The sequence below is a fragment of the Cyanobium sp. Tous-M-B4 genome, assembly GCF_024345395.1.
Taxonomy (GTDB): domain Bacteria; phylum Cyanobacteriota; class Cyanobacteriia; order PCC-6307; family Cyanobiaceae; genus Cyanobium_A.
Window position 1 is genome coordinate 51,246 of sequence record NZ_JAGQBA010000003.1, and the last position, 110,426, is coordinate 161,671.

The 110,426-nt window shown below is 64.1% G+C and carries 118 protein-coding genes, 1 other RNA gene and 1 pseudogene (2 of these 120 cut by a window edge); 79 read left to right on the forward strand and 41 right to left on the reverse strand.

The window, feature by feature from the left end; all coding sequences use genetic code 11:
- The 3 genes from htpG to KBY73_RS06550 all read left to right on the forward strand — a co-directional run.
- Position 1, forward strand: partial view of a molecular chaperone HtpG gene (htpG, locus tag KBY73_RS06540; RefSeq protein ID WP_254936299.1) — a 1-nt sliver only. Its footprint begins 1,925 nt before the window's first position; a 1-nt sliver of its 1,926-nt coding sequence is all that appears in the window; the start codon falls outside the window, past its left edge; only part of the stop codon is in view: it crosses the left edge, with 1 base visible at position 1.
- 102 nt (positions 2-103) lie between these two features.
- The gene (gene rpmB / locus KBY73_RS06545; RefSeq protein ID WP_106501739.1) at positions 104-340 is read left to right on the forward strand and encodes a 50S ribosomal protein L28; all 237 of its coding nucleotides are present in this window, start codon (positions 104-106) and stop codon (positions 338-340) included.
- Positions 341-347: 7 nt separating this feature from the next.
- On the forward strand, positions 348-926 hold the full coding sequence (locus KBY73_RS06550; protein ID WP_254936300.1) for a peroxiredoxin: 579 nt from the start codon (positions 348-350) through the stop codon (positions 924-926).
- Positions 927-950: 24 nt separating this feature from the next.
- Here the strand turns inward: KBY73_RS06550 and csaB are convergent, their stop codons facing one another.
- Positions 951-2,030 (reverse strand): polysaccharide pyruvyl transferase CsaB, encoded by a 1,080-nt coding sequence (gene csaB, locus KBY73_RS06555; protein WP_254936301.1) that lies wholly within the window; start codon positions 2,028-2,030, stop codon positions 951-953.
- Positions 2,031-2,104: 74 nt separating this feature from the next.
- On the opposite strand from csaB, the gene KBY73_RS06560 reads away from it, so the two are divergent.
- Genes KBY73_RS06560 through psaK form a run of 6 tightly spaced genes read left to right on the forward strand, consistent with a single transcriptional unit; the run spans position 2,105 to position 5,946 of the window.
- On the forward strand, positions 2,105-3,043 hold the full coding sequence (locus tag KBY73_RS06560; protein WP_254936302.1) for a sulfotransferase domain-containing protein: 939 nt from the start codon (positions 2,105-2,107) through the stop codon (positions 3,041-3,043).
- 5 nt (positions 3,044-3,048) lie between these two features.
- The gene (locus KBY73_RS06565; RefSeq protein WP_254936303.1) at positions 3,049-3,915 is read left to right on the forward strand and encodes a hypothetical protein; all 867 of its coding nucleotides are present in this window, start codon (positions 3,049-3,051) and stop codon (positions 3,913-3,915) included.
- A 4-nt stretch (positions 3,916-3,919) separates the two neighbouring features.
- Positions 3,920-4,225: a DUF2499 domain-containing protein gene (locus KBY73_RS06570; protein ID WP_254936304.1), complete on the forward strand. Its 306-nt coding sequence runs from the start codon at positions 3,920-3,922 to the stop codon at positions 4,223-4,225.
- Positions 4,222-4,551, forward strand: a complete 330-nt coding sequence (locus KBY73_RS06575) for a DUF3593 domain-containing protein (RefSeq protein WP_106501637.1) — start codon at positions 4,222-4,224, stop codon at positions 4,549-4,551. The genes KBY73_RS06570 and KBY73_RS06575 overlap by 4 nt, the downstream gene beginning before the upstream one ends.
- On the forward strand, positions 4,551-5,633 hold the full coding sequence (locus KBY73_RS06580) for an ABC transporter substrate-binding protein (RefSeq protein ID WP_254936305.1): 1,083 nt from the start codon (positions 4,551-4,553) through the stop codon (positions 5,631-5,633). The genes KBY73_RS06575 and KBY73_RS06580 overlap by 1 nt, the downstream gene beginning before the upstream one ends.
- Positions 5,634-5,688: 55 nt before the next feature.
- Positions 5,689-5,946 (forward strand): photosystem I reaction center subunit PsaK, encoded by a 258-nt coding sequence (gene psaK / locus KBY73_RS06585; protein WP_254936306.1) that lies wholly within the window; start codon positions 5,689-5,691, stop codon positions 5,944-5,946.
- 43 nt (positions 5,947-5,989) lie between these two features.
- On the opposite strand, the gene KBY73_RS06590 is transcribed toward psaK, so the two are convergent.
- Both KBY73_RS06590 and dxs read right to left on the reverse strand, forming a co-directional pair.
- A complete protein-coding gene (locus KBY73_RS06590; protein WP_254936307.1) occupies positions 5,990-7,198 on the reverse strand; it encodes an NAD(P)/FAD-dependent oxidoreductase in 1,209 nt (402 codons plus the stop codon).
- Positions 7,188-9,116, reverse strand: a complete 1,929-nt coding sequence (dxs, locus tag KBY73_RS06595; protein ID WP_254936308.1) for a 1-deoxy-D-xylulose-5-phosphate synthase — start codon at positions 9,114-9,116, stop codon at positions 7,188-7,190. The genes KBY73_RS06590 and dxs overlap by 11 nt, the downstream gene beginning before the upstream one ends.
- Positions 9,117-9,189: 73 nt before the next feature.
- On the opposite strand from dxs, the gene ilvA reads away from it, so the two are divergent.
- Genes ilvA through KBY73_RS06610 form a run of 3 tightly spaced genes read left to right on the forward strand, consistent with a single transcriptional unit; the run spans position 9,190 to position 11,610 of the window.
- Entirely contained in the window at positions 9,190-10,761 is a 1,572-nt protein-coding gene (gene ilvA / locus KBY73_RS06600; protein ID WP_254936309.1) for a threonine ammonia-lyase, biosynthetic, read from the forward strand.
- A gap of 28 nt (positions 10,762-10,789) precedes the next feature.
- The gene (scpB, locus tag KBY73_RS06605) at positions 10,790-11,299 is read left to right on the forward strand and encodes an SMC-Scp complex subunit ScpB (RefSeq protein WP_254936310.1); all 510 of its coding nucleotides are present in this window, start codon (positions 10,790-10,792) and stop codon (positions 11,297-11,299) included.
- A gap of 23 nt (positions 11,300-11,322) precedes the next feature.
- Positions 11,323-11,610: a YggT family protein gene (locus KBY73_RS06610; protein ID WP_254936311.1), complete on the forward strand. Its 288-nt coding sequence runs from the start codon at positions 11,323-11,325 to the stop codon at positions 11,608-11,610.
- Here KBY73_RS06610 and KBY73_RS06615 read toward each other — a convergent pair.
- Positions 11,604-12,065, reverse strand: coding sequence for a hypothetical protein (locus KBY73_RS06615; protein ID WP_396096834.1), 462 nt, complete (start codon positions 12,063-12,065; stop codon positions 11,604-11,606). The genes KBY73_RS06610 and KBY73_RS06615 overlap by 7 nt on opposite strands.
- Positions 12,066-12,112: 47 nt before the next feature.
- On the reverse strand, positions 12,113-12,442 hold the full coding sequence (locus tag KBY73_RS06620; RefSeq protein ID WP_254936312.1) for a nucleoside triphosphate pyrophosphohydrolase family protein: 330 nt from the start codon (positions 12,440-12,442) through the stop codon (positions 12,113-12,115).
- Between the two features lie 57 nt (positions 12,443-12,499).
- Between KBY73_RS06620 and pyk the strand changes: the two genes are divergently transcribed.
- The 4 genes from pyk to ftsH (KBY73_RS06640) all read left to right on the forward strand — a co-directional run bounded on the left by pyk (position 12,500) and on the right by ftsH (KBY73_RS06640) (position 17,977).
- Entirely contained in the window at positions 12,500-14,284 is a 1,785-nt protein-coding gene (pyk, locus tag KBY73_RS06625) for a pyruvate kinase (protein ID WP_254936313.1), read from the forward strand.
- Positions 14,285-14,307: 23 nt separating this feature from the next.
- Entirely contained in the window at positions 14,308-15,537 is a 1,230-nt protein-coding gene (locus KBY73_RS06630; RefSeq protein ID WP_254936314.1) for an ABC transporter permease, read from the forward strand.
- A gap of 141 nt (positions 15,538-15,678) precedes the next feature.
- On the forward strand, positions 15,679-16,002 hold the full coding sequence (locus KBY73_RS06635) for a DUF1830 domain-containing protein (protein WP_254936643.1): 324 nt from the start codon (positions 15,679-15,681) through the stop codon (positions 16,000-16,002).
- A gap of 58 nt (positions 16,003-16,060) precedes the next feature.
- Positions 16,061-17,977: an ATP-dependent zinc metalloprotease FtsH gene (ftsH, locus tag KBY73_RS06640; RefSeq protein ID WP_254936315.1), complete on the forward strand. Its 1,917-nt coding sequence runs from the start codon at positions 16,061-16,063 to the stop codon at positions 17,975-17,977.
- Here the strand turns inward: ftsH (KBY73_RS06640) and KBY73_RS06645 are convergent, their stop codons facing one another.
- Positions 17,978-18,283 carry a hypothetical protein gene (locus KBY73_RS06645; protein ID WP_254936316.1) on the reverse strand — a complete coding sequence of 102 codons (306 nt, stop codon included), beginning with the start codon at positions 18,281-18,283 and terminating at the stop codon, positions 17,978-17,980.
- Positions 18,284-18,461: 178 nt separating this feature from the next.
- Here KBY73_RS06645 and KBY73_RS06650 point away from each other — a divergent pair, with 178 nt between their 5' ends.
- A complete protein-coding gene (locus KBY73_RS06650) occupies positions 18,462-19,541 on the forward strand; it encodes an ecdysteroid 22-kinase family protein (RefSeq protein ID WP_254936317.1) in 1,080 nt (359 codons plus the stop codon).
- 196 nt (positions 19,542-19,737) lie between these two features.
- Positions 19,738-20,280 carry an outer membrane protein gene (locus tag KBY73_RS06655; RefSeq protein WP_254936318.1) on the forward strand — a complete coding sequence of 181 codons (543 nt, stop codon included), beginning with the start codon at positions 19,738-19,740 and terminating at the stop codon, positions 20,278-20,280.
- Positions 20,281-20,363: 83 nt separating this feature from the next.
- Here the strand turns inward: KBY73_RS06655 and clpP are convergent, their stop codons facing one another.
- Positions 20,364-20,954: an ATP-dependent Clp endopeptidase proteolytic subunit ClpP gene (clpP, locus tag KBY73_RS06660; protein WP_106501623.1), complete on the reverse strand. Its 591-nt coding sequence runs from the start codon at positions 20,952-20,954 to the stop codon at positions 20,364-20,366.
- A 76-nt stretch (positions 20,955-21,030) separates the two neighbouring features.
- Between clpP and psb29 the strand changes: the two genes are divergently transcribed.
- Entirely contained in the window at positions 21,031-21,747 is a 717-nt protein-coding gene (gene psb29, locus KBY73_RS06665; protein WP_254936319.1) for a photosystem II biogenesis protein Psp29, read from the forward strand.
- Here psb29 and KBY73_RS06670 read toward each other — a convergent pair.
- Genes KBY73_RS06670 through petN form a run of 4 tightly spaced genes read right to left on the reverse strand, consistent with a single transcriptional unit; the run spans position 21,707 to position 24,607 of the window.
- Complete coding sequence (locus KBY73_RS06670) at positions 21,707-23,002, reverse strand: hypothetical protein (RefSeq protein ID WP_254936320.1); 1,296 nt, start codon at positions 23,000-23,002, stop codon at positions 21,707-21,709. The two genes, psb29 and KBY73_RS06670, sit on opposite strands and share 41 nt — an antisense overlap.
- Positions 22,999-24,336, reverse strand: a complete 1,338-nt coding sequence (locus tag KBY73_RS06675) for a CofH family radical SAM protein (RefSeq protein ID WP_254936321.1) — start codon at positions 24,334-24,336, stop codon at positions 22,999-23,001. Before KBY73_RS06675 ends, KBY73_RS06670 begins: the two co-directional genes overlap by 4 nt.
- Positions 24,333-24,485: a hypothetical protein gene (locus KBY73_RS06680; RefSeq protein WP_254936322.1), complete on the reverse strand. Its 153-nt coding sequence runs from the start codon at positions 24,483-24,485 to the stop codon at positions 24,333-24,335. The genes KBY73_RS06675 and KBY73_RS06680 overlap by 4 nt, the downstream gene beginning before the upstream one ends.
- Positions 24,486-24,505: 20 nt before the next feature.
- Positions 24,506-24,607 (reverse strand): cytochrome b6-f complex subunit PetN, encoded by a 102-nt coding sequence (petN, locus tag KBY73_RS06685; protein WP_106501620.1) that lies wholly within the window; start codon positions 24,605-24,607, stop codon positions 24,506-24,508.
- 70 nt (positions 24,608-24,677) lie between these two features.
- Here petN and clpS point away from each other — a divergent pair, with 70 nt between their 5' ends.
- Positions 24,678-24,974: an ATP-dependent Clp protease adapter ClpS gene (gene clpS, locus KBY73_RS06690; protein ID WP_254936323.1), complete on the forward strand. Its 297-nt coding sequence runs from the start codon at positions 24,678-24,680 to the stop codon at positions 24,972-24,974.
- Positions 24,974-25,291 (forward strand): DUF2103 domain-containing protein, encoded by a 318-nt coding sequence (locus KBY73_RS06695; RefSeq protein WP_106501619.1) that lies wholly within the window; start codon positions 24,974-24,976, stop codon positions 25,289-25,291. The genes clpS and KBY73_RS06695 overlap by 1 nt, the downstream gene beginning before the upstream one ends.
- Here the strand turns inward: KBY73_RS06695 and KBY73_RS06700 are convergent.
- Positions 25,246-25,644, reverse strand: a complete 399-nt coding sequence (locus KBY73_RS06700) for a hypothetical protein (RefSeq protein WP_254936324.1) — start codon at positions 25,642-25,644, stop codon at positions 25,246-25,248. The genes KBY73_RS06695 and KBY73_RS06700 overlap by 46 nt on opposite strands.
- An 81-nt stretch (positions 25,645-25,725) precedes the next feature.
- On the opposite strand from KBY73_RS06700, the gene KBY73_RS06705 reads away from it, so the two are divergent.
- Positions 25,726-26,373: an NAD(P)H-dependent oxidoreductase gene (locus tag KBY73_RS06705; protein ID WP_254936325.1), complete on the forward strand. Its 648-nt coding sequence runs from the start codon at positions 25,726-25,728 to the stop codon at positions 26,371-26,373.
- A gap of 8 nt (positions 26,374-26,381) precedes the next feature.
- Here KBY73_RS06705 and ssrS read toward each other — a convergent pair.
- The 4 genes from ssrS to KBY73_RS06725 all read right to left on the reverse strand — a co-directional run bounded on the left by ssrS (position 26,382) and on the right by KBY73_RS06725 (position 30,103).
- A non-coding RNA gene (gene ssrS / locus KBY73_RS06710) (6S RNA) lies at positions 26,382-26,563 on the reverse strand.
- Positions 26,564-26,578: 15 nt separating this feature from the next.
- Positions 26,579-27,736, reverse strand: a complete 1,158-nt coding sequence (locus KBY73_RS06715) for a 5-(carboxyamino)imidazole ribonucleotide synthase (RefSeq protein WP_254936326.1) — start codon at positions 27,734-27,736, stop codon at positions 26,579-26,581.
- A gap of 51 nt (positions 27,737-27,787) precedes the next feature.
- Positions 27,788-29,158, reverse strand: coding sequence for a hypothetical protein (locus tag KBY73_RS06720; RefSeq protein ID WP_254936327.1), 1,371 nt, complete (start codon positions 29,156-29,158; stop codon positions 27,788-27,790).
- Positions 29,159-29,212: 54 nt separating this feature from the next.
- Positions 29,213-30,103 (reverse strand): carbohydrate ABC transporter permease, encoded by an 891-nt coding sequence (locus tag KBY73_RS06725; RefSeq protein WP_254936328.1) that lies wholly within the window; start codon positions 30,101-30,103, stop codon positions 29,213-29,215.
- Between the two features lie 37 nt (positions 30,104-30,140).
- Here KBY73_RS06725 and aroB point away from each other — a divergent pair, with 37 nt between their 5' ends.
- The gene (gene aroB / locus KBY73_RS06730; RefSeq protein ID WP_254936329.1) at positions 30,141-31,244 is read left to right on the forward strand and encodes a 3-dehydroquinate synthase; all 1,104 of its coding nucleotides are present in this window, start codon (positions 30,141-30,143) and stop codon (positions 31,242-31,244) included.
- Here aroB and KBY73_RS06735 read toward each other — a convergent pair.
- The 4 genes from KBY73_RS06735 to KBY73_RS06750 all read right to left on the reverse strand — a co-directional run bounded on the left by KBY73_RS06735 (position 31,241) and on the right by KBY73_RS06750 (position 35,211).
- Positions 31,241-32,560: a Rieske 2Fe-2S domain-containing protein gene (locus tag KBY73_RS06735; RefSeq protein WP_254936330.1), complete on the reverse strand. Its 1,320-nt coding sequence runs from the start codon at positions 32,558-32,560 to the stop codon at positions 31,241-31,243. The genes aroB and KBY73_RS06735 overlap by 4 nt on opposite strands.
- A gap of 64 nt (positions 32,561-32,624) precedes the next feature.
- Entirely contained in the window at positions 32,625-33,437 is an 813-nt protein-coding gene (locus KBY73_RS06740; RefSeq protein WP_254936644.1) for an ABC transporter permease, read from the reverse strand.
- Entirely contained in the window at positions 33,434-34,168 is a 735-nt protein-coding gene (locus KBY73_RS06745) for an ABC-2 family transporter protein (RefSeq protein ID WP_254936645.1), read from the reverse strand. Before KBY73_RS06745 ends, KBY73_RS06740 begins: the two co-directional genes overlap by 4 nt.
- A 50-nt stretch (positions 34,169-34,218) precedes the next feature.
- Positions 34,219-35,211: an ATP-binding cassette domain-containing protein gene (locus KBY73_RS06750; RefSeq protein ID WP_254936646.1), complete on the reverse strand. Its 993-nt coding sequence runs from the start codon at positions 35,209-35,211 to the stop codon at positions 34,219-34,221.
- Between the two features lie 201 nt (positions 35,212-35,412).
- Between KBY73_RS06750 and KBY73_RS06755 the strand changes: the two genes are divergently transcribed.
- Positions 35,413-36,111 carry an SDR family oxidoreductase gene (locus KBY73_RS06755; protein ID WP_254936331.1) on the forward strand — a complete coding sequence of 233 codons (699 nt, stop codon included), beginning with the start codon at positions 35,413-35,415 and terminating at the stop codon, positions 36,109-36,111.
- Here the strand turns inward: KBY73_RS06755 and KBY73_RS06760 are convergent.
- The gene (locus KBY73_RS06760; protein ID WP_254936332.1) at positions 36,071-37,249 is read right to left on the reverse strand and encodes an SAM-dependent methyltransferase; all 1,179 of its coding nucleotides are present in this window, start codon (positions 37,247-37,249) and stop codon (positions 36,071-36,073) included. The genes KBY73_RS06755 and KBY73_RS06760 overlap by 41 nt on opposite strands.
- Positions 37,250-37,296: 47 nt before the next feature.
- Between KBY73_RS06760 and KBY73_RS06765 the strand changes: the two genes are divergently transcribed.
- A complete protein-coding gene (locus KBY73_RS06765; RefSeq protein ID WP_254936333.1) occupies positions 37,297-38,118 on the forward strand; it encodes a TPM domain-containing protein in 822 nt (273 codons plus the stop codon).
- Positions 38,119-38,123: 5 nt separating this feature from the next.
- Here the strand turns inward: KBY73_RS06765 and KBY73_RS06770 are convergent, their stop codons facing one another.
- From KBY73_RS06770 to KBY73_RS06780, 3 genes are all read right to left on the reverse strand, one after another.
- Entirely contained in the window at positions 38,124-38,903 is a 780-nt protein-coding gene (locus KBY73_RS06770; RefSeq protein ID WP_254936334.1) for a glycoside hydrolase family 104 protein, read from the reverse strand.
- Between the two features lie 201 nt (positions 38,904-39,104).
- Positions 39,105-40,178 (reverse strand): hypothetical protein, encoded by a 1,074-nt coding sequence (locus KBY73_RS06775; RefSeq protein ID WP_254936335.1) that lies wholly within the window; start codon positions 40,176-40,178, stop codon positions 39,105-39,107.
- On the reverse strand, positions 40,172-41,074 hold the full coding sequence (locus tag KBY73_RS06780) for a TIGR04168 family protein (RefSeq protein WP_254936336.1): 903 nt from the start codon (positions 41,072-41,074) through the stop codon (positions 40,172-40,174). The genes KBY73_RS06775 and KBY73_RS06780 overlap by 7 nt, the downstream gene beginning before the upstream one ends.
- A gap of 47 nt (positions 41,075-41,121) precedes the next feature.
- Here KBY73_RS06780 and nadA point away from each other — a divergent pair, with 47 nt between their 5' ends.
- Positions 41,122-42,075, forward strand: a complete 954-nt coding sequence (nadA, locus tag KBY73_RS06785; protein WP_254936337.1) for a quinolinate synthase NadA — start codon at positions 41,122-41,124, stop codon at positions 42,073-42,075.
- An 85-nt stretch (positions 42,076-42,160) separates the two neighbouring features.
- Positions 42,161-43,117, forward strand: coding sequence for an aldo/keto reductase (locus KBY73_RS06790; RefSeq protein ID WP_254936338.1), 957 nt, complete (start codon positions 42,161-42,163; stop codon positions 43,115-43,117).
- 17 nt (positions 43,118-43,134) lie between these two features.
- Here KBY73_RS06790 and KBY73_RS06795 read toward each other — a convergent pair whose 3' ends face one another.
- Together KBY73_RS06795 and KBY73_RS06800 are read right to left on the reverse strand one after the other, a co-directional pair.
- Positions 43,135-43,575 (reverse strand): TA system VapC family ribonuclease toxin, encoded by a 441-nt coding sequence (locus tag KBY73_RS06795; protein ID WP_254936339.1) that lies wholly within the window; start codon positions 43,573-43,575, stop codon positions 43,135-43,137.
- Positions 43,575-43,823, reverse strand: a complete 249-nt coding sequence (locus KBY73_RS06800; RefSeq protein WP_254936340.1) for a ribbon-helix-helix domain-containing protein — start codon at positions 43,821-43,823, stop codon at positions 43,575-43,577. Before KBY73_RS06800 ends, KBY73_RS06795 begins: the two co-directional genes overlap by 1 nt.
- Before the next feature lie 107 nt (positions 43,824-43,930).
- Here KBY73_RS06800 and KBY73_RS06805 point away from each other — a divergent pair, with 107 nt between their 5' ends.
- From KBY73_RS06805 to KBY73_RS06840, 8 genes are all read left to right on the forward strand, one after another.
- Positions 43,931-44,917: a ligase-associated DNA damage response exonuclease gene (locus KBY73_RS06805; RefSeq protein WP_254936341.1), complete on the forward strand. Its 987-nt coding sequence runs from the start codon at positions 43,931-43,933 to the stop codon at positions 44,915-44,917.
- Between the two features lie 6 nt (positions 44,918-44,923).
- Positions 44,924-46,567, forward strand: coding sequence for an ATP-dependent DNA ligase (locus tag KBY73_RS06810; protein WP_254936342.1), 1,644 nt, complete (start codon positions 44,924-44,926; stop codon positions 46,565-46,567).
- Positions 46,564-49,059 carry a ligase-associated DNA damage response DEXH box helicase gene (locus KBY73_RS06815; protein WP_254936343.1) on the forward strand — a complete coding sequence of 832 codons (2,496 nt, stop codon included), beginning with the start codon at positions 46,564-46,566 and terminating at the stop codon, positions 49,057-49,059. Before KBY73_RS06810 ends, KBY73_RS06815 begins: the two co-directional genes overlap by 4 nt.
- 20 nt (positions 49,060-49,079) lie before the next feature.
- Complete coding sequence (locus KBY73_RS06820) at positions 49,080-51,161, forward strand: CHASE domain-containing protein (protein WP_254936344.1); 2,082 nt, start codon at positions 49,080-49,082, stop codon at positions 51,159-51,161.
- A 109-nt stretch (positions 51,162-51,270) separates the two neighbouring features.
- Positions 51,271-52,638, forward strand: coding sequence for a PAS domain S-box protein (locus tag KBY73_RS06825; RefSeq protein WP_254936345.1), 1,368 nt, complete (start codon positions 51,271-51,273; stop codon positions 52,636-52,638).
- A gap of 14 nt (positions 52,639-52,652) precedes the next feature.
- Complete coding sequence (locus tag KBY73_RS06830; protein ID WP_254936346.1) at positions 52,653-53,018, forward strand: STAS domain-containing protein; 366 nt, start codon at positions 52,653-52,655, stop codon at positions 53,016-53,018.
- 61 nt (positions 53,019-53,079) lie between these two features.
- Entirely contained in the window at positions 53,080-54,177 is a 1,098-nt protein-coding gene (locus KBY73_RS06835) for an ATP-binding SpoIIE family protein phosphatase (protein ID WP_254936347.1), read from the forward strand.
- Entirely contained in the window at positions 54,165-55,322 is a 1,158-nt protein-coding gene (locus KBY73_RS06840) for an adenylate/guanylate cyclase domain-containing protein (protein ID WP_254936348.1), read from the forward strand. The genes KBY73_RS06835 and KBY73_RS06840 overlap by 13 nt, the downstream gene beginning before the upstream one ends.
- 429 nt (positions 55,323-55,751) lie before the next feature.
- On the opposite strand, the gene KBY73_RS06845 is transcribed toward KBY73_RS06840, so the two are convergent.
- A complete protein-coding gene (locus KBY73_RS06845; RefSeq protein ID WP_254936349.1) occupies positions 55,752-56,615 on the reverse strand; it encodes an alpha/beta fold hydrolase in 864 nt (287 codons plus the stop codon).
- Positions 56,616-56,787: 172 nt separating this feature from the next.
- Here KBY73_RS06845 and pdeM point away from each other — a divergent pair, with 172 nt between their 5' ends.
- The gene (pdeM, locus tag KBY73_RS06850; RefSeq protein WP_396096739.1) at positions 56,788-57,489 is read left to right on the forward strand and encodes a ligase-associated DNA damage response endonuclease PdeM; all 702 of its coding nucleotides are present in this window, start codon (positions 56,788-56,790) and stop codon (positions 57,487-57,489) included.
- Positions 57,490-57,507: 18 nt separating this feature from the next.
- Here the strand turns inward: pdeM and KBY73_RS06855 are convergent, their stop codons facing one another.
- Entirely contained in the window at positions 57,508-57,945 is a 438-nt protein-coding gene (locus KBY73_RS06855) for a CBS domain-containing protein (RefSeq protein WP_254936647.1), read from the reverse strand.
- A 78-nt stretch (positions 57,946-58,023) separates the two neighbouring features.
- Between KBY73_RS06855 and KBY73_RS06860 the strand changes: the two genes are divergently transcribed.
- A complete protein-coding gene (locus KBY73_RS06860; RefSeq protein WP_254936351.1) occupies positions 58,024-58,551 on the forward strand; it encodes a CDP-alcohol phosphatidyltransferase family protein in 528 nt (175 codons plus the stop codon).
- A 31-nt stretch (positions 58,552-58,582) separates the two neighbouring features.
- Here KBY73_RS06860 and KBY73_RS06865 read toward each other — a convergent pair whose 3' ends face one another.
- The 4 genes from KBY73_RS06865 to KBY73_RS06880 are packed head-to-tail and all read right to left on the reverse strand — an operon-like array spanning position 58,583 to position 62,598.
- Positions 58,583-59,830 carry a phthiocerol/phthiodiolone dimycocerosyl transferase family protein gene (locus KBY73_RS06865; RefSeq protein WP_254936352.1) on the reverse strand — a complete coding sequence of 416 codons (1,248 nt, stop codon included), beginning with the start codon at positions 59,828-59,830 and terminating at the stop codon, positions 58,583-58,585.
- Entirely contained in the window at positions 59,827-60,753 is a 927-nt protein-coding gene (locus tag KBY73_RS06870) for an oxidoreductase (protein WP_254936353.1), read from the reverse strand. The genes KBY73_RS06865 and KBY73_RS06870 overlap by 4 nt, the downstream gene beginning before the upstream one ends.
- 45 nt (positions 60,754-60,798) lie before the next feature.
- Positions 60,799-61,716 carry an NAD-dependent epimerase/dehydratase family protein gene (locus KBY73_RS06875; RefSeq protein ID WP_254929579.1) on the reverse strand — a complete coding sequence of 306 codons (918 nt, stop codon included), beginning with the start codon at positions 61,714-61,716 and terminating at the stop codon, positions 60,799-60,801.
- A gap of 60 nt (positions 61,717-61,776) precedes the next feature.
- Entirely contained in the window at positions 61,777-62,598 is an 822-nt protein-coding gene (locus KBY73_RS06880; RefSeq protein ID WP_254936354.1) for a substrate-binding domain-containing protein, read from the reverse strand.
- Positions 62,599-62,820: 222 nt separating this feature from the next.
- Here KBY73_RS06880 and KBY73_RS06885 point away from each other — a divergent pair.
- The 9 genes and pseudogenes from KBY73_RS06885 to KBY73_RS06925 form a co-directional block, all read left to right on the forward strand.
- Positions 62,821-63,021: pseudogene (locus KBY73_RS06885) on the forward strand (TIGR02450 family Trp-rich protein); the annotation flags it as partial.
- Positions 63,022-63,051: 30 nt separating this feature from the next.
- Entirely contained in the window at positions 63,052-63,816 is a 765-nt protein-coding gene (gene hisA, locus KBY73_RS06890) for a 1-(5-phosphoribosyl)-5-[(5-phosphoribosylamino)methylideneamino]imidazole-4-carboxamide isomerase (protein WP_254936648.1), read from the forward strand.
- Between the two features lie 160 nt (positions 63,817-63,976).
- Positions 63,977-64,339, forward strand: coding sequence for a transcriptional repressor (locus KBY73_RS06895; protein WP_106501595.1), 363 nt, complete (start codon positions 63,977-63,979; stop codon positions 64,337-64,339).
- Positions 64,340-64,429: 90 nt separating this feature from the next.
- The gene (locus KBY73_RS06900; protein ID WP_254936355.1) at positions 64,430-66,049 is read left to right on the forward strand and encodes a DUF3685 domain-containing protein; all 1,620 of its coding nucleotides are present in this window, start codon (positions 64,430-64,432) and stop codon (positions 66,047-66,049) included.
- Between the two features lie 40 nt (positions 66,050-66,089).
- On the forward strand, positions 66,090-66,704 hold the full coding sequence (locus KBY73_RS06905) for a thylakoid membrane photosystem I accumulation factor (RefSeq protein ID WP_254936356.1): 615 nt from the start codon (positions 66,090-66,092) through the stop codon (positions 66,702-66,704).
- Entirely contained in the window at positions 66,704-68,077 is a 1,374-nt protein-coding gene (fumC, locus tag KBY73_RS06910; protein WP_254936357.1) for a class II fumarate hydratase, read from the forward strand. The genes KBY73_RS06905 and fumC overlap by 1 nt, the downstream gene beginning before the upstream one ends.
- A gap of 78 nt (positions 68,078-68,155) precedes the next feature.
- Positions 68,156-68,788, forward strand: a complete 633-nt coding sequence (locus KBY73_RS06915) for a PAS domain S-box protein (protein ID WP_254936358.1) — start codon at positions 68,156-68,158, stop codon at positions 68,786-68,788.
- Positions 68,673-69,848 carry a bifunctional diguanylate cyclase/phosphodiesterase gene (locus KBY73_RS06920; protein WP_254936359.1) on the forward strand — a complete coding sequence of 392 codons (1,176 nt, stop codon included), beginning with the start codon at positions 68,673-68,675 and terminating at the stop codon, positions 69,846-69,848. Before KBY73_RS06915 ends, KBY73_RS06920 begins: the two co-directional genes overlap by 116 nt.
- Positions 69,849-69,939: 91 nt before the next feature.
- Positions 69,940-71,496 carry a haloacid dehalogenase-like hydrolase gene (locus KBY73_RS06925; protein ID WP_254936360.1) on the forward strand — a complete coding sequence of 519 codons (1,557 nt, stop codon included), beginning with the start codon at positions 69,940-69,942 and terminating at the stop codon, positions 71,494-71,496.
- 15 nt (positions 71,497-71,511) lie between these two features.
- Here KBY73_RS06925 and KBY73_RS06930 read toward each other — a convergent pair whose 3' ends face one another.
- Positions 71,512-72,894, reverse strand: coding sequence for a PhoH family protein (locus KBY73_RS06930; RefSeq protein ID WP_254936361.1), 1,383 nt, complete (start codon positions 72,892-72,894; stop codon positions 71,512-71,514).
- Positions 72,895-72,988: 94 nt separating this feature from the next.
- On the opposite strand from KBY73_RS06930, the gene KBY73_RS06935 reads away from it, so the two are divergent.
- The 15 genes from KBY73_RS06935 (at position 72,989) to fba (ending at position 85,966) form a co-directional block, all read left to right on the forward strand.
- On the forward strand, positions 72,989-74,185 hold the full coding sequence (locus tag KBY73_RS06935) for a F420-0:Gamma-glutamyl ligase (RefSeq protein WP_254936362.1): 1,197 nt from the start codon (positions 72,989-72,991) through the stop codon (positions 74,183-74,185).
- Positions 74,186-74,260: 75 nt separating this feature from the next.
- Entirely contained in the window at positions 74,261-75,349 is a 1,089-nt protein-coding gene (locus KBY73_RS06940) for a GNAT family N-acetyltransferase (RefSeq protein WP_254936363.1), read from the forward strand.
- Entirely contained in the window at positions 75,346-75,837 is a 492-nt protein-coding gene (ruvX, locus tag KBY73_RS06945; protein WP_254936364.1) for a Holliday junction resolvase RuvX, read from the forward strand. Before KBY73_RS06940 ends, ruvX begins: the two co-directional genes overlap by 4 nt.
- Before the next feature lie 19 nt (positions 75,838-75,856).
- Entirely contained in the window at positions 75,857-76,417 is a 561-nt protein-coding gene (locus KBY73_RS06950) for a DUF3727 domain-containing protein (RefSeq protein WP_254936365.1), read from the forward strand.
- Positions 76,417-76,926, forward strand: a complete 510-nt coding sequence (locus KBY73_RS06955) for a YqeG family HAD IIIA-type phosphatase (RefSeq protein WP_254936366.1) — start codon at positions 76,417-76,419, stop codon at positions 76,924-76,926. The genes KBY73_RS06950 and KBY73_RS06955 overlap by 1 nt, the downstream gene beginning before the upstream one ends.
- Positions 76,926-78,014 carry a glutamate 5-kinase gene (proB, locus tag KBY73_RS06960; protein ID WP_254936367.1) on the forward strand — a complete coding sequence of 363 codons (1,089 nt, stop codon included), beginning with the start codon at positions 76,926-76,928 and terminating at the stop codon, positions 78,012-78,014. The genes KBY73_RS06955 and proB overlap by 1 nt, the downstream gene beginning before the upstream one ends.
- Positions 78,015-78,052: 38 nt before the next feature.
- On the forward strand, positions 78,053-79,105 hold the full coding sequence (gene lpxD, locus KBY73_RS06965; protein WP_254936368.1) for a UDP-3-O-(3-hydroxymyristoyl)glucosamine N-acyltransferase: 1,053 nt from the start codon (positions 78,053-78,055) through the stop codon (positions 79,103-79,105).
- A gap of 25 nt (positions 79,106-79,130) precedes the next feature.
- A complete protein-coding gene (gene leuB, locus KBY73_RS06970; RefSeq protein WP_254936369.1) occupies positions 79,131-80,213 on the forward strand; it encodes a 3-isopropylmalate dehydrogenase in 1,083 nt (360 codons plus the stop codon).
- 49 nt (positions 80,214-80,262) lie between these two features.
- Entirely contained in the window at positions 80,263-81,165 is a 903-nt protein-coding gene (locus KBY73_RS06975; protein ID WP_254936370.1) for a phosphoribulokinase, read from the forward strand.
- Between the two features lie 5 nt (positions 81,166-81,170).
- Positions 81,171-81,569 carry a hypothetical protein gene (locus tag KBY73_RS06980; protein ID WP_254936371.1) on the forward strand — a complete coding sequence of 133 codons (399 nt, stop codon included), beginning with the start codon at positions 81,171-81,173 and terminating at the stop codon, positions 81,567-81,569.
- Positions 81,570-81,615: 46 nt separating this feature from the next.
- Complete coding sequence (locus tag KBY73_RS06985; RefSeq protein WP_254936372.1) at positions 81,616-82,422, forward strand: A24 family peptidase; 807 nt, start codon at positions 81,616-81,618, stop codon at positions 82,420-82,422.
- Positions 82,423-82,459: 37 nt separating this feature from the next.
- On the forward strand, positions 82,460-83,335 hold the full coding sequence (accD, locus tag KBY73_RS06990) for an acetyl-CoA carboxylase, carboxyltransferase subunit beta (RefSeq protein WP_254936649.1): 876 nt from the start codon (positions 82,460-82,462) through the stop codon (positions 83,333-83,335).
- Positions 83,332-83,736, forward strand: a complete 405-nt coding sequence (locus tag KBY73_RS06995) for a hypothetical protein (RefSeq protein ID WP_254936373.1) — start codon at positions 83,332-83,334, stop codon at positions 83,734-83,736. The genes accD and KBY73_RS06995 overlap by 4 nt, the downstream gene beginning before the upstream one ends.
- The gene (locus tag KBY73_RS07000) at positions 83,733-84,851 is read left to right on the forward strand and encodes a Gfo/Idh/MocA family protein (protein ID WP_254936374.1); all 1,119 of its coding nucleotides are present in this window, start codon (positions 83,733-83,735) and stop codon (positions 84,849-84,851) included. The genes KBY73_RS06995 and KBY73_RS07000 overlap by 4 nt, the downstream gene beginning before the upstream one ends.
- 41 nt (positions 84,852-84,892) lie before the next feature.
- Positions 84,893-85,966: a class II fructose-bisphosphate aldolase gene (gene fba / locus KBY73_RS07005; protein ID WP_106501579.1), complete on the forward strand. Its 1,074-nt coding sequence runs from the start codon at positions 84,893-84,895 to the stop codon at positions 85,964-85,966.
- A gap of 86 nt (positions 85,967-86,052) precedes the next feature.
- Here fba and KBY73_RS07010 read toward each other — a convergent pair whose 3' ends face one another.
- Positions 86,053-88,866 (reverse strand): UPF0182 family protein, encoded by a 2,814-nt coding sequence (locus KBY73_RS07010; protein WP_396096748.1) that lies wholly within the window; start codon positions 88,864-88,866, stop codon positions 86,053-86,055.
- Positions 88,867-89,010: 144 nt separating this feature from the next.
- Between KBY73_RS07010 and thrC the strand changes: the two genes are divergently transcribed.
- From thrC to KBY73_RS07025, 3 genes are all read left to right on the forward strand, one after another.
- Entirely contained in the window at positions 89,011-90,276 is a 1,266-nt protein-coding gene (gene thrC, locus KBY73_RS07015) for a threonine synthase (protein ID WP_254936650.1), read from the forward strand.
- A 54-nt stretch (positions 90,277-90,330) separates the two neighbouring features.
- Positions 90,331-90,606 (forward strand): MoaD/ThiS family protein, encoded by a 276-nt coding sequence (locus KBY73_RS07020; protein WP_396096750.1) that lies wholly within the window; start codon positions 90,331-90,333, stop codon positions 90,604-90,606.
- Between the two features lie 62 nt (positions 90,607-90,668).
- Entirely contained in the window at positions 90,669-91,637 is a 969-nt protein-coding gene (locus tag KBY73_RS07025) for a cupin (protein ID WP_254936376.1), read from the forward strand.
- Here KBY73_RS07025 and ftsH (KBY73_RS07030) read toward each other — a convergent pair.
- Complete coding sequence (gene ftsH / locus KBY73_RS07030) at positions 91,575-93,407, reverse strand: ATP-dependent zinc metalloprotease FtsH (RefSeq protein ID WP_254936377.1); 1,833 nt, start codon at positions 93,405-93,407, stop codon at positions 91,575-91,577. The two genes, KBY73_RS07025 and ftsH (KBY73_RS07030), sit on opposite strands and share 63 nt — an antisense overlap.
- Positions 93,408-93,525: 118 nt before the next feature.
- Between ftsH (KBY73_RS07030) and KBY73_RS07035 the strand changes: the two genes are divergently transcribed.
- The gene (locus tag KBY73_RS07035; protein WP_106501574.1) at positions 93,526-93,705 is read left to right on the forward strand and encodes a 50S ribosomal protein L32; all 180 of its coding nucleotides are present in this window, start codon (positions 93,526-93,528) and stop codon (positions 93,703-93,705) included.
- Between the two features lie 17 nt (positions 93,706-93,722).
- Here the strand turns inward: KBY73_RS07035 and KBY73_RS07040 are convergent, their stop codons facing one another.
- Genes KBY73_RS07040 through KBY73_RS07050 form a run of 3 tightly spaced genes read right to left on the reverse strand, consistent with a single transcriptional unit; the run spans position 93,723 to position 95,634 of the window.
- Complete coding sequence (locus tag KBY73_RS07040; RefSeq protein WP_254936378.1) at positions 93,723-94,538, reverse strand: hypothetical protein; 816 nt, start codon at positions 94,536-94,538, stop codon at positions 93,723-93,725.
- A complete protein-coding gene (locus KBY73_RS07045) occupies positions 94,538-94,885 on the reverse strand; it encodes a DUF565 domain-containing protein (RefSeq protein WP_254936379.1) in 348 nt (115 codons plus the stop codon). Before KBY73_RS07045 ends, KBY73_RS07040 begins: the two co-directional genes overlap by 1 nt.
- Positions 94,882-95,634 (reverse strand): HAD-IA family hydrolase, encoded by a 753-nt coding sequence (locus KBY73_RS07050; RefSeq protein WP_254936380.1) that lies wholly within the window; start codon positions 95,632-95,634, stop codon positions 94,882-94,884. The genes KBY73_RS07045 and KBY73_RS07050 overlap by 4 nt, the downstream gene beginning before the upstream one ends.
- Positions 95,635-95,731: 97 nt before the next feature.
- Here KBY73_RS07050 and recJ point away from each other — a divergent pair, with 97 nt between their 5' ends.
- Positions 95,732-97,633, forward strand: a complete 1,902-nt coding sequence (gene recJ, locus KBY73_RS07055; RefSeq protein ID WP_254936381.1) for a single-stranded-DNA-specific exonuclease RecJ — start codon at positions 95,732-95,734, stop codon at positions 97,631-97,633.
- A gap of 1 nt (position 97,634) precedes the next feature.
- On the forward strand, positions 97,635-98,960 hold the full coding sequence (locus KBY73_RS07060; RefSeq protein WP_254936382.1) for a chloride channel protein: 1,326 nt from the start codon (positions 97,635-97,637) through the stop codon (positions 98,958-98,960).
- Here KBY73_RS07060 and psb30 read toward each other — a convergent pair.
- Positions 98,939-99,112 (reverse strand): photosystem II reaction center protein Ycf12/Psb30, encoded by a 174-nt coding sequence (gene psb30, locus KBY73_RS07065; protein WP_254936383.1) that lies wholly within the window; start codon positions 99,110-99,112, stop codon positions 98,939-98,941. The genes KBY73_RS07060 and psb30 overlap by 22 nt on opposite strands.
- Positions 99,113-99,197: 85 nt before the next feature.
- Between psb30 and KBY73_RS07070 the strand changes: the two genes are divergently transcribed.
- The 12 genes from KBY73_RS07070 (at position 99,198) to KBY73_RS07125 (ending at position 109,780) form a co-directional block, all read left to right on the forward strand.
- A complete protein-coding gene (locus KBY73_RS07070; protein WP_254936384.1) occupies positions 99,198-99,569 on the forward strand; it encodes a YkgJ family cysteine cluster protein in 372 nt (123 codons plus the stop codon).
- Positions 99,566-99,916, forward strand: a complete 351-nt coding sequence (locus KBY73_RS07075; protein ID WP_254936385.1) for a TMEM165/GDT1 family protein — start codon at positions 99,566-99,568, stop codon at positions 99,914-99,916. Before KBY73_RS07070 ends, KBY73_RS07075 begins: the two co-directional genes overlap by 4 nt.
- Positions 99,917-99,931: 15 nt before the next feature.
- Positions 99,932-100,234, forward strand: a complete 303-nt coding sequence (locus KBY73_RS07080) for a TMEM165/GDT1 family protein (RefSeq protein WP_254936386.1) — start codon at positions 99,932-99,934, stop codon at positions 100,232-100,234.
- Between the two features lie 90 nt (positions 100,235-100,324).
- Positions 100,325-102,655, forward strand: coding sequence for an RNB domain-containing ribonuclease (locus KBY73_RS07085; protein WP_254936387.1), 2,331 nt, complete (start codon positions 100,325-100,327; stop codon positions 102,653-102,655).
- Positions 102,656-102,658: 3 nt separating this feature from the next.
- Complete coding sequence (locus tag KBY73_RS07090; protein ID WP_254936388.1) at positions 102,659-103,330, forward strand: flavin prenyltransferase UbiX; 672 nt, start codon at positions 102,659-102,661, stop codon at positions 103,328-103,330.
- Between the two features lie 27 nt (positions 103,331-103,357).
- Complete coding sequence (locus KBY73_RS07095) at positions 103,358-103,846, forward strand: hypothetical protein (protein ID WP_254936389.1); 489 nt, start codon at positions 103,358-103,360, stop codon at positions 103,844-103,846.
- Between the two features lie 74 nt (positions 103,847-103,920).
- Complete coding sequence (locus KBY73_RS07100; protein WP_254936390.1) at positions 103,921-104,337, forward strand: DUF2996 domain-containing protein; 417 nt, start codon at positions 103,921-103,923, stop codon at positions 104,335-104,337.
- A 48-nt stretch (positions 104,338-104,385) separates the two neighbouring features.
- The gene (gene acsF, locus KBY73_RS07105) at positions 104,386-105,504 is read left to right on the forward strand and encodes a magnesium-protoporphyrin IX monomethyl ester (oxidative) cyclase (protein WP_254936391.1); all 1,119 of its coding nucleotides are present in this window, start codon (positions 104,386-104,388) and stop codon (positions 105,502-105,504) included.
- Positions 105,505-105,673: 169 nt separating this feature from the next.
- On the forward strand, positions 105,674-107,053 hold the full coding sequence (locus tag KBY73_RS07110) for a TldD/PmbA family protein (RefSeq protein ID WP_254936392.1): 1,380 nt from the start codon (positions 105,674-105,676) through the stop codon (positions 107,051-107,053).
- 2 nt (positions 107,054-107,055) lie between these two features.
- Entirely contained in the window at positions 107,056-108,432 is a 1,377-nt protein-coding gene (locus tag KBY73_RS07115) for a TldD/PmbA family protein (RefSeq protein ID WP_254936393.1), read from the forward strand.
- A 10-nt stretch (positions 108,433-108,442) separates the two neighbouring features.
- Positions 108,443-109,483, forward strand: a complete 1,041-nt coding sequence (fmt, locus tag KBY73_RS07120; RefSeq protein ID WP_254936394.1) for a methionyl-tRNA formyltransferase — start codon at positions 108,443-108,445, stop codon at positions 109,481-109,483.
- Positions 109,484-109,573: 90 nt separating this feature from the next.
- Positions 109,574-109,780: a hypothetical protein gene (locus tag KBY73_RS07125; protein ID WP_254936395.1), complete on the forward strand. Its 207-nt coding sequence runs from the start codon at positions 109,574-109,576 to the stop codon at positions 109,778-109,780.
- A gap of 3 nt (positions 109,781-109,783) precedes the next feature.
- Here KBY73_RS07125 and KBY73_RS07130 read toward each other — a convergent pair whose 3' ends face one another.
- Positions 109,784-110,002 (reverse strand): hypothetical protein, encoded by a 219-nt coding sequence (locus KBY73_RS07130; RefSeq protein ID WP_315858408.1) that lies wholly within the window; start codon positions 110,000-110,002, stop codon positions 109,784-109,786.
- A 62-nt stretch (positions 110,003-110,064) separates the two neighbouring features.
- Positions 110,065-110,426 carry the final stretch of a DEAD/DEAH box helicase gene (locus tag KBY73_RS07135; protein ID WP_254936396.1) on the reverse strand. It continues 940 nt past the right edge of the window, so 362 of the gene's 1,302 nt are visible here — the last part of the coding sequence; its start codon lies beyond the right edge, outside the window; its stop codon occupies positions 110,065-110,067.

The following is a 110,426-nucleotide window of genomic DNA, read 5'->3' on the forward strand; positions in this document are numbered from 1 at the left end:
ACTCCCTCAGGTAGCTAGCGGCAGGGCCAGCCCAGGCTGGATCTGCACTTTGATAGGATGTTTACCTGGGTTTAGTCCCTGCAAGTCGTTTCGGAAATCGGTCATGTCCCGGGTCTGCCAGCTCACCGGCAAGCGCGCCAACAACGGCATGGCCGTCTCGCACTCCCACGTGCGCACCAAGAAGCTCCAGCAGGTAAATCTGCAAGAGCGCCGTCTTTGGTGGGCCGAAGGCAACCGCTTTATCAAGTTGCGCGTCTCCACCCGCGCTCTGAAAACCATTCAGAAGAAGGGTTTGGGCGCTTACGCCAAAGAACTGGGCGTCAACCTGGCAAAAATCTGAGCCTCCGATGCGGCGTCGGGCAGTTCTGCAGGGCCTAGCTGCTCTTCTGCCCGCAACAGCGGGTGCTACAAGCCTGTTGGCATTCAGCCGACAGGCTTGTGCTTTGGGAGGCACCCTGCCCGCTCTCAACCAATCCGCCCCTGATTTCGACCTAGCAGGCATTGCGCCAGCAGCCGGTGGTGAAGCCGTGCCTACCCGGTTGAATTTGGCCGACTTCCAGGGCAAATGGTTGGTGCTCTACTTCTATCCCCGTGATTTCACCGGCGGCTGCACGATCGAAGCCCGCGGTTTTCAAAAAGACCTGGCCAGTTTCACTGCCGCCAATGCGGCCGTGGTGGGGGTGAGCGCCGATGACGCCGAATCCCACGCCGATTTCTGCAGCAGCGAAGGGCTGGCCTTTCCCTTGCTGTCAGATCCAGCTGGCACTGTGAGCCGCGCCTACGGCAGCTGGATCGCACCTTTCTCCCAGCGCCACACCTTCCTGATCGACCCCTCAGGCATATTGCGCTCCACATGGGTGGCGGTCCGTCCCAGCGGCCACAGCGCCGAAGTGCTCAGCGCCTTGCAGCAGTTTCAGGCCAGCTGATCGGGCCCTAACGCAGCCGATAGGTCATAAACCAGCCCGTGGGTCCAGACATGCAAATACTTGCTGGTGTACTTCGCTCTGCCGACGCAGCTCCAGCAACCGGGAAGCGGGCGGCGGGGTGTCGAGCGCCCCATCCCAGCTGGCCAGCATTGCTGGCGATGGCGCCGCGTCCAGGCTCTGACAGGGGCAGCCCAGGTTGGCGGCGGCGGCAGCCACCTTGGGGTCGTAGCTGAGGGCGGCGCAGGGAGCACCGGAGAGGGCCGCAAGGATCAGGCCGTGCAGCCGCATCGCCACCACCAAGCCAGCGCCGCTGCATATGGCCATCGCCTCCTGGGGCCGCTCAGCCAGCACCTCCCGACTGCGGGCTGCCAGCCCTGGCGGCAGCAGCAGCTCGCTGCGCAGCTGCTCCAGTAGGCCCCTGTCCTGATTGGCGTGAAAAGGCAGCCAGATCACCTCCCGATCGTGGCTGGCGGCCAACTGATCTAGAGCTGCCAAATAGGGCTTCCACGCTGAGCCCTGCAACTGGCGGGTGGGGCGAAAGCAAAGCACTAGGGGGCCGCCCCTACCTCGCCATGGCTGGGGCTCTAGGGCCCAGACGGGATCGCTGCCCACCGGTCCCTCGCGCCCCAGGCTCCTGGCCAGAGCCGCCGACTCCGGATCCCGCCAGCTCACAGCCGTTGCCAAGCGCAGCAGGCGGCCCACCAGCAAGCGGCTGCGCCGCCGCTGCAGGGGTCCCAGCCCCTGGCCCCAAAGCAGCACAGGCTTGCCCTGCAAGCGGGCGGCCCCAATCAGAGCTGCGTAATAAAGCAGGCTCTTGAAACTGGTGGAATCCTGCAGCAGGCTGCCGCCGCCAAGCACCAAGGCGTCACAGTGCCGCAGAGCCTTGAGCACCAGAGGCAGGCTGCGGCGCGCAACTGTTTCCACGCTGAAGCGTTCCCGCACCAGGGCACCGTCATGGGCTGTGACCGTGGCCTGGCAACCCGCAGGCAACTGGCCCAGCAGCACCTCCAGCAGGGCATCATCCCCGAGGTTGTGCTCGCCGTAGTAACCGCAGAGCAAGAGCCGCCGCGGCGGTACCGAGATCTCCTGGCGGGTTGCGACCACAGACCGCTCGAAAGCACCCAAATAGTCTTTCAGCCTACCTAACTTGTTCGAAGTTTTTGCACTGTTACGGTTTAGTGAGCCCTGATCCTCAATGCACGCGCCGCATCCGCAATCACCACTTCGATAGCCAGCGCTGGAATGGGCTGAACCCGCGCGACGACGACATCATCATCGCCAGTCCGTACAAGAGCGGCACCACTTGGCTGCAGTCGATCGTGGCCCATCTGCTCTTTGAGGGCGAATTGCCCGCCTCGCTGGCAGAGCTCTCACCCTGGCTCGAGGCGAATTATCACGATCTTGAGGCCCTGCAGCAAACCCTTGAGCAGCAACTTCACCGCCGCTTCATCAAGAGCCATTTGCCCCTGGACGCCCTCCCCTGGGACCACCAGCGCTCGTTTTTATACATCGCCCGCGATGGACGGGATGTGGCGATGTCGCTCTGGAATCATTACTCTAACTGGAGTGATGAAGCCCACCAGCTGGTCAACCAAGTGCCCAATGAACGGGGTGATACCTTTCCGCGGCCCCCCGCCGATGTGCACACCTTCTTTGACGACTGGCTGCAGCGCGGCTGGCTGAGCTGGGAGCAGGATGGGTGGCCCTACTGGTCGTTCTTTCACAACGTGCAGTCTTGGTGGGATCACCACCAACAACCCAACATTCTCTTACTCCACTACAACGACCTCAAGGCCGATCTCCTGGCTCAGGTGCAGCGGATCGCCAGCTTCCTGGGCCTCGACCCCGACCCGGAGCGCTTAGAGATGGTGTGTGCCGCCGTCGACTTCAAAGCCATGCGGCGGCAAAGCGCCACCTATGTGCCCTGCGGCGGGCGTCTCTGGCAGGGGGGCGCCGAATCTTTCCTCTATCGGGGTACCAACGGGCGTTGGCGGGGGGTGCTGCGGCCGGAGCAGCTGGAGGCCTACGAACGGGTCAGCCGCAGTGCCCTTAGCCCCGAATGCCACCGCTGGCTCCATCGAAGCTGCGATCAACAACTGCCCACGGTGGATGGCTAGGCGCGATGGTCACCGTTGAGACACTGGAAGCTCTGGATCTGTTGATCTGGCTTGGGAGTGGTGCCCTAGCCGGAGATCGGGCTCGCTGCAATCAGAGCACGGTGTCCAGGCGGGTCCGTCAGGCCGAGTCCAACCTCGGCCTCAAGCTGCAACGCAGAGGCGGCCAGTGGCACCTGAGCGGAAATTCCCTGCTGGTGCGAATGGAGCGAGAGGTGCACCAACTCAATCGGATCCATGGCCATCGCCCCCTGCGGCTTCAGGCTCCAGCCTGGAGTCACGACCACCTACTGAGGCCGCTGCCGCAGGACTGGATCATCAACCCCAGCGACGCGCCGGGGTCGCCCCATCACTGTCTGGACCTGCTGAAGGAGCGGGTGGTCGACGCCTGCCTGGCAACCCTGCCCGAACGACCTTCCAGCGACGACCATCGCTTCACCTGTTTCGACCTCTACAACTCGCCAATCCATCTGGTCACCACGGCGGACTCCCGCGTAGGTGATATCTCCAGGCCCACTCGCCTGGACATCGGCTCTTGCTGCCAGATCGCTACCTTCCCGTTCAATCCCCGCGCACAGAAGCTGTTCATCCAAAACTTCTTCCAGCATCACTTCCAGCCAGCGCAGGGCTACGCCGTCGCTGGACAAAGTCAGAAAGAGGCCGTGTACTTCGCCAATAGCCTGATACTCAAGACCCTGCGAACCACCCTGCCGGTGGTTGAGCTCGATGTCGCCATGCCCTCCCATTACGTCGAGAGCCTGGTGGTGCTGCACGACAACCGAAACGCGCCGGCCATTGCCGAACTGGTCGACACCCTGCGCCGCCGCATCCAGGACGTGTCACGCTCCGAAGAGAAGCTCACGCCCCTGCTCTGACCCCATGCATGCCCTCTCCCTACCCACCTGGTGGATTCACGTCACCTCGGTGCTCGAGTGGGTGGTAGCGATGGTGGCAGTGCAGCGCCTGGGTGTGGCGCGTCGGGAGGGCGGTTGGCGTTGGTTGAGCCTGGCAATGTTGCCAGCCTTGGTGAGCGCCATGGCTGCCTGCACCTGGCATCTGTTTGACAACAGCCCAAACCTGCAGGGCCTGGTGGTGTTTCAGGCGGGCCTCACCACCATTGGCAACGCCGCCCTGGCTTTAGCAGCCTGGAACCTGCTGCGTCAGCAGCGGCAGGCGGCCCCATGAGCGGCCCCCTCGGCTGGCTTGCCGGCATTGACCCCACGCCATTGTTCGTGCTGTCGCTACTCCCCTATCTGGCCTTCCTTTGGTGGGCAGGGCGGATTGAGGGGTTTCCCAAGCTGGCCCTGCGGGGTTTTCAATTCACCCTGGTTTTTGTGGCCGTCACGATTGCCGCCGCCATCGTGGCCCAACTGCGCTACGGCGAGCTGCTGGCCAATGTGGATTCCCTGCATGGGGGAGCTGAATCGCTGCTCACGATCTCCAACCTGCTGGTGGTGCTCGGCTTCAGCGGTATTGGCGCCGTAATCACGGCCCAACCGCCCCGATCCTGATGCTCTGGCTCCTGGCGATCGCCGTCAGCCTGGCCGCTGGGCCCAGCCAGGCTGCACCCGTATTAAGGGTCGGTGTAGCCGATGGCTCCCAGCCCTGCTCCTATCGCCAGCGGGGCAGCTGGAGTGGCATGGCCGTGGAACTGTGGCAACAGGTCGCCGACCAGGAGCAGATCCCCTATGTACTGGTGCCAGCTGACAACACAACCGAGCTGCTGGCGGCCACCAAGCGCAACGAACTGGACGTCGCGATCGGCTGCATCACCATCTCACCAGAACGCATCCGCCAGAACCGTTTCAGCCTGCCCTTTCAGGAATCGGGCTTGGGGGTGATGGTCAAGCGCAACCAGCTGGAGCTCGGCAGTTCCCTGCTGCGCAGCCTGCTGGCTCCTGATCTGATCAGGCTGCTGCTGGCCTACGTGCTGCTGATAGGCCTGCTGAGCGTGGCTGTCTGGCAGGTGGAGCGCAACGGCAGCAAACCCAGTAGTTGGGAGATCGGGCCGCGACGCGCCTTCGCCCTGATCTTTCAGGTGCTGGCCACCGGCCCTGGCACAAACACCGTGGTAGTTAGTACACGGGGCCACACCTTTGTTTTTATGGCCTACTTGGTGCGGATCATCACCGCCTCGCTGCTGGTCAGCTACGTCACCTTGAACGTCGTGCGGCGCAACCAGGAATTGGCGAGCCGCAACATCCGCAGCCTCAACGATCTCGCCGGCCAGCGGGTTGCCGTGCGGCGTGGCACCGTCAGCGACGACCTACTGCAAAAACTCAACGACTCTGGCCTGCAGCCGCCGATTCAGCTGCGAGAGCTGGATCAGGTGATCCGCACCGACAGCCTGCTGGGGGCTGATGCCGTAGATGCGGTGCTCGCTGACGACATCCAGCTCGACTTTTTGCTGCAGCAACTGCCCCACAAGCGCTACGGGCTGACACTGCGCAACCTCAACCCCCAATCCCAGGCATTCGCCCTCTCACCAGGCATCAGCGAAGACCTGGAAACCCGGATCAATGAAGCGCTTGGCAGGCTCAAGCGCGACGGCGAAGTCACCCGGCTGCGGCAGCAGGCAATGAACAAGTCTTAAGCCGGATCATCCATGGGCGGTGCTGCCCGGAAGATGGGGCGTTGGCACCTGCTCCATGATTGCTCCCCTCCTGGCCCTTGCCCCCGCCACCATCACCTGGTCACCCAAGGTGGCGTTGGTGATGATTGTCTGCAACGTGATTGCCATCGCCCTAGGCAAGGCCACGATCCAACATCAAAACGTTGGTCTGAAGCTGCCCAGCGCCGGCCTATTTGGCGGCTTCAGCCACGGCGCCATGCTCGGCACCTTGAGCCTCGGCCACATCCTCGGCATGGGCGCCATCCTTGGCCTGGCCTCCCGCGGCGTGGTCTGAAAACCTGGCTTCCAACCTCAGGGCTGAGCGCCACCCTCAGGGCTCAGCGCCAACCCAGCAAGTAGGGCAGCGCTTTAAGCCCGTAGCGCTCAAAGCGGTAGTCAAACAACAGGGCGGAGAGATCCTCCGCCCGCCGGGTTTGCAAGCCAGCCAGCAGGCGCTCCAGGCGAGCATCGGCCCTGGCATCAGCCAGTCCTAGCCAGGTGCGCCTAGCTAGGCGGCCACTCAGGCTCCAGCGCCAGCCCAGCTCCCGCCTTAACAGGCTCGGGTATTGATCTAGGCCGGCAGAGCCTGCTGGCTTGGCCAGGGCCTTCAGCAGCAGCGGTGCCAGCACGCGGGCACTGGCTAGGGCGTGGCGGATGCCCTCACCACCCAGCAGGTTGGCCGTGCTCACCGCGTCACCTAGGCCGATCAGCCTGTCCAGCCGGTGTGGTTCATGGCGCCGCAACGTGCTGCGAATGCGTCCCCCATGGCGATCGAGCACCTCGGCTTGGCCTAGGCCGCAGCGCTGCACCAGGGCGCCCAGCTCTAGAGCCAGCGCTGGCTGGGCACGGCTGGGATCGGCCAAGCGACACACCCCCACCTTGAGCTGGCCCGGTGCCATCGGAAATACCCAGCCGTAACCCTGCCGCACCCAGTCGCTGCCAAGGAAGAAGCTGAGCCGGTCTGCCCAGGGCCGCTGCTGCTCGGGATCCACCTGCAGCAACCACTCCACCCCCAGGCCGGCCACCAACGGATCGGCCAGCGTTGCCTGCTCGCCAATCAGGGCGCGGCCCTCGCCGCTGGCATCCACCAGCCAGCGGCTGCGCAGCAGGCGGCGACCAGCAGCGCCATCGCGCACCACGGTGCACACGCCAGGGCCATCTTGATGCCAGCCAATGGCCGTGACGCCGAGCTGCAGGCGGGCGCCCCAGGCCTGGGCCTGGTCAGCTAGCCACTGGCGCAGGGCGCCAAAATCGAGCACGGCGCCGAGGGGTTGCTCCGCGCTCCAGAGCCGCCGCTGCTCGCCTGGTCCCACCAGCTGCCAGCCACTCCAGCGCGCCGCCACAACGTGAGCGGGTATGCCAAAGCGATCAAGGGTCTCAAGCGGCAGGGCCGCACTACTGAAAGCCGCTTGACCCAAATGCTTAAGCCGATCCACCAGCAGCACATCAACTCCAGCCTGGGCAAGTAGGCGGGCTAGCTCAGCACCCGAAGGGCCAGCACCCACCACAAGCACATCACAGCCGTAGGGCTCCGGTTCAGACAGCAACGGGCGCAGCCGGAGCAGGGATACTGCTCTGAAGGGGAGCACCAAAACGGGTGATGATCCGCTCCGCCATCTGGGGCGGGGTGAGGCCCAAGCTCTGCTTGCTCTGCTCCGGGCTGGCATGGTCCACGAGCACGTCGGGGATGCCGATGCGCAACACGGGCACCAGGACGTCGTGGTCGCTGAGGGTTTCCACCACGGCGGCACCGAAGCCACCCGCCAAGGAGCCTTCTTCCATGGTCACCACCTTGCCGATGCGCTTTGCCAGCGGCAGGATCAGGGCCTCATCCAGGGGCCGCAGGAAGCGGGCATTAATCACCGCAGCGCGGATGCCTTTTTCTTGCAGCAGTCCGGCCGTAGCCATCGCCGGGGCCACCATGGCGCCGTAGGCCACGATCAGCAGGTCGTCGCCGTCGGTGAGCAGCTCGCCCCGGCCGATCTCTAAGGGTTCAAAACCTTCTTCAGCCAAAGGAACCCCCTCGCCTTCGCCGCGGGGAATGCGCAGGGCGCAGGGACCACTGTGGTGAATTGAGGTCACCAGCATGCGCTGCAGCTCAGCTTCATCCTTGGGCGCCATCACCGTGAAATTGGGGACAGCGCGGAAGTAGCTGATGTCGTATTGCCCCTGATGGGTAGGGCCATCGGCGCCAACTATGCCGGCCCGATCGAGCACGAAGGTGACGGGCAGGTTCTGAATGCCGACGTCGTGAATCAACTGGTCGTAGGCGCGCTGTAGAAAGGTGCTGTAGATCGCTACCACCGGCTTGAGGCCCTCGCAGGCCATGCCAGCCGCCATGGTGACGGCGTGCTGCTCGGCGATGCCCACATCGAAATACTGGGCCGGGAAAGCCTTCTCCAGCAGATCCAGGCCGGTGCCGGTGGCCATGGCAGCGGTAATACCCACCACGGTGGGGTCCTGTTCGCAGAGCTTCACCAGCGTCTGGCCAAACACCTTGCTGTAGCTGGGTGGCTTGGGCTTACTGGAGGGATAGGCCTTGCCAGTGGCCAGATCAAAGGCGCTCTGGGCGTGGTAGCCCACCTGATCTGCTTCGGCGTAGGCGTAGCCCTTGCCCTTGGTGGTGGCCACATGCACCAGCACAGGCCCCTCGGTGCGGTGGGCCTGCTCAAAGGTGCGCACCATGCCGGCGATGTCGTGGCCATCGATTGGGCCGATGTAAGTGAAGCCCAGCTCCTCAAACACCGCACCCACCTTGGGCACCGCCAAACGCTTCATGCTCTCTTTGAGCGTCTTGAGCTCGTTGGGCAGCTCGCCGTGCAGGAAGGGCAGGTGCTTGATCGCCTCCTCGGCATTGCCCTGCAGAAATTGCAGGGGTGGGCTCAGCCGCATGCGGTTGAGATAGGTGGAAAGGGCCCCCACCGGCGGGCTGATCGACATGTCGTTGTCGTTCAGCACCACGACCAGCTTGGTTTTCGGCAGGTGGCCGGCGTGGTTGATCGCCTCCAGCGCCATGCCACCGGTGAGGGCGCCATCGCCGATCACCGCTACACATTTGAAGTCTTCACCGCGGCGATCGCGGGCCAGGGCCATGCCAAGGGCCGCCGAGATCGAGGTGCTGGCATGGCCGGCACCGAAATGGTCAAAGCGGCTCTCGCTGCGCTTGAGGTAGCCAGCTACCCCGTTCTTCTGGCGCAGGCTGTCGAAATCCTTGTAGCGGCCAGTTATCAACTTGTGGGGGTAGGCCTGGTGACCCACGTCCCACACCACTTTGTCGTGGTCGAGATCGAGGGTTTGATAGAGGGCGAGGGTGAGCTCCACCACTCCCAGCCCGGGACCCAGGTGCCCGCCGCTGGTGCTCACCACCTCCAGATGGCGCTCACGAATCTGTCGGGCAATGGCTTCAAGCTCTGCCGTGCTGAGGCCGTGCAGCTGATTCGGGTGACTCAGCTCGCTGAGATGCATGCACAACCCTGGAGGTGGGGTGCAATCTAGGCCTTAGCTTCCGCCCAGGGGTCCGAATTGCGACACTGGTGCGATGAGCGAGGCCCCTGAGAGCTATCTGCAACGGATCCTGCGGGCGCGGGTCTACGACGTGGCCATTGAGTCGCCACTGGATCCAGCGCCGAATCTCTCGGCGCGCCTACACAACCGAGTGCTGCTGAAGCGCGAGGATCTGCAACCCGTGTTCAGCTTCAAGCTGCGCGGCGCCTACAACAAAATGGCTGGCCTCTCGCCTGCCGAGCTGGAGCGGGGCGTGATCGCCGCCAGCGCCGGCAACCATGCCCAGGGAGTGGCGCTAGCCGCCCAGAAGTTGGGCTGCAGGGCCGTGATTGTGATGCCTGTCACCACACCGGAGATGAAGGTGAAAGCGGTGGCAGCCCGGGGCGCTGAGGTGGTGCTGCACGGCGACAACTACGACGCCGCCTGCACGGAAGCCACGCGGCTAGGCCTTGAGCGGGGGCTCAGCTTCATCCATCCCTTTGACGATCCCGATGTGATCGCCGGTCAAGGCACGATCGGATTGGAGATCCTGCGCCAGTGCTCCTCTCCGCCTGACGTCATTTATGTGGCCGTAGGCGGTGGCGGCTTAATCGCCGGCATCGGCGCCTACGTCAAAACCCTCTGGCCCCAAGTTCAGATCGTTGGCGTTGAGCCGGTGGACGCTGATGCCATGACCCGCTCCCTAGCCGCCGGGGAGCGGGTGCAGCTTGAGCAGGTGGGCCTTTTCGCCGATGGCGTGGCGGTGCGCCGCGTCGGTGAGCTCACTTTTGAATTGGCGAAACAAACGGTGGATCGCATGGTGACAGTCGACACCGACGCCATCTGCGCAGCCATCAAGGACGTGTTCGAAGACACCCGCTCGATCCTGGAGCCAGCCGGAGCCTTGGCAATAGCAGGCATGAAGCGCGATGTGGTGCAACAGGGCTTACACGGCCAAACCTTGGTAGCGGTTGCCTGCGGCGCCAACATGAACTTTGACCGGCTGCGCTTCGTGGCCGAGCGCACTGAGATCGGCGAAGACCGCGAAGCGATGCTGGCGGTGGAGATCCCCGAGCAGACCGGCAGCCTGCGGCGCTTCTGTGGCGTGCTGGGCCAGCGCAGCCTCAGCGAGTTCAGCTACCGGCTCGCCGATCCCAGGGTTGCTCACATTTTTGTGGGGGTGCAGACCAGTGGCACGGCCGACGAGCAGCAACTGATCAACGACGTGCAAAACGCAGGCTTCCCCTGCCTCGACCTCTCCAACAACGAGCTGGCCAAGCTGCACCTGCGCCACATGGTGGGCGGCCGCCTGCCCGCCAGCGCTGGCCCGGCGCTTGAGCAGGGCGAAGAGCTGCTCTATCGCTTCGAGTTCCCCGAAAAACCAGGCGCCCTGATGGCGTTCGTAGACGCCCTACACGCCAACTGGAACATCAGCATCTTTCACTACCGCAACCACGGCGCCGATGTGGGGCGGATCGTGGTGGGGGTGCAGGTGCCTCGCGCTGACAGACCCGCCTGGCAGGAGTTCCTCGATGGCCTGGGCTATCAGCACTGGGACGAATCGGCCAACCCCGCCTACAAGCTGTTTTTGGGGCCCAGCTCCGCGCCCCTGCCAGCCCTGGCATGAGCCCAAAAAGCTGCGGTAACCTGCAGCCATGCAAAGCAAGGGGCTGATTCAGGGCCTATCCCTGCCCGCCCGGATGGAGGCGATCCTCTACTTGAAAGGTCGGCCCCTCAGCCTGGCAGAGCTTGCTGAGATCGCTGCGGTTAGCCGAGAGGAAGCGGAGCTTGGCTTGATCACCTTGATCACCGACTACGCCCACCGGGATACGGCCCTTGAAGTGCGCCAAGAGGGCAACCGATACAGCCTGCAGCTGCGCGATGGGCTGGGCGACTTGGTTCAAAACCTCCTGCCTGTGGACCTATCCACTGCCGCCCTGCGCACCCTGGCCACGATTGCCCTCAAAAAGCGGATCTTGCAATCGGATCTAGTCGAGTTGCGCGGCTCCGGCGCCTACGACCACATCAAGGAGCTACTGGCCCAAAATTTCATCGAGCGCAAGCGCCAAAGCGAGGGCCGCTCCTACTGGCTCACCCTCAGCGAGAAGTTCCACCGCACCTTTGCCATCAAGGCTGAGGCTGACCTCTGGAAGCAAGCTGCCTAGAGTTGGCCCACTAACAAAATTCCATGGACGCCCTGAGTTTCCTGCTGCAGGTTCTGGCCCAGACCCTCAGCATCTACACCCTGGTGTTGCTGGTTCGGGTATTGCTGAGCTGGTTTCCCAATCTCGACTGGGGCAACCCCGTGCTTTCGACGGTGAGCTCGATCACTGATCCCTACCTGAACGCCTTCCGCGGCCTGATTCCGCCCCTAGGCGGCTTAGACCTTTCGGCGATCGTGGCCTTCATTGCCCTGCAACTGGTGCAGAGCCTGCTCGAAGGAGCCAGCGTTTCGGTGCTGGGAGCTGGTTACTGATCAGCTAACGCCTGTTCAAGAGGCAGCAGCTCGTCATCGACGCCAGCGCGGCTGCGCACTGGAGCACTGAAACCCCTTGCCTTGACATTGCGGAAGCTCAGCGGTCCAGGGGTGCCAGCCGGCACCGATAGGCGCAGGGCAAAGGCAGAGGTGCCAGGGGGCACATCACCGATCGAACCCACCCGGGTGCGGTTTTGCAGCACCGGCTCGCCACTTGAATCAACGATCAGGGCAAAGACGTCGGTGTCAACAACGGGCTTGCGGGTGGGATTCACCACGCTGCCGCGCAGGGCATAGCAGCTGGCGCCAGCCGGACGCCGCAATTCCGGCTGGGCGCCGATGTCCTCGGCGGGGCAGGGCTCGATGCTCAGCTCAGATACCTGCAGATCTGCTGCCCAGGCAGGAGCTGGCAGCAACAGCCCACCAATGACTAGGAGGCCGAGCAGCCGCCCCAGCCACTTGGCGAGCCCATGCCGTGGCCCAAGCTCATTACCTTGCTTGCTCACCGCCTGTCACCACTGCCTCCAATCACGTTACGGGCGGCGCGGCTGGCCAGTTTGTCGAGGTTGGTCTGGGCAATTTCCTCTAGCTCCAGGCCAAGTTCAGAAGCGAGCTGGGCCACGTACCAGAGCACATCACCAAGCTCGAGCTGCAGGTCTGCAATCACCTCAGGCGAGAAGCTGCCCTGCCGGTCGCGCAGCACCTTTTTGACCTTGTCGGCCACCTCTCCAGCCTCACCGCACAGCCCCAAGGTGGGATAGATGGGGTTGGCGCCGACATCTGGGTAGCGGGCCGTGGCGCGGCAACGCTCTTGGTACAACTGAAAATCCACCTATGGCTGCCCATTGCAGGCCTGGATGGTAGTTTCCAGTCGTCTGTTGGCGTTTATATGCCCCAGCCCGATCTCATGCGTCGCACCAAGATCGTGGCCACGATCGGGCCTGCCACGGAATCCGCCGAACGTCTGCGCGAGTTGGTGGCCGCCGGCGCCACTACTTTCCGTCTCAATTTTTCTCACGGCGACCACAGCGAGCATGCGGCTCGCATCGCCACGATTCGGCAGGTGTCAACGGAGCTGGGCATTGAGCTCGGCATCCTTCAAGACCTGCAGGGTCCCAAAATTCGTTTGGGACGCTTTGCCGATGGGCCGATCACCCTGGCCAAGGGCGATCAGTTCACCCTCACATCTAGGGATGTGGCCTGCAATCAGAAGATTGCCACCGTCACCTACGCAGGCTTAGCCGATGAGGTGGTTCCAGGCAGTCGCATCCTGCTTGATGACGGCCGGGTGGAGATGGTGGTCGACAGCGTCGACAAGCCCGAGCAGACCCTGTTTTGCAGCGTCACCGTTGGTGGAGTGCTCTCTAACAACAAGGGGGTCAATTTCCCTGATGTGCAGCTCTCTATCCGTGCCCTCACCGAGAAAGACCGCATAGATCTGGCCTTTGGGCTGAAGCAGGGGGTTGATTGGGTAGCCCTGAGCTTTGTGCGCAACCCCTCGGACATGCGCGAGATCCGCGAGCTGATCCGCAGCCACGGCCACAACACACCTGTGGTGGCCAAGATCGAAAAGTTTGAGGCCATTGATCAGATCGATGACATCCTGCCCCTCTGCGACGGGGTGATGGTGGCTCGTGGCGACCTGGGCGTTGAGATGCCCGCAGAAGAAGTTCCCCTGTTGCAGAAGGAGCTGATTCGCAAGGCCAACAGTCTCGGCATCCCGGTGATCACGGCCACCCAGATGCTCGACTCAATGGTGAGCTGCCCCAGGCCCACCCGGGCCGAGGTGAGCGACGTAGCCAACGCCATCCTCGACGGCACTGATGCCGTGATGCTCTCTAATGAGAGCGCTGTGGGCGATTTCCCCGTAGAAGCGGTGGCCACCATGGCCATAATCGCCCGGCGCATCGAGCGGGATTACCCCCAGCGGGTGCTCGATAGCCACATGGCAACCACCATCCCCAATGCCATCTGCCAGGCGGTGAGCAGCATTGCTCGACAGCTCAATGCGGCCGCAATTTTGCCGCTCACCAAGGGGGGCTCAACTGCTCGCAATGTCAGCAAGTTCCGCCCCAGTACCCCAATTCTGGCGATAACCAGCGAGGTGAATGTGGCCCGGCAGCTGCAGCTTTGCTGGGGCGTCAACCCCTTGGTAGTGGAAGAGCAGGCCTCCTCCACCAGCACCTTCAGCCTGGCCATGGGCATGGCACGCGAGCTGGGTTTTCTACGCGATGGCGACCTAGTCGTTCAAACAGCCGGCACCCTCTCGGGTATCAGCGGCTCCACCGACTTCATCAAGGTGGGCATCGTCTCCGCCGTGCTCTCTAAGGGAACCGGCGTCGGCACTGGATCCGTGAGCGGTCGAGTGCGTCTGGTTGACAGTCCAGAGGCAGCGGCGGCAATCCAATCTGGCGAAATCCTGGTGGTGCATGAAACCAGCGCCGATTACGTCGAGGCGATTCGCAAAGCCAAAGGGGTAATTACAGAAGCCGGTGGGCTCGAAAGCCATGCCGCCTTGATCGCCGAACGCACTGGCGTACCAACAATTGTGGGGGTCTGTAACGCGATCGCCAACCTGCGTCAGGGGGAAATTGTGACCCTGGATCTCCAGCGCGGCGAGGTGCATCGCGGCGCCCGCAGCCACGACGCCGACGACAGACCCGCCATCGTTTAAGGCCAGCCGCCGCCACCGCAGCCATGCCAACCAAGCTCCCCATGCGGGAAACCGTGGGCATGGCCCTGAGCACCCTGCGCTCCAATCGGTTGCGCAGTTTGCTGACCATGCTCGGCATCGTCATCGGCAATGCCTCCGTGATCACCTTGGTGGGGGTGGGGCGAGGCGCCCAGAACCTGGCCGAAGGGCAGCTAAGCAATCTCGGCGCCAACGTGCTGTTTGTAGTGCCTGGCAACAACGACACCCGGCGCCAAGGCATTGACTTCCCAAAAAACCTCGTGCTCGAAGATGCGCTTGCCATCGGCGAGCAGGTACCCAGCGTCAAGCGGGTAGCCCCCCAGATCACCTTGAGCGAGGTGGTTCAGGCGGGCGGACTGAGCAGCTCTACTTCAATTTTCGGGGTTACACCGGAGTTTCTTCCGGTACGTCAATTTGAGATTGCCCAGGGGCGCTTCTTCACAGCCAGCGATCTCAACGGCGCTCGCAATGTCACCGTGGTGGGGCCCGACCTGGGCGCAAAGATGTTTCCAGGCAAGGCGCCTGTGGGGCGCCAGCTACGTATTCGCAACCAGCTGTTCGAAGTGATCGGCGTTCTTGAACCCAAGGGAGCCGTGTTTGGTCAAAACCAAGACGAGAACGCCTACGTGCCCCTCAGCACCATGGTGAGCAAGCTTTCAGGACGCGACCCCACCTACGGGGTCAGCCTTAATTTCATCAGCGTCGAAGCCCGCGACGAGCAGAGCACGGGGGCCGCGAGCTTTCAAATCACCAACCTGCTGCGCCAGCGGCACCGGATCCTGCGGGAAGACGATTTTGCTGTGCGCTCCCAGAAGGATGCCCTCACGATTGTGAGCACAATCACTGGTGGCCTCACCTTGATGCTGGCTGCCATTGGTGCCGTCTCGCTGCTGGTAGGCGGCATCGGCATCATGAACATCATGTTGGTGTCGGTAAGTGAGCGCACCGAGGAGATTGGCCTGCGCAAAGCCCTCGGGGCCCGCAGTGGCGATGTGTTGCTGCAGTTTCTGGTGGAGTCGCTGGTGCTCGCCAGCCTCGGCGGTGTCATCGGCAGCGCGGTGGGCCTTGGCACGGTGGCTGTGGTCGGCGCTCTGACACCCCTACCGGCATCGATTGGTGCGGCCACGGTGCTGGTCACGGTGGGGCTGTCCGGTTCGATTGGCCTTTTCTTCGGCGTAGTGCCCGCCCGCCGGGCTGCGCGCCTCGACCCAATCGTTGCCTTGCGCAGCCTTTGAAACGCTCTGGAGAGCCGGCAGCGCGACAGGGCGAAACCAGAAAAAACCATTAAAAACCAAAAACAGTGGCCTCCGTCACTAAACCCGCACTCAAGCCAGTGGCTTTATGGGTGGAGAAATCGGGATTCAGACGTGGCCCACATGGCGTGCAGTTACCGCAATACCAGCGATCGGATGGTGATCCTGCGCTGCATCGGTCCCGAGGAGTTCTTCCTCGAACGAGTGGTGTTTCCCTTCGAGCTTCTCAGCTTCCAGTGCCCACCAAGCAGCGTGGTGAAGATCTGGACCCACGGCCTTGGCGGGCCCGAATTGGTGGAGACCGTTAACGCAGGCGATCTACTCAACGAGGCAGCGTGCCAACCAGCTCAATCAGCCCAACCGACCCAACTCGAAGCGCTGCCCAGTTCGCGCGGCTACCTCCCCGGTCTGCCGGATGGCGAGCTGCCTTGGGCAACGGCCAGCTGATGCTGGGCTCGGGGAGGGGCCCTGGCGCCGTTACACTTGTCAACAAAGTGTCTCAGCTATGAACCAGCGCTGGCGTCTGATTGCCCTCTGGCTACTGCCCCTTGCAGTGGTCGCATTCCTCGGATGGCAGCTGCTTGGTAACGGCGGCACGGCCCGTTTCAAACCAGAAGGCGCCACGGTTGCTCCCCGCAATGCGGCAGTAGCCAGAATGAGCTATGGCCGCTTCCTCGATTACGTCGATGCGGGCCGCGTAACAGCTGTCGACATCTTCGACGGCGGTCGCAGTGCAGTTATCGAGGCTGTGGATCCTGACCTCGACAATCGGGTGCAGCGTCTGCGCGTAGACCTGCCCGGCGTTGCTCCAGAGCTGGTCAACAAGCTCAAAGAGCAGGGCATCAGCTTCGATATTCATCCACCCAAAACCGCTCCACCAGCTCTTGGATTGCTCGGCAATCTGCTCTTCCCATTGCTGCTGATCGGTTCGCTGATCTTCCTTTCTCGCCGCGGCAACGGCATGCCCGGGGGCCCCGGTCAGGCGATGCAATTCGGCAAAACAAAAGCCCGCTTCGCTATGGAAGCTGAAACTGGCGTCAAATTTGACGACGTGGCTGGTGTTGAAGAAGCCAAGCAGGACCTCCAGGAAGTTGTCACCTTCCTAAAAACCCCCGAGCGCTTCACTTCAGTTGGCGCCAAGATCCCCAAAGGCGTGCTGCTGGTAGGACCTCCCGGTACCGGCAAAACCCTGCTTGCCAAGGCAATTGCTGGCGAAGCTGGAGTCCCCTTTTTCTCGCTTTCAGGTTCTGAATTCGTTGAAATGTTTGTTGGGGTGGGTGCCAGCCGGGTTCGCGACCTGTTCAAGCGGGCTAAAGAAAACAGCCCTTGTTTGATCTTCATCGACGAGATCGATGCGGTTGGACGTCAGCGTGGTGCCGGTGTCGGCGGCGGTAACGACGAGAGGGAGCAAACCCTCAACCAGCTGCTCACCGAGATGGACGGCTTTGAAGGCAATAGCGGCATCATCATCATTGCTGCAACAAACCGAGCCGACGTGCTCGATTCAGCCCTGCTGCGCCCAGGTCGCTTCGATCGACAGGTTCAAGTAGATGTGCCAGACATCAAAGGAAGGCTGTCTGTGCTCAAGGTGCACAGCCGCGATAAAAAGCTGGCCGACGATGTGAGCCTCGAAGTGATTGCACGCCGTACCCCGGGCTTCTCAGGCGCCGATCTTGCCAACCTGCTCAACGAAGCAGCAATCCTCACAGCCCGACGCCGCAAGGAGGCAACCTCACTTGCCGAAATTGATGATGCCGTTGACCGGATCATTGCCGGCATGGAGGGCAAGCCCCTCACCGATGGCCGCAGCAAGCGACTGATCGCCTATCACGAAGTGGGCCATGCCCTGGTGGGAACCCTGGTTCAGGCCCATGACCCTGTTCAGAAGGTCACCCTGATCCCACGGGGCCAGGCCCAAGGCCTTACCTGGTTCTCTCCAGACGAGGAGCAGATGTTGGTGAGCCGGGCCCAGCTCCGTGCTCGCATCATGGGTGCCCTCGGCGGCCGGGCTGCCGAGGATGTGGTCTTCGGCCACGCAGAGGTCACAACCGGTGCCGGTGGTGACATCCAGCAGGTCGCCTCAATTGCCCGCCAAATGGTCACCCGGTTTGGCATGAGCGATCTTGGCCAGGTCTCCTTTGAGGCTGGCAACCAAGAGGTTTTCTTGGGCCGCGACCTAATGACACGCAGTGATGGCTCCGATCGCCTTGCCAGCAAGATCGATGACGCCGTGCGCCAGATGGTGCACAGCTGCTACGCAGACACCGTCAAGTTGGTGGCAGAGCACCGCGCCTGCATGGATCGAGTAGTTGAGCTACTGATCGAGAAAGAGAGCCTCGATGGTGAAGAATTCCGCGCCATCGTGGCCGAATTCACGGCAATTCCAGAAAAGGAGCGCTTCTCGCCCCTGCTGGCCGGCTGATCAAGCAGTGGCGCTAGCCATAACAGGACCGGCATCCACGCGACTCGCCGTGGGTGCCGTTTGTGGGTGCTCAGCTAGCCAGCGAACCACCCAGCCGGCCGCCACGCGATTCGACTCCTCAGCTGCCTCACTGCTCTCAAACACGCTTAGTGAGATCATCCGGTCACCGGCGTCACCCACGTCCACGAAGTAGTAGGCAATAAAACCTGGCAGTGCTTGCATTTCAGCTAGCAGCCCATCAAGCAAAGGCTGGGTGGCCTGAGCTGGATCCTTAATTCCCTCGTATTCGCGCAGGGTGGCGTACATAGGGCAGTTCTGAAGTGCGCCCCAACTTGGCCGCGCTGGTCCCATCCGTCAACCAACCCGTGTTCGAAGCTACTGAAGATGACCAATATGCCAGCCATGATTCGCAGGCCAGCACTAAAGGGAAGCGGCCCTAACCCAACTAAGGTTCATAGCCACGCACCCAATTGGACTTCTTGGTATGGCGGCCATCGATCCCACAGAAATGCTGGTAAAGCAGCCCGAACCGCAGTGGATCGGCGAGGCTCTCGGCACCAACGTCAAAAGCCTGGAAGCGAAGCTGCTGGGGGAGGGCAGGGGATTTCAATCGACAACTTGGCGCCTAGAGCTGAGCTGTGATCCACCGGAAAAAGGACCAGCAAGCGTAATTCTCAAAAGTGAAACATCCAATAAGGACTTCAATGAGTTCAGCCGGCTGAATAACGCCTTTGGTCGTGAGGTGGGTGTTTACACTCACTGCACTCCAAGAATAGAAAATCACAAACCGTCAGTCTTTGCAACCAATTCCTCTGAACCTTTTTGGTTGCTGATCGAGGATCTGACCCACCTACGTTCAGGCGATCAAGTCATCGGGCTGAGCTACCAGGAAACGTTGGCCACGATCCAGCGCATGGCTGCTATCCACGCCGAATTCTGGCTTGATCCTTCCTTGAACCAGCACAGCTGGTTGCCAAACCATGGCTTCTGGTTTGCAGACCCCAAAGCCGAAATCGTTGATGATTTCTTTGCCACCTACGGCGTCCGCTTCGGCACGGATGTTTGCCGGTTATATCGCGCGGTACTGGAGCAAAGCTCTGACATTGATCAGGCTCTCAATGACAGGCCTTGGACCCTCGTCCATGGTGATCTGCGCGCCGATAATTTGCTATTCGGCCATACGCTGGAAGATCCGGAGTCGGTGATAATTGATTGGTCCTGGGCCAGCCGTAGTTCAGCCGCTATTGATATCGCCTTTTTAATTGGCGGCAGCACGCCCCAGGCTCAGCGGCTTGGACGTCATGAAGACCTGCTGCTGGCGTGGCACCAAGAACTACTCAAGCTTGGAGTTTGCGATTACTCGCTTGAAGAGGCGCGATACGACCTGCAATTGGCAGCTCTAAGGACTATCACTGCCGGCATAGCCATGCATTCCTTCACGGGTCCAGACATTCCCATCCGGGCAGCCCTGTTCATGGATGACGCGATCCAGCGTCATGCGGCCTACGCCTTGGAAATTGACGCCTGGCAAGCTCTGCCCGATCCGAGTGCCTGGCATGCCTGATATTGATGTAAAGCTCGCCAACCCACCGCTGGCTCCCGGCCCCTATCTGCGCCTGGGGGCAGGCAGCGATTGGCCAAAGGCCAATGGTTTCAGTGACAACAAATGAGCCAGTCTGCAGCCCCCAGCCCTGTTTGGGTGCGGCACTGGCAATAACGGTCAAGCCCTTGGAGCTTCAGGCAGCTTCGAGCCGGCAGCAGTGATCGATGCAGCGGCGGGATATCGCTTCAACAGCTGGTTGCGGGCCGAAGCCCTGCTCAGCTGGCGGCCGGAGCTCGAGTTCAGCGGCCAAAGCAACTTCCTAGGGCTTGCCGGAGCCAACCAGCCTGTGACTGGCTCAGCCTCCTCGGTGGCCGGATTTGGGGTTGCCAATGTGGATCTGCCCAAAGTGGGGCGGATTCGCCCTTTCCTTGGCGCCGGCCTGGGTGTCGCCCGCAACAGCCTTAGCTCCGTTACCTATCGCTTCCCTGGCATCGCTGCAAATGCTGCCACTGTCACGCCCGATGGCAGCTCCAGCGATCTGGCCTACCTACTCACCGCAGGCATCAGCATTCCCCTTAATAAGCGGCTAGATCTCGACCTGGCCTATCGCTTTAGCGACCTTGGGGATGTGCGCACGAGCAGTGGTCAGGCTGGCTTGTCGCGACCGACGCTGCCAGCAGGCACCAAGATCCCTATCGGCGGAACCCAGGCAGCCCTGCAAGCCCATGGGGTGCAGCTGAGTTTGCGCTACTCATTTTAAATAAACACCCTAAAAAACCCTTTTTAAAAACTCTCTCAAAAAAACTTTTAATCAGATCTAGACTGAAAATGCTATTCAGTCCCTCAAACGGGACGCACGGGTCTCTTTTCGATCACCTTGTCGATCAAGCCGTACTCAACAGCCTCCGCGGGTGACATGAAAAAGTCGCGATCGGTGTCTTCCTCGATGCGGGGCAGGGCTTGGCCCGTGCGATCGCTGAGCTCCTGATTGAGCTTCTGCTTCAAGTAGAGGATTTCATTGGCCTGAATGCGGATATCGCTGGCCTGGCCGCGGGCGCCGCCCAAGGGCTGGTGGATCATGATCCGCGAATGGGTGAGGCTGCTGCGCTTACCCTTGGTGCCAGCACAAAGCAGGAAGGCACCCATCGAAGCGGCCAGACCAACGCAGACGGTCTGCACATCTGGCTTGATGTGCTGCATGGTGTCAAAAATTCCCAGACCGTCGTATACAGATCCGCCAGGTGAATTGATGTACATGAAAATATCCTTCTCGGGATCTTCCGCCTCTAGAAAGAGCAACTGGGCCACAACCCTGTTGGCCGACTCAGCAGTGACCGGTTCACCCAAAAAGATGATGCGCTCCCGCAGAAGCCGGGAATAGATGTCAAATGCGCGTTCACCCCGGCCCGACTCTTCAATCACGATCGGGATCATGGAGCTGAATTCGCAAGTAGTTCCGATCCTACTGAGCCTGGGCCGCTAAGGTCGATCAACCTTGGCCTAATCCAGCGTGAGTGCAGCCCTCACCGTTGCCGACAGCAAGCGGGAGTTTCACCGCGCCTTCCCCCACGTGATCGCACCGCTCTATCGCCGCATGGTGGATGAGCTGCTTGTGGAACTGCACCTGCTCAGCCGTCAAACCGGCTTTCGCAGTGATGCCCTGTTTGCCTGCGGTCTGATCCAGGTGTTCGACAGTTTTGCCAGGGGCTATCGCCCTGAGGGCCAGCGCCTACCCCTGCTCCAGGCCCTTTGCAGCGCTTCCGGCTTCGATGCCGACCAGTTGCGCCAGCAGCGAGACAGCGCCATGGCTGCCATGGGCAGCCACAGCGTCGAGCAGGTGAAGCAGTGGATCGAACAGGAGGGCTCGGGCGCACCCGAACCTCTTGCGACAGCTCTTGCTGGCATCCGCCGCCGCGATTTCCACTATTCGCGTTTGATGGCCGTAGGCCTGCTGAGCCTGCTTGAGCAGGCCCAAGGCGCAGATGCCTTGGATGCCTCCGCCCTACGCAGCTATGCCCACGATCTGGGCGGCGCCATGGGCTTGCTGCGCGAGCGACTCGACAAGGACCTGAGCCTCTACGCCACCAACCTCGAGAAAATGGCCCAGGCCGTTGAGCTAATGGCGGAAACCGTTGCGGCTGAACGCCGTAAACGGGAGCGGCAGCAACAGGAAGCCACAGAGGACCCTACCGAGATTGCAGCTGAAGCCGCCCCGTCAGCTGGCTGAGGGCTGAACCAGGAGCAGCTGGCACTGCCGTCAGGCTGAGCTGGCTAGCCAACTGGACGGGCTTGGGCAATTCAGGCGGCAGCAAGCCCCGCTCTGCAAGCGCTGCAGGCCGCAGCCGCAACTGCATCGAAGCGCCAAGGCCGGGCTGGCTCAGCACAGGCGTTGCTGCTACTGGAGTAGCGGCGGGTGGTTCGGGTCCAAGGAAGAGCAGCAGCTGGGGGCTGCTCGAACCAGCCAGCACCCAGCGCCAACCTCCCACGACTCGCCCATCCTGCTGGCGCCAGAGCGTCGCGGCTAAGGCCTTTGAGCCAGATTGCGTCGCCTCGAGCCCCTGGGTCTCGAGCGGTTCCACCAGCCCGGCGAGCATCTGGTTCCAGGGACGCCGATCCCCGAAGACCGCCAACTGCAGCTCCAGACCCGTCTGGAAGGGGCCCTGGGCCAGCTGGCGCAGTCGCAAGACAAAGGGCACACGACGCAACATGGTGATTTGGGCATCACCGATGCCGTAGCGAGCCGCCAGCGGTTCCCGGATCAGCTCGCGGCTCAGCAGCCCCTGCAATAAGCCCTCAAGGCCAGGACCGCGCCACTCCAGCAGCAACTCTGAGGGCAGGGGAGGAGGCACAACTGCTGGCGCCGCACGACCTGGGGCGGCCAGCAGGCCGCTGGCAGCAGCTGCTTCTCCAGCGAGCCCTAGGTTGGCGCCTTCGAGATCGAGACTCAAACATCCCTCCTGGAAGCGTTGCAACAGAGGGGCTGCAGGGCCGGCCATCACGCCAAGGCCAAGGGGGGCCCAGAAAACCGCTTGCTCCTGCTGCAAGCGCTGCAGGCAGCGCTGCTCCAGACCGCGGCGCTGACGTTGGGCCAAGTTGAGCTGGTCTTGCAGTAGCCGCTTGGCAAGGGGATCGGCTGCCACGACCACGAGGTCATCAACCCGAATTCCATGGGGAGGCAGGGGGCTTGCTGCTTGAAACTGATAGGCCAAAAAGGCGCCACCATCGCCATCGCGCCCCCAGAACTGCCACCAGAAGCGGCGCTGCTGACGCCAAATCCGACGCGCCTGAGCAGCGCCAAGGCGCTGGCTCCACAGGGCTGGCACCGGTCGCTCCGGGGCGGCCGGAAAGCTCTGCAGCAGGGCGGCCTGGCCCAGCAGCCGCTCCAGCCCCTCGGCCCGGGGCCGGGGGGATCGCAGCAGCAAGCCAGCCGGAAGCAGTAGCAACAGAACCGTCAGGGTGAGGGTCCAGCGCAAGCGGGTCACGCCACAGCTCCGTAGAGGGTGGTGCGGCGCCGTACCGGACGGCCAAGCCGCTGGGCAGCCGCCTCAAGCGCCTGGGGGGACTGGCGGGTGCCGCCGCTGGCACCCGCCATCGTGGTGATGTGCTCCTCCATCAAGGTGCCGCCCAGGTCATTGCAGCCCCAGCGCAGGGCCTCGGTGGCGCCTGCGAGGGTGAGCTTCACCCAGCTGGGCTGATGGAAACGAAACCAGGGCCCCAGCAACAGCCGGGCTTGGGCCGTGAGCAGCAACATCGCTGCAAGGTCGGGCTGGTCCCGTTGCACCCGGGAGCGCAGGGCAGCTGGCGCCGAGGCGCCCACAAACGGCAGCAGCACAAACTCAGTGAAACCCTGGCGCTGATGCTGCCAGGCGTAGCGCTGCACCGCCACCAGGGTCAGCAGGTGAGCCACCACGTCTGCCGGAGATTCGATGTGGCCTGCCATCAGGGTGCTGGTGGCTGGCAAGCCGTGCTCGTGCACCTGAAGCATCACCGCCACCCACTCCCGGGCCGTGAGTTTCTCCGGACAGAGCACCTGCCGCACCGGCTCACTGAGCACCTCTGCCGCCGTACCCGGCACCGATCCCAGGCCAGCCGCTTGCAGCCGCGCCAGCACCTGATCGAGGGGCAGCCCGTCGTGCTGGGCGAAATAAAGCAGCTCCTGGGGCGAAAAGGCATGCAGGTGCAACCCCGGTGCTGCCTGCTGCAACAGACCAAGCAACCGTTCGGCATAGGCCAGCTGACTGCCTGCCACCGTGGCAGCTGGGTTGAGTCCGCCCTGGATACAGAGCTCGGTGGCTCCAGCCTCAAGTGCCTCGGCGGCTTTTTGCTGCAGGTCTGCTTCGCTAAGCCAGTAGGCGCCGGGGTCGCCAGCATCGCGGCGGAAGGCGCAGAAGCTGCAGTGCTTGATGCAGTGGTTTGAAACGTTGAGGTTGCGGTTCACCACGTAGGTGACGATGTTGCCCGCTAGTTTTTGGCGCAGGCCGTCTGCAGCGCGGCGCAGCAATTCATCCTGCTCGGCATCAGCGCTGCGGCTCAGCAGGCTCAGACCGAGGGAGGCAAGCAAGGCCGGATCCCAGCTGCCCGGGTCGTGCTTATCGGTATCACAACCGAGCGGCGGCTTTGGCTGGGCCGAGTCAATGGCCGCAACTAAGTCTTCTAGGTCGAGGGCCTCTAGGTCGTGAGGCTCTAAGTCGAGGGCTTGCGAAAGGCTAAAGGGCTCAGCTGGGGGTGGCACCAGCAGCTCTGCTGCGCTCTGCCAGGCCCAATCGGCTAAGCCAGCAGGAGTGAAGGAAGGTGGCGAAGAGCCAGCGGCGCTCACTTGCGGCGCTTGGTTTCAAGGGCGTTGCGACGGCGACGATCACTCCACTCGATGATGGAGAGATAGATCACTCCTCCGCTGACAAACACCAGCAGCAACACCGCGATAGCGGAAAGCACCTGGGAGGCGGAGAGGTTCAGCTCAGGCACAGAGGATCGTCAAGGCCAGATCAGAACTTGATGCTGTTGTCGCCGTGACGACCCCAGACCACCATGGCGATGGAAAAGCTGAACAGAGCAGCCAAGGAGGCCCAACCCGCAGAGATCAACATGGTGCAGCTTGCAGTCGTTGACCGCACTTTACCTAGGCTGGAGCCCTAAAGGTGTTCGTCGTTGCAGTCCGTGGTTGTGGTCCTTTCCTCCGCCAGCCCCGTTCAGGAGCGACAGCGGCTGCGCCAGCCATACCCCGATTTCAAGGTGGTGGTGCTTGACGACGACTTCAACACCTTTCAGCACGTGGTGGAAACACTGGTGCGCATCATTCCCGCCATGCTCCCTGATAAGGCCTGGGAGCTGGCCCACCGCATCGACGGGGAGGGTTCGGCGGTGGTGTGGTGCGGCCCCCAGGAACAGGCTGAGCTCTACCACCAGCAGCTGGGAGCAGCCGGCCTGACCATGGCTCCTTTGGAGCGGGCCTGATGGGTCGGGTGGTCATCACCCACAGCACCTACGTGGAGGGGCTGATTCCGCTGCTCAAGCAACTTGCGCTCTGCCCAGGCATCGACACCGTCACCCCAGCGGTTATCAGCCGCGTGCGTGGCCGCAGCAGCCAGATGCGGCTGCGGGTTTCAGCTCCCATCACCGGGGGGCACAAGCTCGTGGCCCGCCGCGGCAGCAGCGTGCAGGAGGTGTTTGTAGTCACCGGCTGGAGCCGCGAGCAACTGCAGCAGTGCCTAGATCGCTTGCTAGGTCAGACACCACCCAACAGCAACTCACCGGAGGGTGAACGCTCGTAGGACGCCGCTGCCTGAAAGCGGGCAAAGGCGCCTCCCTCCCTAAACCAGGGCTCAATTTCAAGAATGAGCCCAGCCGGCTGCAGCTGCCAGCGCTGCTGAAGGTAGGCGGCATATTCCTCAGGGGTGCTCTGGGCGGCCTGCCAATGCACCACCGCGAAGCTCAAGGCGCTTACCCGCACGGTGCCCCCTTCGGATTCCTGAATCTCTTCTTCAAACAGGAAGGTGCGGAAGCGATCCTGGGCGTCGCGTCCCTCGAGGCAGTATTTGCGCAAGTAGAGCTCCCGAGCGCGAGGGAAAACCGGCCCTGGGGCGAGGGCCAGAAGGGCTTCAAAGGCCTGCTGAAAGGACTCCATCGAGGCTGGCGGCCGAATCCGACCATGGCAGTAACTAGGTCCAGAATGGCCCCTGATCCCCACCGTTGTCGCCACCCCACCATGCCGATCTCCCCCCAGCAGCTCAATGGGGCCATGGCCTGGCGCTACGCCACCAAGGTGTTTGACCCCAGTCGCCGCATTGACGACACCACCTGGGCGGCCCTGGAGGATGCCCTAGTGCAGAGCCCATCGAGCTATGGCCTGCAGCCCTGGAAATTTCTGGAGATAAACGACCCCGCCCTGCGCCAGCAGCTGCGCCCAGAGTCGTGGAACCAGAGCCAGATCACCGACTGCTCCCATCTGGTGGTGTTCCTGGTGCAACGCCAGATCGGCGCCGCCGAAGCCGATCGCCTAATCGAGACGATGGCAGCCGTTCGCGGCCTCGATTCCGCCGCCCTGGCCACCTACCGCCAGATGATCGACGTCGACCTGATCAATGGGCCCCGCAGCCAGCAGATCGAGCGCTGGGCCAGCAATCAGGTGTACATCGCCCTCGGCACCTTCATGACAGCTGCTGCCCTGCTGGAAGTGGACACCTGTGCCATCGAAGGTTTCGATCCCCTCGCCTATGACCGCATTCTCAACTTGGCAGACTCGCCCTACCGCAGCTGTGTGGTGTGTGCGGCTGGCTATCGCGACAGCAGCGATAAGTACGCCTCGCTGGCGAAGGTTCGCTATGCGCCTGCAGAACTGATCGAGAGGCGTTGATTTGAAGGGGGTGGACCGCCGTGCCGTTTTGCCCCAGTGTTCGACCTGGTAGAACCAGAAGAGGGTCAAGGACGGGGCGCCGTTTCCGGCTACGAGGCCGGTTTACGTTGCTTCCGCTGCAGACCCCCATGTCGAAAAGGGAGTCAGATCAGAAAACTGTAAAAGGCAGTCACCAACAAGGCAGTCCTATGGAAGTGTAGACCGATTACTGGTTTTGCGGGGGCAGGGGCCAGATGGATCGCACCCGCTCTAAAAGCTGTTCCGCCTGGCCAGCCCGTTCCTCAGCTGTGACCCCAGGCAGCAGCAGGGTGACGTGACCAAGCTTGCGTCCGGGGCTGGAGCCCTGCTTGCCATACCAGTGCACCGTGGCCTCCGGTATGGCAGCTAGATCGTCCCGCTGAGCCTGGTAGTCGGCTTCCGAACTTTCAAAGCCCAACAGATTCACCATCAGTGCCCCCGGCACCTGCAGGTCGACAGACCCCATAGCCAGGCCAGCGACGATCCGCACCTGCTGCTCGAACTGGCTTGTATGGGCTGCCTCGATCGTGAAATGGCCGGAATTGTGGGTGCGGGGGGCGATTTCATTGACCTGCAGACCGCACGGTCCATAAAAAAGCTCAATGGAGATCACGCCCACGTAATTGATCGCCGTGAGCAGGGAAGCGGCGATATTGCGGGCATAGGCCTGCACCGCATGGGGAACTGAGGCCGGCGCAATCACCCAGTCGCATACCTGCTGGTGCTGGTGGGTCTGCACCAAGGGGTAACACCGCACGTTGCCAGCCCGGTCGCGGCAGGCGAGCTGGGAGAGCTCCTGCTCAAAATTGACAAACTCCTCAAGAATCCAGTCGCCTAGGGGCACCCTTGCCAGCAGGGCCGTGAGATCTTCAGCGCAGCGCAACACGGCTGTCCCCTTGCCGTCGTAGCCGCCGGTGGAGGCCTTGGCCATCAATGGGTAGTTGAAGCCTTCAGGCAACAGGCCACTGGTGGGCAGATCGCACCAGCGCGGGCAAGGCAGGCCCAGACCCTGCAGCAACTGCCGCTGGCCCCGCTTACTGACTAGGGGAGCGAGGGCCTCCAGGCTTGGCAGAAAGACGACTCCATCAAAACTGAGCGGCGCCAGGGCCGGCAGATCTACCCATTCGTTTTCAAAGGTGATGGCGCCACTGCGGCGCGCCAGCTCCCGGGTGGCCGCCACATCGTCGAGTTCAGCAAGCACCACACTGCTGGCAAGGGCAGTGGCGGGATCCTGTGCCCCTGGTGTCAAAACATGCAGGGGCACATTGAGCTTGCGGGCAGCGGCGGCAAGCATCAAGGCCAATTGGCCGCCACCAACTACACCGATAGCAACTGGCTCAGTCACAGGGTTGGCACCAGCCACGGATCTTGGAACTCGCCGCGTGCAGGGTATGAATCAGGACGCCCCGTTGAACTCGTACCAGGCCACAAGCAGCTGATAGGCAGCATTGCGGCGGACCCAAAGCCTGGAGTCACCACCCTGATCTGGATGCCAATCCATCACGTTACGGCGCCAGGTAGCGCGCACGTCCTGCCAGCCGCTTCCGGGTAGTACTCCCAGCTCTTCGCAAGCCTCTCGGTAGCAACTTAGGAAGGCGTCGGAACCGGTAGCTGCTGTTGGGGTGGCTGCCCCAAAGGAGGGGGCGCCATGCTCCAAACGGTCCACCACTTCCTGGGCCTGCTTGCTGGCCTGTACCGCCGCCGCCAGCTGCTGGCGGGCCGTATCCATCTGAGCCGCCAGGGTGCCGGCCAGCTTCTCCACCTGGCGTTGGGCTTGCTGGGCAGTGGCCAGGGCCTCGGCCCGCCCCTGCCCAGTGCTGGCCACAGCAGCATCGAGGCTGGCCGTAGCCCGGCTGCAGCTCTGCTGGGCCTGCTGAATTTGCTGGTCCATCGTTGCCATCTGACTGGACACATCTGCAGCGACAGCCTGGGTATCGGCCTGGGCAGCCTGAGCTGAGCTGATCGCCCGGGATGCTTCGCTGCGCAATCGGGCCAGCTCGGCCTCCTGGTTGCCGCGGAGTCGATCTAGAGCCGCCTGGGCCTGGCTTGCCTCGCTGCGTAACTGGGCCAGCTGCTGCTCCTGACTGGCAATCAACCCATCGAGCTGACGCCGAGCCGCTGCCAGTTGATCATTGAAGCCACCGGCGAAAGCATCCAGCTGGCCCTCCACCAACTGGACGGACGCCAAAGCACCGCCGATGTCGGCTGTTTGGGTAACCAGATCGCGGCGCAGGTTGGCCTCTAATTGAACGCGAGCCTGCTGGGCTGCAGAGAGCTCAGCCTGCAACGCCCTAATTTTTGCGGCCGCCTGGGCTGCGGTTCGGTCCTGTTCGCCGTGGAGCGACTCCAACGCTGCTAGTGCCGCCGCCGCCTCGGCGCGGGCCTGGGCCAGCTGCTGGCTGGCTCCCTCGTCAACACTGGCTAGGGCGGCCTGGGCTGATTGGGTGGTGCGCTGCGACTGCTCTAGCGCCCGGCTCACCTGGGGACGCATCACCACTGGCTGCACGCTCGCCCTGCCCCGGGCGCCGACCCCAGCCTTGGGGGAGCGCAACAACACCACGCCAAAAGCGGAAAACACCAGTGGCGAAACCAGCACCCAGTAGGTGTCGTTGCTGATCTCCTGGTTGCCCTCGCGGGCGGCCTGCTGGCCGCGCATCAGGATCAGCAGAAACAGCACCACGCCCAGCCCAAGGCTGAACAGGCCCACCAACTGGCGTTCGCTGAGGCTGGAGCGGGGTCTGCCACCGGAGGAAGCCATAGCCGTCATTTCAGGCGGCTGAACCCTAGGCAGGCTTCCGGGACTGGTCTAGTAACAGGCTCTTCAAGTGAGGCCGCGATCACCGGCGAAGAGATAGCGCACCAAACTCAGCATCAGGACGATCAAAAACAATGCCAAGCCAATCGTGCAGGCGTAGCTGATCTCCAGCTCGGCAAAAGCCTGGTCGTAGACGTAGTAGACGAGGGTGCGGGTCGAATCGGCAGGGCCACCTTGAGTCATTAAATAGACCTCTTCGAACACCTTGGTAGCTGCAATTGCGGAAATGACCGCCACCAGGGTGATGTAGGGCCGCAGCAGCGGCAGGGTTATATCCAGGTGCTTTCGCAAGCCCTCACTGCCATCGAGGGCCGCTGCCTCGTAGAGATCGGGGGAGATGCCCTGCAGCCCGGCCAGAAAGATCACCATGTAGTAGCCGAGGCCCTTCCAGAGGGTCACGAGCATCACGGAGGGAAGGGCCAGCAGCGGCGATGTGAGGAAAGCGATGGGATCAAAGCTGCTGCCCAACAGGGCGGTGAGCCAGCCGTTAATCAGGCCGTTTTCGGCATAGATCCAGCGAAAGGCAATCGCCGCCACCACGATCGACACCAGCACCGGGGTGTAGAAGGCAGCACGAAACCAATGGATCGCCGGCAGCTGGCGGTTGACCAGCACAGCCAGGGCTAGGGCGCCGACCACGATCGGGGGCACCACTCCCAGCAGATACAAAAAGGTGGTGCCGGTGACCCGGAAAAACATCGGGTCGGCCAGCAGGCGCCGGATATTGGCCAGACCAACGAAGCGCAGCGGCTCGCTGACATCGAGGCCGGCCTGGCTGAAGCTCATAACCAATGCCATCGCTGCCGGAATCAGCACCGACAGCCCGATCAGCACCAGGGCAGGGGTCAAAAAGCCCCAGGCCGTGGCGGTGCGCTTGCGGAGATTTGCCTCGCTCATGCAAGGCAAAGTACCTGGGCTGAAGGATGATCGCCCTATGGATCTGCAAACGATCAGGGTGGAGCTGCAGGCTGCCCCCTACCCGGTGATTATCGGCTCGGCAGCCTTGCTGAGTCTGGGCGACCAGATTCGGGGCCTGGGCTTTAAGGCAGGCACCAAGGTGCTGCTGGTGACCAATGCCGTGGTGGAAGCCCACTACGGCGCCACTGCCCTGCAAAGCCTCAGCGCGGCTGGGCTTGACGCCAGCACCCTGGTGATCGAGGCGGGAGAAGATCAGAAAACCCCAGCCACCGTGGGCCTGATCCATGACGCAGCCTTTGCCCGCCGGCTGGAGCGGGGCTCGCTGATCGTTGCCCTTGGCGGTGGCGTGGTGGGCGACATGGCTGGATTTGCTGCCGCCACCTGGCTGCGGGGCATTGCCGTGGTGCAGGTGCCCACCACCCTGCTGGCCATGGTGGATGCGGCGATCGGCGGCAAGACCGGCGTCAATCACCCCGGCGGCAAAAACCTGATCGGCGCATTTCACCAGCCGCGCCTGGTGCTGATCGACCCCAGCAGCCTTGCCACCCTGCCGGAGCGGGAATTTCGCGCTGGCATGGCCGAGGTGATCAAATACGGCGTGATTGGCGACCCCGAGCTGCTGGCCGACCTAGAGGCATGCGGCGCCCAGCTGGCCAGCTTGACCACATTGCCAGCCGAGCTGCTGCAGCGAATCCTGGTGCGCTCCGCCGCCGCCAAGGCGAAAGTGGTGGCCGCCGACGAAAACGAAGGGGGCCTGCGGGCGATCCTCAACTACGGCCACACCCTGGGCCACGTGGTGGAGACCCTCTGCGGCTATGGCACCTACCTCCATGGCGAAGCCGTTGGTTTGGGCATGCTGGCGGCCGGCGAAATCTCCCTGGCCATGGGCCTGTGGAGCGCTAGCGACCAGGAGCGCCAGCGGGCCGTAATCACCGCCGCAGGTCTGCCGCTGGCCTGGCCAGCCCTCGATCCCGACGCCGTGCTGGCCTGCCTGCAGGGCGACAAGAAGGTGAGGGAGGGTCAGGTGCGCTTCGTGCTGCCCACCGGCATCGGCAGGGTTGAGATCCGCAGCGACGTCAGCGAGGCAACGATCCGCAGCGCGCTCGCCAGCTGCGCCTAGAGAGCGTTGCGGGGTGGGTGGCCGTCGCCGCGCAATAGCTGGCGCTCCCAGCGGTTTAGCTGCCGCAGCAGCAGGGCGCTGCCGCCAAGCAGCACCAGCAGGGTCAACCGCGCCGTCAGCCCGGGCAGCCAGGCCGCCAGCAGCAGCTCCACCCCCAGGGCCACCAGCACTAGCGGCCGCCAGCGGCGTATCTGCCGCAGGGCACCGGAGCAGGCACGGCAGTGGCGGGTGTGGCTGTCGTAGCGATCCAGCAGGGCTGAGCGACTCAGCCGGGGCGGCAGGGCGGAGCCTGGGCATGGCTGGCCGGCAAAATCTTTGACCCATTTATTCAACGCCCGCACGTAGATGTCGGCGCCGGTGGGCAGGAAGCTCGCCTGGCTTTGAACCCGTTCCTGCCAGTGCAGAAACACCTGGTCGTCTTCGAGCACGGTGTGGTTACCGATGTGCTGCAACCAGACCGGCCGAGCCCGCAGCAGCAGCCGGGGCAACACAGAGCGGAACTGAAACGGGAAACGGGCAAACAAGCGGCATTCCCCAGCCCGGATCGGCGTTGCGTACACAACCGTGAGGAAGCGGGCAAATCCCTTCGCCGTGAGGTCGTGCCACATCAGGCCCGGCGCCTGAAAGGTGGAGAACTGGCTGCCCAGGCTCCCTCGGCGCGGTCCCTCGGGCCAAGTGGCGGTGAACCCCTCCGGCCCGAAACTGGTCAGCTCGGCCAGCACCGGAGCGGCGTTCTGGCGCTTACCCACCGTGCGGTGGTGGGTGAAGGGCACATGGCTCACATCGAGCACGTTCTCCAGGAGGGTGAGGGCATCCATCGGCAGGTCGCGGAAGGTGTCCTGCACCAGCCAGCCGGGTTCCTCGAGCACGGGCACCAGCGGCAGGGGCACCGCCGCAGCCGCGGCCGGGTCGCCGGCAAACACAAACAGCAGCCCCTGGCCGCTGGCTGTGGCGTAGCGGCGGCAGGAGCTGCGGGGGTTGGCGCCGATTGCGGCTTCGGCCTGGGGGATCGCGGTGCAGCTGCCCTGGGCGTTGAAACTCCAACCGTGATACGGGCACTCCAGCTCACCCCTTTCGTTGAGGCGGCCTTCGCTCAAGGGCACGAGCCGGTGGGGGCAGACGTCGGCAAAGGCGCACCACTGCTGGCCTGCAGCGTCCCACCACAGCACCAGATCCATCTCCAGCAGGGTGAAGGCCGTGGGGCGGCGAGGGTCGAGATCCTGCAGATAGGCCACCGGATACCAGCGCTGCAACCAGTGCTCCTGCCTGATGCTGGTACCGCTGGCGGAATCAATATCAGGAGCGGGGATCACCATGGGCGGCGGCAGCAACTGGGAATAGCCGATGGCTCGATGATGGCGCGCTGACGCGCGGCTCCGCTCAACTAGAAGCAGAGGTGTAGAAGCGCTGGGCGTAGCGCCACAACAGGCGACTGGCCACCAGGCACAGCCCGGCAGCCAGCAGCGAACCCAAAGCCCAGATGGCTGAACCCCGCCCCAGCAGCGCCTCGGCGGGCACGGTGGTGAGAAAGGCCACCGGCAGCACAAAGGTGAACAGCAACCGCAGCGCCGGCGGATAGGCACTCACCGGGTATCGGCCCGCCACCAGGGTGTAGCGCAACACCTCGGTGGCATTCCACACCTTCACAAACCAGATGCTGAGGGCCGCCAACACAAACCAGAGGCTGTAGAGAATCACCAGGGCTGCAAACAGCAGCGCCAGCGAGAGCAGCACGGGCCCAGCCGCCGGCAGGCCGGATGGAGCCCCAGGACCCCTGTTCAGCAGGGCCCAAGCGATCAGGCCAAAGCCAGCCAATATTCCTGGCAGCCCCCAGGGCGACACGGTGCGGGCCGACAGCCAGAACTGGCTATCAATTGGCTTGAGCAGCACGTAGTCGAGGGTGCCGGTCTGCACGTGGTTAACGATGCGGCTGAGGTTGGGCTGCAGCACGCAGGTGGTGAACCCATCCAGCAGCGTGTAGAGGCCCAGCACCACCAAAGCGCCACTCCAGCTCCAGCCCCCCAGCTGGGGCCCACCACCAAACAGCAGCTGCAGCACAAAGACGCTGCCGGCCAGGTTGCCCAGCACCGACAGCAGCTCGATCCAGGCATTGAGCGGGTACTCGAGTTCGGCCGCCAGGGAGGTGCCCCAGAAGCAGCGCAGGCTGCGCCAGTAGCGCGCAAACTCCCTCACGCGCCCATCGCCGAGTAGCGGCGCAGGCCGGCCCTCCACAGCCAGTGGCCGATCGGCAGCAGCAGCAGGCACCAGGCGGCGATCGCCCCAAAACCCAACGCCACATTCACCGGTTCGCCGGCCAGCAGCCGGGCGGGGAAGTCGACCATCCAGGGGAAGGGCGTGGCCAGGGCCAGCCGCCGCACCGCTGGAGGGAAGGTATCTAGGGGTGCCACCAGGCCCGATAAAAACAGATAGGGGATCATCAACAGCCGATCGAGAGCCGCCGCCCGCTCACTCCAAAAACAGAGGGTGGTAACAAGCACCTGCAGCAAAAAGCGCAGCAGAAAGGCCGCCACAATCGCCAGAATTCCCAGCAGCAAATTGCCCGCAGACGGCAGCCACAGCAAGCCGGGCGCCGCCAGCCCCACCACCAGCAGCATCACGGCCACAAAGGGAATTCGCGACGCCTGTTCACTGAAATGGGCCGCCAGGTATCGCCAGAGTGGCGAAAGCGGCTGTAGCAGGAAGGGCGATAGGCGGCCCTGCAGGGCGTCGTCTTCGAACACCTGAATCAGCCAAACCACCGTGAACTGCCGCACCACAAAGGCCGCCAGGAAGTAGTGGCTGAGCTGCTGGGGGGAGAGGCCAGCCGCCGCCGCCGCGCCCGAGCCGCTCCAGACGCCGAGCATGATCAAAGGCAACACCCCTGAAAGCGCCCAGAGGGCAATCTCAGCCCGGTATTCGAGCATCAGCGCGTACTGACTACCCAGCAGCGCCCGCGCCACCCGCCACGCCCAGCTCACTGGGAGGCCTCGGAGTTTGAATCGCGCTGGCGGAACAAGCCGCCGATCAGCTCCTCCACCGGCGGATCACTCACCTCCAGATCCACCACCGCAAAGCGCTCCAGCAGCGCCGCCACCCGCTCAGCGAGCTGGGCCCGCGGCACCAGCAGCCGCACCAGATGGCCCTGATGGGCTTCGAGCTGGCCAAAACCGGCAAAGGCCTCCGGTGGATGGAGGTCGGCAAGCTCCAGCCGCACCTGGCGGCAGGGGGCCAACCGCTGGGTGAGATCGGCGAGGGAGCCATCGTGGAAGAGCTGGCCCTTGTGGATCAGCAGCACCCGCGGGCAGAGGGCCGTGATGTCGCCCATGTAGTGGCTGGTGAGCAGCACGGTGGCGCCGGTCCGACGGTTGTAGTCGGCGAGGAAATCCCGCACCCGCGCCTGGGCATTCACATCCAGACCCAGGGTGGGCTCATCGAGAAACAACACCGCCGGCTCGTGCAGCAGAGCCGCCAGCAGCTCGGCCTTCATCCGCTGACCCAGGGAAAGCTTGCGCATCGGTCGCCGCAGCTCCTGGCCCAGCTCCAGCATCTCGGCGAGTTGGCCTATGCGCCGCTGTGCCTCCGCCTCCGCAATGCCGTAGACCGCGGCATTGACCCGCAGCGAATCGAGGGCGGGCAGGTCCCAGATCAGCTGCTGGCGGTTGCCCATCACAAGGGTGATCTGGCGCAAGAAGCGGGCCTGACGCCGATAGGGCTGGTGGCCTGCCACCTCCAGCTCGCCGCCGCTGGGATGGATCAGGCCGGTGAGCATCTTCAAGGTGGTGGTCTTACCGGCGCCGTTAGGGCCCAGGAAGCCAACGATCTCCCCCGGCTCGATCGTGAAGCTGATGCCATCCACCGCCAGCACATCGCGATGGCGCCGCCGCAGCAGATGCTGGATTGTGCCGGCCAGGCCAGGCTGCTTCTCGCTGATTCGGTAGGTCTTGCTCAACCCACTAGCGCGAATGATTGGCCCTGCCACAACGTTTTGCCATCCAGCTCACCGTAGGCAGCCAGCTGGGCTGATTAGGGATTAGGCACCGCACACCCGCAGCCTCCAAGACGATGACCAGCGCTGACTATCAGTGTGCTGGCCCTGGCTGAAGCGCAGCCTGCTGCCAGCTAATCCGCCAAACGAGCAACATGGAGCTGTGGTGGTGGAGATGCAGCGATGAGCCTGGTGGCAGTGACGGGAGCATCCGGAAAAACCGGTTGGCGGGTGGTGGATGAAGCCTTGAAGCGGGGCCTGGCGGTGCGGGCGATCGTGCGGCCCGGCTCCGTGCTGCCAGCGGCCCTGGCCGAAGCAGAGCAGCAAGGGCGGCTCGATGTGCGGCGACTGGATCTCAGTGCCACCGAGGCCTTGCATGCCGCCCTGAGCGGCTGTGACTCCCTGGTGATCGCCACTGGCGCCAGGCCATCAGTGGATCTGGCCGGCCCCCTCAAGGTGGATGCCTTCGGAGTGCGCGACCAGATCCGCGCCTGCCAGGCGGTGGGCCTGAAGCGGGTGGTGCTGGTGAGTTCGCTCTGCGCCGGTCGCTGGCAGCACCCCCTCAACCTGTTTGGCTTGATCCTGGTGTGGAAACGCCTGGGCGAGCGCTGGCTTGAAGAAAGCGGACTCGACTGGACCGTGGTGCGCCCTGGCGGCCTCAGCGAGGACGACAGCCGCAGCGAAAGGGAGGGGGTGGTTTACTCCGGCCCCAACCAGCAGGAGAGCAGCAGCCTGCCCCGCCGCCTGGTGGCCCGGGTGTGCCTAGAGGCCCTGGAAACCCCCGCCGCCAGCGGTCGGATCATCGAAATCACCAGCAGTCCCACCCAGCAGCCCCAAGCCCTCAACCAGTGGCTGGAGTCAGCGATCCCGGCTCCCGGCTGAAGCTGGGCAGCTCCGGGGTCCCACCCCGGCCGTAGGCCAGCCAGCGGAAATCCCCCAGGGCCACGGGATCCACCAGCCGCAGCAGGACCTCGCGTCGGGCCAACACGGTGGCCAGGGCAGCCGGGGCTTCCTGCTGCAGGCCGTGCAGGCGCTCCGCTAGGCCGAGGGCCAACAGGGCCTGACCCTGGCGGCACTGGCCTAGGGGCTGCCAGCCACTGGCGGCGGCTGCGGCATCGACGCTCTCGATACATAGGTGGGCGGTGAGATCCCAGGCGCCTGGCTCCAGCAGCGGATCGCCGCTGGCCTGCTGGCCCCGGTAGGCCATCAAGGTGCCGCCAGAGCGCTGGGGGGCGTAGTAGCGCCAGGCCTCTAAGGCGTAGTCGATCACCAGCAGCTGGCCCTCGGCCACGGCTGCAGCGCACTCGCCAAGCCAGGGGGCCAGGCCAGGGTGCAGCTCGCTGCACCAGCCGGGCGGGCGCTGGGGCGAGGGGGGCAGGAGTCCGAGGGGCTCGAGTTGGGCGGCCGCTGCCGGCTCCAAGGGCGCGCCGGGCTCCAGCCGCAGCGAGGGCTCCGCCTCAGGGCCCTCGTGCAGCGCCACCATTTGCTGGCGCCAGAGCGCCCCGTCCCACTCGATCCGCTCCACCGCCAGGGCATCGAGCACCTCATGGGCGAGCACCACACCGCGCAGCGGTGAGGCCGCCAGGTCCGCGAAGCTGGCCCAGCGACAGGGCAAGGGGCAGTCCTGCAGCAGGGCTCGCTGACGGGCCGCCATGCCCTCGTTGGGCTCCACCAATACAAGCCCCAGGCGCTGGGCCAGCTGGGGCCAACCCACCACCAGTTCCTCGGCCAGCTGCAGGGCCAAGCTGCCCTCGCCTGGCCCGGCCTCAACCAGGGCCAGGGGGCCGGGAGCGGCCGCCAGGGCAATGAGCCACTCGGCCAGCTGGGGTGCCAGCAGGGCGGCGAAATCTGGCCCCAGGGAGGGGGCGGTGGCGAAATCCCCCGCCGGGCCGATGCGCAGCCGGCCAGCCCCATAGGCGCCGTGCAACGGATCGTGCAACACCCATTCCACGTAGGTGCGGAAGGGCACCGCCCCGCCGGCGGCCTCGAAGCGCTGCAGCAGCCAGGGGGGCAAGCTCACGTTCAGACGCCTGCTCAGGGAGAATGCATCTTCGCTGAGGCTGGTGAATGGGTCGCGCTTGGAACGCCGTGCTGCCTGCGCTGGTGTCGCTGTTGCTGGTGTTGGCCTGCTGGCTGGGTGTGGGCATCGCTCCGGCCCAGGCCTACGACAACCCCGACCTCCTACCCGACCACCCCACCCCGGTGATCGACCTGGCCAAGGCCCTAACCGATGGTCAGCGCATCAGCCTGGAAGAAAATCTCACCCGCTTCGAGGCCGATACCGGCTGGAAACTGCGGGTGCTCACCCAGTACGACCGCACCCCAGGCCAGGCGGTGAAGGACTTCTGGAACCTGGACGAACGCAGCCTGCTGCTGGTGGCCGATGAGCGCGGCGGCAACCTGCTCAACTTCAACGTGGGCGATGCCCTGTTTGCCTTGATGCCCCGCACCTACTGGGTGGAGCTACAGACCCGCTTCGGCAACCAGTACTACGTGCGCGACAACGGCCAGGACGCCGCCATTGTCGATGCCCTTGCAGCGGTGGAAATTTGTTTGGAGCGGGGTGGTTGCCAGGTGGTGCCGGGCCTGCCGCGCGAGCAGTGGCTGCTCACCCTCTCAACTTCCGTGCTCGGCGGCCTGGTGGCGGGCTTCGCTTCCTATCCGCGCAAAGAGGGTCGCAAGGTGGAGTGGGCCTGGGTGCTGCTGCTCTCACCTTTGTGGCTGATCCTATTTGGCGCCCTAGGGCTGGGCCCAATCCTGACCCGCACCAACGACCTGCTGCCGGTTGCCCGCAACACCCTGGCCTTCCTCGGCGCAGCTCTCGGCGCTTACCTAGTCGCCGGAGCCACCGTGGGTAAGGCCAGGCTCAAAGATGCCGACCAAGGGTAAGAAATTCAGCCGGGATTTTGGCTGCGGCTGCGCGGTCCCAGCTTTTCAAGCGCCTCGAGCTGACAGCGCAGGGAGCCAGCCGGCGCACAGGCGGGCTTGGTTTCAATTTTGGCTGTGACCAGGGACTGCTGATCGCGCAGACGGCTGAGGTTGTCGTCGTAAAAGCGCTTGAGGTCGTGGAAGCGCTTCACCGGCTGGCCGTAGAAGCTGCGGCCGGCGAGGGTGGGGAAGCTGGCCCACTCGGGGGCCAATTTGGCCGCCAGCAGCGGCGAGAACACGCCTTGATCAGCCAGGGCTAGGGCACCACGACGCTGGATTAGGTAGATGGCGCCCTGGTCTTGGACCTGGGGGCCAAAGGCCGCGATTCCCAAGGAGCGCGAAACCATGTTCCAGGTGAAGGGCATGAACTGGTAAGCACCCGCCGCGGCACTGGCATAGCGGGCAGTGCGAACCACCCGGTCGGGATGGCGCTCCAGGGAGGGCATCAGGCCGCCACCAAACATGATCCGGTAGCCGATGTCGTCGCCATCGGCCCAGGTGCCTTCGGCGTAGCGAATGGTGTTGAGCAGGGCGCGGCGCTCAGCCGTGATCGCAAAGATCCGTACCGGCGGTGGGGGCAGGGCCATAGCCGTGGGGAAGCTGGGCTGAGAGGCCCCAGAAGCTTGGAGCAACTCGGATGATTGGAGCAACTCAGAGGCCTGGGCTACCGGAGCAGCCAGGGAGAGGGTGCCGAGGCCTACGGCCAAGGCCAGGGCGGATCGAAAACAGATGCTGGGCAAGGTCATACCGGAGCGGATCAAACGGCAGACCGCCTGCAGGCGGCCAAATCTGAAATGCGAAGAAAAGATTTGTTCGTGCCAATTTGCCTATCAATCCACCCAGACACGATGGAGTTAGTGCCAATCACACAAGTGTCTACCGGTGTCAACAACTACAGCAAACAGTTCAGATCACTGTGACCCAGGTAATTTGCGCCTGATTTTTGACTAAAACGAACGGCCCGCTACAAAAGCTGCCAGCGCCTCGGCCGCCTGGGCCGCGCCATCGCTAGCCAATGGCTCACTAGTGGGGGGCTGCAAGGGCTGGTCGAGCTGCCAAGCCCCCTGGCAGGCCTGCTCCTGGCTGAGCAGCCGATGCCAGCCGTGGCGCACCAAAGCCGCCTCAAGCACGGGCGCTTCGGCAAAACCTTCGCGATGCACCAAATGCACCCCCACTCCGGCGCTCAAGGCCTCGCAAAAGGAGCTGTATCCGGGCTTGGTGATCAGGCGGGCGCAGTGCCCCAAAACCTCCAGCGGCCGCACCCCGGCAGGCAGCAGGCGGCAGTTGGCTGCTGTAGCCAAACGGGGATCGGGACTAACAAACACGTGATCGGGCCAGAGCTGCAGCAACTGCGGATCCAAGTCGTAGCCCAGCCCCCCAAAACTCACCAGCACACAGCGTTCACGCTCGTCCGGCAACTGCAGCTGCCTGGCCAGGCTGCCCGGCTCAAGCCGGGGGCTGCCGGCGGTGAGCCCAATCGCCAGCTCGGGAATTCCCCAGTCGATCGGCATCGCCAGGGGGCAGCGCAGCAGCAGGTCGCCCTGGCGGTAGGCCGCCAGGCAGCGAGCGGCCCAGGGGCTGAAAGCGCCACCCATCGCCCCGTAGATGGCCTCCCAGCCAAAGCTGGCCAGCCAGATCAGAGGCGCCCCCAGGCCTCGAGCCAAGGCCGCCGCCGCTGGAGGCACGTCTGCAAGCACAAGCAGCGGCATCGCTTGGGCGGCCAGCCAGGCCTGCTCAGCCGCCAGCTGGGCGGGCAGCTCAGCTTCCAAGGCCGATAAGGCAGCCAGGGTTGCCCCAGCGTCGGCCCCTAGGGCATCGGCCTGCACCACGCCTACATCCCAACGACAGGGTCGGTGTTCAAAGGGCACGGGCCCCAGGGCGGAGCGCAGAAAGGCCTCAGGTAGGGCCGTGGATAACACCAAACGCCAGTGGGGCCGCAGCCCGTGCAGGGCGGTTAAAACTGAGGCGGTGCGGGAGCCATGGCCAAAACCATGGGCACTGACGCAGGCATAAATCAGCACGGCGTCAGTTCGGGAGCTGGGTTGGCTGCCGGGTTGGGGGCCGTCCAGAGACGCTCTTCGTACAGCAGCTCACCACCCAGGCCAAACCAGCGGTGGCTGGCGCTCACAACCTCCTGGCCCACCAGCTCCACCCAGCTGAAATGGCGCAGGGCCTGGCCGGCGCCATCGGTGCCGTGGCGGGGAACGCAGGCGGTGTTGAGGTAAGAGGTGCCGGCCCGGTCGCGGCAGAAGCTTTGGCGATCCCCCTGGCCGCGCCTAAGGGCGTGGTGCATGTGCCCAAACACCACCAAGGGCACCGGGCGGTTGAGGCGGATCTGGCGGATGGCCAGGGCTAGGTCGAGATCACCCCAGTCGCAGGCGGGTGGCTTCCAGTCGCGGCCGCAGGGAGAGGCGGCATCGCTGCCGAGTCCGGAGGGGCCGCTATGGCTCAACAACACCAGGGGCCAGTCGGGGGGTGCGGTGGCGGCGGCGGCCGTGATCCGATCAGCCGACTCCTGCAAGCTCACCGGGCCGAAGGCAGCCTGCACCGCCCGAGAAAGCTTGAAACCGCCGCCAGCGGTAGCCGGCCGCCCCCCAACCACCGCCAGATCCGGCGGGCTCAGGGCTCGCATTTTCCAGCCGCAGTGAACCTCCCCCAGCAGATCGATCTGGTGCTGCAGCGTGCGCCCAGAGGCGTCCTTGCCGGTGTCGTGGTTGCCAAGGATGCAGGCCACCGGCATGGGCAGTTGGCGCAGCAGGGCCGGAATCCGCTGCTGACCATCGCTGAGGTCGCCCACCACGAGCAGCGCATCGGGGGCCAGGCAGTCAAGCAGCGCATGGTCGCTGTGGTCCCATTCACCGTGCAGGTCTCCGGCGATGGCAATGCGGAGCGTTTTCCCCCCGCCGGATACCGCCATCACTGCTGCCTAGGCTCATGCCATCCTGCATCAGCTGAGGCCCCCGGTTGGTTTTCACCGCCACCCAGAACTACGCACCGCACGATCTGCCCGCCGCGATCAGCGCCCTGAAGCAGGAGCGCAAGGCCGTGATCCTGGCGCACTACTACCAAGACGAAGCCGTTCAGGACATCGCCGACTTCATCGGCGACTCGCTGGAGCTCTCTCGCAAGGCCGCCGCCACCGACGCCGAGGTGATCGTTTTTTGTGGCGTCCACTTCATGGCGGAGACCGCCAAGATCCTCAGCCCGGACAAAACCGTGCTGCTGCCAGATCTGGAGGCCGGCTGCTCGTTGGCGGATGCCTGCCCGGCCGAGGAGTTTGCCGCCTTCCGCGCCGAGCACCCCGACCACATCGCCGTGAGCTACATCAACTGCTCAGCGGCGGTGAAAGCCCTCAGCGACCTGATCTGCACCAGCAGTAACGCGGTGGATCTGGTGAAGCAGCTGCCAGCCGACCGGCCGATCCTGTTTGCCCCCGACCAAAACCTGGGCCGCTGGGTGCAGCGCCAAAGCGGCCGCGAGCTCACCCTCTGGCCAGGCAGCTGCATCGTGCATGAAACCTTCAGCGAGCAAGCCCTGCTGCAGTTGAAACTCGAGCACCCGGAGGCTGAGGTACTGGCCCATCCCGAGTGCCAGCAACACCTGCTGGACTTGGCCGACTTCATCGGCTCCACCAGCGCCCTGCTGCGCCGCGCCGAGGCCAGCCCGGCCACCAGCTTCATCGTGCTCACCGAGCCGGGGATCCTGCACCAGATGCTGCTGAAGCTGCCCCATAAGACATTTTTCGAGGTGCCCGGCGCCGACGGCTGCAGCTGCAACGCCTGCCCTTACATGCGTCTCAACACCCTGGAAAAAGTGTGGCAGAGCCTCGATCGAATGGAGCCTGAAATCGTGATGGATGAGGCGCTGCGGCTAAGGGCCCTGGCTCCGATCGAAAAGATGCTGGCCATGAGCCGCTGAGCCCGCCGCCAGGGCAGACATCTAAACAGAGAAGTCGCCTTAGGGAAGGCTCCCTAAGGTGCCCGGACCGGGCTATTGGCCACCCATGCGCAGCGCCACCTTCGTCAATGGCGACTCCATGCCCCTGCTAGGGCTTGGCACCTGGAAATCGGCTCCGGGTGAAGTGGGGGCCGCGGTGCGGGAGGCCATCCGGCTGGGCTACCGCCACATCGACTGCGCCAGCGTTTACGGCAACGAGCCAGAGGTGGGCGAGGCGCTCCGCGGCGCCATCGAAGCCGGCGAGGTGAAGCGGGAGGAGCTGTGGATCACCTCCAAGCTCTGGTGCAAAGACCATGGACGCGACAACGTCGCAGCGGCGCTGCGCCGCAGCCTCACCGATCTCGGCCTGGCGTGGCTGGATCTTTACCTGATCCACTGGCCGGTGCCGATCAAGCCGGGCGTGGCCTTTCCCGGCAGCGGCGATGATCTGCTGCCACCGGCGCAGGTGCCGCTCGAATCCACCTGGGAGGGAATGGAAGGGGCCCTGGAGGAGGGCCTCACGCACCATATCGGCGTCAGCAATTTCTCCAGCCGCAAGCTGCACGATCTACTGGCCCACTGCCGGATCCGGCCGGAGGTGAATCAGGTGGAACGGCACCCCCTGCTGCAACAGCCGGCCCTGGTGGCCGACTGCACGGCCGCGGGCGTTCACATCACCGCCTACTCGCCGCTCGGCTCCCAGGACCGGCCCGCCGCCCTCAAGAACGCCGATGAACCGGTGCTACTGGAGAACCCGGTGATCGGCGCGATCGCAGCGGAGCATGGCTGCAGCCCCGCCCAGGTGCTGATCGCTTGGCAGCTGCAGAGCGGCATCTCCACCATTCCCAAGTCGGTGACTCCAGCGCGGCTGCTGGAAAACCTGGCGGCAGCGGAGATCACCCTCACGCCGGCCGATCTCGAGCGGATCGCCCAGCTGGATCAGCACCTCCGCTTGGTGGATGGATCGTTCTGGCTGCTGGAGGGCAGCCCGTGGTCGCTGCAAACCCTCTGGGACGAAGGCTGATCAGTGCTCCCCAGGAGCTATTCGCAATCGATGATGCAGAGATGGCCGGCACCGGCTCCTGGCACCGCATCGAGATTGATGCGTTGATCGAAGCTCACAAAACGGCCGCCATGGTGCACGGCCAGGGCCAGGAGATAGGCATCGGTGATCTGGCGTGGCCCCAGCAGGCGCTCCCAGCGGATCAGTCCTGCCTCCAGCAGGCTGATCGGCTCTGGCCAGAACCGGTGACTGGGATCGCGGCAGGCGTGTGCCAAGCGCTCAGCTACCTGGGCGGTGGGCTGAGCGTTGGGATAGGCCGGCTGGGCCATGATCCGCACCACTCCGTTCTCCGTGATCGGACAGGTGGCCCAGCCGTGGTGAAACTCGCGCTCGAGCCAGCGCGTGGCCGCACGATGCAGCAAATGGCCCTGATCCAGCAAGGCGATCACCACGTTGATGTCGAGCAGGGCGGGAGCCATCAGAGGCCCGCCTCATCCCGCAGGCGATCGATCGTGTCGTTGGTGACCACCTGACCGCGGGCAGGGAACGGCCGGAAACCCGCAATTCCAAGTGCTTCAGCCGCTGGGGGCTGGGCTGAATCCCCGGTGCCAGTGAGGGCGGCACGCAGCAGCAGCGACACCATCTGACCGGCCGAGGTGCCTTGACGGCGAGCGAGCTCCTTGGCTGCCGCCAGCACGTCGTCTTCGATATCCAACGTGGTGCGCATCAGACCACAACGGACCAGAGTTCAATCTTACATCAAAGAATCAGCGCATCACAGCATCAGCGGCAATGGGCCTGCTGAGGTGCCGTGATCAGGTGCAGGATGGGCCGATGCCCCTCCCCACCGGCAGCCTGCTGGAGCACACCCCCCAGGGGCTCTACTGCCGGGCGGCGGCGGCCTGGATCGATCCCGTGGGGCCGGTGCCTCGGGCCCTGATCACCCACGCCCACGCCGACCACGCCCGGCCCGGCTGCGGCGAATATTGGGCAGTGGGTGCTAGCGAAGCAATCCTGCGGCAGCGCCTGGGGGCCACGATCAACCTGATCCCGGTCGACTACGGCGCCCCCCATCGCATTGGTGAGGCGCGGGTGTCGTTTCACAGTGCCGGGCATGTGCTGGGCAGCGCCCAGATCCGGCTGGAGGCGGGCGGTGAGAGCTGGCTGATGAGCGGCGACTACAAACGCTGCGCCGACCCCAGCTGCGCCCCGTTCGAGCCGGTGCAGGCAGACGTATTTATTACTGAGGCCACCTTCGGCCTGCCGATCTATCGCTGGCAGAGCGGCGCCGAGGTGGCCGGCGAGATCCTGAGCTGGTGGCAGGCGGCGCCGGAGCGGACCTCGATCCTGTTTGCCTATGCCTTCGGTAAGGCCCAGCGGCTGCTGGCGGAGCTAGCCGCCATCGGTGTCAAAGACGAGATCCTGTTGCACGGCGCCGTGGAAGCGCTGATGCCGGCCTACCGGGAGGCGGGGGTGCGGCTGCCGCCCACCCTGCCGGTGAGCGCAATTGCCAAGGGGGAATCGCTGGCGGGCCGCCTCGTGATCGCGCCGCCCTCAGCCCACCGCTCGCTGTGGATGAAGCGCTTCAAGCTGCCGCAAACGGCCTTTGTGAGCGGCTGGATGGCCGTGCGCGGCGCTCGTCGCCGCCGCGGTTATGAGCGCGGCTTCGTGCTCTCAGACCACGCCGACTGGCCCGGCCTGATCCAGAGCGTCAAGCAGAGCGGCGCCCGGCAGGTGTACGTGACCCACGGCAACAGCGACGGCCTGGCCCGCTATCTGAGCGAGGTGGAAGGGATCAGCGCCGAACCGCTAGGGGCCTGAGCGGGCATGCGTCGCTTCGCCGATCTCTACAGCGCCCTTGATGCCAGCAGCGGCACCCAGGCCCGGGTGGATGCCCTCGTCGCCTACTTCAGTGGTGTTGATGCAGCCGATGGCGCCTGGGCCCTGCACGTGCTGCTGGGCAAGCAGGGCAAGCGCCTAATCACCGGACGGCGGCTGCGCCAGATCTGCCTGGAGGAATCCCCCCTGCCGGAGTGGTTATTCGACGACTGCTACGCCCATGTGGGCGATTCGGCCGAAACCATCACCCTGCTCTGGGCCCAGATGGAGGCTGGGGCGAGCGAACCCCTGCACCACTCCCTGCACCATTGGATGGAGCAGCTACTGCCGGCCGCCGCCGCCCTGGAGGGCAGCGAGCAGGCAGAAGCGGTGCGGCAGCTTTGGCGGGGCCTCTGCAGATCCGAACTGCTGGTAGCCAACAAATTGCTCACCGGTGGCCTGCGGGTGGGCGTGGCCCAGGGGCTGGTGGTGCGCGCCCTGGCACGCCTCAGCGGGCTGGAGGAAGCGCAGCTGCAGCACCGGCTGATGGGCGGCTTCAAGCCCAGTGCTGCCGCCCTCACCGCCCTGCTGGCCCCAGCCGAAGTAGCCGAAGCGGTGCCAAGCCGCCCCTACCCCTTTTACCTGGCATCACCCTTAGAGCAGCAGCCAGCCGGACTCGCCAGCGACTGGCAAGCGGAGTGGAAGTTCGACGGCATCCGCGGCCAGCTGATCCGCCGCGCCAACGAGGTTTTTTTATGGAGCCGCGGCGAAGAATTAATAAGTGCCGCCTTCCCCGAATTGCTCGCAGCGGCAGGCTGCCTGGCCAACGGCACCGTGCTCGATGGCGAGATCCTGGTTTGGCCAGCCGGCTCCGACCAGCCTGCCCCCTTCGCCCAGCTGCAGCGCCGCCTGGGCCGCAAGGCGCCAGGCCGCAAGCTGCTGGCCGAGTGTCCGGCAGCCTTCGTGGCCTACGACCTGCTGGAACTGGGGGGCGACGACCTGCGCCAGCGACCCCTGAGCCAGCGCCGCTCAGCCCTGGAGGACCTTCTCCAAGAGCTGCCTGAAACGACACCCACCCCCACAGCCAGGCTCCTGCGCCTATCGCCCCGCCTACCCCTAACGGCCTGGGAGCAGCTGGAGCCGCTGCGCCAGCAGGCCGCCAGCGCCGCCGCCGAAGGGCTAATGCTCAAGGGCCTCGCTTCGCCCTACCTGGCCGGCCGCAAGCGGGGCCACTGGTGGAAACACAAGCGCGACCCCTACACCCTCGATGCGGTGCTGCTCTACGCCCAGGCCGGCAGTGGCCGCCGCGCCAACCTGCTCACCGATTACACCTTTGGGCTCTGGGATCGCCAACCCGGGCCCGAGGGCGAGTTGGTGAGCTTCGCCAAGGCCTACTCCGGCCTCAACGATGGCGAGATCACGGAGCTGGATCGCTGGATCCGCAGCCACACCACTGAACGATTCGGGCCGGTGCGGGCCGTGCAGCCGCTGCAGGTTTTTGAGCTGGCCTTTGAGGGGCTGCAGCGCTCCAGCCGCCACAAAAGCGGCATCGCCGTGCGCTTCCCCCGCATCGCCCGCTGGCGCCAAGACAAGCCCGCCGCCGAGGCGGACACCTTGGCCACGGCTCTAGCCCTGCTGGCAGCCCAGCCATGAGCCGGAAGCCGCAGAGCCAAACAAAATCCTGCGATCTCCTGGCCCCGATCGAAGCCTGGTTTGAGCTTCAGGGCTGGACGCCCCTGCCCTTTCAGCGCCAGTGCTGGCAGGCCTATCTGGCCGGCGAGAGCGGCCTGATCCAGGTGCCCACCGGCTCGGGCAAAACCTATGCCGCCGTGATGGGTCCGATCGCCGAGCTGCTGGCCGAGCCCAGCCCCGGACTGCGCCTTCTCTATCTCACCCCCCTGCGGGCCCTGAGCCGCGATCTGGCCCTGGCAATCCAGCAGCCGATCGAAGCGATGGGCTGGCCGCTGCGGGTGGGTATTCGCAATGGCGACACCTCCGGCTACGAGCGCGGCAAGCAACTGCGCAGCCCGCCCGAGATCCTGATCACCACCCCAGAGTCGCTCAGCCTGCTGCTGGCCAACCCCAAGGCCCCTGCCCTATTTGCCGGCCTGCGGGCGGTGGTGCTGGATGAGTGGCACGAGTTGATGGGCAGCAAGCGGGGCAGCCAAACCGAGCTGTGTCTGAGCTGGCTGCGCAGCCAGCAACCGAGCCTGCGCACCTGGGCGATCAGCGCCACGATCGGCAATCTCGAGGAGGCGGCCCGCAGCGCCCTTGGCGCCGCCAGCGAACCCCGCCTGATCACCGCACCGATTGCCCGGGCCACGGAGATCCGCAGCCTGCTGCCCGAGTCGATCGACGGCTTTCCCTGGGCCGGCCACCTCGGTCTGCGCCGCTACGAGGATCTGGTGGCAGCCCTTGAGCCGGGCGTCTCCACCCTGCTGTTCACCAACACCCGCAACCAGGCTGAACGCTGGCACCAGTGTCTCCGCTACGCCTGCCCTGAGATGGAACACGCGTTAGCGCTCCACCACAGCGCCATCGACCGGGCCGAGCGCGAAGCGATCGAAGCCGGGGTGAAAGCAGGCGCCCTGCGCTGGGTGGTGTGCACCAGCTCCCTCGATCTGGGCGTGGATTTCCAGCCGGTGGAGCGCGTGGTGCAGATCGGCTCTGCCAAAAATGTGGCCCGGCTGCTGCAGCGGGCTGGCCGCAGCGCCCACCTCCCCGGCGGCACCTCCCAGGTGCTGTTCATGCCCACCCATGCCTTGGAGTTGCTGGAGCTAAGCGCCCTGCGGCGGGGCCTGGCGGCTGGCCTGGTGGAGGAAAGGCGCCAGCCAAACGCGCCAATCGACGTGCTGCTCCAGCACCTCACCAGCCTGGCCTGCGGCCCCGGCTTCCAAGCCGAAAGCGAGCTGGCGGTTGTTCGCAGCGCCTGGAGCTACCGCCAGCTCAACGACAGCGACTGGCAGTGGTGCCTGCGCTTCCTTGAGCACGGTGGCGACTGCCTTGGTGCCTATCCGCGCTACCGCAAGCTCGAGCGCGAAGGCGATCTCTATCTGGTGAAAGAAAAGGCGATCGCCCGGATGCACCGCCTGCACATCGGCACCATCACCGCCGACCGGGCAGTGACCGTGCGCTTTGTGCGCGGTGCCGTGCTCGGCCATGTGGAAGAGGCCTTCATCGGCCGGCTCAAAGCAGGCGATGTGTTTTTCTTCGCGGGCCGGCAGCTGGAGTTTGTGCGACTGCGGGAGATGACGGCCCAGGTGAAGGCCAGCTCCAAAAAAAGCAGCACCGTGCCCGCCTGGTCTGGCGGCCAGATGGCCCTCTCCGACCTGCTCAGCCAGCACCTGCGAGCCGAGGTGGATCGCTGCGCCCGCGCCCTAGCCGGGGAAGCCAAGCTCGACAGCCCCGAACTTGTGGCCCTCGAGCCCCTGCTGCAGCGCCAGGTGCAGCTCTCCCGGCTACCAAGGCAACACGAATTACTGGTGGAGGTGTGCAACAGCCGCGAAGGCAGCCACCTCTATGCCTATCCATTTGAAGGGCGCTTTGTGCATGAGGGCCTGGGTTTTCTCTGGGCCTGGCGCCTGGCCCGCCACCGAGCCAGCACAATTACGGTGTCGGTAAACGACTACGGCTTTGAACTGCTGGCGCCAAAAAACTATCCATTTGAAGAGTTGTTTGAACTGCACGCCGAAGAACTGCTCGATGACAACGATCTCAAGGTCGATCTAGAGCAGGCAATCAACCTCTCAGAGCTATGCCGGAGGCGCTTCCGCGCCATTGCCCAAATCAGCGGCTTGGTGCTGAACGGTTACCCTGGCCAGTCCAAATCCGGCGGTCAACTGCAGATCAGTGCAGCCCTGCTCTACGACGTATTCAGCCGCCACGAACCTGCCAACCGCCTATTGACCCAGGCCAGATCGGAAGTGCTCACCGAACAGCTGGACCTGCCCAGAATCACCCTGGCCTTGCAGCGGCTGCAGCGATGCAGTTTGCAGCTGGAGCGCACCGCCCGGCCCGGACCGCTGGCCTTCCCCTTACTGGCAGAGCGCCTAAACAACCGCATGAGTAATGAGTCGCTGCTGCAGCGTTTGGAACGCTTGCGTCAGGAAGCTGAGAGCGCTGAAGAAGGTGGGCTTAACTTATGAAAACCCACAAGGTGGCAGCCATGCGGGTAGGGCTACTGAACCTGATACAGCGGCTCAGCAGGCGTCTGGGCACCCTGGAGGGGTATGTCCTCATGCCCTGGCTGGTGCTGGGGATTGGTCTGCTGACCACCGCCATAATCTGCGAGCAGACCCGTCGTTTCGGCGAAGAGGAACATCTGCGGATTGAGTCCACCCTGCTGGACAACGTGGTAGATGGCCTGGAAAGCAAGTTGCAGACCAACATCGCCATGCTCGCCGCGGTGGCGGGGCTGTTCTATGCCAGCACCAGGGTCGATCGCCAAGAGTTCAATACCTTTTACGAAACCGTTGCCCTCAACACCAGCCATCTAAATGGGGTTCAGGGTGTGGGATTCAGCCGCTGGATTCCAGCTGCCCAGCTGCCGGCCTTCGAGCAACGCATAAGGCAGGAGGGATTTCCCAACTTCATGGTGCACCCTCCCGGCCCGCGAACCAGTTACAGCGCCATCGAATTCCTTGAGCCTTTCAGTTGGCGCAATCAGCGAGCCTTTGGCTTCGACATGTATGCCGAGCCTGTGCGCCGCCAGGCAATGCAACGGGCTGCCCAAACCGGCAATGCCACCTTGAGCGGCAAGGTGCGCCTCGTGCAGGAAACAAACGAAGATCTGCAGCGGGGGGTTCTTATTTATCTGCCAATTTACACTGATCAAGATCAGCAACCCGGCGCCAGAAAAAGCACTCTGAGGGGTTGGGCCTATTCACCTCTACGCCTGAACGATGTAGTGAACAGCACCATCGATATCATCGACAATATCGATCTGGCGGGTACTGGGGTGCTCGTATTCGATGGTGATAAACCAAACGCCAAAGATCTCCTTTTTGACAACCTCAAACTGCTGAACAGAAATGAGCTGCGTCATCCCTCCTACGAAAAGCTCAATATTGGCGGCCGCACCTTGCTTGTTGGGGTGCAGCTGGCCCCCAGACTGGTTGGCCCCAACGGGATCACTAGCGCTTACTGGATCAATTTGCTGCTGGGGATAAGCGCCAGCACGGTGTCGGCAGTGATCACCCGCTCGCTGGTGGCAAATCACCTTGCAACCAAGCAAGCCCTTTTGATCAGCGAAGCAGCAGCCCAGGAACGGGCCCTAGCCAGCACAGTGTTCGACGAGAGCGGACAGGGGATCATCGTCAGCAACCCGCAAGGCCAGATCTTGATGGCCAACAACGCCTTCACCCAACTCACAGGCTACCGCATCTCAGAAATCAAAGGGCAACGCACCAGCCTGCTCAAATCCGGGCGTCACGACAATGCCTACTACGCGCAAATGTGGAATGAACTAACCAACAAGGGCTTCTGGGAAGGCGACATCTGGAATCGGGTGCGTAGCGGCGAGATCCGCTGTCACCACCTCAACATTTCAACCGTGCGGGATGACGAACTCCAGCCCCGCTACTACGTGGGCATGCTCCAGGACGTAACCAAACGCCGTCAATCGGAAGAGGCAGTGCGTTACGCAGCAAACCACGACATCCTTACAGGCCTGGCCAATCGTTCCATGCTGATGGAGCAGCTGGAGTCCCATCTATCCCTGGCAAAACGGCACGGCCATGCCGTCGCCTTGCTTTACCTCGACCTCGACGGCTTCAAACCTGTTAATGATCGCTTTGGTCACAACATGGGCGATCAGGTGCTGCAGCTGGTTGCTGATCGATTCCGCAATGTGATCCGCCAAGGGGACCTGCTCTGCCGCCAAGGGGGTGATGAATTCGTGGTGTTGGTACCTGAAGCAGGTAGCACCGAGGAACTTGAGGGCATGGCCTGGAAACTGGTGGAGGCCAGCCGGGCTCCCTTCCTCGAGCTCGACAGGAGCATTGAGATTTCTGCCAGCGTCGGTATCGCCCGCTTTCCTGAGCACGGCAACACAAGCGAACAACTGCTGGCAGCGGCCGATAACGCCATGTACGCCGCCAAGCGAGCCAAGACCAATCCTGTGCAGGTGAGCCGTGGCTCCCAACCTCAGACAACCGTTAGCTCAGGCCTGCTCGAGGCGCTTGACGATGACGGCCATCAGGGCCAAAGAACCAGCCAGAGCAATCAACAAGGCGATGGTCATGGTTGAAGCGGCTACTACAAATGTAATTATGGCCGCTGAGGTGTCTAAGACATCCACCTGCCCATGTCACGTTTGCTAACTGCAAGCAGCCAGACCCTTAAGAGAACTGCGCGTTTTGCCCAATAAAGCATTTGCGGTTCCAGAACATAGGCATGATCTCAATGGTGGGCGTGTGACAACAACAGGCAAGAAAGCTCCAAGCCCGGCGATCGACACCACTAGCGGCCAGGAACTTTTTACGGCTCTCAATCGCTCCAAGGCCATGATCGAATTCGATCTCAAGGGAAGCATTTTGAGCGCGAACACCAACTTCTTGCAGCTGATTGGCTACAGCGAAGCAGAATTAATCGGCCAACATCACAGCATATTCATAGAACCAGCCGATGCAATTTCCAGTGAATACAAGCAACTATGGACGAGCCTTGCCAAAGGCACCATGAGGGAAGGCGAGTATCGCTATATCGCCAAAGGAGGCAAAGAGGTATGGCTACTGATAAGCTACAACCCCATCCTAAACAGTGGCGGCAAACCAGACAAGATAATTGGTCTTGCCACCGATATCACTGAAGCTAAAAATAATGCTGCGGTCGCCACCAGCACGATGGCAGCGATTGAAAACTCCATGGCAGTTATTGAATTCGCTCCTGACAGCACCATCCTGCGAGCCAATCCCATCTTTCTTGAGGTAATGGGCTACGGTGAACATGAAGTGGTCGGCAAGTTACACCGAATATTTGTTGAAAAAGACGAAGTGTTATCTACCACCTACAAACAGTTTTGGATGTCATTATCGAGAGGAGAGCGCCAGCGTGGTCAATTCAAACGCATAACTAAATCTGGAGATCCTGTCTGGCTAGAAGCTTCTTACAACCCGATTCTCGATGCCGGTGGCAAGCTGTTGCGAGTGGTGAAGTTTGCCTACGACATCACAGCTCAGTTCAACCAAGCCGTGGCACTGATGGGCGTCAAGACTGCCGAACTGGAAGCGGCCCTTGAGGAGGCCAAGGAAGCAGAACGGGTGCGACTTGAGCTGGACCGCACCCTGCAGGAAATGTCAACCCCGGTCACCCCAATCTGGGACGAAATTCTGCTACTGCCGCTAGTTGGCATTGTGGATTCCACCCGCACTGACGACGTCATGCGTAAAACCCTCGATCGCATCAGCCAGACCAGCTCAAAGATGTTCATCCTTGATATCAGCGGTGTACCAACTGTCGACACCGCCGTAGCCAATCAACTGATAAAAATCACTAAAGCAACCCGTATCATGGGCTGCGAGACCATTGTCTCCGGCGTGTCATCCTCGATAGCCCACACCATCGTTGAATTGGGAGTAGACATCAGCGAACTGCGTACCACTGCCACACTCCGCGATGCATTTTCCACCTGCCTAAGCGAGATGGGAGTACTCGATCTTCAGAAAGGCAGGTCATCTTCGCGACCTCAACACCAATATCTACATCGGCAACGTACCTACCGCTGAAGGAGACTTGCTCCATGGCCAGCCCCGTCAATGACATCCGCACATCTATGGCGGCAGTTGATGGGCTGCTGGTGGTCTCTCTGCCCGGGGAACTATCCGATTTGGTGCTGAATCGGATAGTTGAGGATGTTACCCAACGGGTAAGCCAAGAAGCCATCAGAGGGGTGATTCTAAATCTCAGCACCGTCACCCTGCTTGACATGACCGAGTTCCAGGTATTGCGACACTTGGTGCAGACCAATGAAGTGCTCGGAGTGCCCACGGTGTTGATGGGGATTCGCCCTGGCATCGCTGCCTATCTCTGCCAAATGCCGATCAGCATCGACGACCTCATCTTCCGGGTCGACATGGCGAGCTCCCTGGAGGCATGTAATGCATAACGTCAATACCCGGCACTACAGGATCCAGCGGCGCTCCGACGTGCAGATTGCGGCAGTATCTATGCAGCGAAAGGATTACTACCCAAGCCTTAGCAGCCTGGATCGCAGCAGCCTCGGCACCGTGATCGCCGAACTTGGCACCAATATCCTCAAATACGGAGAACAGGGAATCATTCGCATCAGCGAGGTGGAAGATGGCCTCCGCATTGGAATCCTGATCGAAGCAATAGATAAGGGTCCGGGCATACCAGACCTAGATCGTGCCCTTGAAGATCATTTCAGTACAGGCAACAGCCTCGGTCTGGGATTGCCAGCGGTTAAGCGCATGAGTGATGACTTGGCAATCGTCAGCAGCCCAGGCAAAGGCACAGAGGTGCGGGCGCTGCGCTGGATACGTCTGCCAGCCGTACAAATAACAAAAACACATACCAACAGCTCGGCTTCCCTGCCACCTGCAAGCCATCGAGAGCAGACCATCGACCTTCGACCCCAAGCTGGCAATAGCCCTTGCGTACTGAATTTTGAGCAGCGCATCCGGGCTTGCTACCCGGAACGCGTCAGTGGCGACCAAATATTGACAACGAACCATGCTCATCTATGGCTGCTGGCAGTAGTGGATGGCTGTGGCCATGGTCCAGGGGCCCACGCGGTGGCTCATGCCGTAGTGGAGGGGATGCAGCAGCGTTTCGAGCAGTTGGCCGCTGAACTCTCCACCATTGATGCCACAGAAACAAACCTGGCCCCAGCCTGTCCGGCTGAGCAGTGGTTAAGCGAGCTGCTGCGCACGGCCCATCAACTCGCCTGCGGCAGCCGAGGGGCAGCCATCGGCCTCTCCTTAATTGATACCCAACGCTGGGAGATGTGGTTCAGCGGCATCGGCAACACTCGCATACTGCAATTCAAGCCGCGGGGATGGACCGGAGTAAGTCGAGATGGGCAGCTTGGTGATCGCTTCCCCACGCCGATGGTGCAGCACTTTCCCCTAAACAGGGGCGATACAGTGGTGCAGTTTTCAGACGGGCTGCGTGAATCTCAAGTGCGTCAGCTACGTCAAAACACAGATCCCAAGCTGCCAATCGCCGCGCTGGCAGATCTATTGATGAGTCAGGCCCTGCGCAGTGATGATGCCAGCGTATTGGTGATGGGATGTCAAGCCTGATCTCGCTGGGTCGAGTGGATATGCAAGAGGCTACTTCACTGGAGGAAACTCGCCACAAGATGCTGCGCATCCTTGGACTGCTAGAAGCACGGGAAACCCAGCTAATTCCCTGCTTAGCGCTTATTTCAGATGCCTTGCGCTGGTTTTTGCACTGGCAAGCAGATGCGGCGATCGAGCTCTATCTGCAATACCCAGAAAGATCCCCTGCCGAAACTGCCAAATTGCTGGTGCGCCTAGTTGCAGACGGCGTCGATTACCCCCTGCCACCTCATCTCCAGCAAGTGATTGTGCGCGAGACCATCGGCGTAAGCAGCCAAAATATTTCTAATCGACACGACTACGTCATCCCAATCGAGCTATGGCGGAAGCCAACTGAAGATCAGATACAACTAATCGGCCATATCTTCACCGAACTGAGTCGCGACGAATTATTTGAAGCCCTCAAAAGCGAAAAGGCTAAGGCCGAAGCGCTTCTCCATAACATGCTTCCCGATGTGATTGTCGAACGGATTAAGGGAGAGGAGGGAACGATCTACGACTACCACCCCTCAGCCACCATCCTATTCAGCGACATGGTGGGTTTCACAGAAATAGCAAGCCATATGGATGCTCACCGAGTTGTGTCTCTGATCGACCATATCTTCCGCTGCTTCGATGAGCTTTGCGATCAGCGAGGGGTTGAGAAGATCAAAACAATTGGCGATTCCTACATGGCTGCAGCTGGTGTACCGCTCGCGACAGAGGACCATGCCGAACGGATCGCCGACCTAGCCCTAGACATGCTGGCGACTCACAGGCAGGTAGTAATAGAGGAAGGCGTGTCGATGGATATCCGCATCGGCATCCACACCGGACCGGTGGTGGCCGGTGTCATCGGCCATCGCAAATACGCCTACGACCTCTGGGGCGACAGCGTCAATGTTGCTAGTCGCATGGAGTCGACAGGTATCCCTGGTGAAATTCAGCTTTCGATCGAAACCCAGCGATTACTGCCGCCGCGCTTCCGCTGCGACATCCGCGGCAACGTAGCCCTCAAGGGACACGGCTCGATCGAGGCCTTCCTCCTGCGCGGACGCTCCAATGACAGCGCCCAGCCCAGCAAAAATGAGGAGCGCCGCCGCTGGCAGCGCCGGCATGGCGCTTAGTAACTCCATGATCGGTTCAACGCCACTCCCGAAGCCTTGACCTTGAAGCTCTACGACAGCGGCGCCCGCATGCCCGCTGGTATTTGGAGAATAAGGGGATAGCCTACCGCGAGAACTACATTTATTACTTCCAGGAGCACATTCCCGTATCCAGCAGCCCCTCTCAGGCCCCTTTCCGGCTACGTAAAACCAAATAATACTGATATCTGGCGAAGCCCATTGCAGTCGATCTGGGGCGAGTTTGTACGGAACGGTTCAGTAGCCATCCCACTAATCCTGACCGGTGGTAAACCCATCCGAAACAATTAATGGTTGGTCTATCCCAAGGGGAACAAGGTTTACGTTGAGACGCTGAAAACAACCTGTATTGGCAAGAAAGGTCAAGTGCTGGGTGTGCTCGGTATTTCTCACCAGATCAAGCCCTGACAATTACTCCATGCCCTCCATTGGACCTCTAGCGCTTTCGTGCTCCTGCAGGAAGCGCTCCAGGCAGGCTCCGTAGACCTCGGGCCTCTCCAGCAGCGCGTGATGGGCCGCTCCGGGGATAATCTCCAGCCGTTGCTGGGCCAGGTGTTGCCAGCCCTCCATCGAGCGAGGGGTGACGAAGTCGTGTTCCGCCGCGAGCAGCAACACTGGCAGGGTGAGGCAGCCCAGGCTTGGCTCCGTCGCGCACCAGTCCGCAATCACATCAACGCCGCGCCAATGGTTACCGGGGTGACCTGGGGCGTAGGCAGCCAACAGCTCCGGTGGTCGCGGCGTCGTTCTGCAGACGTGGGTCGCATCAAAGCGGGCGCCGTCACCATCGAGATGCGCGAGCAGGGCTGCCACCTCCTCAAGCAACACGGGCACCGAGCTGGGCACATTGGAGAGGGTGAGCGAGCGCGGCACAGGTAAGCCACTGTTTGAGGCGAGCGCCTCGCAAGCAAGGATGCCGCCAAACGACTGGCCGTAGAGGTGATAGGCCGGCTCGCCCCGCTGCAAGGGAATAAACCGCTGGGCCGCCATGGCTTCCACCACCTCAACTAGGTCCTGCACGGAGGCCGCGATGGAGTACTCCTCAACCTCGGGGCTGGGCCGCTCACTGCGGCCACACCCCAGTTGGTCGAAGAAAAGTACCGGGCGTGGCAGTTGGCCACCAAGGGGAAATAGATAGTCGCTGGGAACTCCTGGTCCGCCGTGACATACCAGCAGGGGCAGGGCAGCTGAAGAGCTGGCAGGGAGGTGTTGCCCAACCCAAAGGCGACAGCGACCGGCACGAACCGGCAGAAAAATGGAGGTCAAATCAGGAAGCATTTCTGACTCATCCGCTGCAACCATTTCGGTGAATTCGCCTGTGGTTTATTTCTCTAAGCAGCTGGTCATGCGCACCAGCAATGCCAATGGGGCCGCCCAGGGTCCAGATGTGATCGGATCAATCCTGTAGCACCAGCGTTACCGATGATGGCCCCACACGCTCCCACGTCCGATGCGCCCAGGGCATGGTGTGAACGCAGACCGAAGCGCTGTTGCAGCAAGCGTCGGCTTTGACTGGCGGGGCCAGACGCTTCAGCTGCTTGGCGCCAAGGCGGCGTGGGACCCCCAGCGCCGGGCCCTATTAGTGGCGGATTTGCACCTGGGCAAGGCGGAAAGCTTCCAGGCCCACGGCATTCCCCTGCCCAGCGATGGCGACGGCGAGACCCTCAATGGGCTGCTGGAGTTGGCCCATCAGCTAGAGCCCCAGCAGGTGGTGGTGCTGGGAGACCTGATCCACAGCCGCCTAGGGCTCACCGGCCAACTCCGGGCCAAGCTGGCAGCGCTACCGGAACTGCTGGGCTGCCAGCTGCGCCTAATCGGCGGCAACCATGAGCAGGGCAGCTGGATCGAGGGACTGCCGCAGGAGCCATCCCAAGCCCTAGGCCCCTGGTGGCTGAGCCACATTCCAGAGCCGCGGGCGGGCATGCTCAACCTCTGCGGCCACCTGCATCCAGTGGCGGTGGTGGGCCGGGGTGCCGATCGGCTGCGGTTGCCTTGCTTCAGCTACTGCGAAACCAGTGAGCGGCTAGCCCTGCCCGCCTATGGCCGCTTGACCGGAGGCCATCCCTGCTCCCCAGGGGAAAGGATCTGGCTGGTGGCAGAGGGGGCCATCGTTGCTTGGCCTCAGGGCTCAAGGCAGCTGGCCCGGCCCTGATCGGCTGATACTCCTGCCTTAACCCGCTGCCGCCAGGGCCCTCACCACATCCCCGCGGGTGAGCACACCCACCGGGCGGTGCTCGCCATCCAGGACAAACAGGCGTTGGGTGCTGCGCTCATGCAGCAGGCCCGCGGCTGCCGGCAGGGGCAGCTCGGCGCTGCAGCTGTGGGGATGCTGGCCCATCACCTCGCCCACGGTGCTGCCGAGCACCTGGTGCACCTCCTTGTCCCAGTTGAGCGGATTGCGCAGGTAAATCACCGCATCGAGCAGCATTACGTAGGGGCCGGGCTGGAAGCCGCTCTCGCGCACCATCAGGTCTTGCTCGCTGAGCTCGCCCACCAGGGCGCCACTGCCATCCACCACCGGCAAACCGCTGATGTGGTGCTCGCTCATCAGCTTCACAGCATCCTGCAGGGGACTGTCCGCTGTGACACTCAACACCGGTGCAGACATCACGGCAGAAACCAGCTGTTGCACCACGGGCCAAACAAGACGACTGGAGCCATTCTGGGGCCGAGCACGGCAGACACCATGGCGACGCAACGGATACGCCAACTGGCCGACGGCCTCACCGTGGCCCGGGCCGTGCTGGGACTACCGCTGATCGTTGCCCTGGCGGGGGGCCAACCAGCCCTGGCCTGGTGGCTGCTGCTACTGGGCGGCCTGAGCGACTGGGCCGATGGCGCCCTGGCACGCCGGGCCGGCGGCGGCTCGGTGTGGGGCGCCCGCCTCGATCCCCTCACCGACAAGATCCTGATCAGCGCGCCGCTGCTGTGGCTTGGAGCAGAGGGGATCCTGCCCCTGTGGGCGATCTGGCTGCTGCTGGCCCGGGAACTACTTATCTCTGGCTGGCGCGCCGCTGAAGCCAGTGGCGGCCCGGCCTCCTTGGCCGGCAAGCTCAAAACGATCCTGCAATTCACCAGCCTGCTGCTGCTGCTCTGGCCCAACGGCTGGGGTTTCGGACTGGCGGCGGCATTCCAGAGCGCGGGCTTCTGGCTGTTCTGGCCGTCGCTGCTGCTTGCGCTGAGCTCCGCCTGGGGCTACCTACGCAAGCCCTAACTCAAAGCGTCTTTTGCTGGCATCCATTTATTTATCCAAGTGCCACCAGCCGCTTTTTTGTATCTGCCAGCACCGCTGTGGCCCGAGCGTCGCCAAGTTGCTGCTCGATGTGAAACAGGGTGAGGCTGAGCTGATCTCGAAAGCTGAGGGCACCGAGCACCGCCAGGGGCTGATGCGGCAGGGCGATTGGTTCAACGTTGGCCACAAAGAACAACCGCGCCAACTCCAGTTCCCCGTGCTGGGCCTGCACTGGCACGCGACCAAGATTGGTGATCAAGCCCCCTTGGCGCCAGCTGCGCTGCCAGAGCTGGTGTGGGGTGGGGCCGTCCTCAAGCGCCGCAGCAATCGTGTTTAGGGCCCGCAGGGGCGAGCCGGAGCTCAGCTGCTGCTGCAACACCCCATGCAGTTCGCTGGCCAGCTGATCGAGGCTTGAATCGGGATCCACCTCAACCGATGTATCCACACAAACGCGCAGCAGCCGCATCAGCTCCCAGGGCAGGGGCGGTTCAGCCAGGCTGCGTAAATTCACCACGGTTGTGGCTGTGGTTTTCGCAGGTAGAAACCCATCTGCCACCAGCGCCTGCAGGAAACCAGCGTGCAGGGTGGCATTAAGGCGCAGACCCCTCTGGCGAGTCCAGGCCAGCACCGCCGCACTGGCTTCGGCGCTGAGCTCCTCGAAGACGTAACTGGTGCTCAAGCCGGTGTCCCGCCGCTCCGGCAAAGAATCCACCGCGCCAGCCCCCTGGCCTGCGCTTGCAAAGGTTTGCCCTAGCTCAGGGGTGTGGGCATCCCAATCGACAGCTGGCCCGGGACTGCCAACGCCGCCAGCGGCAGCGAGTAGGGCAAACAGCTGCTGCACCAAAGCCATGGCCGAGAGGCCATCGGCGATCGCATGGTGAAAGGTGAGCAGTAGCTGGCCCCGCTCACGCCCCGCCAGCCAGCTGACGCGCCAGAGGGGCTCGCCGCCGCCGCCAAAACGCTGGCGCAGGGCCGCCATGGCAGCTGGCTTCCAGGCCCCTGGGGCTGGGCTCCCGTTGGGATCATCCAGCCAGTGCAGCACCTGTATCTCGATGGCGGCCGGGGTTTCAGCGAAGTGGCAGTGGTCGCCATCCCAAACCAGCGTGCTGCGCAGCAACAGGTGTTGCTGCTGAAGGGAGGCGAGGGCCCCCTGGATCGCATCGGCTTCGAGGCAACCGCGGTACTCGGCGATCACCGTGAAATTCATATTGCCGGAGCTGCCCGCATCCTGCAGACATTCAGCGCGCTCCAATACATTCATGGCGCTGCAGCCCCAGCAGTGAGCTCCTCGCTGCGCTGCCAGAGCCGCTGGCGCTGATCGACATCGAGGGCAGCGGGGGCAATGCGCACCTCGGTGGGCCAGCCCCGCATGCCACCGAACTGATTTGGTCCGTAGTGACCCCCTGGGGTGGCTTCGGGTGCGGTGGCGGCAAACAACTGGGGTAACGCTCCCATGGCCGCGCTCTGCAACAGCGGGCCCATCAGCCGGTAGGCCAGGGGTTCAAACCACGACCCATTGGCAGCCACCGAGGCCAGCTGAAGATTGGTGCGGGCAAAGCCCGGATGGGCCGCCAGCGACAACACCGCCTGGCCCTGATCGCGCAGCCGCTGCTGCAGCTCTAGGGCAAACATCACATTGGCGAGCTTGCTCTGGCCGTAGGCAGCCCAGCGGTCGTAGCGGCGCTCGCCCTGTAGGTCGTCGAAAGCAATGCGGCCGAAATACTGGGCCCCAGAGGTCACGCTCACCACCCGTGCATTCGGGCGGTCTGATAGCAGCGGCAGCAGGGCCAGGGTGAGGGCGAAATGGCCCAGGTGGTTCACACCCAGCTGCATCTCGAAGCCGTCGGGGGTGAGCTGCCGCGGCAGGGCCATCAGTCCGGCGTTGTTGATCAGCAGATCCAGCCGGCCGTAGCGATCGGCCAATTCCGCAGCGGCACGGCGCACGCAAGCCAAGCTGGCCAGATCAAGCTCCAGCAGCTCAACGGCACCACCCCCGCTAGCGGCCGCTGCCGACAATTCACCCTTGGCAAGCTCTGCCCGGGGCAGGCTGCGGCAGCCGAGCACCACGGTGGCGCCTTTGGCCACTAGCGCCCGCGCCGTTTCCAGGCCCAGGCCGCTATTGGCGCCGGTGATCAGGGCCAAGCGTCCGGCCTGATCGGGAATCGAGTCGGTAGTCCAGTTCATGGCAGGAGCCTATGGAAATAGGCCTCACAGCTGCGGCAAAGAAGCTCAGCCGATCAAGGCCTCGTCTGCGGAGAAATCAGGGCTGGTGGGAGTCCGCAGGGCGTAGTCGTTGGTGTAGCTGTCGGCGATGGTGGCCTCAAGGTCAAAGGCCGGCTCCCAGGCCAGTTCACGCCGCACCCGGGTGGTGTCGGTGAGGAAGTGGGCTAGGCGCAGCGGGAAGGCCTTGCGGGCTTTTTTATCGAGAGCAGCGGGATCGAAGCTGCGGATTTCCACAGAAGCTGGCTCCTTGCCGGCCGCCCGGGCCGCTGCCTGCACCAAGCCGCGGAAGGTGACGCCCTGGCTGCCGGTGCAGTTGTAGATGCGGTTGGCGGCGGCATCCACCTCGATGCAGCGAGCCATGGCGGCGGCTAGGTCTGCCACATGGCCCAGCTGGGTGATCGTGCTGCCATCACCGGGTAGGGGCACGGGCCGGCCATGCACGATGCGATCAAAAAACCAGCTCTCCACAGGGTTGTAGTTGCCCGGCCCCACGATGTAGGTGGGCCGGAAGCTGGTGAATGCGATGCCCTCGCTGCGCAGCCAGGCTTCGGTTTCGGCCTTGCCAGCGTGGCGGCTGGCAGGATCAACGGGGCTGTTTTCATCGAGGGGCCAAAGCTCGCTGTCGGCATAGACGCCAGCCGAGCTCACATAAACAAAGCGATGGGCCGGAGGCCCGGTGCGCTCGATCACAGCGCGGGAATCCTCAAGGCTGCGGCCCGAGCTATCGACGATCACATCAAAACTGCGACCCACCAGCGGCTCCAGCCCCCCAGCAGTGCTGCGGTCGCCGATCAGGTGCTCCACCCCAGCCGGCGCTGGCTTGTTGCCACGGGTAAATAAGGTGAGGGCATGGCCTTCAGCCTGCAGCCGCTCCACCAGCGGTTTGCCCACGAAGCGGGTGCCGCCCATCACCAGGATGTTCATGCTGCTGCCCACGGGGCCGCGAAACTGGGCGTCATTCAAACCCCCGGACAGCAGAGGCGTTTACTCCACCACCGTTATGCCCGTGTCGATCCGCTCGATCGGTGGCGCCGCCAGCGTCTGCTGCCAAAGGGACAAGATCGACCAGTAGCCCTGGGCCCTCGGCTTGGTCGCCACGCTGGAGTTCACCACACCGCTGCGTATTTGGCCCACCAGCTCGGGCAGATCATCAATACCTACCGCCTGCACACGACCCTGGGCCCCCAGGCTGGCGATGGCACGGCCGATGCCGATGGGCCCGCTGGCGTCGCTGGCCACCCAGCCCCGCAGGGCCGGATGGGCCTTCATCGTCGCTAGAGCCTGCTGCTCAGCGGTGGCGATGGAGTCCTGATCGCTTGGGGTGGCCACCACCTGGATGCCGGGAAAGCGGCGGAATACCTCCTGATGGCAGCGAAATCGGATCGCGTGGTTTGGCGCCGTGGGAACCCCCTGCATGATTGCCACTTCACCGCGACCTGCCAGCAGCTTCACCAGGCGCTCAGAGGCAATCTGGGCCTGCTTGCAGTAGTCGTTGCCCACGCTGGTGATCGGCAAGCCGGCCGGTGCTTCGGAATCGAAAATCGCCAGCTGAATCCCCTCAGCCCGAGCGCGGACAAGCAGGGGAGTTAGGCGGCTGGCATCGAGCAGATCGATGAAAATTCCATCGGCCTTGGAATTGATGGCCCGGCTGAGGATCGCTTGTTGCTGCTCCACCGTGGCCTGGGCCGGGGGCTGGTAGTCCACGGTCACCGGCCGGCCGGTCTGGCTGGTAATCATTCGAGCCGCCGCCAAGGCCCCCAGCCGCACCTCCTCAAACCAGGGGTGACTGACCTTCGGAACCAGCACAAAACGCAGCGCCGTTTTCGCCGGTTCCGCCCTGACGGGCATCAACATCGCTCCTGCAGCGACGCCTAAGCAGGCGAAAACCCTGACGGCCCTACTGCCGATTCCGCCTGCAAAGGAGGCCTGTCGAACTCGGGCCATAGGGCGCACAAATGGGGTTTCTAATTTTGGCCGCCAAGACGGCGCCTTGAACCACACTTTGGTTCTGGTTTGCCCCTTTCAGTGATGCGTCTGGCCAAGGCCTACACCGCCCAGCCCGCCACCATCACGTCGTGGCCCGCCGGCAGCCGCGGCTATCGCCACTTCTCCCTGCTGGGGGAGCGGGGCCAGGGCGCGGAACGGGCCGTGGAACTCCAGGCGGTGCTGGAGCGGGGCTTTCGGCTGGTGGTGCCGCTACGGGAGCTGCGCAACCGGCAGCTCTGGCAGCCTGGCTGGCAGCAATTGCCTCCAGCAGCCATGCAGATAATTCCCGCCATCGACCTGCTCGATGGCCACTGCGTGCGGCTGCACCAGGGCGACTACGACCAGGTAACCCGCTTCTCCGACGACCCAGTGGCCCAGGCCCTCAGCTGGCAGCAGCAGGGAGCCAGGCGGCTGCACCTAGTGGATCTAGATGGCGCCCGCAGCGGCCAACCGGTCAACGATGCGGCCGTGAAGGCGATCACCACCGCCCTCAGCATCCCCGTGCAGCTGGGGGGTGGGGTGCGCAGCGCCGAACGGGCCGAGGAGTTGCTGAGCTTCGGACTGGATCGGGTCATCCTCGGCACCGTGGCTCTTGAGCAACCCGAATTAGTCGATGAGCTGGCATCGCGCCATCCCGGCCGGATCGTGGTGGGCATCGACGCCAAAAACGGCAAGGTGGCCACCCGCGGCTGGATCGAAGAGAGCAGCACCGAAGCCACCGCCCTAGCCCAGCGCTTCTGCACCAGCGGCATCGCCGCAATCATCAGCACCGACATCGCCACAGACGGCACCCTGGCGGGCCCCAACCTCGAAGCCCTGCGGGCCATGGCCGAGGCCAGCGCCGTGCCGGTGATCGCCTCCGGCGGCATCGGCAACCTGGAGCACCTGCTGTCGCTGCTGAGCCTGGCGCCCCTAGGGGTGGAGGGGGTGATCGTGGGCCGGGCCCTCTACGACGGACGGGTGGATCTAGCTGAAGCCCTGCAGGCCATCGACGAGGGCCGCCTGCAGGATCCGACCACTGACTCGATTATGGCTTGAACAGACAACCTGCCCCCATCGCAAAAGCGGATCGCTTGCGACCTGCCCTATAACAGACTGAGTCTGTTTTGAGGCGTGTCGCGTGATCGCCGGCGCCCTTCCCCCTACCAATCCTTCACCCTGCGTAGACGACGTCTATCAGCGCTGCCGCGACTTGGGCATGAGGCTCAGCCGCCAGCGCCGCATGGTGCTTGATTTGCTTTGGGTTGAAAAGAGTCATCTCAGCGCCCGCGACATTTTTGAAAAGCTCAACAACCTGGGCCGCAATATCGGTCACACGTCTGTTTATCAAAACCTTGAAGCCCTGCAGACCGCTGGCGTAATCGAGTGCCTCGACCGGGCCAGTGGCCGGCTTTACGGCTATCGCAGCGATCCCCACAGCCACCTCACCTGCTCGCAATCAGGCGCCATCCAAGACCTAGACGTCGAGCTGCCGCGCGAGTTGCTCGACCAGATCGAGCGCCGCACCGGCTTCGCCATCGAGACTTACACCTTGAATCTCACCGGCCGGCGCCGCAGCTGAATCCTCGCGCCGACCCAGGACTGGAGAATCCGCTCCAGCATCGGTACCTTTGGCGCATGCCATCTCCAAACCCATGAGTTCGTCAAACCCGTGAGTTCGCAGCTGCTGCTGTTTGCCGAACCGCTGCTGCGGGATGGCCTCACCCGCCTGCTCAAGGCTCAGGCGGGGCTTTACAGCGTCGCTGAGCGGCCAGAGCAACTGCACGGGCTGCCCCAACTGGTGATCTGGCAAGCCAGCAGCGGCGACCTCCAGGGCGGGCGCTTGGCAGAAGAATTGCTGCGCCTGCAGGAGCGCTGGCAGCCAGCTCCCGTGCTGCTGCTGCTGCCTGCAGCCCATGGTCTAGGCGGTGATGCCCTGCTGCAGCTGCCGGCGGCTGGAATCCTCGAATCGCCCGAGCCCCAGGAGTTGCTGGCGGCCCTCGCCACCCTGCTGACCGGCGGGCGCGTGCTGGCAGCGGCGGCAGGCAGCGCCTCCCCCCGCCCAGCAGCCAGCCCAGCAGCCAGCCCGGCCCTCGGCCTGGGCCAGTGGCTGCTGATCAGCGGCCTGCAGCAGATCGACGCCGACCTAGCTGCCATCAAGCGCCTGCTGACGCCGCCACCCACCAACTTGGTGCAGCTGCTGGTGCTGCAGGGCCGCCTGCGCGAACTCTCGGCAGCCCGCGAGCTGCTGCTGCTGCTTTGGGGGCCGCTGAGTGTGGCCTGGAGCGCGCCCGATCCCTGCCCCAGCAGCCCGCAGCCCGTGCTGGCGATCACCCTGCAGCAGCGCAGTGCCGACGGCATCTGGCGCACCATTCGACAGCGGCTCGAGGCCGGCAGTGGTGCCGAGCTCAGCAACCAAAGCGGCCAGCTGCTGGCCTTGGAGGGCCTCAGCCCCGAGCGGCGGCGCGACCTGCTGCTGGCCCTGCTATGCCAACTAGACAGCCTGCGCCAGCGGCTACTTGCCGACCCCGCTCCCCTGCAGGAGCGCTGGGAGCAGTGGCAGCCCGAGCTGCGCCAGCAGGCCATGCGCAGCCTGGTGAATTCCTACGTGCAGCTGCCCTGCGAAGGCAGCCTGCTGCCGGTAGCCGACAGCCTGCTTCGCAGCAGCGATCTGACGGGCCGCGACCCGGAGCTGCCCGAGGCCCAACCGATGCTGGCCTCCCTGGTGCGGGCCCAGCCCCTGCTGGTGGATGGCCAGCTGCTGGCCGCCGACGAACCGCGGGCCGTGCTCTACCTCGAACTACTAGTGAGCAACTGGCTGGTGCGCAGCGCCGAACTGGTCAGCGCCGAGCTGCTGGCCAGCTGCGCCAGCTGGCCCGAGTTGCGTCGCTACCTGCTCCAGCCCGAGCTGCTCGCCACCCGCAACCTGGAGCGGCTGCGCAACCAGCTCAACGCCCAACTGCGTTGGAGCAGCTGGGTGGAGCGGCCAATCAGCCTCTATGAAAGCCGCCGCCGGCTCTACTGCCTGCGCGATGGCGCCATCGACTGCCAGGAGCTCACCGAACCCCGCGACGCCGAACTGCGCCAACTGGGCTGGCTGCAGCAACTGGTGACCCTGGCGCTGGAAAGCCGTGATGCCCTGGCCCCCCAGGTGCAGGGCCTACTGCGAGGCCTCGGCGATCTGGTGGTGGTGCTGCTCACCAGGGTGCTGGGCCGGGCCATTGGCCTGGTGGGCCGGGGTATTGCCCAGGGCATGGGACGCGGCATCGCCAAGGGCGTGGGCCGCAGCTGACGCCCCGCCACAATGGCTTTAATCGAGCTTGCAAGCCGGCATGGGGCGAAATCAGAACGGGCAACAGGGGATCGGGGCACGGGCCTCAACCCTTGGGCACATCCTGCGACTCCTGCTCAGTTCCGCCCTGGGGCTGCTGCTGGCGGCGGGCCTGGTGGGCCTAGGTAGCCGCCCCGCCCAGGCCTCGCTCACCAACAACAGCTACGACGGCAACATCTACGCCCTCTACGCCGGCAACGGCTCCCTGGTTCCGCCGCGCAGCAGCCTTGCCCAGGCCCTCGCCGACCACCGCACCACCGTTGTCGTCTATTACCTCGACGACGACGCAGCCAGCAAGCAATTCTCGGCGGTGGTCTCGGAGCTGCAGCGGGTGTGGCTCAACAACATCGAGCTGATTCCGCTGGTTACCGATCCGCTCCAAAACCGGGCCGACACCGGCCCCAGCGATCCGGCCCACTACTGGTCGGGCCTGATCCCCCAGGTGGTGGTGTTCAACAGCGAGGGGCAGGTTGTTTTCGATGAGCAGGGCGCCGTGAGCGTCGATGCCATCAACGCCGCCGTCAGCCAGGCCACCGGCATCCCCCTACCCGAGGGGGGCACCACCAGCACCACCGAAAGCTTCAACGAACTCAATTCCGAGGTGGTGAGCCGCTGATGGGCCGCCTTGAAAGCGACAGCATGGGCGCCATCGAGGTGCCCGAGCAGCATTACTGGGGCGCCCAGACCCAGCGCTCAATCGAATATTTCCCCTTCGGCCAGACCATGCCCCTGGCGGTGGTGCATGCCTTCGGAGCGCTCAAGGCCGCCTGCGCTGAGGTGAATATGGCCAAGGGCAAGCTCAGTCCCGAGCTGGCCGCCCTGATCGTGACCGCTGCCGAGGAGGTGGCCTCCGGCCGCCTCGACGCTGAATTTCCGCTCAAGGTGTGGCAGACGGGCTCCGGCACCCAAACCAACATGAACGTCAACGAGGTGATCGCCAACCGGGCGATCGAAGCCTCCGGTGGGGTGCTTGGCAGCAAGAGCCCGGTGCACCCCAACGATCACGTCAACCTCAGCCAATCCAGCAACGACACCTTTCCCGCCGCCCTGCATGTGGCCGTGGCAATTGAACTGGAGCGCACTCTGCTGCCCGCCGTAGAAGCGCTGCGCGCCGCCCTGGCCGTAAAGGCCGAGGCCTTTGCCGCGATCATCAAGATCGGCCGCACCCACCTGCAGGATGCGGTGCCCCTGAGTCTGGGCCAGGAATTCGGCGGCTACGGCGCCCAGCTGGATCTAGCCCTGGAAACCATCCGCGCCAGCCTGCCCCAGGTGCGCCAGCTGGCAATTGGCGGCACGGCGGTGGGCACCGGGCTTAATGCCCCCAGCGGCTTCGGTGAGGCGGTGTCTGCGCGACTGGCCGAGCGCCTAGGTCTGCCCTTCACAAGCGCGCCCAACAAATTTCAGGCCCTGGCCGGCCACGAGCCCCTGGCCGCAGCCCACGGGGCCCTCACCGTGCTGGCCGGCTCGCTGCTGAAGATCGCCAACGACATCCGCTGGCTGGCCAGTGGCCCCCGCTGCGGCCTGGGCGAGCTGGTGATTCCGGAAAACGAACCGGGTAGTTCAATCATGCCGGGCAAGGTCAATCCCACCCAGGCCGAGAGCCTGACCATGGTGGCCGTGCAGGTGATGGGCAACAACACGGCCGTGCAGCTGGCCGCCAGCCAGGGCAACTTCGAGCTGAACGTGTTCAAGCCAGTGATCGCCCACAACGTGCTCGAGAGCATCGAGCTGCTGGCCGGGGCCTGCACCAGCTTCCGCGCGCACTGCATCGAGGGGCTCAGGGCCAATGAAAGCCGCATCGAAACCCTGCTGGATCAAAGCCTGATGCTGGTCACTGCCCTCACCCCGGCGATCGGCTACGACCGGGCCTGCGCCATCGCTAAGCACGCCCACAACCACCAGCTCAGTTTGCGTGAAGCCGCCCTGGTGCTCGGCGAGATCAGCGCTGAAGAGTTCGATCGCTGGGTGCTGCCCGCGCAGATGGTCTAGAGCTGCCAAACCCAATAAACCTGCCAGCATTAAGGAAGTGGGTTCTTCCATCCACGGACCAAGCGGAGAGATAAGGCCATGCCCCAACTTTTGAGCGACAGCGCCTTTGCTGACGCCGGCATCCCGATGGCCTTTGTTCTTCCCAGCGCCGAGCGGGGTGGCCTGGGCTTGATCCAGTCGGCCAATGGGGCCATGGCCTTTTTTACCGGCCGCTCCATGGAGGAGCTGAGGGGGCTGGCATTTGCAGAGCTGGTGCACCGCGACGACGTCGCCCTCGGTGAAGACCTGATCGCCAGGCTCCGCAGTGGCGCGGTGGAGAGCTGCAGCTTTGAGAAACGCTTTGAGCACGCCGATGGCCATCGCACCTGGGGGCTAGTAACGGTGGCTCAGGGCCACGACATCGGTGGCAGCCGCCAGGGGACCTTGGTGCTTCAAGTGCACGACATTTCCGAGCGCAAACATTTCGTCGGCCAGCTGGAATACTTCGCCGACCACGACCCGCTCACCTCCCTCTACAACCAGCGGCGCTTTCGCATCGACGTTGACCGCCAGCTCGCCTACGGCCGCCGCCACGGCAGTGGGGGGGGCTGTGTTGATGCTCGACCTCGACAACTTCAAGGAGGTCAACGACCAGTACGGCCATGCCGCCGGAGATGCCCTGATCATTGCGGTGGCCACAGCCCTGAGCGGCAATTCGCGGGAAACCGATGAGGTTGCCCGCCTGGGAGGCGATGAATTCGCCGTGTTACTGCCTGAATCAAACCTGGCCGAGGCCGAAAGCCACGCTGAAAAGCTGCTGCGCGCCATCGCTTCGGTGGTAGTGGAAGGAGCCGGCCAAGGCATCACCGTGGCCGCCAGTTGCGGCGTGGCCGGCTTCAGTAGCGATGACGGCCAGTGCGCCGACGACGTGCTGATCAACGCCGACCTGGCGCTCTATCAGGCCAAGGAATCCGGCCGGGGCTGCGTCAGGGTGTTTCACACCGACAGCGGCCTGCACGAAAAGGTGACTGCTCGTTTGATGTGGTCAGAGCGGATCCGAGAAGCCCTTGATCATGACGGTTTTGTGCTTCACGCCAAGCCGGTGATCGAGTTGAAAACCGATGCGATTGCCTTCTACGAGCTGGCAATCCGATTGCGGGCCCCAGGTGGGATTTTGATTCCGGCGGCGGTGTTTCTCTACACAGCCGAGCGCTTCGGCATGGCCATCGACATTGATGAATGGGTTACCGGTCAGGCCATCACCCTGCTTGAGCAGACGAAGACTCAGCCGCCCCTCGCCCTGGGTATAAACATCAGTAGCGCCTCGCTGCAGGGGGATCGTTTCCTGCAATTTCTGCAGTCCCATTTGGCAGCCACCAGCTTTCCCCCTGAGCTGCTGATCTTCGAGCTCACGGAGGCTGTAGCGATGGCCAACTTGCAACGGGCCCGCCAGTTTGGTCAGGGCCTGGCCAAACTCGGCTGCCGGCTGGCGCTCGACGACTTCGGCGCCGCCTTCGGCAGCTTCTACTACCTGAAGCACCTACCCGTAGACCTGCTCAAAATCGCTGGCGAATACGTCCGCGGCCTTGGCACGGCAGATGACCCCGCCGACCGCCTGATCATCGAGGCGGTAGTGAAACTTGCCAAGGGACTCGGCACCCTGGTGGTGGCTGAGTTTGTTGGCGACCTTGAAACCCGCCAGGAACTGCTTGCCATGGGGGTCACCCTGGGCCAAGGAGCCTTCCTGGGGCCATCGCGCGACGTTCACGACATCCCAGCCCTCCAGCCTTAGGACCGCCAGCAGGCCTGACCCTTGGCCTACGAAAACCTGCGCCGGCGCAGACAACCCATAAGTTGTGACTATTACCCCCAGCACTACGCCGATGACCCTGACTGCAATCAACGTCCTGCTGGAACCAGATGCTGCCACGGTTGAGAAAGCAAAGGCGATAAATGCTCGGCTGCGAGAGAACTACCCAGCCAGCTTCCCCCTAGATGCCAACCACGCGCCTCACATCACCATTCTCCAGTTATTTATAAAAACTGTAGATCTGGGCCAAGTAGCAACTGCCATTGGCAACTTGCTGCGTAGCGAGCCACCGATCAATATTGAAGGCAAAGCCACTGGCTACTTTGAATTAGCCAGTGATAATCTCAAATTGGTGGGATTCCATATCGAGGCGACTCCCTATCAGCATCAACTTCAGCAAAAAATTATCGCCGCCACCGCACCATTTGCCGTGAAATACGGCACAAGTGATGCCTTTGCACCTCGCCTTGACGGCGATGCAATCAGCCAGACAACTATTGACTACGTGACCAACTTCGGCGATGCGCGGACCGGCCCGAACTATCAGCCCCATCTGACCCTGGGCATTGGCACAAGTGATTTTGTTGAAGCTTTAGTGGCAGAGCCATTTGAGGCCTTTAGCTTCCAAACAGCCTCCGTGAGCCTTTACCAAATAGGTGATTTCGGTGTCGCTCAAACAAAGCTATACGACTTCTCTCGCCAAGCAGATCCGCTGCCCTCCTGGAATGAAGGGCAGATCAAACAAGCTATTTTTGCATTCATCGCCAAAGTCACAAATAAAAACTCACCCGCATACCTGCCCCCAGCCGAACGCATTGCTGTGCATGACAATGACGGCACGCTCTGGCCGGAAAATCCGCTGCCTTTTCAGGCAGCTTTTGCCATCGACGAGCTGAAGCTGCGCATCCTCACCGAGCCGAGTCTTACCTCAAACCCCATGGTGCAAGCTGCCTTAGACGGCGATCTTGCAAAACTCCTGGAAGGTGAACACTTCGATGGCCTGATGCAGATCCTGGCGATCACCCATGCAGGCATGACGGTAGAAGAATTTCGAGATGCCGTACAGGCATGGTTTAGATCGGCCAACCATCCGCGCTATGGCAGTGCCTATGGCGAGCTCACCTACCAACCCATGCAGGAGCTCCTTCGCTACCTAAGCGACAACGGCTTTAAGAACTTCATTGTTTCAGGTGGCGGCGCCGACTTTATGCGGGCCTGGGTGGAACAGGTTTACGGCATACCACCAGAGCAAGTTGTTGGCTCGACTTCGCGGGCCGTATTCGAACTGCGGGACGGCAAACCAGTAATCACCAAAACCCTTGATTACTTGTTCGTAAACGATAAGGCCGGCAAGCCAGTTGGCATCCATCAGTTTATCGGCCGCAGACCTGTAATTTGCTGTGGCAACAGTGATGGCGATCACGCCATGTTGCAGTACACCACGATCAACAATCCTCGCCCCAGTTTAGGGCTGATCGTCCATCACACCGACGCTGAACGCGAGTATGCCTACGATGCCAAGACGACCAGCACCGGCAAGCTTGTAGAAGCCCTAGAGGAGGCTCCCAAGCAGGGCTGGCTAGTTGTGGATATGAAGCAGGATTGGAACGTCGTCTTCCAACCCCAATGAAGGGGACTGGCCGCCCTACAGCAAATTGGCGGCCAGCTCGGCCAGTTCACTGCGCTCACCCCGCAGCAGGGTCACGTGGCCGGCGAGCCGCTGGCCCTTGAAGCGCTCCACCAGCCAAGTGAGGCCGTTGCTTTCAGCATCCACGTAGGGATTGTCGATCTGGTAAGGATCCCCGGTGAGCACAATTTTGGTGCCCTCGCCCACCCGAGTCACGATCGTCTTCACCTCATGGGGGGTGAGGTTCTGGGCCTCGTCCACCACCATGAATTGGCGCGGAATCGAACGACCGCGGATGTAACTGATCGCCTCCACCTCGAGCAGGCCCATGCCCTTGAGGTCGGTCCAATTGCTGCGCGGCCCGCGGTGACTGCCACCAGCCCGCGCAGCACCCCGCCCCTCCTCCTCAGTGCCGCCGAGCAGAAAGTCGAGGTTGTCGATGATTGGTTGCATCCAGGGACCCATTTTTTCATCCAGATCCCCAGGAAGAAAGCCGATCTCCTTGCCGAGGGAAATCACCGGGCGGGTCACCAGCAGACGCTCGTAGAGCCGCTCATCGGCCACCTGGTGCAGCCCAGCGGCCAGGGCGAGCAGGGTTTTACCGGTGCCGGCCTTGCCCACCAGGGTGATCAGCTGGATGCTGGGGTCCAGCAGCAGATCAAGGGCAAATGTCTGCTCCCGGTTGCGGGGCTGGATGCGGCCGAGCTTGGCCTTGGGCGCCCGCTGCAGCGGCTGCAGGCTGCCGGTGGCGGCGTTGTAGCGAGCCAGCAGGGTGTGGGCCGGCTGGGCCCGATCGATCAGGGTCACGCCCTCGTTGGCCTGCAGCGGCGCCTCCAGCACCAGACCCTCCACCGCCAGACCTGGCGGCAGCTTGACCCGATCCATCTGCTCCGCATCCACCCACACCTCACAGAAGCCGGGATATAGGTCTCTGATTGCAACTCGGTCACTGGTGTAGTCCTGGGCGATCAAGCCCACCGCATCAGCTTTGATGCGCAGGTTGGTGTCCTTGGTAACGAGCACCACCGGCGGCTGGCTACCCAGCACCGCCTGCAGGCGCTGCTCCTCTAGGGCCACCGCCAGGATGTTGTTGTCGCCGCTGCCGCCCTTGAGCTCGGGCGGCAGCTGGCTAAGGGTTTCGGCCCGGCAAAACACCACCTTGAGCGTGCCGCCCTGTTCGCCATTGGGTACCCCATCGGCCAGGTTGCCATGGGCGCGCAGAGCGTCCAGCAGCCGCGATACCTGGCGGGCATTGCGTCCCTTTTCAGCTGGATCCCGTTTGAAGCGGTCGATCTCCTCGACCACCTCGATCGGGATCAGGATGTTGTTGTCTTCAAAGCGGGTCAGGGCTGCCGGATCGTGCAGCAGCACGTTGGTGTCGAGCACGAAGGTCTTACGCATGCCGATCACCGATTCCGTGATGGCGAGAAATTAAGACCACTAGGCCATTTACGCTCCGTCGATTCGTGCCTCGTCGCAATTGGCGCCTTCGCCCATGGCCTCATCGCTTGCCGCACTGGTTCTGCTCAAGCTCTTGCTGGTGTTGGCCCTGCTGCTGGGCCTCAGCCTGGTAGTGCTGGAGCTTCGCCATCGCCTGCGCCCCGCCTCGCCGCTGCGGCTGCGCGCTGAAGACTTCCGCGTCGAAGCCGGCAGCGATGGCCTCACCGTCTCCGGCATGGTGACGATCCACAACCCCCACCACCGCATGGAGGTGATGGTGCCGGAGATCGAGCTGCGGCCCACCTTGCTGGGTCGGGGCGACCTGGCAGGCGTCACGGTGTCGAGTCGAATCGAGGCGCTGCATCCGGATGAGGAATCCCGCCCGGATGGCTACTGGGCCGCCTACATAGTCAAGGGGCGCAAGAGCACCAGCGCCCGCATCCAGATCAGCCTGAGCGGCCCCCCGGGCCAGTCCCTAGACCAGCTGCTCGACACCCTCTGGCTGGAAATTCTCTGGGTCAACTACGGCCCCTTCGGCCGCCTCCATCGCCGCGATGGCGTGTTGGTACCGCTGCAGAAACCCACTCCCATAGCGCCCCAATCGGCCCACTGGCGCGACGGTGATCGCTGCCGCGTGCTGCCGGTTGGCACCCACCTGCTCGGCGTGCTCGACGACCCAGAAGCCGTGCTGCGCCGCTACGCCGGCGAGCTGATCCAGCCCGGCGATGTGCTCACCATCGGCGAAACCCCCCTGGCGGTGATGCAGGGTCGCTATCACCACCCGGCCACCGTTCAACCGGGCGCCCTGGCCCGGCTGCTCTGTCGTGGCTTCCACCCCACCAGCTCCCTGGCCACCGCCTGCGGCCTGCAGTCCTTGATCGATGTGGTCGGTCCGGCCCAGGTGCTGGGCGCCTGGCTGATTGGCCTGGCCCTGAAACTTGTAGGAAGCAAGGGCTGGTTTTATCGCCTTGCCGGCGACCAGGCCCGCCTGATCGACGACATCACCGGCACCACGCCCCCCTACGACCAGACGATTGTGCTCGGTCCCCAACAGCCCGCCGCTTTCTGCGCCGCCATGGCCCGCTCCTTGGGCGTGGCCGTGGCGGTGGTAGACGTCAACGATCTGGGCCGGGTCAAGGTGCTGGCCTCCAGCCCGGGCTGCGATGAAGCCCTGCTGGAGCGGGCCCTGCGTCCCAACCCGGCTGGTAATGCCAACGAGCGCACCCCATTGGTGCTGGTGCGCCCCAGCTGAGCCCCAGCCCAGCTAAGCCGCAGCCGTCTCTGGCGCCGATACAGTTGGCTTACGCGGCTAACTGGTTACGCCCCCATGCTCGGGATCCTGCAGCCGCCTTCTGCCCTTCCGGCACCACCCGAGCCTCCGGGGCCAGATAGCTGGCGGCTCGAAAGCTTGGCTGGCTGGCACCTGCCCCTACTCACCGATCCCGCCTTTCTGCCCCTGCAACCGGTGCTGCAGCGGGCCGTGCTGCTGGGCCTGCCCGAGCGGCTAATGCAGGCGCTTCTGGCTAGGCCCTCCCTCGCACCCCAGGTGCTGGTAGCTCTCAGTGGCCAGAAGCCGCTCGGCCTGATCGTCTGCCGCCGGCTCAACCGCAGCGGCAGTTGCTGGCAGATGCAACACCTGCGCCTGGCCCCAAGCGCCGCCCGCCATGAACTGGCCAGCACCTTGCTGCGAGCAGCAATCCAGCGGGCCCGGGGAGCGGCCAGCTGGATTGCTGCGGCCTCCAGCCTCGATGACACCCGCTTGGCGATGCTGCGCGAGCAGGGCTTTCAGCCCTTGCGCAGCGACCGGCTGTGGTGCTGGCCTGGCGCCCCTGCCGGCGGCAGCCCTATCTCGGCCAGCAGCCCCGCACCGGCAGAGCTGCAGCTCACACCTCTCAACCGCCGCAGCGCCACCCTGCTTTGGCACCTGGAGCAGGCCGCCTGCCCGGCCCAATTGCGTCAGCTGCTCGATCGCCGCGTCGAAGATCTGCTCGACCAGAGCCACGGCCGCGGCTGGATGCTGGTGGATCCCAGCCGGGAGCAGGCAGTGGCCGCCGTGCGCTGGATCGGCGAGCACCCAGGCGGCGGTCACGATGTGGAGCTGAGTGTCCATCCCGGCTGGGAACACCTGGTGGGCGCCGCCACCGAGTTGCTGCTGCACCAGGCCCAAGCCGGCCTCGGCGCCGGCGAACCCCTCTGGCTGCGCTGTGACCTGCGCGACGAAGCTCGCCAGCGCTGGCTCGCTGAGCTGGGAGCTCAGGAGCGGGGCGAGCGAGTGCTGATGGCACGCAGCGTCTGGCGGCGTCAGGGGCTGCAGGCCCCGGCACGGGCCGCCCAGCGCATCGATGCCTTGCTCGAGCAGTGGCAACCCCGCCGCCGCCCCCTGCCCACCCCAACCCCCCTGGCCCCGCCGTTGTGAGCGCGACCCGATCAAGAAGCGCCCCGCAGCCCCGCTCAGCGCTGGCCCTCGACGTTGGGCGACGGCGCATCGGCCTGGCGGGCTGTGACCCCCTCGGCCTAACCGTTACCCCCCTGCGGGCCCTGGCCCGGGGCTCCTTCGCCAGCGACGTAGAGCACCTGAACTCCCTGGTGCAGCAGCGGCGGGTGCTGGCCCTGGTGGTGGGCCTGCCGCTCGATGCGGCTGGGCAGCCCACCGCCCAAGCCCTGCACTGTCAGCGCTACGGCGAGCGCCTTGCCCGCCGGCTGCAGCTTCCTCTGGCCTGGGTAAATGAGCACGCCAGCACCTGGGCCGCCGGCGAGCGCCACGGGCTTCACGGCGACCGCAGCGGTGCCCTCGACAGCGCCGCCGCGGCCCTGCTGCTCGAACAATGGCTGCAGGACGGCCCCGATCCGGTGCTCCCGGCGACCATCGAGCGCTGCCAGACGGCCGACGCTGCAGCATCCTGAAGAGATCCAATTCCAGCCCATGAGTTCCGAACCCCCCTCCCAGTCCAGCTCGGAGATCCCCGCCGATGTTCCCACCGTGCTGGTGCACGACAGCCGCGGCCGCCAGCTGCTCTGCTTCCTCGAGCAGCTGATCCCACTCGATGGCCACGACTACGTGCTGCTCACCCCGGTCGACACCCCTGTCTGTCTGTTCCGCCTCGACGGCGACGAAGACCCAGAACTGATCGACACCATCGATGCCACCGAGCCGATCCTGTCGGTTGCCGATGTGGTGCTGCAGGAGCACGACCTCACCCTGGTGCGCTCTGCCGTCACCCTCACCGTCAGCGGCGAACTGGACGAGCCCGAACCCGATGAGCTCGATGACGACGATGACGCCGACGACGACTCCGAGACCTACGAATTGCTGGTGAGCTTCCTCGTAGACGATCTGGAATATGGGTTGTACATCCCCCTAGATCCGTTCTTCGTGGTGGCCCGCATGAATGGCGACGGCGCCTTGCTAGTGGAAGGCGAGGAGTTTGAACGGGTTCAACCCCGAATCGAGGCTGAATTGGAAGAGCGCGAGGGCGACGACTGATGCTGCGCCAGCTGCTGCGCCCTAACTGGCTGCGGGAGTGCACCCTGGCCGAGCTGCCCCTGCAGGAGCTGCTCGACCAACCGATCCGGGCCCTGGTGCTCGATGTCGATCGCACCTTGCTCCCCCGCCGCCAGGCGGAGCTGCCCGCCAGCGCCCTGCGCTGGCTGCAGCAAGCGCGGCAGCAGGTGCCGATCCACCTATTCAGCAACAACCCCTCCCGCCAGCGGATCGGAGCGGTGGCGGCCCAGCTCGACCTGCCCTACACAATTTCCGCCGGCAAACCACGCCGCAGCGCCCTGCGTCGGGTGCTGGCGGAGCTCAACCTGCCCCACCAGGAGGTCGCCCTGATCGGTGACCGCCTGTTTACGGATGTGATCGCCGGCAACCGGCTTGGCTTATTCACCGTGCTGGTGAAACCGATCGATCCCCTAGGTCAGCCTTGCAAGCGGGATCGGCTCCAAAAAATGGAGCTGCGCCTGGCCAACTGGGTGGGCACCAGCCTGGGCTGATGACAACCCCATCCCACTCCATGCGCCGAGTGATCAAGGTGGGCACAAGCCTGCTGCGGGGCAGCGCCGAGCGCCCCACCGCAGCGGTGATCGCCGATCTAGCTGCCAGTCTCAGCCGCCAACGGCGCCAGGGCGAGACCATCGCCCTAGTTACCAGTGGGGCCGTGGGGCTGGGCTGCGAAGCCCTTGGCCTGGGGCAGCGCCCCAGCGAAGTGGTGGCTCTCCAGGCCGCCGCCGCCGTGGGCCAGGGCCGGCTGATGGCCCTCTACCAAGACGCTTTCGCCGTACGTGGTCTGGCGGTAGCCCAGGTGCTGCTGACCCGCGGCGATCTGGCCTCCCGCCGCCGTTACCAGAACGCCTGCCGCACCCTCGAGCAGCTTCTGGACTGGGGAGTCGTGCCGGTGGTCAACGAAAACGACACCCTGGCCACCGACGAACTGCGCTTCGGCGACAACGACACCCTCTCCGCCCTTGTGGCGGTGGCGATCGGCGCCGATGAACTAGTGCTGCTCACCGACGTGGACAGTCTTTATTCAGGCGACCCCCGCAGCGACGCCGAGGCCCGGCCGATCGAGGAGGTGGCCAGCCTGGCCGAGCTCGACAGCCTGCAATCGGTGGCTACCGGCGGAGGTCAGTGGGGCACTGGCGGCATGACCACCAAACTCATTGCAGCCCGCATCGCCACCTCCAGCGGCATCCGGGTGCGCCTGGCTGACGGCCGTGACCCCGCCGTGCTCGATGCCCTGCTGGCCGGCGAGCGGGTCGGCACCCTGTTCCAGCCCAGCCCCACCCCCCTTCCCGACCGCAAGGGCTGGCTGGCCCACGCGCTCCTGCCCAAGGGCAGCCTGCAGTTAGACGCCGGCGCCGAGAGGGCCCTAACCCAGCAGGGAGCCTCGCTGCTGGCCGTGGGAGTGCAAGCGGTGGTAGGCGATTTCGAGCGCCGCGAGGCGGTGCGCCTGCTGGCCAGTGATGGGCGCGAGCTGGGCCGAGGTCTGGCCAGCCTTAGCAGCACGGAGCTGCGAGAACTGATGGGCAGCTCCGGCGTTGAGGTGGTGCACCGCGACCAGCTGGTGCTCACCAGCCGTTAAGGCCGGACCTACGATTCGCGCCGCTCCTATTCCCTGGCATGCGCTTCAGCGAACTGCTCAGCCAGCTCAGCGAAGTTACGGATGCCAGTCCGCGGCATCTCGCTAACGACCCCGAGCTAAATGGGGCAGCCGCCCTAGATAAGGCCCAGGCTGATCAGCTCACTTTTCTGGAACCAGGCAACTGCCTAGCTGCCGCCCTGGCCGGCAGCAACGCCGGAGCCATCCTGCTGCCAGCCCGCGGCGATGAGGCCGCAGCCCTGCAGCGGCTCGCCCTGGAGCGAGACCTGGCCTGGATCGCCCTTGCTGATCCACGCCTGGCTTTTGCCGAGGCCCTCGCTGCTCTCCACCCCCGCCGCCAACCCGCCGCTGGCATCCACCCCAGTGCCGTGGTCGATCCAAGCGCCGTAGTCGGCATGGGATCCCACCTAGGCCCCCTAGTCGTGATCGGCGCCAACGTGCAGATCGGCGCCAGCTGCGTACTCCACCCCCAGGTGGTGCTCTACGAAGACGTGCAGATCGGTGACGACTGCGAGCTGCACGCCGGTGCCGTTCTGCACCCCGGCAGCCGCCTGGGCCGGGGCTGCGTCGTGCACTCCAATGCCGTTGTGGGCAGCGAGGGCTTTGGCTTCGTGCCCACCGCCCATGGCTGGCGCAAGATGCCCCAGACCGGCCAGGTAGTTCTTGAGGAGGGGGTTGAGGTGGGTTGCGGCAGCACCATCGACCGACCCTCCGTAGGTGAAACCCGCATCGGCGCCGGCACCAAGATCGACAACCTGGTTCATATCGGCCATGGCGTCAGCACCGGCAAGGGCTGCGCCCTGGCGGCCCAGGTGGGCATCGCCGGCGGGGCCCGCCTTGGCAATGGCGTGATTTTGGCGGGCCAGGTGGGTCTGGCAAACAAGGCGGTGATGGGCGACCGAGCCATCGCCAGCTCCAAATCCGGGGTGCATGGGGAGGTGGCCGCCGGCGAGGTGGTGAGCGGCTATCCGGCTATCTCCAACCGCCTCTGGCTGCGCAGCTCAGCCGTATTCAACAAGCTGCCAGAGCTCGTTAAATCCCTGCGGCAGCTGGAGAAGCAGGCCAAGCCCTAGCCTCGCGCCCAGCACTTCAAGGCCCATGACGTCGAGCTACCGGATCACCCTGCTTCCCGGCGACGGCATCGGCCCGGAAATCATGGCTGTAGCCCGCCAGCTGCTCGATGCGGTCAGCAGCAGCCATGGGTTCAGCCTCGTCTACGACGAGCAGCCCATGGGCGGCGTTGCCATTGACGCCACCGGCGAGCCCCTGCCCAACAGCACCCTCGAGGCCTGCAAGGCCGCCGATGCGGTGCTGCTCGCCGCCATCGGCTCGCCCCAATACGACAGCTTGCCCCGGGAGCAGCGCCCTGAATCGGGTCTGCTGGGGCTCAGATCAGCTCTGGGCCTGTTCGCCAACCTGCGGCCGGTGAAGATCATCCCAGCCCTAATCGACGCCTCCACCCTCAAACGGGAGGTGATCGAAGCGGTGGACCTGCTGGTAGTGCGTGAGCTCACCGGCGGCGTTTACTTCGGCACCCCTAAGGGGCGGGTGGAAGCTGAAGGCCGGGTGCGGGCCTTCAACACCATGGCTTACTTCGACGACGAGATCGACCGCATCGCCAAGGTGGCGTTCGAGTTGGCCGTGACTCGGAGCGGCCGGCTTTGCAGCGTTGACAAGGCCAACGTGCTGGACGTGAGCCAGCTCTGGCGCGACCAGGTCACCGCCATGGCGGCGGACTACCAGACGGTGGAACTCAGCCATATGTACGTTGATAACGCCGCCATGCAGCTGGTGCGCAATCCTCGTCAATTCGACGTGCTGCTAACCAGCAACCTCTTCGGCGACATCCTCAGTGATGAAGCCGCCATGTTGAGCGGCTCGATCGGCATGCTGCCCTCCGCTTCCCTGGGGTCCAGCGGGCCAGGCCTGTTTGAGCCGATCCATGGCTCCGCCCCTGACATCGCTGGCCAGGACAAGGCAAACCCGATGGCGATGGTGCTCAGCGCCGCCATGATGCTGCGGGTCGGCCTGCAGCAAGACGCCGCTGCCACCGCCCTAGAAACCGCCGTCGACCGGGTCCTAGCCGCTGGCTATCGCACCGGTGACCTGATGAGCGAGGGCTGCACCCAGCTGGGCTGCCGCGCCATGGGAGAGCAGCTGCTGGGGGCCCTGGCGGGGTAAGGCGCCGGCGACCTGCCAAACTCGCGATCAGTTTCGTTGATTCCTGCGCATGTCGAAGCGTCATCCGGTTGTTTCTGTCACCGGTTCCTCCGGCGCAGGCACCAGCACTGTCAAGCGCGCCTTCGAGCACATTTTTAAGCGCGAGGGAATCACACCTGCAGTGGTGGAGGGCGACAGCTACCACCGCTACGAGCGCGGCCCGATGAAGGAAGCCATGGCTACCGCCCTGGCCAATGGTGAAAACTTTTCCCACTTCGGCCCCGAAGCAAACCTGTTTGACAAGCTCGAAGAGCTGTTCAAGGCCTACGGCGAAACCGGCAGTGGCCAGAAGCGCTACTACCTGCACTCCGTTGAAGAGGCCGCCGAGCACAACGCCCGCCTCGGCACCAACCTGGATCCCGGCCAGTTCACTCCCTGGGAAGCCATCCCCACCGGCACCGACCTGCTCTTCTACGAAGGTCTACACGGCGGAGTCAAGGGTGAGGGTTACGACGTAGCCTGCTTGGCTGATCTACTAGTAGGCGTGGTGCCGGTAGTCAACCTGGAGTGGATCCAGAAGATCGCTCGTGACAACAAGGAGCGCGGCTATTCGGCTGAGGCCACGGTGGACACGATCCTGCGCCGCATGCCGGATTACATCAACCACATCTGCCCCCAGTTCAGCCTCACGGATATCAACTTCCAGCGGGTTTCGACGGTGGACACCTCCAACCCCTTCATGATCCGGGAGATCCCCACGCCGGATGAATCCTTCGTGATCATCCACTTCCGCAAGGGGGCCCGCGAAAAGTGGGGCATCGACTTCACCTACCTACTCGACATGATCCACGACTCGTTCATGTCGAGCCCCACCTCGATCGTGGTGAACGGCGGCAAAATGGGCTTCGCCATGGAGCTGATCCTTACGCCGATCATCCATCGCATGATCGAAGAGAAGAAGAAGCTGTCCTGATTGCAATGGCAACCCCTATTCTGGGGTTGCCATTCGTTTTGGTGAGGCCGATCTCCTTCGCCACACCCACGAAGAATCCTTCCCCGTCGTTTTTGATTCCGGGGGCTGCCAAAACCAAGGCCGCAGACTCATTGCGTCTCGACCAGATCAACAGCAGTCTGGTGATTCAGGCAGCTCGCCGCATCTTGTTTCAGTCTTTGGAGCTCGGCAACGCCGGCCACGAACCATCCGGCGTGGTGCTCAATGGCAAGCAAATATTGCAGGGCAGAATTGTTTTCGACCAGCCGGTGCTGCTGCCCGATGAGCAATTTGTGCCCATTAATTTGATCCGGGGCCGCCTGACAGGGAGCGGTGCAGCCAGGCTGCGTCTACCCCGCAAACCATCCTCTCCCCCTCTCGCCTGAGGCCCGTTTGAGCCCCCTTGCTCCGCTGCTTGCCAGCTCCCCAGCCGTGCCAGTTGTGGTGGCCCTACTTGGAGCCTGCGTGGGCAGCTTTCTCAATGTGGTGGCCTGGCGCCTGCCGCGGGAGGAATCGATTGTGCTGCCGCCCAGCCACTGCCCCCGTTGCGGCAGCCGGCTGCGCTGGTTTGAAAATGTGCCCCTGCTGGGCTGGTTGCTACTGCGTGGCCGCTGTGGCCACTGCGGTGCTCCGATCTCCTGCCGCTACCCCCTGGTGGAGCTGCTTAGCGCCGGGCTCTGGGTAGAGGCCCTGCTGGCCCAGCCGAGCGCCATGGGCCCTAACCCCCAGCCCTGGCTGCTGGTAGCCGCAGGCTGGCTGCTGTTGAGCTGGCTGCTACCGCTGGTGTTGATCGATATCGATCGCCTCTGGTTGCCCGAACCCCTGTGCCGCGTTGGCCTGTTACTTGGCCTGGCGGTGAGCGCAGTGATCGGCTTCCAGCAGGGTGACTCAATCGGCCGAGAGCTGCTGTTTCACCATCTGGTGGCCGCCGGAGTTGGCCTGGTTGGCTTTGAAACGGTCAGTGCCTTGGCCCACAAGGCAATCGGCCGGCCGGCCCTCGGCCTGGGAGACGCCAAACTGGCTGCCCTGCTGGGGGCTTGGCTTGGTCTCACCGGGCTTGGCATCACCGTGATCCTGGCGGTGTTTGCCGGGGCGGTGCTGGGCAGCATCGGCCGGCTCAGCGGCCTGCTGGGCAAGCACCAGCCCTTTCCCTTTGGCCCCTTCCTTGCAGCTGGTGGGGCCGCCGTGTGGCTACTCGGCAACGACCTATGGCTGGCCGTGCTGGGGCTGGTGTGGTGAAGCGCCTTTAATAGGTCGAGCTGTTGGTAAACGCCGCATGTCGCTGTTCGACTGGTTTGCGGATCGCCAGAAAAATGCCCCAACCGTGCGGGTCACCCAGGAGCAGGAGGAGGGCGACGGTCTCTGGAGCAAGTGCCCGGAATGCAGTTTGGTGGTGTATCGCAAAGACCTGGTGGCTAACGCCAGCGTTTGCAAGGGATGTGGCCACCACAACCGCATCGACAGCCCTGAGCGCATCGCCCTGATCGCCGACCCGGGCAGCTTCGAGCCCATGGATACCGGCCTCTCACCCACCGACCCCCTAGCCTTCAAGGACCGGCGTAGCTACGCCGATCGCATCCGCGACAGCCAGCAGAGCACTGGCCTGCGCGACGCCGTGGCTACCGGTATCTGCAGCACCAGTGGCCTGCCCCTGGCCCTTGGAGTGATGGATTTCCGCTTCATGGGCGGCTCGATGGGTTCGGTGGTGGGCGAGAAGCTCACCCGCCTGATCGAAACAGCCACCGCCCGGCGCATACCGGTGCTGATTGTCTGCGCCTCCGGTGGTGCCCGCATGCAGGAGGGGATGCTGAGCTTGATGCAGATGGCCAAGATCTCCGGCGCCCTGGAGCGGCACCGCCAGGCAGAGCTCCTTTACCTACCCCTGCTCACCTACCCCACCACAGGGGGTGTAACCGCCAGCTTCGCCATGTTGGGCGACTTAATCCTCGCCGAGCCCAAGGCCCTGATCGGCTTCGCCGGCCGCCGGGTGATCGAGCAGACCCTGCGAGAAAAGCTGCCAGAGGGCTTCCAAACCGCCGAATACCTGCGCGACCACGGCTTCGTGGACGCGATCGTGGATCGCACTGAATTCAAGGCAACCCTGGCCAGCCTGCTAACCATGCACGGCTGCCGTGAAACGGTGCCGGCATGAGCGGCCTGCGCCGGGCAGCCCACTCTCTGCTGCTGCTGTTGCTGGTCTTGGGGATCTTGGCCGCCACGCCTGGAAGGGCCCTAGCTGGCCCGGTCGACTGGCATGAGGTGGCCAGCACCAGCGAGGGACGCCAGTGGTGGGATGGCGGCAGTCTGCGCACCAGCCGAGGCGGCAATATTTCGGTGCTGACACGCTTCCAAAAACCTGTCAGCGAGGAGCAACCCAGGCCCCTATCCGATCTCTACGTGATGGAAATTGACTGCGGCCAGGAGCTGTTCCGCGACACCTCTATCAACGGCCTACCCCAGTTCAGGGCTGAATGGCAACCAGCATCGGGAGACAACCTGATCAGCAGCGTGATCGGCGAAGTTTGTGCCACCGCAGCCGAGGGCCTCTCATGAGCGCTCCTCCGCTGAAGGTGGCCATTGCTGGCCTGGGCTTTGGCGAGGCCGTGCACCTACCCGCATTGCGCGCCTGCCCCGGCACCGAGCCGGTGGCCCTCTGGCACCCGCGCCCCGAGCGACTGGAAGCCGCCTGCCGCAGCGCCGAACTGCCTGGCCACAGCGACTTCGATGAGCTGCTGGCCAATCCGGCCGTCGAGGCAATCGTGATTGCCACCCCGCCGGGGCCACGTTTTGATCTAGCCAGGCGCGCCCTGGAAGCGGGCAAGCACCTGCTGCTGGAGAAGCCCGTAGCCCTCAACGCCGAGCAGATCGAGAGCCTGCAACGGTTGGCCCTGCAGCGGGGGCTAACCGTGGCGGTCGACTTTGAATACCGGGCCGTTCCCCTGTTCCAGCAGCTCGCCGACCTGCTGGCCAGCGGCGTCCTCGGTGAATTGGTGCTGGTGAAATACGACTGGCTGATGGGCAGCCGAGCTGACGCCTCGCGCCCTTGGAGCTGGTATTCCCAGGCAGCCGAAGGGGGCGGGGTGCTGGGAGCACTGGGCACCCATGCCTTTGACACCCTGCACTGGCTGGTGGGTCCAAGCCACTCCCTTAGGGCCCAATTGAGCACGGCAATTACCCAGCGGCCCCTGGCCGATGGCAGTGGTCGCCTAGCCGATGGCAGTGGTCGCCTAGCCAGGGTGGATGCCGAAGACATCGCCTTGGTGCAGCTGGAGCTGGAAACACCCCTGGGGCAGAAGGTGCCGGCCCAGCTCAACCTGGCCTCCGTGACCCGCAGGGGCCGGGGCTGCTGGCTGGAGCTGTATGGCCGTGACGGCACCGCCGTGCTCGGCTCCGACAACCAGGCCGACTACGTCCATGGCTTTGGGCTGTGGCACTCCCAGGCGGGAGAGCCATTGCGGCCGGTGGAGGCTGATGAGCGCTGGAGCTTTGCTCGCACCTGGGCCGATGGCCGGATTGCGCCGGTGCAGCGCATCCACAGCTGGTGGAGTGCGGCGGTGCGCGAGGGCCGACCGATGCTGCCTGGCTTGGGCGAGGCAGTGCTGAGTCAGCGCTGCTGCGACTGGGCCCGCCTGGGAGCTGCCCAGGGCACTCCAAGGGGCATCCCCTAGAGTCGCCCCCAGTTCAACTCCCGACCCCGAGAGGTTTTCCCATGGCGCTCGTTCCGCTTCGGCTGCTGCTCGACCATGCCGCTGAGAACGGCTATGGCATCCCTGCCTTCAACGTAAACAACCTGGAGCAGGTGCAGTCGATCATGGAGGCGGCCAGTGAGACCGACTCTCCGGTGATTCTGCAGGCCTCCCGCGGTGCCCGCCAGTACGCCGGTGAAAATTTCCTGCGCCACCTGATCCTGGCCGCAGTCGAAACCTATCCCGACATCCCGGTGGTGATGCACCAGGACCACGGCAACAGCCCTGCCACCTGCTTTGGTGCTGCCGCCAACGGTTTCACCTCGGTGATGATGGACGGCTCGCTGATGGCAGACGCCAAGAGCCCCGCCAGCTACGAGTACAACGTGGCTGTCACCAAAGAGGTGGTGGACGTGGCCCACGCCATCGGCGTGAGTGTGGAAGGCGAGCTGGGTTGCCTGGGTTCCCTGGAAACCGGCATGGGTGAGGCCGAGGACGGCCATGGCTTCGAGGGCAAGCTCGACCACAGCCAGCTGCTCACCGACCCCGCCGAAGCAGCCGATTTCGTCGCCAAAACCAAAGTTGACGCCCTGGCGATCGCCATCGGCACCAGCCACGGCGCGTACAAGTTCACCCGCAAGCCCACCGGTGAAGTGCTGGCCATCAGCCGCATCGCTGAGATCCACAAAGCGATCCCCAACACCCACTTGGTGATGCACGGCTCCTCCTCCGTGCCCCAGGAGTGGCTGGACATGATCAACAAGTTCGGCGGCGCCATCCCCGAGACCTACGGCGTGCCCGTCGAAGAGATCCAGGAGGGCATCCGCAACGGCGTGCGCAAGGTGAATATCGACACCGATAACCGCCTCGCCTTCACCGCAGCTGTTCGGGAAGCGGCCTTCAAGGATCCCGCCAACTTCGATCCCCGCCACTTCAACAAGCCTGCCCGCCAGTACATGAAGCAGGTGTGCCTGGATCGCTATCAGCAGTTCTGGTGTGCAGGCAACGCCAGCAAGATCAAGCAGCGCGACATCAACTACTACGCCGGCCTCTACGCCAAGGGCGCCCTTGACCCCAAGGCAGCAGTCGCAGCCTGATCTAGCCATACCCTCCTAATGCTCCAGCCATGGAGATCACCGGGCCCCTAACGGGGCCTTTTTTATGGCCCCTTAAGGGGCCTTTTTCATAAGCCCGATCGATTGGCTGGGCCTGGGCCTGGCGCCAACAGGGAGGCAATCGCCCGGTCCAGGGTGGTTTCCATCGCCACCCTGGTGCCATCGCTTACCACCACGCGAGTGAGGGTAGGCAGCCCACCGTTGCGGGCCTTGAGATAAACGGGCTCCACATAAAGCAGCGCCTCGCCCACAGGTACCACCAAGAGATTGCCCTGAATCACCTCCGATCCGGCCCGATCCCAGAGACCAAACTGCTGGCTGATGCGCGGGTTCTGGTTAATCAGGGCCTGAACCTGCTCCGGACCGAAGATTGGCGTTTGGGTTGGGAAGCGCAGCAACACCAATTCGCCGTAGTTGGGGGCGTCGCTGCGGGCCGCCAACCAGGCGGCCAGGTTGGGGCGGGCCAAGGGAGTGAGCGGCTGCAGCAGCAGGAATTCAGGCGGCAACTCTGGGGTGAGCTGGGCGCTGATGTGATAAGGCTTCACCGGAATCTGGCTGCGCCCGTAGAGCTCCTTGGGCACCTGCCACACGTCATCACCGCTGTAGAAAATGCGCGGATCGGTGACGTGATACCGCAGTAGCTGGGAGGTCTGCAGCTCGAACTGGCGCTGGGGATAGCGAATATGGGCCTGCAGGGGTTTAGGCATCGCCGCTAGCGGCTGAAAAAGATCCGGAAACAAGCGCTGCCAACCGACGATGATTGGATCATCCGGTTCGGCCACATAGAGCACGGCCGTGCCGTTGTAAGCGTCTACTACCGCCTTCACCGAATTGCGTAGATAGCGGATATCAGCGTCGCCAGGCACGGCAGCGCTGTATGGATAGCTGCGGCTGGTGGTAAAGCCCTCCACAATCCAAAACTGGTGTTGATCGCGGGCGAAGGGACCGGGCTTATCGAGTTGCACCGACACCAAATAGGGATCGCCTTCGAAGCGCACAAACGGGGCCATGCTGCTCAGGCGCTGGCGAACTTCCCTGCGCAGTAGCAGTCGGGTCTGGGGGGTAATCGCCCCCTGCATAAGCAACTTCGGCTCTCGCAGATATGTGGCCGCGGCCAGCCGGCCCCAAGCAGAGCCGATCGGCACACCAGCTGAGCCGCCGTAGTGGGTGTAAAGATTTTCGTCACCCTGGGGGTAGTCAAACTCCTGCACCTTGGTGGGAGCAAGGGCATAGGGCGACACCAGTGCCCCGAAGTAGAGGCTGGGCTTGCCGATGGGGATGCCGGCGCGCACCTGGGCGGTGGTGATGCCCAGCTGGGCATTGCCCTGAACCCTGGTTGATGCACCTAGGTCGCTAATGAAGTAATCGGGCAGGCCATCGGGACTGCTGGTGTTCACCGGCGAAACCGTGAAGCCGTAGCCATGGGTAAACACCAAATGGGTGTTAAGCCAGGTGCGAGCTGCCGGAGGCAGGGAGGCCTGATCTAGCTCCCGCGCCGTGATGATCACCAGCTGGCGGCCCAATCCCTGGTTTGGCGCCAGGTTGTAGCGGTCCACCGCAGCGGCAGAGAAGCGGTAATACACCCGCAGCTGCTGCAGCTGGCGGTTGGTAGAGAGCAGGGGCTGACTATCCCAAAGGCGAATGTTGCGCAGGGTGGCCTGGCTTGCCTGCACATCAGCGCGGGTGAGACGCCGGCGTGGCTTTACGAAACGAGTGCTGATGCCATCAAGTTGGAAGGCTGCCCGGGTAGCCCGGATTGAGCGCGCCAGATAGGTGGTTTCCAGCTGCAACTCCCGCGGCCTAACCAGCAGCAGCTGCAGCACCGGGGTGAGAGCGACCTCAAGCAAGGGCACTAGCAGCAGGGCCAAGGAAACAGCCCCAAGCAAAGGTCCCCGAATGCCCCGGCGCGGCAGGGGCAGCAGCAGGGCGACAGCCGTGAGCAGGGCCACCAATGCCGCCATGGTGCGCAGGGGCAACACCAGATGGACATCGAGCCAGCCGGCACCGGGCACGCTGCCGGCGGTGCTGAGCAGCAGTTGGTGGCGGCCAAGCCAAAAACTGCCAGCTACCAGCAGGGCCAGCGAGCCCAGCGGCCAGCGCAGCTGCAGCAGCTGGGCTGGGGTGAAACCGTGGAAACGGCCATCGCTTAGCTGGGGGGGGCGGGCCAGCAGGCCCCAAAGCCCCGCCGCCAGGTGGCAGGTGCCAAGGGCAAGCAGCAGGGTTAGCCCTAGGGCCAGGGCAGGGAAACGCACCATGCCGAAGCTGATATCGGCCCAGAGCATCGGCTCCCGCACCCCACTGTCAGGAGCCAGCAAGGCCAGCGACCACACCCCCCAAGCTCGGCCCAGCACCGTGGCCGTGGCCAAAGAGGCCAGCGCCGCCACCAGCCGGGGCGCCCGCCGCGGCCAGACCAACAGGGCTACCAGCAGCCCGGCCAGCAGCAAAAGCAGGGAAAACGGCAGGCCATTGAGCAGGGTCAAACCATGCAGCCGCCGGGGATCGAAGGGGGTCAGCACCAGGCGCTGGGCCAGGCGCAATAGCAGGGCCAGCGGCACCAGCTGGGCCAGGGCGAGCAGCCCCAGGGCGGCGGCATAGCCAGCTGGGGCCAGGCCAAAGCGCCGCTCGTCGGGGTCTGCCGAGCCTGAGCGCCAAAACCGGCTCAGCCAGCCCTGCAGCACCAGGCCCAGCCCCAAGCCCAGGCCCATCAAGCCAACCTGCAGCAGCCAGCGGCGCAGCAGTACCGGGCCTTTGTCAAATTGCTCAAACCAGCTCCACTCCAGCCAGAGACGGGCCCCCAGCACGCCGAGTCCCAATAGAAGAGCCAGGCCCAGGGTCACGCTGACCGCCGCACGCAGGGAGGCAGACAAGGGGCGCCTTGGCATCAGAAGTCGGTGCAGAAGCTGAGGCTAGGAAGCCCTGGCCCATCAGCAAGCCCAAGCCTCAAATAAATACCCGATCTCTTTAGTCGGAATTAAATCGACGTCTCGGCCAGCGCTGTTAATCTCAGGCCACTGCTGGGCGTGACTGTGACTGCCACCCTCTCCCGCTCCACCTTCACCGGATTGCGCTGCAAGGAATGCGGCCATCCCTACGAAGCGAGCGCTCGCCACGTCTGTGAAGACGTCTGCTTCGGACCGCTCGAAGTTGTCTACGACTACGAGGCGATCAAAAATCGGGTGAGCCGGGCCACGATTGAGGCGGGCCCCGCTTCCATCTGGCGCTACCGCGAATTCCTGCCGATTGAAGGCGATCCCATCGATGTAGGCACGGGCTTTACGCCGTTGCTCAAGGCCGGCAACCTGGCCAAGCGGCTCGGCCTCAAGAGCCTCTACATCAAGAATGACGGCGTCAACATGCCGACGCTTTCGTTTAAGGACCGGGTGGTGAGTGTGGCCCTCACCCGCGCCCGGGAGCTGGGCTTCACCACGGTGAGCTGCGCCTCCACCGGCAACCTGGCCAACTCCACCGCCGCCATCGCCGCCCACGCCGGCCTCGACTGCTGCGTGTTCATCCCCAGCGATCTGGAATTGGGCAAGGTGCTGGGCACCTTGATCTACAACCCCACCTTGATGGCGGTGCATGGCAACTACGACCAGGTGAATCGCCTCTGCTCCGAGGTGGCAAACACCTTCGGCTGGGGCTTCGTCAACATCAACCTGCGCCCCTATTACTCCGAGGGCTCAAAAACCCTGGGCTACGAGGTGATCGAGCAACTGGGCTGGCAACTGCCAGACCACATCGTGGCGCCCCTGGCCTCTGGCTCCCTGTTCACCAAGATTCGCAAGGGTTTTGACGAATTCATCAAGGTGGGGCTGGTAGACGAAAAGCACGTCCGCTTCAGCGGCGCCCAAGCTGAGGGCTGCTCCCCGATCGCCCAGGCCTTCGCGGAAGGTCGGGACTTCATCACTCCGGTGAAGCCCAACACGATCGCCAAGTCGATTGCCATCGGCAACCCGGCAGACGGTCCCTACGCCATCGACATCGCCAACAAAACCAATGGCAGCATTGCGGCAGTCAGCGACCCCGAGATCATCGAGGGCATCAAGCTGCTGGCTGAGACCGAGGGCGTTTTCACCGAAACCGCAGGCGGTACCACCATCGCCGTGCTGAAGAAGCTGGTGGAGCAGGGCAAGATCAATCCTGACGAAACCACCGTGGCCTACATCACCGGCAACGGTCTCAAGACGACTGAGGCGATCGCCTCCTCCATCGGCGAGCCCTACCTGATTGAGGCCCAGCTCGACAGCTTCAAAGCGGCCTGGGCAAAAGCGCAAGCCTCCCAGCAGCACTGATTACCACCAACGCTGATCACCCCACCCATTCCCCACGCCCCTCCAATCCCGGCCATGGCAGTTCAGGTTCTCATCCCCACCCCCTTGCAAAAGTTCACCAACGACGAGGCCAGCGTTGATCTCGATGCCTCCAATGTGGATGGCCTGATCGATGCCCTCGAGGGCCGCTACCCGGGGATCAAGGGTCGGTTGTGCGATGAGGCAGGCAAATTGCGCCGCTTCCTCAACGTCTACGTAAACAGTGAGGACATCCGCTTCCTCGACAACCAAAGCACCAGCCTCAGCGACGGTGACGAGGTTTCGATTGTTCCCGCCGTGGCCGGCGGCTGACCGAAGCCTCTAGGCGCAAGCCAAGTCCTAATAGTGTGCAGATCTCGCGAGGAGCCAGAGCAATGACCCAGGCCCCGATCCAATCGATCCCCACTACCGGCTGCGCCCAGTGGCAAGCCAAGGCCCAGCTGTTCGACTACCGCCAGGCTGCCAATCCGGTGCGAGCTGGGCTAACCGAACCGATACCTCTGCGCCAATGGGACCCAGCCCTGCACCAGTCAGGGCCCACGGCGGTGCTGCCTCTCGATCTCAGCAGCGAGCTCGGCTGTAGCTCCCCAGCCACCAGCCCCGGCCTAGCGGCCAACTTTTTGCGGATCGAAGCTGGTGAAGGCCTCAAGGCAGCGGCAAACGCCACCAGCTTGCTTTTTTATGTGTTGCAAGGATCGGGCAGCCTCGAGCGTGCTGGCGCGCCGCAGCTTGGCTGGAGCGCTGGAGATCTATTTGTATTGCCAGCTGGCGAGCCCCCCCTGCTAACTGCAGAGGCCACCAGCGTTCTCTACTGGGTGCACGACGGCCCCCTGCTCAGCCACCTCGGCGTCGAGGCCAGCACCGCCCGCTTCGAGCCAACCCACTACCCCGCCGCCCTGCTGCAGCGCGAACTAGACCAGCTACTCGCCGATCCCAGCGCCGCTCGTAGCAACCGGCTGAGCCTGCTGCTGGCTAACAGCGATCTACCCCAAAGCCGCACCGTGACCCACACCCTTTGGGCCATGCTCGGAGTGGTTCCTGCAGGCGCCATCCAGCCACCGCACCGGCACCAGTCGGTGGCCCTTGATCTAATCATCGATTGCGACCCGGGCTGTTACACCCTGGTGGGCACTGAGCTCGATGCCAGCGGCGCCATCGCCAACCCCCGCCGCATCGACTGGCAGTCCGGTGGGGCCTTCATTACACCGCCGGGCTACTGGCACGCCCATGTCAACAGCAGCGAGCGGATTTCCCGGTTGCTGCCGATTCAAGATGCCGGCCTACACACCTACTTGCGCAGCCTCGACATCCGCTTTTCCGGAGGCCTTCAGGGCAACAGCTGAGCCAGGCGGCTGCGGATGGGCCGCCTCATGGCTTGTCACCACCGCTCTAAAAGCCTCACCTTCGATGGTTTCATCTCTGATCAGCATTTCGACCAGCTCATCCATCAGGGCGCGGCGAGGCTGCAGCAAGGCCACGGCCTGATCGAGGGCTGAGCTAGCCAGTTCGCGCACTAGGGCATCGATGCGATTGCCGGTTTCACGCGAATAGGGAGGCTCGGAGCGCAACCAGTCGCGGCCGAGGAAAACCTCAGCCCCATCCCCCTCCAAAGCCACCGGGCCAAGACTGGAGAAGCCATAGCGAGTCACCATCTCCCTGCAGATGCGAGTGACCATATCCAGATCACCACTGGCACCTTGGGTCACCTCAGCGGGACCAAAAACAACCAGCTCAGCTGCGCGGCCACCCAAAGCAACCACAAGCCTGGCTTGCAGGTAGGCCTTGCTAATCAACCCGGAGTCGAGGATCTCCTCGTCCGGCATCATTCGGGCAAAGCCGCCAACTCCACCTGAGCGCGGCAGCAGGGTCACCTTGTCGAGGGGATCGGCCTTCGGCACCAAGGTGGTGAGTAGGGCATGGCCCACCTCGTGGTAGCCAATCAAACGCTTTTTGGCACTGTCCTGCAGCGGTGCCGCCGTTAGGCCCATGGTGATGCGTTCGAGGGCACCGGCTAGGGCGTCGTCGTCGATCTCGCTCTGGTGATGGCGTGCCGTGAGGATGGCTGCCTCGTTGAGCAGGTTGGCCAGATCGGCGCCAGAAAAGCCCGGGGTGCGGCTAGCCCAGGCCGCAAGCGACACCGCTCCAGCCAGGGGGCGGCTGCGGGCATGCACCGCAAGGATCGCCTCGCGGCCGCGGCGATCCGGCAAGTCAATGGTGATGCGGCGGTCGAAGCGGCCGGGCCGCATCAAGGCGCTATCGAGCACATCAGGTCGGTTTGTGGCCGCCAGCAGAATTACGCCGGAGTTGTCTGCAAAACCATCCATCTCGGTGAGCAGCTGGTTGAGGGTCTGCTCCCGCTCATCGTTGCCGCCACCGATACCAGCACCTCGCTGGCGACCGACCGCATCTACTTCGTCGATGAAAATGATGCAGGGCGCTTTGGCTTTGGCCTTGCGAAATAGGTCTCGCACCCGACTGGCCCCAACCCCCACGAACATCTCAACGAATTCGGAGGCGGCCATCGAGAAAAACGGCACGCCCGCCTCGCCCGCAATGGCTCGGGCCAAAAGGGTTTTGCCAGTGCCTGGTGGGCCAACCAGCAGCACCCCTTTGGGGATCTTGGCGCCAACTGCGGTGAAGCGATCCGGCTCCTTCAAGAAGGTGACCACCTCCTGCAGCTCCTCCTTGGCCTCACCGATACCGGCCACATCCTCAAAGCGCACCGCCACGCCGCCCTCCTCCTGTAAGCGGGGCTTACTGCTGCCGAAGCCCATGGCCCGGTTGGCCACCTGGGCCGAGCGACGGATCAGGAGGGCAAGTCCAGCCAACAGCAACAGCACCAACAAGCCGTTAGCCACCAGACCAGCCGTGGCGCCATCAGCCCGGTCATCGCGCACGTTGAGGGGCACCTTCGCCTGCTCGGCGGTGCGCAAAAGCAGCTGGTCGTTACTGAATACCGGCACCGTGGCCTGGCGTCCGTCGTCGAAGCGCACCCGCACCTCCCGCTGCCGCAACGACAACTCCAGATCCTTGACCTTGCCCGCCCGCAGATCCCTCAGCAACTGGCTGTAGGAGGGAGCGGGGTTGCGAGTCGATAGTCCGTTCAACCGCATGGATTGCCCAATTGGAGGAATGCTGTCGCTCACTAGGTTCTTTCTTTGCACTGAGCTTAGCGATTTGACGAAAGGCCAGGCGACAACGGAAGATCTTGGTTTGATGTAGTGGGCCTGAATGGCTGTTCCTAAGAAGAAAACTTCCCAGGGCAAGCGCAATCAGCGCCATGCCACCTGGAAGGGCAAGGCGGCTGTGGCAGCTCAGAAAGCTCTTTCCATCGGTAAGGCGGTGCTGAGCGGCAAGGCCCAGGGCTTCATTTATCCGGTGGATGAGGAGGGCGACGACGGCGAAAGCTGATCGTCCCTAATACTCAACTACGACTCTGAGCTAACGCAGCTGCCGTCAATCCAGCGACGGCGGCTGTCCAGCACGGCGTAACCGCTGGCTAGCTCAAGCAGGGGATTCTGATAAAGGGATGGGGGTAGACAACAAAGGCTGGCACGCACCACGCGATCTAGCTCAGTCGCTGGCAACCAGGCTTCGCCGAGGCGGCGCTGTTTCGCCTCCGCCTGCAGGCGCCAACGGCGCGGCGACTGCCAGCTTTGGGGACGCAACAACCACAGTTGGGCGCAGCGCTGCCAAAGCGGCTGATAGGCCTCAAGAACTTGGTCCCAGTGGGGCAGCCAGTCCAGCTCCTCGGAGCTGAGCCCGGCCGGAGGCCGAATAGTGGCTAGGGCTTCCCTGCCCAGGGAGCGGCAACCGAGCAGCCAGCCCTCCAACAGCAATACCTCCGCTTCCACCAGCTCCTCAGCAGAGCGGTCACCCAGGCCATCCCGCAGGGTCTTGTCAAAACGAGGCAGCCGCAGGGCGCCGCCGGCCTGCCAGACGTCGAGACAGTCCAGCGCCAGGGCCACGTCATGACTGCCCGGCGGCACCCGTGATACGCCAAAAGGGTTGCCTTCAAGCGCTCGTTGCCGCTGCTCCCAGGGCAGGTAAAAGTCGTCGATTGAGGCCACTGCCAGCCCCAGCCCAAGGCCGGCGGCCCGTTGCTGTAGCACTCGAGCCATGGTGGATTTACCAGCGCCCACCGGCCCATTGAGGGCCAGCACCGCGCGCTGGCCCCTGGAGCCCAGCATCTGCAACTGGGCCAGCAGGGGTTCCACAAACCTGCGCTCTAGCTGGGAATCCATCAGGTGCCGAGCTTGAAAGCCTCAATCACTACTGCATACACCATGCCAATGCGCAGGTTGTCGACCAGCACCCAGCCAAGTCCGGGCGTGGCTCGAACCAATCGGCCGCGCACGCGCACGACCAACTCCACCAGCAGCACCATTGTCAGCACTGCCATCGGTCGCCCACCGGGGATCTGCAGCAGCACGTATGCGGTGATGTTGCTACCGGCGTAAAAGCCCAGCAGCAGGGCCAAAAGCACGCTGCTGCGGTGGCGCCAATTGCCACGCACATTGCCCAGCAGCTGGGCTCCTAGCCGCTCGATAGCCCGATTGAAGCGGGTGGGCTGCAGGTTCGAACGCGTCACGTTGGCGAATCCTCCAGCAAGGCCTGGACATAGGAGAGCGTGATCTGCCGGCCCTGACAAGCGGGCCCCCGCAGCACGGCTGCCCCGGCGCCCAACTGATCCACCACCGCCCGCGCCCGCGCAAAGCCCTGCAGCGGCTCCGCACTGCCGTAGTGACTAACTGTGAGCAGGCAGGCCAGTCCGGCGCTGGCGGCGGCCGCAAGACCATTGCCGGAATCTTCCAGGGCTAGGGCCGTGCTGGCGGGGTAGCCCAGCTGCTGCAGGGCCAGCCGGTAGGCCTCCGGATCGGGCTTCTTGCGAGCCACATCTTCGCCGCACACCCAGAAGGCGAAGTGGTGGCGGAGCCCCCCCAGCAGGTGCTCCGCCAGGGCCGTCACCGCGGCGCGACCGCTGGTGGTCACGATCACCTGGCTCAGGCCAGCCGAGCCAGCCGCAGCGATCAGCTCGACCACCCCGGGGCGCAGCCGCAACTCACCGGCGGCCACCAGAGCTGCGTAATGGTCTTGCTTGCGGGCCTGCAGCTCAGCGACCAACTCTGGCGGTGGCGGCTCGCCCAGCAGCTCCGCTAGGGCAGCAGTGATCCGCTCCCCGCCACCGCTGATGGCCAGCAGCTCGCCGTAGCGGGCGGCATCCCAATGCAGCGGCACACCAACGTCGGCAAAGGCCCGGTTGAAAGCCAAGCGATGGCCATCCCGCTCGGTCTCCGCCAGGGTGCCGTCGACATCCCAGAGCAGGGCTTGCAGGGCCATCAGCTGCTCGCACCAGGGCTTATCAGGCTAGGGCTCCTCGCTTCTGGGGGATGCGGCCTAGCCGCAGCTCCCGCACAATGACTTGGTCCCGGTTGTTATGTCGTTGCTGCCAGCCCTCCACGAGCAACGCTGGCACCTGCCCGCTCCATTGGCGCCTGGCGCCCTGAAGCCAGAGCCGGCCACCGATCCCCTGCCCGAACCGCTACTGGCGCTGCTCAGCCGCCGGGGCTTCACCACCCCTGAGGCCATCGCTGCCCTGCTGGATCCGGAGGCGGCACCGGCGGCCAGGCGCCACTTCCCCGACCTGGCCAAGGCCGTCGCGCGGCTGAAGCGCGCCTGCAGCCAGGGGGAAGCGGTGGCGATCTGCGGCGACTACGACGCCGACGGGATGACCAGCACGGCCCTGCTGGTGGGAGTGCTGCAGCGCCTTGGCGCCAGGCCGATCGCGGCGATCCCCAGCCGCATGGACGACGGCTACGGCCTCAACGCCGCCATGGTGGAGAAGCTGGCGGAGCAGGGGGTCGCCCTGCTGGTGACCGTCGACAACGGGGTGTCTGCCCTGGAGGCCCTGGAGCGGGCCCAAGCCCTTGGCGTCGAGGCGATCCTCACAGACCACCACACGATTCCCGATCCGCTGCCGCCGCACCATGCCCTGCTGCATCCCCAGCGCACCCCACCCGGATCCCCCTATCGGGGCCTGGCGGGGGTGGGGCTGGCCTATGTGCTGGCGGCGGCGCTCTGCCAAAGCCTGCGGTACACCGACGGCCAGCAGATTGCTCTCAATCTGTTTTGTATCGGCACGATCGCCGACATGGCTCCGCTGGTGGGGGTGAACCGGCGCTGGCTGATCGACGGCCTGCCCGAGCTGGGCCGCAGCCCCCTGGTGGGGCTCCAGGCCCTGCAACAGCTAGCTGGCCTCGACGAGACGCCCCTCGATGCCCAGGCGGTGGGCTTCCAGATCGCGCCGCGGATCAACGCCGTCGGTCGACTTGGAGATCCCCAGCTGGTCGTGGAGTTGCTCACCACCGAAGATCCAAGCCGGGCCCTGGCCCTGGCCCGCGATTGCGAAGCGCTCAACCGCCAGCGCCGCGACCTCTGCACCGCCATCGAAGCCGAGGCTCTGGCCCTGCTGGAGGCCGATGGTCCCCAGCGCCCGGCCTTCCTGCTGCTGGCCCAGAACCACTGGCACCACGGCGTGATCGGCATCGTCGCCGCCCGGCTGGTGGAGCGCTTCGGCCTGCCCGCCGCCCTGCTCGCTGGCGAGGGCAACGGCCGCCTGCGGGCCTCGGTGCGGGCGCCCCGGGGCTTTGCGGTGGACGGGGCCCTGCAGCAGTGCGCGCCCCTACTGGAGCGCTTCGGCGGCCACCCCGCCGCCGGGGGCTTCACCGTGCGCGCCGAGCAGGTGGCCGCCCTGCACGAGCAGCTCAACCAACTGGCCCAAACCTGGCTGCAGCAGGCAGGCCATGGCACCCCGGTAGAACCGGAAGCCCTGCTCAGCTTCGAGCAGATCAACCGCAGCTTTTACCGCCAGCTGCAACGGCTCGAGCCCTTCGGCATCGGCCACCCCCAGCCCGTGTTCTGGAGCCAGGGCTGCCAGGTGGCGGCCCAGAAGCTATTGCGCGGTGGCCACCTGCAACTGGAGCTGCACCAGAGCGAGGCGCGCCTACGCGCCATGGGCTGGCGCTGGCAGGGTGAAACCAACCTGCCGGCATTGGTCGATGTGGCCTACCGCCTGCGGCTCGACTCCTGGCAGGGGGAGGAGCGGCTCCAGCTGGAACTGGTGGGCTTGCGAGCCAGTGCTGGTGGAGCCTTTGATGGTGGTGAGGTGGTGTTGCAACGCCACAACCGCACCTACTGGTGTCGCCGCGAGGGGGCTGGGCTGGTGGTGCGCAATGCGGCCGGCGACGAACTCACCAGCGCCGAGGGCACCAGCCACGACCACCCCTACGTCCGCGCCCTGATGCAGGATGCGGCCCTGGCCCTGGGGCTGGTCGCCTGAGATGTCCTTGCCCCTAAACCGCAGCCAGCTCCACTTCCTGTTGCAGCTCCTGCTGTTGGGGCTGCTGGTGGGCTTGGCTTGCTGGCCCCTGAATCTGGTGGACCACGCCCAGGAGCTGCTGCTGCAGGCCCTGCCCAACTTTGCCGGCGGGGCCTGGACGCTGCAGGGCCTGGCGATCGCCCTGGCGCCGGTGCTGGTGATGCCAGCGCTGCTTTGGCTTCAGGCCGGCTCCTGGGCCCGGGGTGCGGGCTCGGGCATACCCCAAACGATCGAGAGCCTCGAGGATCCCGAGCAGGCCGCCGCTTTGATGGCACCCTTCGCCACCGTGGCGCGGCTCTGCCTCTGGTCGGCGGCCAGCCTCGCCCTGCTGCCCCTCGGCCGCGAGGGGCCCGTAGTGCAGTTGGGCGCGGCAGTGGCCTACCGCCTGCGGCAACGCTTCCCCCGCTTGCTGGCCAAACTCAGCACCCAGAGCCTGATGGCAATCGGCGCTGGCGCCGGCCTGGCGGGGGGCTTTAACAGCCCGCTGATGGGAGCTGTGTTTGTAATGGAGGAACTGACCGGAAGCTTCCAAACAGCCGTGCTGTGGCCGGCAGTAGTGGTCTGCTCAGCAGCAGCACTGGTGAGCAACCTCGCTGGCACACCGCTTTTCACCCTGGGCATGGTTCAGACCACCCAGCCGGAATGGCAGCAACTGCTGTGGGCCTTGCCCGTAGGTGTGGGTGGCGGCCTGCTGGGCGGCCTGTTCAGCCGCATCCTCTGGCGGAGCTCAGCCCTGCTGCGCCTGCGAGTACGGCAACGGCCCCTGGCCTGGGGGCTGGGACTGGGCCTAGCCCTTGGCCTGATCGCCGTGGCCAGCGGTGGCTGGAGCGGTGGCGATGGCGAAGCGCTGATGGCTCAGCTGCTTGAAGGTCGCGGCAGCTTGCCGGTGCCAGGCTCGCCACTCAGCGTCATCGGCTGGCTGCTGCTGGTGGCAGCCCGGCTGGTGGCGCCAATTTTGGCCTTGGCAGCGGGAATCCCCGGGGGCCTGATTGATCCAGCCTTCGCCATTGGTGCCCTGTTTGGCAGCGGCAGCCTGGAGCTGCTGGGGGGCAGCAGCCAGCTTGGCCTGGCCCTAGGCATGGCGGCAGCCTTAGCAGGGGCTACCCAGTTGCCCCTGATGACAGTGCTATTTGCCCTGCGCATGGCAGGGGATCAGCAGTGGCTCTTCGGCATCCTGCTCAGCGCCGTGGTGGGTGCCTATGTGGGCCGCCAGATCCAGCCTGAGCCGATTTATCACGCCCTCTGGAACCTCGGCCAAAGCGGCGATCAGAGTGCACCGCGGCGGTAGAAGAGCACGAAGATCACGGCAGGACCAGCCAGGGTGATAAGTGCCAGGGCGGCAAAATTGGCGATCAGGTGGAAGTCGATACCCATGGAGATTGCTGCCGCAGGGCAGTAGTCGCTTTGGGCACAGGTTAGGGGTCGATCCCAGCGGCCCATGCCTGCCGGCGGGCTCTGTGACGGCTTGTCACAGCGGCAGAAGCGCCTTGGCCTGTGGCTGAATGGAGTTAATCGCTGCAGGGGGATGGCCAGGGACGATCAGGCCCATTGGGGATGCATCAGCGGCTGCGGAGCCTGCTGCCGGCTGGATCCCAGTCTGCGCCAGGAAGCAATCGAGGCGCTTAGCCCAGAGCAGCAGGAGCAGTATCTGGCCATGGTTGGCCCCGATGGCTGGTGCATCAACTTCAACACCGGCGCGCGTAGTTGCCGCATCTATGCGGACCGGCCTGACTTCTGCAACGTGGCCAACCTGGTGCAGCTGTTTGGCACGGTTGATGATCCAGGCGCCGGCGACCGCCTGGCTATCGGCTGCTGCCTGCAGCAGATTCGCAGCGAATACGGGGGCCGTGGCAGGGTAATGAAACGCTTTAGGCGTGCCATACGTAAGCGTTTATGAGCAGCGAACCCGATCCCAGCGCCAGCCGGGCAGGCAGCTGGGGAGCCGCCTTCCTGACCACCTTCACCACGGTCTTTCTGGCTGAGCTTGGGGACAAGACCCAGCTCGCCGCCCTGCTGCTCTCTGCCCAATCAGGCAGGCCAGTTGTCGTGTTTGTTGGTGCCTCCCTGGCCCTAATCAGCTCCAGCCTGGTGGGGGTGTTACTGGGCCGCTGGCTAGCCAAGGTGATGCCACCACAGCAGTTGGAGCGCCTGGCGGGAATCCTGATGGTGGCCCTGGGCCTGTGGCTGGGCCGGCAAGCCGTACTGGGCCTGGTGCCCAGCCCCTCCGACCTTCCACTCTCCTAACCGCAGCGCTACGCCATGCCCTTCGCCCTTCTCGCTTCCACCTTCGCCACAGTGTTTTTGGCTGAGCTGGGAGACAAAACCCAGCTGGCCATCGTGACCATCAGTGGCACCTCAACCCGCCCTGGAGCGGTGTTTGCCGGCAGTTCCGCTGCCCTGGTGCTGGCCAGCCTGCTAGGCGCAGCCGCCGGCGGCTCCCTATCCGCCGTGATCCCCACCAATGCCCTGCAGCTAGCAGCATCGATTGGCTTTTTGGTGATCGGCGTACGCCTGATCCAGCGATCGAGCAGCCCGGAAGCCGAAGAATCATCAGCTGAGTAATATCGATTCATGAAGGCCTTGGCGGCCGTGGGCATCGCTCCGAGTCCAGTCCGCCATCAACCGGCTTCAGTCCAGCCAGCCCTCCCATCGATGAAGTTCACGGTCGCCGACCTGCTCGACCAGCTGCCCGCCCAGGAAGCCCTGCCGCTGACAAAGCTGGAAAAAGCCCTGGGCATCAGCCAAAAAGCTGAAAAGCAGCAGCTTCAGATCGGCCTCGACGGCCTCAGCCGCCTTGGCCTGCTGGAGGTCAGCGAAGCAGGCGTAGCCCGCCGCGAAGACCCTGAACTGATCGCCGCGCGGCTGCGTTGCTCAAGCAAAGGCTTTTGCTTTGCCCTGCGCGAAGACGGCGGCGAAGACATCTACATCCGCGATCACCAGCTCAACCACGCCTGGAATGGCGACCGAGTGCTGGTGAAGGTGACCCGCGAAGGCGGCCGTCGCCGCTCACCCGAGGGCGGGGTGCAGTGCGTTCTTGAGCGCCACACCACCTCGCTGCTGGCCCAGGTCGAGCAGCAGGATGAGCGTCTGGTGGCCACCCCCTTAGACGACCGCCTGCTAACGGCGGTGGAGCTGCCAGCTGGCGACGCCGCCCATCTCGATGGCCAACAGGCATCGGTGGTGGAAGTGCTGGTGGACCGCTATCCGGTGGGGCAGTTCGCCCCCCAGGGCCATGTGGCGCGCAGCCTGCCTATCAACGGGGGGGAAGCAGCCGACCTCGACCTGCTGCTCACCAAGCACCGGCTCCACAGCCGCCCCCAGCCACCTCGGGCAACCCTCAAAGCGCTGGCCGCCAAGGAGCGCATCGACCTCACCGCCCAAGCCACCCTGCTGCTGGAACCGTGGAGCGGCAAGGAAGCCCCCGCTCTGCCAGCCCTGGCCATTGAGGAGCGCGACGGCGGCTGGACCCTGTGGGTGCACACACCGGCCATCGCTGAGCGCTTCAGCGCCGGCAGCACCCTGGACACCTGGCTTCGCAACCAGGCTGACGCTTACTGCACCGGAAACCAGTGGCTACCGTTGCTGAGTTCAGCTCTGGCCAAGGCCAGCGCCTTCAAGGTGGGCGAGGTGCAGGCAGCCCTGTCGGTGGCCCTGGAGCTGGGCGCTGACGGCCGCCTTGAGCACTACCGCTTCAGCCGCAGCCAGATCAATCCCGTGGCGGCAGTCGGTTTGGAAGCACTGAATGCCCTGGCGGAGCGCAAACCCAAGAGCCGCACCGTGCCAGCGGCGCTCAAGGGGCTGAAGGAGCAGCTGGGCCTGCTGGAGCAGCTCATCGCCGTGACCGGCCTACTGCGCCAACGGCGGCAAGCGGCGGGATCCCTAGATCTCAACCTGCCCCTGCCCGCCATCGACAGCCTGGGAGATCTGGCTGTTCCCGGCCCCGACAGCGCCCTAGCTGGCTGGCTCGTGAGCCTGGAACCCCACCATCCCCTGGCCCTGCTGCGCGAAGCGGTGCTGCTGGCCGATCAGGCCCTAGGGCAGCACCTGGCAAGCTTGGAACTGCCGGCGATCTATGCCACCAATGCCCTGGCGGACCCCAGCGACCTCAATGACGTTGCCCGGGCCGCTCTGGCCCTCGACATTCCGCTGGAGCTGAGCGAAGAGGGCAATGCCAGTGCATCCGAATTGGCCGCCGCCTTCGCTGGCACCGACCGCAGCCGGGCCCTGCAGCAGCAACTGCAGGCCATCCTCAAACCGATCCAGCTCAGCACCAGCCCCGGCCCCCATGCCCTGGCGGGCCTGCTGGAAGAGGGGGCAGCCCTGGCCCCCTGGTGCTGCCCAACCCTGCACTACGCCGACCTCTGGAACCAGCAACTGCTGGTACTGCTGCTCACCGAGGGCAAGGACCGCCCCAGTGTGCGCCACAAAACCACCGTCGATCTGGCATCGGATGCCTGCCACGGCGCCATCGACTGGCCGCTGCTGGCCCCAAGCCAGCTAACTCCCTACCTGGAAGTTCAGGAGCACGGACTGGTGCAGCGTCTCAATGGCCGGCGCCGCTTTTTATCTGAACTGCAGGCCGACCTGCTGGCCATGCTCCAGGCCCGCCAGGCCGAGCCCTTAGTGGGTCAGGTGCTTCCTGGGGTTATCAGCGGTGTGCAGAGCTACGGCTTCTTCGTGGAGGTGCCCCCTTCCCAGGTGGAAGGCCTGGTGCACGTCAGCTCCCTCAAGGACGACTGGTACGAATACCGCTCCCGCCAAAACCGCCTGGTGGGGCGCAAAAACCGTCGCACCTACATGCTGGGTGACCAGGTGGAGGTGGAGATCCAGAAGGTGGATGCCCTGCGCCACCAGATCGACCTGGCCGTGGTGCTACCCGAGGGCTACGAGAGCGAGACGGCCGACTCCTATTCCCAAAACCAAAACCAGGACCAGGACGACATCGACCCCTTCGCGCCCATCGCGGTGCTGAGCGAGGTCTGAGCCATGGTTCGGCCATCCGGAACCGGGCCGGTGGTGCTAGCCGTTTCCGGCGCCTCGGCCCAGCCCCTCGCCCAGCGGGCCCTGCAATTGCTGCTGGAGGCTGGAGAAGCGGTGGAGCTGGTCACCTCGCGCGGAGCCATTGGCGTCTGGCAGGCCGAACTGGGGCTGAGGGTGCCCTCGGAACCTGATGCCCAGGAAGCCTTTTGGCGGGAACGCACCGCTGTCAGCACCGGGCGGCTGCGCTGCCACCGCTGGAACGACCAGGCCGCTGGCATTGCCAGCGGCAGCTTTAAAACCCGTGGCATGGTGATCCTGCCAGCCTCCATGGGCACCGTGGGGCGCATCGCTTCGGGGGTAGCCCTGGATCTGGTGGAGCGGGCCGCCGATGTTCACCTCAAGGAGGGGCGCCCCCTGGTGATCTGCCCGAGGGAAACCCCCTGGAGCCTGGTGCACCTGCGCAACCTCACGGCCTTGGCCGAGGCTGGTGCCCGCATCGCCCCGCCGGTGCCTGCCTGGTATCACCAGCCCCAATCGATCGAAGACATGGTGGATTTTCTGGTGATCCGCGTCTTTGACGTGCTCGGCTACGAGCTCGGCAACCTGCGCCGTTGGCAGGGGCCGCCGCCCCAGCCAGGATCCCATGGGGCACCAGCTGCTGAGACGACTTCCCCCTAGGCCGCCCTCCTCACCCCAGTCGATCCATTGGCCCTGCTGCAACGCCTGCTGCTGCTCCCCCTGCTGGCTCCCCTGCTGCTGGTGCTGCTGGTAGGCGCCCTCAACCCCCGACCCAATGCAGCCCTGCGCCTGCTGGTTTGGACCAGCCCGGCCCTGCCAATTGGAGCCTGGATAGCCCTGGCCGCCAGCGCGGGAGCCGGGCTGAGCGCCGCCGGAGCCGCCCTAGCCCTGCGCACTGGCCCGATCAACCTGCGCCGTCAAGTGCGCCGCGGCGCCAGTGACCACGAGGAGAACTGGAGGCAGCCGCAGCAGCAAAACCAAAGCGAACCAGCAAGACCCGCAGCTCGAGCCGCCGCTGGGCCGCCGAGACCCCCTGGCGAACCAGCCCCAACCGTTGCCGTGCCATTCCGGGTGATTCGCAAAGGCAGCAACCCAGCTCCAGCAGGCGAACCGGTGGTTACCCAGGCCGCTGCCGTGGGTGATGGCTGGGACAGCCCCAGCAGCGACGACTGGTGAGCGAGCTGCCGGGCAACCCAGCGCCTGGCAACCTGCGTAAAGTCCAAGGACGATGCCGAAAGGGGCCTGCAACGGTGAGCGAATCCGCCCAGCCAGCTGCCAAAGATCAGCCCGCAAAGGCCAAACCGCCTGCAGTGGAAGACCAGCCGTTTGAGATCTTTGTGCCCCAGCTACTGATCCCGGCCCTGGCCAAGGAGATCCAGGGCTACGGAGGAGCTGCTGCCGAACTGGCCTTTGTGCAAGGAGCCATGCCCGTGGTGGGGTCGGAGTGCTGGATGGTTCAAGGGGAGCTGCCTGGTCGGCGTCGCTTCTGGCTGTGCTTCACCCAACCAGACATCAGTTCAGCCAAAACGGTTGCATTGGCAGAGGCAGGCGGCCAGCCAAGCCTGCTGGAGTCTTTTCTGATCGACGAGAAGAAGATGAGCCTGGCGCTGCTGGTATCGCGGCTGGTGCAGCGGCTCAACGGTCAGAAATGGCTCGGCCCGAACTGACGACCAGGCCCTCTACGATGCAACTACTGCCGTAAGCCGCAAGCCTCGATGGTGCCTCCCGCCGCAACTGCCAGCACAACTGCCAGCGCTACAACCAGCCCCAGTAAAACCTCTGTGGGCTCGCCCGGTGCACCAGCCATCAAAGATCCGGCCAAGGACACGATCCTGACGCCGCGCTTCTACACCACAGATTTCGACGCCATGGCGGCGATGGATCTGCGGCCAAATGAGGTGGAGCTTGAGGCCATATGCGAGGAGTTCCGCAAGGATTACAACCGCCACCACTTCGTGCGCAACGGCGAGTTTGAGGGGGCAGCCGAAAAGCTAGATCCTGATACCCGCAGGGTTTTCGTTGAGTTTCTTGAGCAGAGCTGCACCTCTGAATTTTCAGGCTTCCTGCTCTACAAGGAACTCAGCCGCCGCATCAAAACCAAAAATCCGCTGCTTGCCGAGTGCTTTGCCCACATGGCTCGCGATGAGGCCCGCCATGCCGGCTTCCTCAATAAAGCCATGGGAGATTTTGGGCTGCAACTCGACTTGGGCTTCTTGACCGCCAGCAAGTCCTATACCTTCTTCAAGCCTAAATTCATCTTCTACGCCACCTACTTGAGCGAGAAGATTGGCTACTGGCGCTACATCGCCATCTATCGCCACTTGGAGCAAAACCCAGAGAGCAAGATCTTCCCGATCTTTAACTTCTTCGAGAATTGGTGCCAAGACGAGAATCGCCACGGCGATTTCTTTGACGCCTTGATGAAGGCTCAGCCGGACACCGTGCGCGGCTTCACTGCCCGGCTTTGGTGCCGCTTCTTCCTGCTGGCAGTATTTGCCACCATGTACGTCCGAGACGTTGCTCGCAAAGAGTTCTACGAAGCCCTTGGCCTTGATGCCCGCGAATACGACAAGGTCGTGATTGCTAAAACCAACGAGACCTCCGCCAGAGTGTTCCCCGTGGTGTTGGATGTTGACCATCCCAAGTTCTATACCCGCCTAGAGCGCCTGGTTAGCAACAACGCCAAACTCAGCGAGGCCGACTCAAGCAGTGCTCCTGGAGCAATAAAAGTTTTGCGCAAACTGCCTTATTGGATCGCCAATGGCGCAGAAATGGCCAAGCTTTATTTCACCCCTGCTATCCGCAGCGAGCAATTCCAGCCCTCAGTGCGCTGATTTTTCTTGATGCGCTGAGCATTTTCGTCAGGTCAGGCCTGCATTTGCCTGGACTGCAGTTACATCATTCCTTCGCTGAGTTCTTTTGGTTGCCTCAAAACCGGTTGTTCTCCAGTCGGCTGCAGCCCAGTCGGCAGGGTTAGTGGCAGATGCATTTGATCAAAGCTGGATGCTGCGGCTGGAGGGCTTACTGGCGAGCGGCCGGGCAGCTGGTGCCGATTTAGTTGAAATTTTCCTGGAACGCACCGACCACCTCGGCGTTCTGGCCGAGCAGGACACCATCACCAGCGTCAGCCCCGCCTTTGGCATGGGCGCTGGTATCCGGGTGTTCCTGGGCGACCGCGATGGCTTTGTTAGCACCAACGACCTGAGTGATCGCGGCCTGATGCAGGCCCTTGAGCAAGCCCTCGGCATGCTCGGGCTGAGCCACAGCAGCAGCAACTCCAGCCCTTTCGAAGGTCTGCAGGTGATGCGCGATTTCGCCGCCGCCAAGCTGGACTGGCTTGATAGCTGCCCCTCCCTGGCTGAAGCCACCTTGAAGCTGCTTGAGGGCACCTGCCGCCTCGAGCACCACGGCCGCCACCTACAGGCCAGGCGCGGCAGCTACTCCCGTGACTGGCAGTCGGTGCTGGTTGCTGCCAGTGATGGCACCTTTGCCCGCGACATCCGCCTGCACCAGTCCCTCGGCTTAAACGTGCTTGCCGCCGACGGCGACCACCGCGCCGGCCTCGGCCGCCGCTACGGCACCTCCGATCGCCCCGATGACCTGCGCCAATGGGACGCGGACGCCGCCGCCCAAGACGTGTGCTCGAGTGTGGGCACCATGCTCTACGCCGATTACGTCGAAGCCGGTCAGATGCCAGCGGTGCTGGCCAACCGCTTCGGCGGCGTGATTTTTCATGAGGCCTGCGGCCACCTGCTGGAAACCACCCAGGTGGAGCGGGGCACCACCCCCTTTGCCGAAATGGTCGGCCAATCCATTGCCCACGAAGCCGTCACGGCCATCGATGAAGGCCTCAGCGATGGCGCCTTCGGCTCCCTTTCGATGGACGACGAAGGCATGGAGCCCCAGCGCACCGTGCTGATCGAAAACGGCGTTCTCAAGCGCTTCCTCAGCGATCGAGCCGGCGAGCTGCGCACCGGCCACAGCCGCACGGGCAGCGGCCGGCGCCAAGGCCATACCTTTGCAGCCGCCAGCCGCATGCGCAACACCTTCATCGCCGCCGGCCCCCACACCCCTGAGCAGCTGATCGGCTCCGTCGATAAGGGGCTCTATTGCAAGTCGATGGGAGGCGGCAGCGTCGGCCCCACCGGCCAGTTCAACTTCGCCGTGGAGGAGGGCTACTTGATTGAAAACGGTCAGCTCACCAAACCGGTAAAAGGGGCCACCCTGATTGGCGAAGCCAAGGAGGTGATGCCGCGCATTTCGATGTGCGCCAACGACCTGGAACTAGCAGCGGGCTTCTGTGGCTCCGTGAGCGGCAGCATCTTCGTGACCGTTGGCCAGCCCCACATCAAGGTGGATTCGATCACCGTGGGAGGACGCTGAGCATGAGCCAGCCCACCATCCAGACCCTGAACGCCGAGGTCCTCAGCGGCCGGCTCCAGCAACTCGCCCAAGGCGCCGGCATCCAGCAATGGGATCTCGGCGCCTCCTGCAGCACCGACACCTCCGTGCAGGTGGACCGCGGCGAAGCCAAACAGATGAAAGGTGCCCAACGCAGCGCCATCACCTTGCGGGTGTGGAACAGGGACGGCCTAGTAGGCATTACCAGCACCTCAGACCTCAGCGATTCCGGACTGACCCGGGCCCTGAGCGGCGCCCGCGACGCCAGCGCCTTTGGCAATGCGGAGGAAACCCCGGCGTTCTCGCCCCTGGCCACCGCACCCCTGGCCCCACTAGATCAACCGCTGCATCAACCCCAGCCGATCCTCAGCCTGCTGGACACCCTCAAACAGGCCGAACGGCAACTGCTTGATCGCCACATAGCCATCGGCACAGTTCCCTACAACGGCCTGGCTCAGCGCAGTAGCGAGCGCCTTTATCTCAATAGCGAAGGGGCCTGCCGCCACCAGACCCTGACCACCGCCAGCCTCTACCTCTACGCCAGGGCCGAGGAAACCGGCCGCAAACCGCGCAGTTCCGGTGCCGTGCGCTTGGCCTACGGCACCGCCGATCTCGACATCGCCGGCTGCATCGATGAGGCCGCTGAGCGCACGATCGCCCACCTTGACTACGCACCGATCGAAACCGGCTATTACACCTGTGTTTTCAGCCCGGAAGCCTTCCTCGACCTAATCGGGGCCTTCAGCAGCCTGTTCAATGCCCGGGCCGTGCTCGATGGGGTGAGCCTCAGCCACCGCGACTCCCTCGGCGACAGCGTGGCCGTGCCCTTTCTGAGCATCCGCGATAACGGCCTGCACCCCGGCAATGTGGGCGCCTCTGCCTTCGATGGCGAGGGCACCCCGACCGCGCCCCTAGATCTAGTGGCTGGCGGCGTGCTGAAAAACTTCCTGCACTCAGAGGCCACGGCCCGAGCATTTGGGGTGGCGCCCACCGGCCATGCCGGCATGGGAGCAAAGGTGTCGGTGGGGGCCGATTGGTTTGAGATTGGCGTTACCCCTGGCAGCGGCGGCGGCCAGCAGGGTCTAGATCGCTTAAACCATTCCGGCCCCGTTGTGGTGATCGACTCCCTATCGGCCCTGCATGCTGGAGTTAAAGCCAGCCAGGGCTCCTTCTCCTTGCCCTTTGACGGCTGGTTGGTTGAGGGTGGGGTCAGCCGCTCGATCGAAGCCGCCACAGTCGCCGGCGACATCCGCACAGTGATGAAGGCGATCGTCGGCTTTGAAGGCCTGGCCAAGATCACCCCGGATGGCCTCTGCCCTTACGTCTGGGTGGAAGGGCTCTCGATCACTGGCGAGGCCTGATCATCTGTCCTTGAAGATCCTGTTTTGGGGCACCCCCGCCTACGCGGTGCCCAGCCTTGATGCCCTGGTGGCGGCAGGGCACGAGCTGGTGGGGGTAGTCAGCCAGCCAGATCGGCGGCGGGGGCGAGGAAAAGATCTATTGCCAAGTCCTGTCAAGGCAAGAGCCCTGGACCTAGGCCTGCCGGTATTCACGCCAGAGCGTATCCGCCGCGAGCCCGAGCTTCAAGCCCGGCTTAGCGCCCTCGGCGCCGATCTGTACGTGGTGGTGGCATTTGGCCAGATCCTGCCGCCAGAGGTGCTGGCCCAGCCCCCTCTGGGCTGCTGGAACGCCCATGGCTCCCTGCTGCCCCGCTGGCGTGGCGCTGGACCGATCCAGTGGTGCCTGCTGCAGGGCGACAGCAGCACCGGCGTAGGGATCATGGCCATGGAGGAGGGCCTTGATACCGGGCCGGTGCTGCTGGAGCGCTCCATCTCCATTGGCCTGCTGGAGAACTCCCAGCAGCTGGGCCAGCGGCTAGCGCAGCTCGGCGCCGAGCTGCTGGTAGAGGCCCTGCCGCGTATAGAAGCAGCCGGAACGGGACCAGAAGCCGAACGGCTTGCCCGGCTCGGGGTTCGTGCCCAGGGAGAAGTGGGCCTCAGCTACGCCCGGATGCTCACCAAGGACGACCTGGTAGTCGACTGGAACCAGTCGGCTCTGGAAATTCATCGTCGGGTCATGGGCCTGTACCCAGGCGCTGTCACCCAGTGGCAGGGCAAGCGACTGAAACTTCTAGCCACCGAACCTCTGGTCGCCAGGCTCGCTTCTCAACTGAGTCCAGAAGCTCGCTGCTTACTGGTAGAGCCAGGAGTGTTGTCGAAAGGAGCGTTGTCGGCAGCAGCGGCACCAGGAACCGTGCTGGCCCTTGCTGCCGATGCGGGCTTAGTGGTTGGCACTGCTGGTTGCCCATTGCTGGTACGAGCTGCCCAATTGGAGGGCAAGTCCCCTGCCCAAGGCCAGAGCCTGCTGCAACAACTTGGCTGCAACACAGGTGATCAGCTTGGGGCCCCCTAGGGCCAATTTAAGTTCTGTGTTGTTAGGACTCCCTCACTTTTCAAGGCCAGTAACTGCAGCTAGAGAGGAGGGAGACCTTGCTCGGCAACCATGGGAAACGAACTGTCCTACGTCGGCGAAACCGGCAATGGTTGCCTGATCTACAGGGAAACGACAGGCCGCTACGTGGTCAGCCACGAGCAGCAGCCCCACAGGCGCCGCCGGGTTGCAACCCTGGCCAGCGCCTATGCCACCTGTCACGGTTTTGAACTGGGACAGCAGAAAAGCGGGCTCCTAGCTGCCCAGGCGACTGGTTGATCCTTAAGGCTCGCCCGCAGGCAGCGGAGCGGCCACTGCCTTGCGGTGGATGGCGTGCAGCCCCTCAAGTTGGTTGTGCACAGACAACAGCTGGTCGCGGATGTGCTGGCTGTTTTCGATGCGCCCCAGGGCCAGCAACATCGACTCAATCTGAACCTTGCAGTCGATCAGGACGCGGCATTCAGGGGATCCGGGCTCGTAGGGCATAGGGGGAGACTTCAACGGCTCCATCCGAGCGGAGACAACCCTTAGCCGGTGTGTCGAATGCTGCCGTTAGGGCTAGATCAGCGCCCAGAGCTGTAGCGACCCCGGCGGCCCCCATCACTACCGCTGCGGGAGGGTCCAGCTGGCGGTCCACCACGGCGAGCACCACCGCCCCTGCCCTTACCCCTCCCACCACTGAGATCCAAGGGTGGAGCTGATAGCACCTTGGGTTCAAAACCGGGCACCTCCTGCCGCGGCAGACGGGTGCCGATCATGCGCTCAATGGCCCGCAGCAGCTCACTTTCCTCTGCTGCCACCAGGGAAATGGCATGGCCGTTGTGGCCGGCCCGGCCGGTGCGGCCAATCCGGTGAACGTAGTCCTCGGCCTGGTTCGGCAGGTCTAGGTTGACGACGTGGGGCAGCTGGTGAATGTCAATGCCCC

Coding starts and splice junctions, on each gene's coding strand:
- KBY73_RS06695 (WP_106501619.1), top strand. CDS start 24,974: ATGGGTCGGGTGGTCATCACCCACAGCACCTACGTGGAGGGGCTGATT.
- KBY73_RS06995 (WP_254936373.1), top strand. CDS start 83,332: ATGAGCGGCCTGCGCCGGGCAGCCCACTCTCTGCTGCTGCTGTTGCTG.
- KBY73_RS06980 (WP_254936371.1), top strand. CDS start 81,171: ATGGCAACCCCTATTCTGGGGTTGCCATTCGTTTTGGTGAGGCCGATC.
- proB (WP_254936367.1), top strand. CDS start 76,926: ATGACAACCCCATCCCACTCCATGCGCCGAGTGATCAAGGTGGGCACA.
- KBY73_RS06855 (WP_254936647.1), bottom strand. CDS start 57,945: ATGTCTGCACCGGTGTTGAGTGTCACAGCGGACAGTCCCCTGCAGGAT.
- KBY73_RS06795 (WP_254936339.1), bottom strand. CDS start 43,575: ATGGCTCCCGCCCTGCTCGACATCAACGTGGTGATCGCCTTGCTGGAT.
- KBY73_RS06935 (WP_254936362.1), top strand. CDS start 72,989: ATGGCCTCATCGCTTGCCGCACTGGTTCTGCTCAAGCTCTTGCTGGTG.
- KBY73_RS07080 (WP_254936386.1), top strand. CDS start 99,932: ATGCCCTTCGCCCTTCTCGCTTCCACCTTCGCCACAGTGTTTTTGGCT.
- pdeM (WP_396096739.1), top strand. CDS start 56,788: ATGCGCCCAGGGCATGGTGTGAACGCAGACCGAAGCGCTGTTGCAGCA.
- KBY73_RS06575 (WP_106501637.1), top strand. CDS start 4,222: ATGAGCGGCCCCCTCGGCTGGCTTGCCGGCATTGACCCCACGCCATTG.
- KBY73_RS07050 (WP_254936380.1), bottom strand. CDS start 95,634: ATGGCCCTGCAAGCCCTGCTCTGGGATGTCGACGGCACCCTGGCGGAG.
- KBY73_RS07000 (WP_254936374.1), top strand. CDS start 83,733: ATGAGCGCTCCTCCGCTGAAGGTGGCCATTGCTGGCCTGGGCTTTGGC.
- KBY73_RS06800 (WP_254936340.1), bottom strand. CDS start 43,823: ATGCGCACCACGTTGGATATCGAAGACGACGTGCTGGCGGCAGCCAAG.
- scpB (WP_254936310.1), top strand. CDS start 10,790: ATGCAAAGCAAGGGGCTGATTCAGGGCCTATCCCTGCCCGCCCGGATG.
- ftsH (WP_254936315.1), top strand. CDS start 16,061: ATGAACCAGCGCTGGCGTCTGATTGCCCTCTGGCTACTGCCCCTTGCA.
- ftsH (WP_254936377.1), bottom strand. CDS start 93,407: ATGCGGTTGAACGGACTATCGACTCGCAACCCCGCTCCCTCCTACAGC.
- KBY73_RS06735 (WP_254936330.1), bottom strand. CDS start 32,560: ATGGTGATCCCCGCTCCTGATATTGATTCCGCCAGCGGTACCAGCATC.
- KBY73_RS07035 (WP_106501574.1), top strand. CDS start 93,526: ATGGCTGTTCCTAAGAAGAAAACTTCCCAGGGCAAGCGCAATCAGCGC.
- KBY73_RS06975 (WP_254936370.1), top strand. CDS start 80,263: ATGTCGAAGCGTCATCCGGTTGTTTCTGTCACCGGTTCCTCCGGCGCA.
- recJ (WP_254936381.1), top strand. CDS start 95,732: ATGTCGTTGCTGCCAGCCCTCCACGAGCAACGCTGGCACCTGCCCGCT.
- KBY73_RS06705 (WP_254936325.1), top strand. CDS start 25,726: ATGCCGATCTCCCCCCAGCAGCTCAATGGGGCCATGGCCTGGCGCTAC.
- accD (WP_254936649.1), top strand. CDS start 82,460: ATGTCGCTGTTCGACTGGTTTGCGGATCGCCAGAAAAATGCCCCAACC.
- KBY73_RS06870 (WP_254936353.1), bottom strand. CDS start 60,753: ATGAACTGGACTACCGACTCGATTCCCGATCAGGCCGGACGCTTGGCC.
- KBY73_RS07115 (WP_254936393.1), top strand. CDS start 107,056: ATGAGCCAGCCCACCATCCAGACCCTGAACGCCGAGGTCCTCAGCGGC.
- KBY73_RS06875 (WP_254929579.1), bottom strand. CDS start 61,716: ATGAACATCCTGGTGATGGGCGGCACCCGCTTCGTGGGCAAACCGCTG.
- KBY73_RS06950 (WP_254936365.1), top strand. CDS start 75,857: ATGAGTTCCGAACCCCCCTCCCAGTCCAGCTCGGAGATCCCCGCCGAT.
- KBY73_RS06920 (WP_254936359.1), top strand. CDS start 68,673: ATGCTCGACCTCGACAACTTCAAGGAGGTCAACGACCAGTACGGCCAT.
- KBY73_RS06940 (WP_254936363.1), top strand. CDS start 74,261: ATGCTCGGGATCCTGCAGCCGCCTTCTGCCCTTCCGGCACCACCCGAG.
- KBY73_RS06755 (WP_254936331.1), top strand. CDS start 35,413: ATGAGCCTGGTGGCAGTGACGGGAGCATCCGGAAAAACCGGTTGGCGG.
- KBY73_RS07025 (WP_254936376.1), top strand. CDS start 90,669: ATGACCCAGGCCCCGATCCAATCGATCCCCACTACCGGCTGCGCCCAG.
- KBY73_RS06905 (WP_254936356.1), top strand. CDS start 66,090: ATGGGGCGAAATCAGAACGGGCAACAGGGGATCGGGGCACGGGCCTCA.
- KBY73_RS06925 (WP_254936360.1), top strand. CDS start 69,940: ATGACCCTGACTGCAATCAACGTCCTGCTGGAACCAGATGCTGCCACG.
- KBY73_RS07060 (WP_254936382.1), top strand. CDS start 97,635: ATGTCCTTGCCCCTAAACCGCAGCCAGCTCCACTTCCTGTTGCAGCTC.
- lpxD (WP_254936368.1), top strand. CDS start 78,053: ATGCGCTTCAGCGAACTGCTCAGCCAGCTCAGCGAAGTTACGGATGCC.
- KBY73_RS06745 (WP_254936645.1), bottom strand. CDS start 34,168: ATGCTCGAATACCGGGCTGAGATTGCCCTCTGGGCGCTTTCAGGGGTG.
- KBY73_RS07090 (WP_254936388.1), top strand. CDS start 102,659: ATGGTTCGGCCATCCGGAACCGGGCCGGTGGTGCTAGCCGTTTCCGGC.
- KBY73_RS06810 (WP_254936342.1), top strand. CDS start 44,924: ATGCGTCGCTTCGCCGATCTCTACAGCGCCCTTGATGCCAGCAGCGGC.
- KBY73_RS06720 (WP_254936327.1), bottom strand. CDS start 29,158: ATGACGGCTATGGCTTCCTCCGGTGGCAGACCCCGCTCCAGCCTCAGC.
- hisA (WP_254936648.1), top strand. CDS start 63,052: ATGCAGATAATTCCCGCCATCGACCTGCTCGATGGCCACTGCGTGCGG.
- fba (WP_106501579.1), top strand. CDS start 84,893: ATGGCGCTCGTTCCGCTTCGGCTGCTGCTCGACCATGCCGCTGAGAAC.
- KBY73_RS06830 (WP_254936346.1), top strand. CDS start 52,653: ATGGCCAGCCCCGTCAATGACATCCGCACATCTATGGCGGCAGTTGAT.
- KBY73_RS06840 (WP_254936348.1), top strand. CDS start 54,165: ATGTCAAGCCTGATCTCGCTGGGTCGAGTGGATATGCAAGAGGCTACT.
- aroB (WP_254936329.1), top strand. CDS start 30,141: ATGGATCTGCAAACGATCAGGGTGGAGCTGCAGGCTGCCCCCTACCCG.
- KBY73_RS06725 (WP_254936328.1), bottom strand. CDS start 30,103: ATGAGCGAGGCAAATCTCCGCAAGCGCACCGCCACGGCCTGGGGCTTT.
- KBY73_RS07070 (WP_254936384.1), top strand. CDS start 99,198: ATGGCCAGGGACGATCAGGCCCATTGGGGATGCATCAGCGGCTGCGGA.
- leuB (WP_254936369.1), top strand. CDS start 79,131: ATGACGTCGAGCTACCGGATCACCCTGCTTCCCGGCGACGGCATCGGC.
- KBY73_RS06865 (WP_254936352.1), bottom strand. CDS start 59,830: ATGAATGTATTGGAGCGCGCTGAATGTCTGCAGGATGCGGGCAGCTCC.
- KBY73_RS07125 (WP_254936395.1), top strand. CDS start 109,574: ATGGGAAACGAACTGTCCTACGTCGGCGAAACCGGCAATGGTTGCCTG.
- KBY73_RS07075 (WP_254936385.1), top strand. CDS start 99,566: ATGAGCAGCGAACCCGATCCCAGCGCCAGCCGGGCAGGCAGCTGGGGA.
- KBY73_RS06915 (WP_254936358.1), top strand. CDS start 68,156: ATGCCCCAACTTTTGAGCGACAGCGCCTTTGCTGACGCCGGCATCCCG.
- KBY73_RS07110 (WP_254936392.1), top strand. CDS start 105,674: ATGCTGCGGCTGGAGGGCTTACTGGCGAGCGGCCGGGCAGCTGGTGCC.
- KBY73_RS06815 (WP_254936343.1), top strand. CDS start 46,564: ATGAGCCGGAAGCCGCAGAGCCAAACAAAATCCTGCGATCTCCTGGCC.
- KBY73_RS06630 (WP_254936314.1), top strand. CDS start 14,308: ATGCCAACCAAGCTCCCCATGCGGGAAACCGTGGGCATGGCCCTGAGC.
- ilvA (WP_254936309.1), top strand. CDS start 9,190: ATGAGCGAGGCCCCTGAGAGCTATCTGCAACGGATCCTGCGGGCGCGG.
- psaK (WP_254936306.1), top strand. CDS start 5,689: ATGATTGCTCCCCTCCTGGCCCTTGCCCCCGCCACCATCACCTGGTCA.
- KBY73_RS06550 (WP_254936300.1), top strand. CDS start 348: ATGCGGCGTCGGGCAGTTCTGCAGGGCCTAGCTGCTCTTCTGCCCGCA.
- KBY73_RS06805 (WP_254936341.1), top strand. CDS start 43,931: ATGCCCCTCCCCACCGGCAGCCTGCTGGAGCACACCCCCCAGGGGCTC.
- KBY73_RS06820 (WP_254936344.1), top strand. CDS start 49,080: ATGCGGGTAGGGCTACTGAACCTGATACAGCGGCTCAGCAGGCGTCTG.
- KBY73_RS06570 (WP_254936304.1), top strand. CDS start 3,920: ATGCATGCCCTCTCCCTACCCACCTGGTGGATTCACGTCACCTCGGTG.
- psb30 (WP_254936383.1), bottom strand. CDS start 99,112: ATGGGCCGCTGGGATCGACCCCTAACCTGTGCCCAAAGCGACTACTGC.
- KBY73_RS07040 (WP_254936378.1), bottom strand. CDS start 94,538: ATGGATTCCCAGCTAGAGCGCAGGTTTGTGGAACCCCTGCTGGCCCAG.
- KBY73_RS06860 (WP_254936351.1), top strand. CDS start 58,024: ATGGCGACGCAACGGATACGCCAACTGGCCGACGGCCTCACCGTGGCC.
- KBY73_RS06610 (WP_254936311.1), top strand. CDS start 11,323: ATGGACGCCCTGAGTTTCCTGCTGCAGGTTCTGGCCCAGACCCTCAGC.
- KBY73_RS06770 (WP_254936334.1), bottom strand. CDS start 38,903: ATGACCTTGCCCAGCATCTGTTTTCGATCCGCCCTGGCCTTGGCCGTA.
- KBY73_RS06645 (WP_254936316.1), bottom strand. CDS start 18,283: ATGTACGCCACCCTGCGCGAATACGAGGGAATTAAGGATCCAGCTCAG.
- KBY73_RS06565 (WP_254936303.1), top strand. CDS start 3,049: ATGGTCACCGTTGAGACACTGGAAGCTCTGGATCTGTTGATCTGGCTT.
- dxs (WP_254936308.1), bottom strand. CDS start 9,116: ATGCATCTCAGCGAGCTGAGTCACCCGAATCAGCTGCACGGCCTCAGC.
- KBY73_RS06895 (WP_106501595.1), top strand. CDS start 63,977: ATGAGGCTCAGCCGCCAGCGCCGCATGGTGCTTGATTTGCTTTGGGTT.
- KBY73_RS07020 (WP_396096750.1), top strand. CDS start 90,331: ATGGCAGTTCAGGTTCTCATCCCCACCCCCTTGCAAAAGTTCACCAAC.
- acsF (WP_254936391.1), top strand. CDS start 104,386: ATGGTGCCTCCCGCCGCAACTGCCAGCACAACTGCCAGCGCTACAACC.
- KBY73_RS06635 (WP_254936643.1), top strand. CDS start 15,679: ATGGCGTGCAGTTACCGCAATACCAGCGATCGGATGGTGATCCTGCGC.
- rpmB (WP_106501739.1), top strand. CDS start 104: ATGTCCCGGGTCTGCCAGCTCACCGGCAAGCGCGCCAACAACGGCATG.
- pyk (WP_254936313.1), top strand. CDS start 12,500: ATGCCCCAGCCCGATCTCATGCGTCGCACCAAGATCGTGGCCACGATC.
- KBY73_RS06780 (WP_254936336.1), bottom strand. CDS start 41,074: ATGGCGGTATCCGGCGGGGGGAAAACGCTCCGCATTGCCATCGCCGGA.
- KBY73_RS06930 (WP_254936361.1), bottom strand. CDS start 72,894: ATGCGTAAGACCTTCGTGCTCGACACCAACGTGCTGCTGCACGATCCG.
- fumC (WP_254936357.1), top strand. CDS start 66,704: ATGGGCCGCCTTGAAAGCGACAGCATGGGCGCCATCGAGGTGCCCGAG.
- KBY73_RS06765 (WP_254936333.1), top strand. CDS start 37,297: ATGGGTCGCGCTTGGAACGCCGTGCTGCCTGCGCTGGTGTCGCTGTTG.
- petN (WP_106501620.1), bottom strand. CDS start 24,607: ATGTTGATCTCTGCGGGTTGGGCCTCCTTGGCTGCTCTGTTCAGCTTT.
- KBY73_RS07010 (WP_396096748.1), bottom strand. CDS start 88,866: ATGCCAAGGCGCCCCTTGTCTGCCTCCCTGCGTGCGGCGGTCAGCGTG.
- KBY73_RS07085 (WP_254936387.1), top strand. CDS start 100,325: ATGAAGTTCACGGTCGCCGACCTGCTCGACCAGCTGCCCGCCCAGGAA.
- KBY73_RS06650 (WP_254936317.1), top strand. CDS start 18,462: ATGGCGGCCATCGATCCCACAGAAATGCTGGTAAAGCAGCCCGAACCG.
- KBY73_RS06835 (WP_254936347.1), top strand. CDS start 53,080: ATGCAGCGAAAGGATTACTACCCAAGCCTTAGCAGCCTGGATCGCAGC.
- KBY73_RS06790 (WP_254936338.1), top strand. CDS start 42,161: ATGCGCAGCGCCACCTTCGTCAATGGCGACTCCATGCCCCTGCTAGGG.
- KBY73_RS06700 (WP_254936324.1), bottom strand. CDS start 25,644: ATGGAGTCCTTTCAGCAGGCCTTTGAAGCCCTTCTGGCCCTCGCCCCA.
- clpP (WP_106501623.1), bottom strand. CDS start 20,954: ATGATCCCGATCGTGATTGAAGAGTCGGGCCGGGGTGAACGCGCATTT.
- KBY73_RS06845 (WP_254936349.1), bottom strand. CDS start 56,615: ATGCTTCCTGATTTGACCTCCATTTTTCTGCCGGTTCGTGCCGGTCGC.
- KBY73_RS06955 (WP_254936366.1), top strand. CDS start 76,417: ATGCTGCGCCAGCTGCTGCGCCCTAACTGGCTGCGGGAGTGCACCCTG.
- KBY73_RS06580 (WP_254936305.1), top strand. CDS start 4,551: ATGCTCTGGCTCCTGGCGATCGCCGTCAGCCTGGCCGCTGGGCCCAGC.